The organism is Streptomyces sp. NPDC002793, from assembly GCF_040295485.1.
GTDB lineage: Bacteria > Actinomycetota > Actinomycetes > Streptomycetales > Streptomycetaceae > Streptomyces.
Window position 1 is genome coordinate 115343 of the sequence record NZ_JBEOVL010000006.1, and the last position, 110779, is coordinate 226121.

Here is a 110779-nt window from a genome sequence, read left to right on the forward strand (position 1 = left end):
CCGCGGCTATCGGAGCCGGTGGAGACGTCAGGAACCATGGGTCGTGCCGTTCGCGAGGAGCTGGTCGATGAGGTGGAAGCTGTTCTGTGCTGCTTGCTCGACGCGGTCGAGAACCGTCTCGGCGCGCTCGGGCACGGTTCCTCGGTTGATGGCTGCGGTGATCTGGTTGAGGTTGCCGCCGATGCGGTTCAGTGCGACGGTGTGCGCCTCGACGGCCTCGATCAGCGGGCGGAGAGGATCGTCCTCCGGGCTGCCGACCATCCCCGCCTTGCCCTGCGCAACAGCCAGGGCTGCGTCCCCGACGAATCCGGCGAACCTCTGACCGCGCTGGTGGGCGGCGGCGCTGATCACCTGGACTGCGGTGCGTGTAAAGCGGATGGTCTTCTCCTGGTCGCGCTTCTCCACGGTGCGCTTGCGGTTCATCTGCGCGGGCAGGGCAGGGGCGTCGAGATCCCGCCAGGAGAGCTGCTCGACGAGTGGTGGGGCATCGGCCGGACTACTGGGAGGAGCGGAGTCGGCTGCGGGCCGGCCGGAGTCCTCGGCCACCCCCTCCTTCGGCTCGGGCGCCCCCTGGCGCTCGGCCTTGTCCTCCGCCATCCCTGAGGCGGGGGCAAGCGCGGACGAAGCCTCGTTAGAGGCTCGTTCGCTCCAGCTTGCTGCTGGTCGTCGGGTGAGCCTGAACAACTTCCTGCGGCGGCGGGAAGTGGGGTCGTCGGCGTTCGATTCGGGCATGGTGGTGCTCCGTCAGTCGTGGGGTGGGCCTTCGTCGCATCCGTCGCATCCGTCGCGTGGCTGGTCAGCACAGGTACGGAGACGGAGGCAGGTACGGAGTGATCCGTAACGCCGAGGAGATCCGTCCCCGCGCTGACCTGCGCGGGGACGGATGCGACGGATTGATGCGGACCTGGTGTCAGCGAGTGGGCCTGGGGCCTGCGGGCCCTCCCGGCGGGCCGGTGGGCAGCGTCCCGGACGGAGGGGCGGGCGGCCTGCCCCGGGTCGGATGTGCCGGGACCTCGGCGGTGGGTGCCGACAGGGCGGGGTCGGGGCAGTAGCGGGCCCATGCGTCCACGAACTGGTTGCGGGCGTACGCCTTGGCCTGCCTGCCGTTCTCGAATCGGTAGTTGGCCGGGCTGATACCGAAGTCGCGCAGCAGATTCGCCAGGTGGTAGGCGTTCAGCCCCTTCGTGCCGTACTCCGCCCACGGAGCCTCGGCGTCCTGGATGAGGACCGCGAGCAGGTCCTGGCTGCGCAGAGCCTCCTTGCCGCTCTCCTGGTCGAAGACGCGGCGGATGTCACGCAGCAGCCGTGTCTTCAGCGTCGTCTGCTCGTCTTGGACCACCTCGTTGCGCGTCATCGCCAGACAGGCGGCACGTGCCAGCGCGGGCCAGTGCCCGCCGGCGAGATCGGCGACGATGACGAGCGGCTCCCATGTGTCCGCAGCGCGGTCCTCGACAGGCATCTTCGGCACCGCGCCCGCGACGGTGCCGCGCTGCGGTATCAACCAGTCGGCGAGCCGGTCGCGCAGCGCGTGCAGTTCCGGTACGGAGTACCGCGATCGGAACGGGGTGATCTGCTCGCCTGGCTTGCGCTTCTGCATGCGGATGACGATCGCGCGGTCCATGATCGTGTCCGGCAGGTCACCGATGCCGGCCAGAGCCGCCATGGCGAAGGTGGGGAACGCGGTCGGCTTGTGCTCCGGCCCGGAGATCCGCCAGGCGGGCCGGTTGCGCTGGTGCCCGGCGTTCAGCAGGCCGCGCAGGTCCTCTTTGTCGCCCGCTTTGGGGCCGAAGATGGTGTCGGCCTCGTCCACCAGGAGTGTCGGCGGGTTCTTGCCGATGACGCGGAAGACGACGGCGGGGGAGGTGTTCACCGTCATCATCGGCTGGTGGACGGTCTCGTAGAGAACGTCTAGGAGGCGGGACTTGCCGCACCCCTTGGTCGGTCCGACCACCGCCAGCCGTGGCGCGTGCTGGAGGCCAGGCTGGATGTGGGAGGCCGCGACCCAAAGAGTGACGGCGGTCAGGGCCTCGTCGCTCGGCAGCACGACGTACCGCCCGATCGCCGTGCGGAGGTCGTCCAGCAGCGCGGTGCCTGAGCCCGCCGTGCTGCCACCGTCAGTGGCTTCTGGTGCGTCGGGAGCAGCGTCGTCTGTGCTGTCGGACACGATGGCCGGGGTGCTGTCCTCTGCAGACTGCGTATCCAGCGTGTTCCGATTCGGAACGCCGGTTGAGGCGTCGGCAGTGGCTCCTGCGGAGTCGTGGTGCTGTTCCGTTCGTCCCTCCCGGTCCCGAGGCAAGCCCTGGCCCGGGACCGCAGTGGGCGGCCAAACGACAGCGGATGTGTGCGAGGTGGCGGGGGACGTAGGGTCCTTCATAGACGTTCCTCTCGGGTGAGGGGCGAGACGGGCAAGGTCTCGCCCCTCACTGGTTCGTTCGTTCAGGGATGGGCGACGTGCAGGGGAATCTCCGGCCCTCGGCGTAGGCGCGCCGAGGGCCGTTGCTGTGTCCGGATGGGGCAGCGACTCATGAGGCCAGGCCCCAGTCCTCTCCGCCGTCGATCAGCGCGCGCTCGTAGCGCAGCAGTTCGGCCTCGGGGTAGAGAACCCGCTTGCCGACCTTGATGCCGCGCGGTCCCTTCTGGAGATGGCGCCAGTAACGGACGGTGCTCTCGGCAGTGCGGTAGCGCTCGGCGACCTCGGCGGTGGTCAGGTATCGCATGCGTTCCCATTCGGCTAGGTAGCGATTCGATCTGCATAATCAGTACCTCATGATCGGCGGTTAGCCAAACCGGGAAACCCATGTTTCAATTTGGATAGCGACGGTCGCGATGGAGGTTCGATGGCAAACGAGAAGGCCGAGGGTGGAGAAGTGCCGCTGCTCTACAGCGAAGGCAACGTGGCGGGCCGCGTGGCCCTGGAGCGCGAGGTCAGAGGGTGGAGCACGACCGAGCTGGCCGAGCGGGTGACCAGAGCGGGCGTGAAGATGAACCAGACGGCCGTGTGGCGCATCGAGAACGGCTCACCCCGCCGTCGGATCAACCTCGATGAGGCGCTCGCCTTCTCCCGCGTCTTCGAACTGCCCCTCGAAGAGCTCATGTCACCGCCCTTGGAAGGGCTCGACATCGACAGCCGACGACTCGTGCAGGAAGCCGTCGAAGCGTTCTACGAAACTCGCGACGCCCGCGACCGCCTGCACCGCGCCGTCGTCGCCGTCGCCGACCACATCAAGGCACACCCCGACAGCTCACGCGCGATCAACGAGCAGTGCCTCCGCCTCATGGGCGACGAGCGGGACGCTCGCACCCTCACCAGCGACATCGAGGACGGCGGCCACTACTGATTACCAGCACAAAGGAGAAGCCACTTGGCGAACATCCAGAAGCGCCCCAACGGCAAATGGCGCGCCCGCTACCGCGACCTCGACGGCAAGGAGCACGCCCGCCACTTCGACCGCAAGATCGACGCCCAGCGCTGGCTCGACGAAGTCACGACCAGCGTGGTCACCGGGCAGTACGTCGACCCGCGCTCGGCGAAGAAGCCCTTCAAGGAGTACGCGGAGGAGTGGCGGGCCAGTCAGCCGCACCGGCCGTCGACGGCCAAGGCCGTAGCCCAGCACCTGCGTTGCTACGCCTACCCCGTCTGGGAGAAGCGGGCACTCGGCGCGATTAAGCCCGGTGACGTGCAGAGCTGGATCACCAGCCTGACGACCACCCACAAGCTCGCCGCGAGCACCTCCCGCACCGTCTTCAACACGGTCAACGCGGTCTTCCGGGCAGCGGTCCGCGACCGCATGATTCCGCACAACCCCTGCACCGACGCGAAGCTGCCCTCAGTCCCGAGGAAAAAGGTCGTACCCCTGGCCGTCGAGCAGGTGCGGACGCTGGCCGAGGAGATACCCGGCCGCTACAGGGGCCTGGTCCTGCTGGGCGCTTGCACGGGGCTCCGCCCAGGCGAGCTCTTCGGCCTCCAGCTTCGGCACGTGGACCTGCTGCACGCGACCGTCTCGGTCGAGCAGCAGATCCAGCAGACCGCCAAGCACGGCATGTACGTCTGCCCACCCAAGACCGCTCGCTCGCACCGCACGGTCCCGCTCCCCCGCATGGCGGTGGATGCGATGAAGGCCCACCTGCGGGGCTTCCCCGCCGATGGGCCCGAGAGCTGGATCTTCACGGCGCCGCAAGGCGGGCCCGTGGTCTACACGCACTTCATGGACGGGTCCTGGCGGCCCGCCTGCGCGAAGGCCGGCATAGCGAAGGGCACCGGACCCCACGCCCTCCGGCACCACTACGCCAGCCTGCTGATCAAGCACGGCGAATCCGTGAAGACGGTCTCCGAGCGCCTCGGCCACACCAACGCGGCCATGACGCTGAACATCTACACCCACCTGTGGCCCGACTCCGAGGAGCGGACCCGGGCCGCCGTCGACAAGGCGTACGCGGACCGGTCCGCAGAGACCCAACCACAGGTCGACGAAGCGGCGTAACCGCTCCCCCGCGTGCCGGACCCATCCGGCACGCTGCGGACTCCGTGCGGACCGCAAAGGCCGCCCAACCCACTCCGCCGCAGGTCAGACGGCCTTTCGCCGAAAGTATTAGACGTTGAAGCGGAACTCCACCACATCGCCGTCCTGCATCACGTAGTCCTTGCCCTCCATGCGCGCCTTGCCCTTCGCGCGGGCCTCGGCGACCGAGCCGGTCTCGACCAGGTCGTCGAAGGAGATGATCTCCGCCTTGATGAAGCCCTTCTGGAAGTCGGTGTGGATCACACCGGCCGCCTCCGGGGCCGTGGCGCCCTTCTTGATCGTCCAGGCGCGGGCTTCCTTCGGGCCTGCCGTGAGGTAGGTCTGGAGGCCGAGCGTGTCGAAGCCGACGCGGCCCAGGGTGGCCAGGCCGGGCTCTTCCTGGCCCATGGACTGGAGGAGCTCGAGGGCCTCCTCGTCGTCGAGCTCGATCAGCTCGGACTCGATCTTGGCGTTGAGGAAGATGGCCTCCGCCGGGGCGACCAGGGCACGCTGCTCGTTCTTGAAGTCCTCGTCGACCAGCTCGTCCTCGTCGACGTTGAAGACGTAGAGGAAGGGCTTCGTCGTGAGCAGGTGCAGCTCGTGGAGGAGTCGGCCCTTCTCGGTGCCGGCCGTGATGCCCTGGGAGAAGAGCGTGTCGCCCGCCTCGAGGATCTTCTGGGCCTCCTCGACGGCGGCGAGTACCGCGACCTTCTCCTTCTGGAGGCGGGCCTCCTTCGTCAGGCGCGGGACGGCCTTCTCGACGGACTGGAGGTCGGCCAGGATCAGCTCGGTGTTGATCGTCTCGATGTCGTCCTTGGGCGAGACCTTGCCGTCGACGTGGACGACGTTCTCGTCCTTGAAGGCGCGGATGACCTGGCAGATCGCATCGGATTCGCGAATGTTCGCGAGGAACTTGTTGCCCAGCCCCTCGCCCTCGCTCGCACCCCGCACGATGCCCGCGATGTCGACGAAGTCGACGGTGGCGGGGAGCAGCTTCTGCGAGTTGAAGATCTCGGCGAGCTTGTTCAGGCGGGGGTCGGGGACGCCCACGACTCCGACGTTCGGCTCGATGGTGGCGAACGGGTAGTTGGCCGCCAGCACGTCGTTCTTGGTCAGGGCGTTGAACAGGGTCGACTTGCCGACATTCGGCAGGCCGACGATTCCGATCGTGAGCGACACTTTGGCGACTTCCTGAAGTGGAGGAGAGGGGCTGTGCGGGCGGGCCGGGAGTGGACCGATTCTCCAGTTTACGGGCGGGGCCGGGCGGCCCGTCACGGGTGCGGGGGCGGAGGCCGGTGGGGGCCGAACGGTGGTGTTTCGGCCGTGTGGGATCGAACGCAACGCCAAGGTCGTCCAAAGGGCGTGTCCAACGCCCGAAAGAGTGGACACGGCGACCTAGGTTGTCGGGGTGGAGCAGCACAGGACACGTACCCCGCAGCGCAGGCAGCCCTCGCAGGTTCCGCCCGCCCCGCCCGGTGGCCTTGGCGAGGTCACGGCCGCGGGCACCTATCCCGTGACGGTGGCGGTCGCCCCGGCACCGGGCCCCGGGCCGGGTCCGGGGCCCGGTGCGAGGCCGGGTTCCCGGCCCGGCGGCGTCCCGCCGGTGGTCATGGCGCTGCGCAGATTCCCCAACCCGCGGCTGACGGGCATCGGGGCCGGGCTCTTCGCGGCCCTGACCATGTTCCTGCTGGCCTGCGTGGACAGGCTGCTCCTCGGCGGTTCGGAGATCGTCTACGGACTGTTGTTCCTCCCGGTCAGCGCCCTGACCGCGCTCTGGGTGCGGCCCGCCGACCTGGTGACCGCGCCGATCATCGTGCCCATCGCCTTCGCGGTCGGCGTGATCCCCGTCTCCGGTGGCACGGGCGGATTCGGTGGGCAGGCGATGGCCGTCGTGACCGCGCTGGCCGTCCAGGCCGGCTGGCTGTACGGGGGCACCCTCGTCGCGGGGCTCATCGCCACCGTGCGGAAGGTCCGGCAGATGCGGGAGCGGCAGCGGCACGTGCTCAGGGCCGGAAGAGCAGCCGACCGGAACGACCGGAACGACAGGTCCGTCCGCCGCCCCCGCGTGTAGGGACTCGTACGGGAACTACTTGGCCGCTGCCGCCATGGCCGCGCCGACGATGCCCGCGTTGTTCTGCAGCTCCGCGGGGACCATCTCGGCCCGTACGTGTTCGATGAGCGGCAGGAACTTCTCCGCCTTACGGCTGACGCCCCCGCCGATGATGAACAGCTCGGGCGAGAACAGCATCTCCACGTGGACCAGGTACTTCTGCACCCGGTGCGCCCAGTGCTGCCAGCTCAGGTCCTCGTCCTCCTTGGCCTTCGTGGAGGCGCGCTTCTCCGCGTCGTGACCGTGCAGCTCCAGGTGGCCGAGCTCGGTGTTCGGGACCAGTTGCCCGCCGGTGAAGACCGCGCTGCCGATGCCCGTACCGAGGGTCAGCATGATCACCGTGCCCTTGCGGCCGCGTCCCGCGCCGAAGGTCATCTCGGCGACCCCGGCCGCGTCGGCGTCGTTGAGGATCGTGACGGGCTGCCCTATGCGGTCGCTGAGCAGCGCCCGGGCGTCCGTGTCGATCCAGGCCTTGTCCACGTTGGCCGCGGTCCTGGTGATGCCGTCCGTGACGACTCCGGGGAACGTGATGCCGACCGGCCCCTGCCAGTCGAAGTGGCCGACGACCTCGGCCACACCGCCGGCCACGCTCTCGGGCGTGGCCGGGTGAGGTGTCAGTACCTTGTGGCGCTCCTGCGCCAGCTCTCCGCGGTCCAGGTCCACGGGCGCACCCTTGATCCCTGAACCGCCGATGTCCACACCGAAGATCTCCATGTGATCCACGGTACGGGCAGGTGGCGCGGATCACTCCCCGGAGGGGGCGGTTGACCCGCGCACCGGCGTTATTCGGCCGAGAGCGCGGCGGCTTCGGCGCGCAGGTCGCGGCGGAGCTCCTTGGGCAGCGAGAAGGTGATCGACTCGTCCGCCGTCTTCACCGTCTCCACGTCCGCGTAACCCCGCTCTCCCAGCCACTCCAGCACGCCGTCGACCAGGACGTCGGGCACCGAGGCGCCCGAGGTGAGGCCGACCGTGGTGACGCCTTCCAGCCACGCCTCGTCGATCTCGTCTGCGAAGTCCACGAGGTGGGCGGCGGGGGCTCCGGCGTCCAGGGCGACCTCGACCATGCGGATCGAGTTGGAGGAGTTCTTCGACCCGACGACGATGACCAGCTCGGCGTCCTCGGCCAGCTTCTTCACCGCGACCTGGCGGTTCTGCGTGGCGTAGCAGATGTCGTCGCTGGGCGGCGAGAGGAGGTTGGGGAACTTCTGCTTGAGTGCGCCGACGGTCTCCATCGTCTCGTCGACGGAGAGGGTGGTCTGGGACAGCCACACCACCTTCGACTCGTCGCGGACCTCGACGTTCGCGACGTCCTCGGGGCCGTCGACGAGGGTGATGTGGTCGGGCGCCTCACCGCTCGTACCGATGACCTCCTCGTGGCCCTCGTGGCCGATCAGGAGGATGTCGTAGTCCTCCTTGGCGTAGCGGACGGCTTCCTTGTGGACCTTGGTGACCAGGGGGCAGGTCGCGTCGATGGTGGCGAGCTTGCGCTCGGCGGCCTCGGCGTGGACGGTCGGGGCGACTCCGTGCGCGGAGAACATCACGATGGAGCCCTCGGGCACCTCCGCGGTCACGTCGACGAAGATCGCGCCCTTCTTCTCCAGCGTCTGCACGACGTATTTGTTGTGCACGATCTCGTGGCGGACGTAGACCGGGGCCCCGTACTGCTCCAGGGCCTTCTCCACGGCGATCACGGCGCGGTCCACACCCGCGCAGTAGCCCCGGGGCGCGGCGAGCAGGACACGGCGGGCAGGGGTTGCAGTCATGCGTCCCATCGTAAGGCCGTACCGAACAGGCGCCGGGTCGCCGGGGTCGCGAGACTGGGGCGTACGCGACATCCAAGCGGCATCCAAGTGACAACCAGCGACATCCAGCGGCGGAGGTCTCATGGCGGGCAGCAGTGTGCAAGAGGGGAAGCTGCGGCGCACACTCGGCTTCCGTGACCTGGTGGTCTACGGTCTGCTGTTCATCGCGCCCATGGCCCCGGTCGGCGTGTTCGGCACCCTGGACGCCAAGTCCGGCGGGGCCGTCGCGCTGGTCTATCTGGTGGCGACCGTGGTGATGGCCTTCACCGCGTTCAGTTACGCGCAGATGGTGCATGTCGCCCCGCTCGCCGGATCGGTCTTCGCCTACGCCCGCAAGGGGCTCGGGGAGGGCCCCGGGTTCATCGCCGGCTGGATGGCGATGCTCGACTACCTGCTGATCCCGGCGGTGGCCTACCTCTTCTCCGGGATCGCGATGAACGCGCTGGTCCCCGAGGTGTCCCGGTGGGTGTGGACGGCGATCGCCGTGGTCGTGACGACCGCGCTCAACCTGTGGGGTGTGCGGGCTGCGGCCCGGGTGGGTTTCGCCGTGCTCGCCATGGAGATCGTGGTGCTGCTGGTGTTCGTGGTGTCGGCGGTGGTGGTGCTGGTGCGGGACGGGGCGCAGCGCGGCTGGCTGACGCCGCTGACCGGCGACTCCGGGTTCTCGATGACCGCGGTCGTGGGAGCGGTGTCCATCGCGGTGCTGTCCTATCTCGGCTTCGACGCGATCGCGTCCTTCGCCGAGGAGGTGACGGGCGGCTCGGCGAAGGTGGCGCGGGCGGTGCTTTTCTGCCTGCTGCTGGCCGGGGCGCTGTTCGTGGTCCAGTCGTATCTGGCGGCGCTGCTGGAACCGGTGAGTTCGGCGGAGCTGGCCGCAGATCCGGTGAAGCAGGGATCCGCGTTCTACGACGCGGTGGACGCCTCGGTCGGGTCCTGGCTGCACGACCTGGTGGCGGTCAGCAAGGCGATCGGTGCGGCCTTCGCGGCACTGGCCGGCCAGGCGGCGGCCGGGCGGCTGGTGTTCGCGATGGGTCGGGAGGGGCGACTGCCGTCGTTCCTGTCCCGGGTCGACCCCAAGTCCGGAGTGCCACGTGTCGCGATCGCGTGCGCGGCGGTCGTGACGCTGGTGGCGGCGGTCTGGGCGGCCAGGCGTGACGACGGCCTCGATCATCTGGTGTCCGTCGTGAACGTCGGCGCGCTCACCGCGTTCGTGCTGCTGCACGCGTCGGTGGTGGGCTGGTTCGCCGTGCGCCGGAAGGAAGGGCCGCCGAGCTGGTGGCGCCATGTGCTGATGCCGGTGGTGGGCGCGGCCGTCCTGGTTCTGGTGATCCTGGAGGCGACGACGAGCGCGCAGCTGGTGGGGCTGTGCTGGCTCGGAGTCGGGCTGGTGGTGCTCGCGGTCCAGTGGGGCCGGCGGGCCGCCTGAGGAAGAGCCTGAGGGCGGGCCTGTGCGGTCGTGACGCCCGCGCGCCGAAGCGCTCCGGCCGACCGTGCACGGCCGGTGTGCGGATCCGGGCCCCCGGCCACGGCGCGGATCCGCCCTTCACGTGGGCCGGGGTGCCACCGGTGGACCGGGCAGGAGGCGGGTGACGGGGCGGGATCGCGCCAATGCGCCGCCGGGTGCCGAAAAGGCCGTCTGGTGGCCGTCCTGGCCCGCTCCTAGGGTGGCCGGGGCCTCTGTCCACCCGCCCACATCCGGAGACGAACGATGACGGTCGACGACAGCACCGCGCCGATGGACTACCCGTTCACCAAGGCTTCCGCCCTCGAACCGCCGGCTCAGTACGCCGAGCTGCGGGAGTCCTGTCCGTACGCGAAGATCTCGATGGGCGGCGGCGAGATGGTCCTGCTGACCCGCTACGACGACGTCCGCACCGTGATGGCGGATCCTCGGTTCTCGCGCGCCCTCACCGCCGAGGGCGCTGCCCGGATCACCGAGGACGGCAACGACATCTTCAGCCGCGCCGACTCCAACAGCTCGGCCGTCGGCGCGGCCCACGAACAGTGGCGGCGCATGGTCGGCCGTTGGTTCACCGCCAAGCGCATGAGCGCGCTGCGGCCCGGGATCGAGGCGATGGCGGAGCAGCTGATCGACGGCATGCTGGAGCACGGCGCTCCGGCCGACCTGAAGAACCACCTGGCGTTCCCGCTCCCGGTGTGGGTGATCTGCGACATGCTCGGCGTGCCGCACCAGGACCGGGAGCAGTTCTCCCACTGGTCCACCGTGACCTTCACCTTCACCCGGTTCTCGAAGGAGGAGGTCGCCGCCGCCACCGCGGAGTTCGACGCCTACATGCTCTCCCACATCGAGGAGAAGCGGCAGGACCCGAAGGACGACCTGCTCAGCAATCTGATCGTGCAGACCAACTCCACCGGTTACCGCATGCAGGGCGCCGAACTGCTGCAGACCGCCAAAGGACTCCTCGCCGCCGGTCACGAGACCACGGCCGGGCAGATCTCCAAGATGACGGCCATGCTGCTGGCCGACCGGAGCCGCTGGGAGGCACTCCTGCGCGACCGGGCGCTGGTCCGCACGACCGTCGAGGAGGGGCTGCGCTCGGACGCCAACATGGGTTTCGGACTGCCCCGCTACCTCAGCGAGGAGGTCACGCTCGGGGACACGGTGCTCCCGGCCGGTACCACCGCGATGCTCAATCTGACGTCCGCCAACCGTGACGCGACGGTGTTCGAACGCCCTGACGAGATGGTGCTGGACCGGAGCCCCAACCCCCACATCTCCTTCGGGGTGGGTCCGCACTCCTGTCTGGGCCAGGCACTCGCCCGCACGGAACTGCAGGTGGTCCTCGATGTGATGCTGCGGCGTCTGCCCGGCCTCGAACTCGCTTGTCCGGTCGAGGACCTGCGCATCGCCGAGGGCCTGATCGTTACCGGTCTCACCGAGCTTCCGGTCCGCTGGTGACGGGGAAGGACGAGGTCATGCGCGTAACCGTGGAGCAGAGTCTCTGCTGCGGGGCCGGACAGTGCGTCCTGCTCGCTCCTGAGGTGTTCGACCAGCGGGAGGAGGACGGCGTCGTGGTCGTCCTCACCCCGGAGCCCGGTGCCGGGCACGCGGCGGCGACCCGGGAGGCGGCGGCGACCTGCCCTTCGGGGGCCATCCGGCTGCTCGACCACGACTGAGCCCGCCGGACGGGGAACCCGGACCGCGTCGCGGTCCGGGCGTACGGCCGGCCCGGGATGCCGGTCCCGGATGTCCGTCCCGGCCGATACGCTCGCGCGTATGGCTCTCACTACGTCCCCGGAAGCCCCGCTGCCCGTCGGCGACGTGTCCCGGCTGATCGGCGGCTGGATCGACCGGCTCGGCGCGGTCTGGGTCGAGGGGCAGATCACCCAGCTGTCGCGCCGGCCCGGTGCCGGGGTGGTGTTCCTGACGCTGCGCGACCCGTCCCACGACATCTCGGTGAGCGTGACCTGCTTCCGGCAGGTCTTCGACCGGATCGCCGACGTGGTGACGGAGGGCGCGCGGGTCGTCGTCCTCGCCAAGCCCGAGTGGTACGCCCCGCGCGGGCAGCTGTCCCTCCGGGCCACGGAGATACGGCCGGTGGGCATCGGCGAACTGCTGGTGCGGCTGGAACAGCTGAAGAAGTCGCTGGCCGCCGAGGGGCTGTTCGCACCGGCCCGGAAGAAGCCGCTGCCCTTCCTGCCCCAGCTGATCGGTCTGGTCTCCGGCCGGGCGTCGGCGGCGGAGCGCGATGTCCTGGAGAACGCCAGGCGGCGTTGGCCCGCGGTGCGTTTCGAGGTGCGTAACACCGCCGTGCAGGGCGTGCACGCGGTGGCTCAGGTGGTCCAGGCGGTCCAGGAGCTGGACGGGCTGCCGGAGGTCGACGTGATCGTCGTGGCCCGTGGCGGCGGCAGTGTCGAGGACCTGCTGCCGTTCTCCGACGAGGCGCTGATCCGCGCGGTGGCCGCGTGCCGCACACCGGTGGTCTCCGCCATCGGGCACGAGCCGGACTCGCCCCTGCTCGACCTGGTGGCCGATCTGCGGGCGTCGACACCGACGGACGCGGCGAAGAAGGTCGTGCCGGACGTGGGTGAGGAGCTCGACCGTGTCCAGCAGCTCAGGGACCGTGCGCTGCGCACCGTGCGCGGGCTGATCGACCGGGAGGAGCGGGGCCTGGCGCACGCGCTGGGCAGGTCCTCCATGGAGCGTCCGCAGCGGATGGTGGACGAGCGGGAAGCGGAGATCGACGCGCTCACCGGGCGGAGCCGCAGAGTGCTCGGGCATCTGCTGGACCGCGCCGACTCGGAGCTCGCCCACACCCGGGCCCGGGTCGTGGCACTGTCGCCCGCGGCGACGCTGGAGCGGGGTTACGCGGTGCTTCAGCGGCCGGACGGCCATGTGGTCCGCTCCCCCGCGGAGGCCGGGGCGTCGGGCGCGGAGCTGCGGGCGCGGGTGTCGGAGGGCGAGTTCATGGTGCGGGTGTCGGAGTGAGGGCCCTGGTCTGTCCGACCCCGCGCATAGGGTGGTCGGCATGACGGACGACGGGACGACGACCGCTGCCGCGACGGGCACGCCCGGGTACGAGCAGGCGCGGGACGAGCTGATCGAGGTCGTACGCCGCCTGGAGGCGGGCGGCACGACGCTGGAGGAGTCGCTGGCCCTCTGGGAGCGCGGCGAGGAGCTGGCGAAGGTGTGCCGGCACTGGCTGGAGGGCGCGCGGGCCCGGCTGGACGCGGCGCTGGCGCGCCCCGAGGAACCTTCGGAGACCGACGGCACGGACTGAGGAGTACGCCCCGGCCCTTCGGGGACGTGTGTGCGGTTGGTCACCCAGGACCCGGTTTAGTTGAATCTTAATCTATCCCTCGCTTACGGTGACGTCATCGCTCGACCAGCACCCTCCGGAAGGTAACGCTTCAGATGTCTCTCGTTCTTGACCCCGCCGCCCAGGACCTCCTCTTCCGCGAGGCCCGCACTGCCAACACGTTCACCGACGAGCCGGTGACCGACGAGCAGGTCCAGGCGATCTACGACCTGGTCAAGTACGGCCCCACGGCCTTCAACCAGTCGCCGCTGCGCGTCGTCCTGGTCCGCACGCCGGAGGGCCGCGAGCGTCTCGTGAAGCACATGGCCGAGGGCAACCAGCCCAAGACCGCCACGGCCCCGCTGGTCGCGCTCCTGGTCGCGGACCACGAGTTCCACGACGAACTCCCGGCGCTGCTGCCGCACTTCCCGCAGGCCAAGGACGCGTTCTTCTCCGAGCGCCCGGTCCGTGAGCAGTCCGCCGCGCTGAACGCCACCCTGCAGGCCGCCTACTTCATCATCGGCGTCCGCGCCGCCGGCCTGGCCGCGGGCCCGATGACCGGCTACGACGCCGCGGGCATCGAGAAGGAGTTCCTGGACGGCGACCACAAGGTGCTCATGGTGGTCAACATCGGCAAGCCCGGCGAGGACGCCTGGTTCCCGCGCCTCCCGCGCCTCTCCTACGACGAGGTCGTCACCACCGTCTGAGTCCCTCACGGGAACGCACGGAAGAGCCCCGCGACGCCTGGCGTCGCGGGGCTCTCGCGGTCCTGCCGGCCGCCTGGTTCAGGAGGCGGGAGAAGAAGCGTCGGGAGAGGGAGCCGCCGGGGAGGAAGGGGAAGCCGTGGCGGCGGGAGCCGTCTCCAGTGCGGCGGCCATCTCCGCCAGCCGCTCCGTCGGGGCCGATCCGGTGACCACCGTGGTCACTCCCTCGTCGTGCAGCACGAGGGCGTCGTACTTCGGCCCCTCCCAGCGCTGCCACGCCTGACCCGCCACCTCGTAGGTGCGCCCGGTGTCCTCGGCCTGCTGGCTCACCTGGGGGACGTACTTCCTCGCGGGGTTCGTGGACTGCTCCACCGCGACGTACTTGCCGTCCGGGTCGAGGAAGCCCAGGTGCCAGCCGGCACCGTCCTGCCCCGCGTACGAGACGGAGGTCGGCTTCCACTCCTTCGACAGCCCGGCCGGGGCCGCCACCGGATACGGCGCCGCGCGGCGGGCCGTCGCGAGCTCGACCCGGTAGTCGACGGCCTTGATCGGGTCGGCCGTGTCGTCGTGCGGGATGAAGACGTAGATGCTGCCCGCCACTGCGGTGATCACGAGCATCGACAGGATCATGTCCCGGACGGTCTGCTTGCCTCGCTTACTTGCCACGGACTCAATGGTGGCACGGGCCTCCGTCCGCCCGGCCATCGGGCGACCGGACACCGGGCACATCCGCTCATACGTGCCCCGCTCTGCTCATTTTATCGTCCTACAGATAGAGTCACAGCACCCTCTTTTCCGGTCGTCGTCGTACAGAAAGGTGCGCTCCGATGTCCGAGCATCATCTGCCGTCCCAGCTCGAGGTCTCCCCGGAGGCCCCCGACCGCAACCTGGCCCTGGAGCTGGTGCGGGTCACCGAGGCCGCAGCCATGGCCGCCGGGCGCTGGGTCGGCCGCGGCGACAAGATCGGCGCCGACGGCGCCGCCGTGAAAGCCATGCGCACGCTCGTCTCCACCGTGTCGATGAACGGCGTCGTCGTCATCGGTGAGGGTGAGAAGGACGAAGCCCCCATGCTGTTCAACGGCGAGCGTGTCGGCGACGGCACCGGTGCCGAGGTCGACATCGCCGTCGACCCGATCGACGGCACCACGCTCAACGCCAAGGGCATGCCCAACGCGATCGCCGTACTGGCCGCGGCGGACCGCGGCGCGATGTTCGACCCGTCCGCGGTCTTCTACATGGACAAGCTGGTCACCGGCCCCGAGGCCGCCGACTTCGTCGACATCAACGCGCCCGTGTCCGTGAACATCCGGCGCGTCGCGAAGGCCAAGGGCCAGGCTCCCGAGGACGTCACCGTCGTCATCCTGGACCGGCCGCGGCACGAGAACGTCGTCCGGGAGATCCGGGAGACCGGCGCCCGGATCAAATTCATCTCCGACGGCGATGTCGCGGGCTCGATCATGGCGGCCCGCGAGGGCACCGGCGTCGACCTGCTCATGGGCATCGGCGGCACCCCCGAGGGCATCATCTCCGCCTGCGCCATAAAGTGCCTCGGCGGTGTCATCCAGGGCAAGCTGTGGCCCAAGGACGAGGCGGAGCGGCAGCGCGCGCTGGATGCCGGTCACGACCTGGACCGGGTCCTGTCGACGGATGACCTCGTCAGCGGGGACAACGTGTTCTTCGTCGCCACCGGGATCACCGACGGCGAACTGCTCCGCGGTGTGCGGTACCGCGGAGAGACGGCGTCCACGGAGTCCCTGGTGATGCGGTCCAAGTCGGGCACGATCCGAAGGATCGACTCGACGCACCGGCTCTCGAAGCTGCGCGCCTACAGCGCGATCGACTTCGACCGCGCGAAGTAGGCCCGCGTCACGGTGGGGCCCGCCCGGACCGGGGCGGGCCCCACCGTGACGTCCGTGTACGGGAGGCTCAGCCCGCCGCCGCTATGGACCCGGCCGAGGAGGCCGCTTTCAGCTCCATGTCGCGCCTCCGGCGCCGGGCGAGCACCACGCGGCGCTCCGCGGCGGTGAGGCCGCCCCACACCCCGTAGGGCTCGGGCTGTACGAGCGCGTGCTCCTGGCACTCCACCATCACCGGGCACCTCGCGCAGACCTGCTTCGCGGCCTCTTCACGGGACAGCCGGGCAGCAGTCGGCTCCTTCGACGGGGCGAAGAACAGCCCGGCTTCATCCCGGCGGCACACCGCCTCCGAGTGCCAGGGCCCCGCCTGATCCTCCCGCGCGGGAGTGCGCTGGGACGGCACGGCGGCGACCTGCAGGGGCTGATGCGGCATGTGCAGCACGGTCCACTCCTGACGACGGCTTGGGGCTTCGTGAGCGAGAGGCGATGTCAGCTGTCCCTACCCGCTGTGCGCACTCCTATGCACTGAGTGGTGTCACCTTCCGGCCCCCGGCCACCGCAACGCGCTCCCGAATGGCCGGAATACGCGGTGGCTCAGCCCGCCGGCCTCAGTGGCCGAGGTGCTTGCGCACCTGCCGGTGCAGGTTGGCGATGAGCTTGCCGCGCTTGGGCTTCGCCTCGACGCTCCCGAACACGGAGTAGCCGTTCACGACGACCACCGGTGCTTCCGGATCTGCCGATTCCAGAGTGTCGACCTCGAAATTGCCGAAAACACCCGTCCCGCTGCCGCGCAGCGAAATGTTCTCGGGGACCTTGACCTCGACACTGCCGAAGATCGACGTCGCGTTGATGACCGTCAGACGCTGACCGAACAGCGCCTCGGTCAGGTCGATCTCGACGCTCCCGAAGAGCGCGAAGGCGTTCGTGCGCCCGCCGACGCGCCAACGCCCCTTGCGCGTCGAGCCGCTGAAGACCGCCACCAGGTTCTCGGCGGGCCCGACCGGCCCCTCGGGGCCGTACCCGTAGGACGGGACGGGCTGCGGGGCGGCACCGCCCGCGGGCGGCAGGTCCCGGACCAGCGGTTCGAGCTCGCCGACGGTCTTGGCCCGGTAGACCAGGTCGACCCGCTCGGCGTGCTCCTCGGCGGTCAGCCGGCCTTCGGCCACGGCTTCCCGCAGGATGTCCGCGATCCGGTCACGGTCCGCGTCGGAGGCGCGGATTCCGGCGGGCGCGGGACCGGCCGGAGCGACGGGCTGCTGAGGCTGCTTCTCTAGGTCCACCGAGCCAGCGTACCGAAACGCGATAGATCGCGACAGCACTCCGTGCGCGGAATCCCGCCCCGTCACACACCGTACGGGTGAGCCTTACCTCACAGGTCCGGCCCGCCCGCAGGGTTCTACCCTGGTGGATGCGCTGTCCAAGGTCGGCCAGCCGCTGTCACCGAGTGAGGAATGGCCGTAATGCCAGAGTTTGCGTACTCCGATCTGCTCCCGCTGGGAGAGGACACCACGCCGTACCGGCTGGTGACCGCCGAGGGCGTCTCGACCTTCGAGGCCGACGGCCGTACGTTCCTCAAGGTGGCTCCGGAAGCCCTGCGCACGCTCGCGGCCGAGGCCATGCACGACATCTCGCACTACCTGCGGCCCGCCCATCTCGCGCAGCTGCGCCGCATCGTGGACGACCCCGAGGCCTCCTCCAACGACAAGTTCGTCGCGCTGGACCTCCTGAAGAACGCGAACATCGCCGCCGCGGGTGTCCTGCCGATGTGCCAGGACACCGGCACGGCCATCGTGATGGGCAAGCGCGGCCAGAACGTGCTCACCGAGGGCGGCGACGAGGAAGCCCTGTCGCACGGCATCTACGACGCGTACACGAAGCTCAACCTGCGTTACTCGCAGATGGCCCCGCTGACCATGTGGGACGAGAAGAACACCGGCTCCAACCTGCCGGCCCAGATCGAGCTGTACGCGACCGACGGCGGCGCCTACAAGTTCCTCTTCATGGCGAAGGGCGGCGGCTCGGCCAACAAGTCCTTCCTCTACCAGGAGACCAAGGCGGTCCTCAACGAGGGCTCCATGATGAAGTTCCTGGAGGAGAAGATCCGTTCGCTGGGGACGGCGGCCTGCCCGCCCTACCACCTGGCGATCGTGGTCGGCGGCACGTCGGCCGAGTTCGCGCTGAAGACCGCGAAGTACGCCTCCGCGCACTACCTGGACGAGCTGCCCGCCGAAGGGTCCCCGACCGGCCACGGCTTCCGGGACAAGGACCTGGAGCAGAAGGTCTTCGAGCTCACGCAGAAGATCGGCATCGGTGCCCAGTTCGGCGGCAAGTACTTCTGCCACGACGTCCGGGTCGTCCGCCTCCCCCGGCACGGCGCCTCGCTGCCCGTCGCGATCGCCGTGTCCTGCTCGGCCGACCGCCAGGCGACCGCGAAGATCACCGCCGAGGGCGTGTTCCTGGAGCAGCTGGAGAAGGACCCGGCACACTTCCTCCCGGACACCACGGACGAGCACCTGGACGAGTCCGACGTCGTGAAGATCGACCTGCGCCGGCCGATGGACGACATCCTCGCCGAGCTGACCAAGTACCCGGTCAAGACCCGGCTCTCGCTGACCGGCCCGCTGGTCGTGGCGCGCGACATCGCGCACGCCAAGATCAAGGAGCGGCTCGACGCGGGCGAGGAGATGCCGCAGTACCTCAAGGACCACCCGGTGTACTACGCGGGCCCGGCCAAGACCCCCGAGGGCTACGCCTCCGGCTCCTTCGGCCCGACGACGGCCGGCCGGATGGACAGTTACGTCGCACAGTTCCAGGCGGCGGGCGGCTCCAAGGTGATGCTCGCCAAGGGCAACCGCTCCAAGCAGGTCACGGACGCGTGCGACGCGCACGGCGGCTTCTACCTCGGCTCGATCGGCGGCCCCGCCGCGCGCCTCGCGCAGGACTGCATCAAGAAGGTCGAGGTCGTCGAGTACGAGGAACTCGGCATGGAGGCGGTCTGGCGCATCGAGGTCGAGGACTTCCCCGCGTTCGTCGTGGTCGACGACAAGGGCAACGACTTCTTCACCGAGCCCGCCCCGGCACCGACCTTCACCAGCATCCCGGTCCGCGGCCCCGGCCTGGGCTGACCGTCGGACACCCGGAGGGGCGCACCGTTCGCCGGTGCGCCCCTCCGGCATGTCCGGCGGGCAGGATGAGGGAGGAATACGGCGGGCGCGGTCCGTGCTCGCTCCAGCAGGAGGTAACAACACCATGGGCGAACCGGCCGAGGACACGCAGTACCGCGTCGAGCACGACTCGATGGGCGAGGTGAAGGTACCCGCGCACGCCAAGTGGCGTGCCCAGACGCAGCGGGCGGTGGAGAACTTCCCCATCTCGGGGCAACGGCTGGAGCGGGCCCACATCGAGGCCCTGGCCCGGATCAAGGCCGCGGCGGCGAAGGTCAACGCCGGGCTGGGGGTACTGGATCCGGACATCGCGGACGCGATTCAGGAGGCCGCCGCGGAGGTGGTGGCGGGCCGCTGGGACGAGCACTTCCCCGTAGACGTGTTCCAGACGGGTTCCGGTACGTCGTCCAACATGAACACCAACGAGGTCGTGGCCACGCTCGCCACCGAGCGGCTCGGGCGCGAGGTCCACCCCAACGACCACGTCAACGCCTCGCAGTCGTCGAACGACGTCTTCCCGTCGTCCATCCACATCGCGGCGACCGCTGCCGTCACCGCCGACCTGATCCCGGCGCTCGAACACCTGGCCGCATCCCTGGAGCGGAAATCGGCCGAATTCGCGGAGGTCGTGAAATCGGGCCGCACGCACCTCATGGACGCCACGCCCGTCACGCTGGGGCAGGAGTTCGGCGGCTACGCGGCGCAGATCCGCCACGGCGTCGAGCGGCTGCGCGCCTCGCTCCCCCGGCTCGCCGAACTCCCCCTCGGAGGCACGGCGGTGGGCACCGGGATCAACACGCCGCCCGGCTTCTCCGCCGCCGTCATCGCGGAGGTCGCCCGCACGACCGGCCTGCCGCTCACCGAGGCCCGGAACCACTTCGAGGCGCAGGGCGCCCGGGACGGGCTCGTCGAGACCTCGGGCCAGCTCCGTACGGTCGCCGTGTCGCTCACCAAGATCTCCAACGACCTGCGCTGGATGGCCTCCGGCCCCCGCACCGGCCTCGCCGAGATCAGCCTTCCGGACCTGCAGCCCGGTTCGTCGATCATGCCGGGCAAGGTCAATCCGGTCATCCCGGAGGCCGTGCTGATGGTCGCGGCCCAGGTGACGGGCAACGACGCCACGGTCGCCGCCGCCGGAGCGGCCGGCAACTTCGAGCTCAACGTGATGCTCCCGGTGATCGCGAAGAACCTGCTGGAGTCGGTGCGGCTGCTCGCCAACGCCTCCAGGCTGCTCGCCGACCGCACGGTGGACGGCGTCACGGCGCACGTGGAGCGGGCACGGCAGTACGCCGAGTCCTCGCCGTCGGTGGTGACCCCGCTGAACAAGTACATCGGCTACGAGGAGGCGGCGAAGGTCGCGAAGAAGTCGCTGGCCGACGGCGCGACGATCCGGGAGACCGTGCTGGCCGGAGGGTACGTCGAACGCGGCGACCTGACCCTGGAACAACTCGACGAGGCCCTGGACGTGTTGCGCATGACCCGGCCGTAACGCCCCGAACCGGCGTGCGCGTCCCTAAGATCACTTCATGACAGCGACGGACGAGGGTACAGGGGCAGGCACCGGGGCGGGTGCGGGGGACGGCGTGCACTGGGCGCCGGGGGACCGGATCCTCTGGCGCTACCGGGCCAACGAGAGGTCCGGTGACGCCGGTGGCGTTCCCGCCGTTCACATCTGCCGTCCGGTCACGGTCGTCCAGGACACCGACGACCTGCTGGCGGTGTGGATGGCGTCCGGGACCGAGTGTGTGAGACCGGTCCTCGCCGACGGCACCCAGGTGCACGCCGAGCCGCTCGCCACTCGCTACACGCGCCCGCGCACGACGGTGCGCTCCCGGTGGTTCGGCTCGGGTGTGCTGAAGCTCGCCCGGCCGGGCGACCCCTGGTCCGTCTGGCTCTTCTGGGACCGCGGCTGGCTCTTCCGCAACTGGTACGTCAACCTCGAGGAGCCCCGCTCACGCTGGGCGGGCGGGGTCGATTCGCAGGACCACTTCCTCGACATCTCGGTGCGTCCCGACCACAGCTGGGAATGGCTCGACGAGGACGAGTTCGCCCAGGCGCAACGGGTCGGGCTGATGGACGGGGCCACCGCCCGGCGGGTGCGCGAGGCGGGGCGTGCGGCCGTCGACGCGATCGAGCGCTGGGACGCGCCGTTCAGCGACGGCTGGGAGCACTGGCGGCCCGATCCGCGGTGGCAGGTCCCCCCGCTGCCTGATGACTGGGACCACACCCCCACCCCCACCACGTCGTGAGACCCTTGACGCACCCCAGGAGGGCGAACGCAGGATCGTCCTCCGCGAACCGCTCCGCCGGAAGGCGCACCGCAACCGGCGCGAACGGCCCAGGGGCTGACCACCAGTCACCGAACGCAGCGCATGAGTCACCCGGCCCACCCGGCCGGGTGCCCCTGCGGTCGCATGAACCACTATGAGGGGGTGGAGACATGCTCGTAGTCCCCTGCCCGGCCACCGGAAGGGCACATACCGGCCTCACTGACGGCCGTACGGTTTCGGCCCCCTTTCCGAGGGCATCCGGTGACAGCCGTTGTTCTCGGAGCTCTCAGCGGGGCACAGTGGCGCGACCCCTCGAGGCGGCAGTGGTCGCCTCATACAACCGGCCCGGACGGACGGAATCCCACGCGTGACGGAGCATCCCACCTCCCACGAAGGCCGGCAGCCACTCGCCGCCCGGCCGCAGGAACGCGCGCGGCCACGGCAGCAGGAGGCCCCGCCGGGCGTTGCCGCCGCCTCGATCCCCGGCCCCTCCCCGGCCTCCGGTACGGGTATGGACGGCGCGACACCCGTCGTCGACCCCCAGACGGTCATGCGCCGCGAGGGGGACCGGCTGCGGTTCGTAGGCGCCGCGACCCGTCGGATCGCTCGCGGCATAGACCTGGACGAGATCGTGCTGGGCCTGTGCCGGGCGAGCGTGCCCACGTTCTCCGACGCCATACTCGTCTACCTCCGCGACCCGCTCCCGGTGGGTGACGAACGGCCCGTCAACCCGTTCGTCCTCCGGCTGCGGCGCACCGACCGGCTGCGGCTGACCGACGAGGAGAGTGACAGCGGGCCGGAGGGCGAGCGGCTGCGGCTGGCCGTCACCGACCCGCAGTCCGGGATGCTGCCGGCCGCCGACCTGTGCGAGATCAGGACGGGCGGCGCACTCGCCGAGGTGCTGCGCGGGGTGCGCCCCGTCTTCGGGGACTCCGCCGCGGCGCGCGTCGCCCTGCCCGAGCTGCTGGGGGCCGGCCGCACCGTGCCGACCGGGCACCGCGCGATCCTCGCTCCGCTGCGGGGCCGTCGCCGGGTGATCGGCGCCGCCGTCTTCCTGCGCGGCACGGACCGTGCGCCGTTCGAGGCCAACGACCTCCTGGTCGCCGCCCAGCTGGCCACGCACACCGCGCTCGGCATCGACAAGGCGGTGCTGTACGGCCGCGAGGCGTACATCGCCGACGAGCTCCAGCGCACGATGCTGCCCGACTCGCTGCCCCAGCCCACGGGCGTGCGCCTGGCCTCGCGCTACCTCCCGGCCGCCGAGACGGCCCGGGTCGGCGGGGACTGGTACGACGCGATCCCGCTGCCCGGCAGCAGGGTCGCCCTGGTCGTCGGTGACGTGATGGGGCACTCCATGACGTCCGCCGCGATCATGGGCCAGCTGCGCACCACCGCGCAGACCCTCGCTGGTCTCGACCTGCCTCCGCAGGAGGTCCTGCACCATCTGGACGAGCAGGCCCAGCGGCTCGGCAGCGACCGCATGGCGACCTGCCTGTACGCGGTGTACGACCCGGTCGCCCACCGCATCACCATCGCCAACGCCGGGCACCCGCCGCCCGTCCTGCTCCACCTGGGCGGCCGGGCCGAGGTGCTGCGGGTGCCGCCGGGCGCGCCGATCGGGGTCGGCGGGGTCGACTTCGAGGCCGTGGAGCTGGACGCGCCGGCCGGGGCCACGCTGCTGCTCTACACGGACGGCCTGGTGGAGTCCCGGATAAGGGACGTGTGGACGGGCATCGAGATCCTGCGGGAGCGGCTGGCCGCCACCGCGCAGCTGACCGGGCCGGATCATTCGCCGCCGCTGGAAGCGCTCTGCGACGACGTGCTGGACATGCTCGGCCCCGGTGACCGGGACGACGACATCGCCCTGCTGGCCGCCCGGTTCGACGGGATCGCGCCGAGCGACGTCGCGTACTGGTTCCTGGAACCGGAGGACGCGGCGCCCGGCCGGGCCCGCAGGCTGGCCCGCAGGGCGCTGAGCCGGTGGGGTCTGGACGACCTGTCGGACGAGGTGGAGCTGCTGGTCAGCGAGGTGGTGACCAATGCCGTGCGCTACGCGGAGCGGCCGGTGACGCTGCGGCTGCTGCGTACGGACATCCTGCGCTGCGAGGTCGGGGACGACTCCCCGCAGCTGCCGCGTCAGCGCCGGGCCAGGGAGACCGACGAGGGCGGCCGTGGGCTGTTCCTGGTCAACCGGCTGGCCAGGCGGTGGGGGGCTACCCGGCTCTCGACCGGCAAGGTGGTGTGGTTCGAGATGGCCACCCCGTAGGTGGTGGCCCGACGTGTGTGAGGGGCGGGTGCCGGTCGGCGGTCTCCCGGGGTCGGCACCGCCCCTCATGCGTCGTCACCGCCCCAGGAGGTCCTCGCCGCCCGGCCGTTCGCCGGGCGGCCGGTCCCCGTCCTCGGGGTCCTTCGTCTCGCTGGGCGTCTCGCTCGGCGTCTCACTGGGCGTCTCGCTCGGCGTCTCGGCCGGCGGGGACTCCTCGCTCGGCGTCTCGCTGGGAGACTCGGAGGGTGTCTCCGAGGGCTCCTCGGACGGGGTCTCGGAGGGTTCCTCGGTCTCGGGCGGGGTGGTGGCCGACGGGCTTTCCTTCACCGGCGTCTCACCGCGTTCGATCCCCTGCAGGTCGAAGGTGGCGTCCGAGCCGCCGCCGAGCGCGCCGAGGGTGTAGTCCGCCCAGATCCTGGCGGGGAAGCCACCGCCGTTGGCCCGGCCGGAGTTGGCCGTGCCGGTGAGACTGACCTGGCCGCCGCCGTCCTCGGTGGACTCACCGAAGAGGGCCACCGCTGTGGTGATCTCCGGCGTGTAGGCGGTGAACCACGCCGCCTTGTTGTCCTCGGAGGTACCCGTCTTGCCCGCGGCGTCGTAGGCGGAGGTGTTGGCCTCCCGGCCGGAGCCGATGTCGACGACCTCGGTCAGTGCCTTCGTCACCGTGTCGGCGGACGCCCGGCTGATCGCCTGGCCGCCCACCCCGTCGACGGGCTCCATGGTGCGGTCGCGGTGCGCGGCGGACTTCACGATGGTCGGGGTGACCTTCTTGCCGTGGTTGGCGAGCGTGGCGTACACCCCGGCCATGTCCCACGTCGAGGCGTTCATGGTGCCGAGCGTGATGGCGGGGCGCTCGGGGAAGTTCTTGTCCGGTACGCCCATGTCGAGCGCGGTCTTCTTCACGGCGCTCGGGGTGACGTCGACGACCATCTGCGCGAAGACCGAGTTGATCGACTTGTCCATCGCCGTCTGCACGGTGGGACTGTCGTAGCTGATGTCGTCCTCGTTCTGCGGGGCGAACGGGGTGTCGCTGCCGACCACGGGACGCTTGCTGGTGCCGTCGTAGACCGTGTTCAGGCCGATCAGGTCGCCGTCCTGGGTGGTCGACTCGTTCTCCAGCGCGGAGGCGAGCACCAGCGGCTTGAAGGTGGAGGCCGGCTGGTAGTCCTGCCGGGTGGCGTTGGATATGTAGTGCTCGGTGGCTCCGACGCCGCCGTACAGCGCGAGCACCTTGCCGGTCTTCGGGTCCACCGAGGTGGCGCCGGCCTGGACGGTCGCGTCGACCTTGTTGCCCTTCCGGTCGAGCTGGTTCTCCAGCTGGCGGTCGACCGACTTCTCCAGCTGCTTCTGCTTCTTCTCGTCGACGTTGAGGGTGATCGTCCAGCCGCCCGCGTCCAGCATCTCGTCCGTGACGCCCTGCCGCTTCATCTCGTCGTTCGCGGCTTCGACGAGGTAACCGGTCTGGCCCTCCATGCCGGGGGCGGCCTTGGGCGAGTCGGGGACGGGGAAGGTCATCGCGTCCCGCTCGGCCCGGTCGAGCCAGCCCTCGTCGACCATGTTGTTCAGCGTGTACGCCCAGCGCTCCTTGACGAGCTTCTTCCCGGTGGGAGTGGCGTTCGCCCAGTCGTACTGGCTGGGGGCCTGGAGCAGGGCCGCGAGGTAGGCGCCCTGCGAGGTGTCGAGATCCTTGGCGTCGACGCCGTAGTAGGCCTGTGCCGCCGCCTGGATGCCGCTCGCCCCGCGCCCGTAGTACACGGTGTTGAGGTACCCGGCGAGGATGTCGTCCTTCTCCATCCGCTGGTCGACCTTGAGCGATATCACCAGCTCCTTGAGCTTGCGGGTGACCGTCTGGTCCTGCGTGAGGTAGTAGTTCTTGACGTACTGCTGGGTGATCGTGGAGCCACCCTGCTTGCCCTTGCCGGTCACCGTGTTGAGCAGACCGCGGGTGGTGCCCTTGAGGTCGACGCCCTGGTCCCGGTAGAAGGACTTGTTCTCGGCGGCGACGAAGGCGTGCTGGACCGGCTTCGGCACGACCTTCAGGTCGACTATCTCCCTGTTGACCTCGGAGTTGCTCCGGGCCAGGAGCGTGCCGTCGCTGTACTTGTAGACGTTGCTCTGCTTCTGGGCCCGGGCGTTGGCCTCCGGCACGTCGACGTACACGTAGAGCGCCACGAAGGCGCCCATCACGAGCAGGCAGAGCCCGAAGAGGGTGCCCAGGATCTTCCGCCAGGTGAAGAGCCGGCGTATGCCGCCGCTCCCGGCGGCCCGGCGAGCTCTCCGCCCCTGGGCTCGCCGCGCTTCCGCTCGACCCATCGCTGTGGTGCTCCTGTTCTTCTGCTCGTACCGCTCCGGTCAGACCTGCCAGCTAACACCGAAAGCTCGGACAAATGGCGAGCGATCCGGCCTTTTCCGGACGTGAGAATCAGCACCCGCCCCCCATGGAACCGACTCACGAGGGGTGCACAAGGTTGCGAGAAGGGTTAATGTGTAATCACATTGCTAGCGCGGCGCGATGCCGCACGAAACGGGGGACCCATGTCCGCAGCACACGACCGTCCCGGCACCACCGGCCCCGGCGCCGACCTGACGCCGGACGCGCCCGAGATGCCTACGCCCCAGGTCAGGGAGACGACCGCCCACTCCATCCCCGGCGGCCTGGGGCTGCTGCTGACGATCGTCGGGGTGCTCCTGGGCGTGGGCCTGGCCATAGTCGGCGGCGTCCTCGCCTCGGACGGGAACAAGGGCGCCGGCATCCCGCTCCTCGTCGTGGGACCGCTCCTGACCATCGCCTCGTTCTTCTGCATGAGCGGTGTGAAAATGGTCGCTCCGGGTGAGGCCCAGGTCATCCAGCTCTTCGGCCGCTACGTCGGCACGATCCGTGCGGACGGCCTGCGCTTGATCAACCCGCTGACGTCCAGCCGCAAGATCTCCACCCGGGTCCGCAACCACGAGACGGCCGTCCTGAAGGTCAACGACGCCTACGGCAACCCGATCGAGCTGGCGTCGATCGTCGTCTGGAAGGTCGAGGACACCGCGCAGGCACTCTTCGAGGTCGACGACTTCCTGGAGTTCGTCGCCACGCAGACCGAGTCCGCCCTCCGGCACATCGCAATCGAGTACCCGTACGACTCCCACGAGGAGGGCGGCCTCTCGCTGCGCGGCAACGCCGAGGAGATCACCGAGAAGCTCGCGGTCGAGCTGACCGCACGGGTGCAGGCGGCGGGCGTACAGATCATCGAGTCCCGCTTCAGCCACCTCGCGTACGCCCCCGAGATCGCCTCGGCGATGCTGCAGCGCCAGCAGGCCGGTGCGGTCGTGGCGGCCCGCCAGCTGATCGTCGAGGGGGCGGTGGGCATGGTCGAGATGGCACTGACCCGGATCGCGGAGCAGGACATCGTCGAGCTCGACTCCGAACGCAAGGCGGCGATGGTGAGCAACCTGATGGTGGTGCTCTGCGGTGACCGGGCGGCACAGCCGGTCCTGAACACGGGCACGCTCTACCAGTGACGGACGACACCACACCTCCCGGGGACCGGCCGCCGGCCCGGCGTGGGTCCACCCGCAAGCAGATGCTGCTGCGGCTGGACCCCGCGGTGCATGACGCGCTGGCCCGGTGGGCCTCCGACGAGCTGCGCAGCGCGAACGCGCAGATCGAGTTCCTGCTGCGGCGGGCCCTGGCGGAGGCGGGCCGCCTCCCGGGCGGCGCGTCCCCGATCCCCCGCCGGGGCCGCCCCCCGAAGACGCCGCCACCGCCCGAAGCGGAGGGGTGAGCCCCGCCGCCGAGACCCCTCCGCCGCCGGGGCATCCCGGGGACGGGCCCGTATACATGCGAGGTATACACACCATGTACAGTGCGGCGCATGTCCATCGGTCACACCCTCCTCGGGCTCCTCGAATCCGGCCCCCGCCACGGCTACGACCTCAAGCGCGCCTTCGACGAGAAGTTCGGGCACGATCGCCCCCTGCACTACGGCCAGGTCTACGCGACCATGTCCCGCCTGCTCAAGAACGGGCTCGTCGAGGTCGACGGCGTGGAGACGGACGGCGGTCCCGAACGCAAGCGGTACGCCATCACCGACGCCGGCATCACCGACGTCACCACCTGGCTCGCGCAGCCCGAGAAGCCCGAGCCGTACCTCCAGTCGACCCTGTACACGAAGGTCGTGCTGGCCCTGCTCACCGGCCGCGACGCCGCCGACCTCCTGGACGCCCAGCGCTCCGAGCACCTGCGCCTGATGCGCATCCTCACCGACCGCAAGCGCAAGGGCGACCTCGCCGACCAACTGATCTGCGACCACGCCCTGTTCCACCTCGAAGCGGACCTCCGCTGGCTGGAACTGACCACGGCCCGGCTCGGCAAGCTCGCCGAGGTGATCGTCCCGTGACACCCGCCGGCTCCCTGCTCGCCGCCCACGACCTGCACAAGACCTACGGGCCGACCCCCGCCCTGGACGGCGCCTCGTTCTCCGTCCACCCCGGCGAGGTCGTCGCCGTGATGGGCCCGTCCGGCTCCGGCAAGTCGACACTGCTGCACTGCCTCGCCGGGATCGTCGTCCCCGACGAGGGCACCATCACCTACGCCGGCCGCGAGCTGTCCGCGATGTCCGACGCCGAGCGCAGCGCCCTGCGCCGCAGCGACTTCGGCTTCGTCTTCCAGTTCGGCCAGCTCGTCCCCGAACTGACCTGCCTGGAGAACGTCGCCCTTCCGCTGCGTCTCAACGGAGTCAAGCGCAAGGAGGCCGAACGCACCGCCCGGGAATGGCTGGAGCGCCTGGAGGTCGAGGACCTCACCACCCAGCGCCCCGGTGAGGTGTCCGGCGGTCAGGGCCAGCGCGTCGCCGTGGCCCGCGCCCTGGTCGCCTCCCCCAAGGTGGTCTTCGCCGACGAACCGACGGGCGCACTGGACTCCCTCAACGGCGAGCGGGTCATGGACCTGCTGACCGAGTCCGCCCGGACGGCGAACACGGCCGTCGTGCTCGTGACCCACGAGGCGCGGGTGGCCGCCTACTCGGACCGCGACATCGTCGTGCGCGACGGCCGGTGCCGCGACCTGGAGTACGCCCTGTGAACTGGCTTCGTGACCTCGGCCTCGGCATACGCTTCGCCGCCGCGGGCGGCCGGGAGGGCTGGGCACGGACCGCGCTCACCGCCGTCGGGGTGGGTCTCGGAGTGGCACTGCTGCTGGTCGCCTCGTCCGTCCCCCACCTGTTGGACGAGCGTTCCGCACGCGAGGGGGCCCGTACGGAGAGCCAGGCCTCCTGGAACGACAAGGCCCGGAAGTCCGACACCACGGTGCTCCGGCTCGGCGTCGAGACCGAGTTCAGGGGTCAGGTCGTCCAGGGCTTCCTGATGCGCCCGGAAGGCGCGCGTCCGGTCACCCCTCCCGGCGTCGGATCCCTCCCCGCCCCCGGTGAGATGGTCGCCTCCCCCGCCCTGGAGGAGCTGCTGAGCTCACCGGACGGCAGCCTCCTCAAGGAGCGCCTCCCCTACCGGATCAGCGCGACGATCGGCGACGCCGGCCTGCTCTCCCCTGGCGAGCTGTACTACTACGCGGGCAGCGGCACCCTGACCCCGGCCGACGGCGGTCACCGCGTGGACGGCTACGGCGACAGGAGCGGGGGCGAGGAGCTGCCACCCGCCCTGGTCGTCCTGGTCATCCTCATCTGCGTCGTCCTGCTGGTCCCCGTGGCGATCTTCATCGCCACGGCCGTGCGCTTCGGCGGCGAGCGCCGGGACCGCCGGCTCGCCGCACTGCGCCTGGTCGGTGCGGACATCCGGACGACCCGCAGGATCGCGGCGGGTGAAGCCCTGTTCGGCTCGCTGCTCGGCCTGCTGGTGGGCCTCGCCTTCTTCCTGGTGGGCCGCGCCTTCGTGGGCGAGGTGGAGCTGTGGGGCCACAGCGCCTTCCCGTCCGACCTGGTCCCCGCCGCGTGGCTGGCCGCGCTGATCGCGATCGCGGTGCCCCTCGCCGCGGTGTTCGTCACCCTGGCGGCTCTGCGGTCGGTGGTCATCGAACCCCTCGGCGTCGTACGCGACTCCGGGAGCCGGCGGCGGCGCCTCTGGTGGCGGCTGCTGGTGCCGGTCGCGGGCGTCGCCGTGCTGGGGCTGACCGGACGGGTCGACGAGTTCACCACCGTCGACCCCTACCCGATCGCCGTCGGCGCCGTACTCGTCCTCGTCGGACTCGCCCTGCTGCTGCCCTGGCTGGTCGAGGCGGTCGTGAAACGGCTGCGCGGCGGCCCGCTGCCCTGGCAGCTCGCCGTCCGCCGCCTCCAGCTGAACAGCGGCGCGGCGTCGCGCGCGGTCAGCGGCATCACGGTCGCGGTGGCGGGCGCCGTGGCCCTGCAGATGATGTTCGCGGCCATGGGTGACGAGTTCACCGAGATGACGGGGCAGGATCCGACACGGGCGCAGTTCCACACCTACTCCGAGGACGTCAGCGGCGAGGCCGCGGCCAGGACCATCGAGGAGTTCCGGGCCACCGAGGGGGTCGAGGCCGTCATCGGGACGGTCGTGACGTACGTGACCAGGCCGGGGACGTACGGCGCGGACGAGATCCAGCCCACCACCACGCTGACCATCGGCGACTGCGCCACCCTGAAGGAGCTGGCCGCCGTCGGCTCCTGCGCGGAGGGGGACGTCTTCGTCGCCCACCCGGAACACGACAAGGAACACGCCGACTGGATCGACGAGACGGCCCGCAAGGGCGAGGAGATCGAACTCGACCCCACCCGCGGCGAGGAGTCGGACGCGCCGTCGATGCCCTGGACCCTGCCGGCGGACGCCCGGACCGTGCGGGCCGGCCTCGACCCGCTCGGCGAGGAGCACTGGGGCATCCTCGCGACACCCGGTGCGATCGACCCGGACACCCTGCCGCACGGCCAGGTCACGGCTCAGATCCGGGTCGACGAGGGCGTGGCGGACGTCGCCGAACACGTACGGAACACGGGTGCCAGGATCGACCCCGGTATGCGGGTCGCCGCCCTGACCGACGTGGCTCGCGACCGTCAGTACGCCAGTGTGCAGACGGCGCTGCGGCTCGGCGCGGTGGCCACCCTGCTGCTGATCGCCGCCTCCATGCTGGTCTCGCAGCTCGAACAGCTCCGGGAGCGCAAGCGGCTGCTGTCGGTGCTGGTCGCCTTCGGCACCCGGCGGGTCACCCTCGGCTGGTCGGTGCTCTGGCAGACCGCCGTGCCGGTGGCGGTCGGTCTGCTGGTCGCGACGGCGGGCGGGCTGGGGCTGGGCGCGGTCATGACCTGGATGCTGGCGAAGACGGTCACCCAGTGGTGGGTGTTCCTGCCCCTGGCGGGCGCGGGCGGGGCCCTCGTCGTGGTCGTGACCGTGTTCTCCCTGCCGCTGCTCTGGCGCATGATGCGCCCGGACGGCCTGCGCACGGAGTGAGCGCCCCGGAGGGGTGGGCACCACTCACGCTCACCCCTCCGCGTGCACCCGCACCGGCAGCGTCACCATCGCGCCCCGCAGCGCGGCCGCGAACTCCTCGAACTCCTCGTGCCGCGCCGACCCGGTCCGCACGGCCAGCGCCACCCGCCGCGAGGGTGCCGGGTCCGTGAAGTACCCGGTGGACAGCGCCTCGTTCCGCCCGGTCTCCACCGTCACCGCCGTACGCGGCAACAGCGTCACCCCGAGCCCGCCCGCGACGAGCTGCACCAGGGTCGAGAGCCCGGCCGCGGTCGTCGTCACCGGCGCCCCCTGGGTGCGCCCCGCCTCCCGGCAGATGTCCAGCGCCTGGTCCCGCAGGCAGTGCCCCTCGTCGAGCAGCAGCAACGGCAGGTCGCGCAGCTTCTCGCGCGGCAGGCCGGTGCGCCCGGCGAGGTCGTGCCCCTCCTCCATGACGAGCACGAAGTCCTCGTCGAACAACGGCAGTTCCGTCACGCCGGGCACCCCCAGCGGCACCGCGAGCAGCAGCAGGTCCAGCCGGCCGGCCGACAGCCCGTCCAGCAGCGAGGAGGTCTGCTCCTCATGGACCTGGAGCTCCAGGTCGGGATAGCGCTCGTGGACCAGCCTGAGCACGGCCGGCAGCAGATACGGGGCGACGGTCGGGATCACGCCGAGCCGGAGTATCCCGGTGAACGGCGCGCGCACCGCCTCGGCCTCCTCCATCAGCTCGCCCAGCGCCTCCAGCACCGCCCGGCTCCGCACCGCGAGGCGCTCCCCCGCGGGCGAGAGCAGCACCCGGCGGGTCGTACGCTCGATGAGCTGGACACCCAGTGCCACCTCCAGTGCGGACACCGCCCCGGAGAGCGCCGGCTGACTCATGCCGATTGCGGCAGCCGCGTCCCGGAAGTGCAGATGCTCCGCCACGGCCGTGAAGGCGCGCAGCTGCGAGAGGCTGGGCTGCTTGACCCTATTAGCCTGATTTACATACGCCACTGATAGGCACCTCCGATCATCCCGACCGAGTGTAGCTATTTCCGTGATCAATGCACTCTGTGCCAAGGTGGGGGCAGTCCAACCCCCAGGAACGCCCCCAAAAGGGGAATTCCTACGCAGCAAGGAGTGCGCGTGCTCACTGTCGGTGACAAGTTCCCCGAGTTCGACCTGACCGCTTGCGTGTCGCTGGAGAGCGGCAAGGAGTTCGAGCAGATCAACCACAAGACCTACGAGGGTCAGTGGAAGATCGTGTTCGCGTGGCCGAAGGACTTCACCTTCGTGTGCCCGACCGAGATCGCCGCCTTCGGCAAGCTGAACGACGAGTTCGCCGACCGTGACGCGCAGATCCTCGGCTTCTCCGGTGACTCCGAGTTCGTGCACCACGCCTGGCGCAAGGACCACCCGGACCTGACCGACCTGCCCTTCCCGATGCTGGCCGACTCGAAGCACGAGCTCATGCGTGACCTCGGCATCGAGGGCGAGGACGGCTTCGCCCAGCGCGCCGTCTTCATCGTCGACCAGAACAACGAGATCCAGTTCACGATGGTGACCGCCGGCTCCGTGGGCCGTAACCCCAAGGAGGTCCTGCGGGTCCTCGACGCCCTGCAGACCGACGAGCTGTGCCCCTGCAACTGGACCAAGGGCGAGAACACCCTCGACCCGGTCGCGCTCCTCTCGGGCGAGTGAGCTGATACCTCATGGCACTCGATGAACTGAAGTCGGCCGTACCGGACTTCGCCAAGGACCTGAAGCTGAACCTCGGCTCGGTCATCGGCAACAGCGAGCTCCCCCAGCAGCAGCTGTGGGGCACCGTCCTGGCCTGCGCGATCGCCTCGCGCTCGCCGAGGGTGCTGCGCGAGCTGGAGCCGGAGGCGAAGGCCAACCTCTCCGCCGAGGCGTACACCGCGGCGAAGTCGGCCGCCGCCATCATGGCGATGAACAATGTCTTCTACCGCACCCGGCACCTGCTGTCGGACCCCGAGTACGGGAACCTCCGTGCGGGCCTGCGGATGAATGTCATCGGCAAGCCGGGCGTGGAGAAGGTCGACTTCGAGCTGTGGTCGCTCGCCGTCTCCGCGATCAACGGCTGCGGCCAGTGCCTGGACTCCCACGAGCAGGTGCTGCGCAAGGCCGGCGTCGACCGTGAGACCATTCAGGAAGCCGTCAAGATCGCTTCGGTGATCCAGGCGGTCGGCGTGACCCTCGAAGCCGAGGCCGTTCTCGCCGAGTAGTACCCCGCAGTACCTTGTACGAGAAGGGCCCCGAGGACGACCGACCGTCCCTGGGGCCCTTCTTCTCTCATGCCCGGCCCCACCCGTCGTGGTCACGCTCCCCGCGCGCGTCCTGGCCGCGGGCGAGGGCCAGGTGCCGCATCCGCTAGTACTTCCGGTCGTCCGGCGGGCCGGACCCGGCGCCCTCGCCGCGGTCGTCCTCGGCGGCCGGGCCGGAGCCTTCCGCGGGAAGGGGCCTGGCCGAGGGCGGTTCCGTCGGTGGCAGGGCCGAGAGCGCCGTGGCGCCGTGCGGCCCGGGCCCCTGGGGCACGTCCGGGTCGTGCCCGTACGAGCGGAGATAGCCGACCACCGTATTGATCACGGCGACCAGCGGTACGGCCACGACCGCGCCGCCGATGCCCGCGACCATGCCTCCCGCCACGACCGAGAGCACCACGGCCAGCGGATGGACGCGTACGGCGCGGCCCAGGATGAAGGGCTGCAGGATGTGGCCCTCGATCTGCTGCACGGCGAGCACCACGATCAGCACCATCAGAGCGGTGAACACGCCCTGGGTGACGAGTGCGACGACCACGGCCAGGGCGCCGGAGACCACCGCGCCGACCAGCGGGACGAAGGCGAAGAGGAAGACGAAGACGGCGAGCGGCACCGCCATCGGCACGTCGAGGAAGTAGATCCCGAGCCCGATGAAGATCGCGTCGATCAGGGCCACGATCACCGTGCCCCGCACATAGGCGGTCAGCGTCCGCCAGGCGCGCGGGCCGGCGCCGGCGACACCCGGGCGGGCCTGGGCGGGCACCAGCTTGAGCACCCACTGCCAGATCCGCTTCCCGTCGTAGAGCAGGAAGAGCGTCGAGAACATCGCCAGCAGCAGCCCGGTGAGGATCTCCACCATCACCGTGACGCCCTGGAGTCCGGCGGAGGTGATCTCCTCGGTGTTGGTGCCGATGGTGTCGCTGAGGTTCTTCGCGATGTCGTTGATCTGCGACTCGGTGACGTGGAACGGGCTGTCGAGGAGCCAGCGCTTCAGCTCGTCGATGCCGTCACGGACCCGGTCCGAGAGGGTGTCCAGATTGTCCATCACCTGCCAGACGACGAACCAGCCGACCAGGCCCATGACAACGAACCCGAGCACCGCCGTGACGGCGGTGGCCAGCCCCCGGGGCAGCCCGATACGCCTGAGGCGTACGACGGTCGGCTGGAGCATCGCGGTCACCAGCAGGGCGGCGACGAAGGCCAGCACGACGAGCTGGACGGCGCTGATGATCCGCATGAGCACCCAGAGCGTGCCCGCCAGGACCAGCAGACGCCAGCCGGCCTCGGCCGCGACGCGCATCCCCCAGGGGATGGCGGCCACCGGGTCGGGCTTGGCGGCGACGGAGGGGGCGTAGGTGGGCGGGCGGGGCACCTGTTCGGCGGCGACGGTGGAGAGCGTCGACGAGGAGACACTCACCGCGGCCTCGTCGGCGCGGCGCTCGTCCTCGGCGCGCCGCTCTTCCAGGCGCGCCCCGATCTCGGTGAGTTCGGCGCCCAGCCGGCCGAGCCACCCCGGTAGTTTCGACATGGATTTTCCCTTTCCCCCATACGCTCCACGCACGCCCCCGGAGCTGTCCGGGTCGACCGTACACGCGCGGAGCCCCGCACCGTAGGACGGTGCGGGGCTTCGCGGAGTTGAGCGGGGAACCCGGTGAGTTACTAGTACCAGTTGTTGGCCTGCCAGAAGGACCAGGCGCCACAGGGGCTGCCGTAACGGCCGTCCATGTAGCTGAGGCCCCACTTGATCTGGGTGGCCGGGTTGGTCTGCCAGTCGGCACCGGCGGACGCCATCTTGGTGCCGGGCAGCGCCTGCATCAGGCCGTACGCGCCCGAGGACGGGTTGGTGGCCTTGTAGTTCCAGGTCGACTCGTGGTTCACGATGTTGCTGAAGCACTGGAACTGGTCGGCGGGGACCATCTGGCGGGCCATCGCCTGCACTTCGGCCACGCTGTAGGAGCCCTGCGCCGAGAAGGAGGAGGCGTCACGGACGGAGTCGCGGCTGGCGCGCTCGGCGTCCCTCTTCTCCTTCTCCTTGGCTTCGCGCTCCGCTTCCAGCTTGTCCTCGGCCGCCTGCTTCTTCGAAGTGGCGTCCTTGGCGGCCTGGATGCGGGCCGTCTCCTCGGCGGACTTCTTGGCCGCAGCATCGGCTGCCGACGCCTGCGCGTCGGCCTGCTGCGTCAGCGAAGCGGTCTGGACCTGGGCCTGCTGGCCCGCGGGGATGTCTGCGAGCAGCGTGGTGTCGGCTGCGGCCGCCTCGAAGTTGTTGTCGTCGACAGCGGGAGTGCTGCCCGACGCAACGCCTACGACGGCGCCAACGGTGGTGACCGCGGTGGCAGATGCCACGGCGAACCCCCGGACCGAGATCCGGCTCACACGGTGTCCTTCCAGCATCGCCCGCTTAGGTGACCTCGCGGGCGCAATCGTGCCCCTGACACTGGCCTCCCTACTGCTTGGGTCACGGGAGGCACGGGCCCGGTGGGCGACTTCCTCGCGGAAGCGCCGCGTGGTGCTCGCGGGCGGCATACGGACGGCTTGTGTGGAGTTGTGTGGTGCGTGGCGCCTTCGGAGGTGCCTGTGTGCCGTATGCGGGGCCTGACGGAAGCAAGACTCTGCCGGAAGGACACGGCACGTTGCAATTCTGTGTTGCGTGTGAAAGCTCACACCTCGTTTGGCGCACCACTTTTTCGGAAATGACGGCGCAACACGATGCCGCCCGGCTAAGCTCCTTGGCTCGCCGGGCGGCACCTATGGGGTGTAGCGGGTCAGATGTGGCCGTCCTCCAGCATTTCGGTCACGAGTGCGGCGATCTGTGAACGCTCGGATCGGGTGAGCGTGACGTGCGCGAAGAGCGGATGCCCCTTCAGCTTCTCGACCACGGCGACGACTCCGTCGTACCGGCCGACCCTGAGGTTGTCCCGCTGCGCCACGTCGTGCGTGAGCACGACGCGCGAATTGGCCCCGATCCGGGACAACACGGTCAGCAGGACGTTCCGTTCGAGGGACTGCGCCTCGTCCACGATCACGAACGCGTCGTGGAGCGAGCGGCCCCGGATGTGGGTGAGCGGCAGGATCTCCAGCATCCCGCGCCCCAGCACCTCTTCGATGACCTCGCGCCCGGCGACCGCCGACAGCGTGTCGAAGACGGCCTGCGCCCAGGGGCTCATCTTCTCGGCCTCACTGCCGGGGAGATAGCCGAGCTCCTGCCCGCCGACGGCGTAGAGCGGCCGGAAGACCATCACCTTCTGGTGCTGCCGGCGCTCCAGCACGGCCTCCAGGCCCGCACAGAGGGCCAGGGCCGACTTCCCGGTGCCCGCCCGGCCGCCCATGGAGACGATGCCGACGTCCTGGTCGAGGAGCAGTTCGAGCGCGATGCGCTGTTCGGCGCTGCGGCCGTGGATCCCGAAGGCCTCCCGGTCGCCGCGTACGAGACGTACGTTGCCCTCGGCCGTGACCCTGCCGAGCGCCTTGCCGCGGTCGGACTGGAGGACCAGCCCGGTGTGCACGGGGTAATCGGCGGCTTCGGGGATGTAGAGGGTCTCCTCGCTGAACAGCAGGTCGACCTGTTCGGCGGCGAGTGCCAGCTCCGCCATCCCGGTCCAGCCCGAGTCGGTGATGGCGAGTTCGGCGCGGTACTCCTCGGCGAGGAGACCGACCGAGGAGGCCTTGATCCGGAGTGGCAGGTCCTTGGAGACGACGGTTACGTCGTACCCCTCGGCCTGCAGATTGCGTGCTACCGCGAGAATCCGTGAGTCGTTGTCCCCCAACCGGTAGCCGGCGGGCAGGACGCCGGGGTCGGAATGGTTGAGTTCGACACGGAGCGTCCCACCCAGATCCCCGAGCGGGATCGGGGCGTCCAGGCGGCCGTACCGGACCCGGAAGTCGTCCAGCAGGCGCAGGGCCTGCCGGGCGAAGTACCCGAGCTCGGGGTGGTGCCTTTTGGCCTCCAGCTCCGTGACCACGACGATCGGGAGCACGACTTCGTGCTCGTCGAACCGGGCCATGGCGTTGGGGTCGGCCAGCAGGACGCTGGTGTCGAGAACATAGGTGCGCCTGTCGGGCATGCGGCGCTTGGTGCTGGTCACCACGGAAGGACGTACCCCCTCGGACGAGGTCGGGGAGTGCGACGGACGTCGCGGAACTTCCCAAAGGGAGAGAACGGGCCGGGTCCGGACCCCGAGCGCGGGCCGGACTCCGGCCCTCCGCGTCGGCCGCACGGTGTGCGGTCCTTCGTGTGCAAAGGGCCTCCCGGGCGAGCGGGCTGGGTGCCGCTCACTTGGCTGCGACGTCCGCCTGGTTGCTGACCGGACGTCGACCTGAGAGCTGTATTCCCTCGAACGCGCGAAGCCATGCCCCGGCCTGCGACCAGGACCTTCCGTTCTCTTCCGGGTCTCGCGGTGTTCAGGCCCCGTAACGCCGGTGACGCGCCGCGTAGTCGCGCAGGGCGCGCAGGAAGTCGACCTTGCGGAAGGCCGGCCAGAAGACCTCGCAGAAGTAGTACTCCGAGTGGGCGCTCTGCCAGAGCATGAAGCCCGACAGCCGCTGCTCCCCGCTCGTACGGATCACGAGGTCCGGGTCGGGCTGTCCGCGGGTGTAGAGGTGCTCGGAGATCAGGTCCGTGGAGACGACCTCGGCGAGCTCCTCGAAGGTGGTGCCCTTGGCGGAGTGCTCCAGGAGGAGGGAGCGGACCGCGTCCGCGATCTCCTGGCGCCCGCCGTAGCCGACGGCGACGTTGACGATTATCCCGTCGACGTCCGCCGTGGCCTCCTGGGCCTCCTTGAGGACGGTCTGGGTCCGTGCGGGCAGCAGGTCGAGCGTGCCGACGTGGTGGACGCGCCACCTGCCGTCGGACGCGAGCTGGCGCACGGTGTTCTCGATGATGCCGAGCAGCGGGATGAGCTCCGCCTCGGGCCGGTCGAAGTTGTCCGTGGAGAGCAGCCAGAGGGTGACGACCTCGACGTCGGTCTCGCTGCACCAGCCGAGCAGCTCGGAGATCTTGTCCGCCCCGGCCTGGTGTCCCTGCACCGCCGAGCCGCCGGACGCCTTCGCCCAGCGCCGGTTGCCGTCGAGGATGACTCCGATGTGCTTGGGCACCTGGTCGTGATCCAGGCGGCCTCCCACCCGGCGTGCGTAGAGCCCGTACACCAGGTCGCGCAAGTTCACTGAGTTCACCCTCTCGGTTCTGTACGGGCCCGAGGCCCGCCCTCCCCCTCGACGGGGGTCCGGGGCCGCCCCCCGGGGGATCGCCGCGCGTCCGCGCACCGCGCTCTCGTGCCGCGGATCGGCATGTCCCGAAGCCGCCACATTACTGCGGACGGGTCACGGCGGCCCAACCCGGTGTGTCACAAGTCCGTGATAAGGAGTGAAACGTGACTGATTCCCTCTCCTACCTCGCCGACACCTCTCGCTACGACTCCATGGAATATCGCCGCACCGGCCGCAGCGGGCTCAAGCTGCCGGCGATCTCGCTCGGCCTCTGGCACAACTTCGGCGACGACCGGGACCTGGGGGCCCAGCGGGCGATCCTGCGCCGCGCCTTCGACCTGGGTGTGACCCACTTCGACCTGGCCAACAACTACGGCCCGCCGCCCGGCTCCGCCGAGCTGAACTTCGGCAAGCTCTTCCGCCAGGACTTCGCCCCGTACCGGGACGAGCTCGTCGTCTCCACCAAGGCCGGTTACCGGATGCACCCCGGTCCGTACGGCGAGTGGGGCTCCCGCAAGTACCTGCTGTCCTCGCTCGACGCCTCCCTGCAGCGGATGGGCCTCGACCACGTCGACATCTTCTACTCGCACCGCTTCGACCCCGCCACCCCGCTCGAGGAGACGATGGGCGCGCTCGCCTCCGCCGTGACCCGGGGCAAGGCGCTGTACGCGGGCGTGTCCTCCTACAACGCGGCGCAGACCGCCGAGGCGGCGCGGCTCCTCAAGGAGATGGGCGTGCCCGCCCTGATCCACCAGCCGTCCTACTCCATGCTCAACCGCTGGACCGAGGCGGACGGGCTGCTCGACACGCTGGAGACGGCCGGCATGGGCTGCATCTCCTTCGCGCCGCTCGCCCAGGGTCTGCTCACCGCCAAGTACCTGACGGGCATCCCCGAGGGTTCGCGCGCCAGCCAGGGCAAGTCCCTGGACCCGGATCTGCTGTCCGACGAGATGCTGCGCCGGCTGCGCGGGCTGAACGACATCGCCAGGGGCCGCGGGCAGTCCCTCGCGCAGCTGGCCCTCAACTGGGTCCTGCGGGACGACCGGATGACCTCGGCGCTGATCGGCGCGTCGAGCGTGAAGCAGCTGGAGGAGAACGTGGCCGCGCTGGCCGCCCCGGCGCTGACCGCGGCCGAGCTGACGGAGATCGACACCTTCGCCGTGGACACCGCGAGCACCAACATCTGGGCCAACCGGCGCTAGCGCACTCCGGGCACAAAAAAACGGGCCGGTCCGTGGGGGGGGTTACGGACCGGCCCGAGGGGGGGTTTCCACCATAACCCTTCGTAAGTGCTGTTGCGTGCCACGCCACGAAATAATCACTCTCCGAATTCGGTGGACTGCTCTGCGGGCACACCTCCGGCGCCCGGGTCGGGGCCGCAACAGGACAGGAACGGTCCTGTTGCCGTCCTAGATTCGGGCCATGACGACACGAGCGCGCAGCACGACCGTGAGCTGGTCCCGGGGGAACGCACGGCGCCTGGACCGGCAGTTCCTGTCCGGGAACGCCTCGTCCTCAAGTGACACGGCCCCCGACGCCACCGCCGCCGTCGCCTCGATGCTCGGGGCGCACGCGCAGGTGCTGTCCGCCGCCGAGCTCTCGGCGGGGCTCCGCGCGCCCGGGGTGACACGTACGGATGTGCGTACAGCTCTGTGGACGGACCGGACCCTCGTCAAGACGTTCGGCCCGCGCGGCACGGTGCATCTGCTGCCCGCCGAGGAGCTGCCGATGTGGACCGGGGCCCTGTCCGCCGTGCCGAGGGGCAGCAGCCCCTTCACCAAGGCCGCCGGGATGACGTCCGAGCAGGTCGAGGCGGTCGTGGCCGCGGTGGCCGCGGCCCTGACGGGGGCCGAGCTCACGATCGACGAACTCTCCGACGAGGTGGTCGCCCGCACCGGCCCCTGGGCCGGTGACCTGGTGATGCCCGCGTTCCAGGGATTCTGGCCCCGTTGGCGCCAGGTGCTGCATCTGGCGGGCCACCGGGGCGCCCTCCGCTACGCGCCGAACCGGGGCCGGAAGGCCACGTACACCAACCCCGGGACCGACCCGATGCCCGGCCCGGAGGCGACGGCCGCGCTCGTGCGGCGCTATCTGCGGGCGTACGGTCCCGCCACGCCGGCCCACTTCGCCCGGTGGCTCGCGGCGCCACGCGGCTGGGCCGGGCAGCTCTTCGAGGAGCTGGCGGGGGCCGGCGCGATCGAGGAGGTGGCCTTCGAGGACTGCGGCCCGGCATGGGTGGCGGCGGGCGACACCCTGTTCCCGTCGGAGGCGCCGCGCGGGGTGCGGCTGCTCCCCTACTTCGACGCGTTCACCATCGCCTCCCGGCCCCGCGAGCGGCTCTTCCCCGGCGCGGCGTACGGGCGAGCGCTGGCGGGCGGCCAGGCGGGCAACTTCCCCGTGCTGCTGGTGGACGGCACCGTCGCCGGGGTGTGGCACCAGCGCCGCTCGGGGAAGCGGATCGCGGTGACGGTGGAACCGCTGAGCCCGCTGGACGCCGCGCGGACGCGGGCGCTGGAGGAGCAGGTGGACCACGTGGGCCGGGTGATGGAGGGCATCGCTGAGCTGACGGTCGGTGAGGTGACCGTGGGGGCTCACGCGTAGACAGGCGTCAGGGCTCAGTGGGGCGCGAAGCGGATGGTCACCGTGTCGCCGCCGATGACCACGAAGTCGCCGTTCTCGCACCGGATCACCGCCTCCCGGACCTCTCCGTTCTCGTCGCGCCGCTCCCGGGTGCCGGTGACCGTCCAGGCTCCGCCGTACGGGGGGAGGGGCAGCCGGCCCAGTTGCTCGAACTGCCACTGGCCCGCGGGTACGCACCAGTCGGGGAGGCCGGGCCAGGTTCCGGAGGTGATGCTCAGTGTGCGGTCGGAGGCGCAGGTCAGGAGGACCGACTGTCCGTCCTCCAGGACGAATTCGACGGCTTCCGGCTCTCCCGCACGGCCCTCGGGCCGGTAGAACAGGCCCAGGACCGCGGTGATCCGCGCGCCCGTCAGCCAGTCGGCCTTTCCGTGGCGCGGACGCCCGGTCGGCGCACCGATCTCTCCGCCCGGCATTTCCCTTCCCACCGACATGACCTGCTCCTTCGTTGTGCGCTCAACCACCAGGGTCGCACTATTCCGGGGTAGGACGGCGGGACGGGCGATGTCGTTGCATCCATGACCGGCGAAAGCGCTTTCAGGGCAAGGGGGTTGACGCCTCCTCCGGCTTCCGCGCCTCGATCAGGAAGCGGGCGCTGTGCGCGACGAACGGTCCCTCCTCCTCGATCCGCCGGTGCAGGGAGCGCAGTTGCGGCAGGTAGGCGGCGACGGTGAACCCCGGCACCATCCAGATGACCTTGCGCAGGAAGTGGACGACGGCGCCGATGTCGAGGAACTCGACACGCAGCCGCTCGGAGCGCAGGTCCGTCACCTCCAGCCCGGCGGCCTCCGCGTCACGCCGCGCGCACTCCGGGTCCCGGGCGGCGCGCTGTCCGGGGGACGACGGGCCGAGGAAGTGCTCGACGAGTTCGAACACGCTCTCCGGTCCGACCTGCTGGGAGAAGTACGTTCCTCCGGGGGCCAGCACCCGGGCGATCTCGTCCCACCAGGTCGTCACCGGATGCCGGCTGACGACCAGGTCGAAGGCCCGGTCGCCGAAGGGCAGCGGCGGCTCGTCGGAGTCCGCGACGACGACGGCCCCGCGCGGATGGAGCAGGGCGGTCGCGCGGGCGATGTTCGGCGGCCAGGACTCGGTGGCCACGGTGAGCGGCGGCAGCACGGACGCGGAGGCGAGGACCTCCCCTCCCCCGGTCTGGATGTCGAGCCCCGCGCGGGCCCGCGCCAACCGCTCCGCCATGGCGTGCGCGTACCCCCACGAGGGCCGCTGCTCGGTGGCCCGCCCGTCGAACCACGAGAAGTCCCAGCCGTCGACGGAGGCGGCGTCGGCCTCCGCGACGAGGGCGTCGAAGCGCGCGTCGGAGGAGGAAGGGACGGAGGGTACGGACGATCCGGTCATCAGGCGAGAGTGCCAGCCGCCACGGCCCGGTGCGAACGGATATCGCGTACACAGGTGCGCAGGGTGGGATTCAGGCGGCGAGGCCACCGAACAGGAGTCCGACGAGCGCTCCCGCGATCATGAACGGGCCGAACGAGATGCCCGTCCCGCGCCCGGCGCGCCGCATCAGCATCAGTCCCGTCCCGTACAGCGCGCCGAACAGGAAGCCCGCGAAGCCGCCCGCGAAGAGCACCCCCCAGCCGTACCAGCCGAGTGCCACGCCCAGTGCGAGGGCGAGCTTGACGTCACCGAAGCCCATGCCGTCCGGGTTGATCCGGTGGAGCAGGTAGTAGAAGCCGCCCAGCGCCGCACCCCCCGACAGGGCCGAGGTCCAGGCCCCTCCGTGTTCGGGGAGCAGGGCCGCGCCGCCCAGGAGCAGGGCTGCCGCTCCGGCGAGGGGCAGCGTCAGCACGTCCGGTAGCCGGTGGACACGGCGGTCGACGGCGGCGAGGAGCACGGCGACGGGCGTGAGCAGCAGCCACACCGCGGCCTCGGGCCGGACCCCGGTGGCGGCGGCGAGGGCCACGCAGGCGAGCACCGTGGCGACCGGGGCGGCGACGGCGGGGGCGTAGCCGCCCGGCCGGCCCGGTGCCGGGGGTCGGGATGCCGCGCCTCCCGGGAGCGAGGGGACGGCGGCCACCGCGCACGCCGCGCACCGGGCCTGACCGAGCCAGCCCCTGGCAGGCCCGGTCAGCGCGTGCCCGGCCGGGCAGGCGTCCCGCCAGGGCTCCTCGGGCTCGACGGCGAAGCGGTACGCGGCGCGCGGAAGCAGCAGTCCGGTGGCCGCGCCCCAGAGCCCGGCGACCGCAATCAGTAGGGCGTCCACGGTCCCGACCCTAACGACCCGCCCCGCGACGGCGCACGGGCTCCGGGCGCCCTCGTACCGTTCCGGCCACGGGAGTTACGGTCACTTCCCATGAGGACATGGCGTGACGGCGGCGGCACTCTGACGTTCGAGGCCTTCGAGGCGTTCGAGGCGGGCTCCGGGGTGCGGGACGTACCGCTGCGGGTCGCGGCCTCGTACCGGGCGCGGACGCGTGGGCTGCTCGGCGTGGACGGCGTCGAGGGGGCACTGCTGATCACCCCGTGCGGGGGTGTGCACACCTTCCGGATGCGGTTCACCATCGATGTGGCGTACCTCGACCGGGCGTTCAACGTCCTGGCGGTCCGCACGATGAAGCCCGGCCGGCTCGGTCTGCCGAGGCCGCGCGCCCGCCATGTGCTGGAGGCGGAGGCCGGGGCGATGGGGCGGTGGGGCCTGCGGCCCGGGACACGGGTGCGGGTCACCCGGTCCGACGGCACCGAGGCCTCGCCGCCCGCACGTTGACGGGCCCGCCGGTTCCTTCGCTCACGGCGGTCCCGGGCCCAGCAGCGTCCACGCCCCGTACGCGGCGGAGCCGAGGGCGAGCGCGGCGACGACCGCCGCCGTGCGCGCCGTCGAGCGCAGCCCTGCCAGCGCGACGGCCGGGGGCAGCAGCAGGGGGAAGGCGGGCATCATCAGGCGCGGCCGGGAGCCGAAGTAGCCGGATCCGATGAGCGAGATGACGACGACCGCGATGCCGTACACCAGCACCGGCAGCGGCTGCCGCTGCCGTACGCACAGGAGCACCAGCCATCCCAGCAGCCCCAGTGCGGCGCACAGCCCGAGCGCGGCGGGCAGCGGCAGTCCGGCGATGAACGCGGCCAGCGCCCGGCCGCCGTCGATGCTGTTGCCCCACTGCGCCTGCACGTCGAAGTACGCGAACGGGCCGCCCTCCCGCACGGCGACGAACACCACGTAGGCCAGCCACCCCAGCGGTGCCAGGCAGACCCCCAGCAGCATCCGCGCGTTCCGGCGCAGCAGACCGCGCCTCCCGCCCGCCCGCCACTCCCGTACGAGGACGACGACGGCGGTGAGCGCCAGCGCGGCGATGAGCGCGGCGGCCGAGGGCCGGGTCAGCCCTGCGAGCACGCACAGGGCGCCGGCGGCGATCCAGCGGCCTCGGAGCACGGCGTACAGGGACCAGACGGTGAGCGCGGTGAACAGGGTCTCGGTGTACGCCATCGACTGCACGAAGGCCGTCGGGTACGCGCCCCACAGCGCGGCCAGCACCACCCCGGTCCGCCGCCCGTACAGCCGGTCGCCCACGGCGAAGATCCCCCAGGCCGCGAGGAGCCCCGCCAGCCACGCCACGGCGATCCCGGCGCCCTGCACGGTGAGCGGGGTGACCTCGGCGAGGCCGCGTTCCAGGGCCGGCAGCAGCGGGAAGAAGGCCAGGTCGGGGTGGACTCCGCCGTCGGGGAGCGTGACGGTGTAGCCGTAGCCGTCCTGGGCGATCCGCTGGTACCAGACGGAGTCCCAGCGCCCGCCGAGCAGATGCAGGGCGTCCTTCCCGGCGGCCGACGCCGACACCCAGAAGACGAGGAGCCCGACGGCCCTGACCGCCGCGTAGGCACCCAGCGCGGGGGCGGCGGCGGTGAGCAGGGGCCGGGCGCTGCGGGTTCCGGGCGCCGCCGGGGCGGGGCGCGTCTGCTGATCGGGCATACGGCCGATTATGGGCCCGCTGCCGTGCAGGTCAGCGGGCCGGGCCCGGCGGCGGCCCTCCTCGCGGCCCGCTAACGCCTGCCCCTGACACCGTCGGCGACCACGGCCAGGTCGAGGACGCCTGCCTCCGGGCAGTCGAGGTGTTCGCCGAAGCAGCCGGTATCGGCCGCCTGGCCGTACGCGGGCGCCGGGCAGCCAGACGGTGATCACCCATGCCGGCTGCACACCTGGCGACGCCAGGCTCGCCGAGGTCGACAACCAGTACAGGGCCGGGGAGATCACCCTGGCTCTGCGCAGCCGCGACGAGAGCGCCCGGTTCTTCGGTGACTTCGATGTCCTGGAGCCCGGCCTGGCCCCCCCGACCAGTGGCGGCCTGAACTCGGCGAGTTGCCGGAGACGCAGCTGGACCCCACGGTGCCCTCCTATGCGGGCGTTGGCCGGAGGTAGGCCTCGCAGAGGGGCTCACGGCCGGACGCGAGCATCGCCACGCCCGTCCCCAACCTCCCCAAACTCCCCTCCACGACGGGGTTCGGCGCCATAATGCTCGTGTGCCGAAGGACCAGGACACCGGACTCGGACCGACACGGACACGGACACTGACACGGCGCCAGGAGCCTGGCGGAGGTGGCCGTGCCCACACCACAGGTACTCGATGAGTTGCTACGGCAGCTGAGGCTTCGCGGCAGCCAGGACGCCACATTCGACGTACAGGGGCTCATCGACTGGCTCGGGCGCCAGCTCGACGCGGAGATCGCCCTGGTCGACCGCGCGGGCAAGGTGGAGGCGGCCACCGCCCGGCTCGCGCCGGACGTCCTTGCGGGCGTCCAACCGGCGCTGGCGCAGTTGTCGGGCGGGCAACTGGCTGCTACGGCCTCACAGGTGGGCGTGCTCCATGTGCGGTGCGAAGCGCTGGGCCGGTATGTGCCGCGTCCGGTGCTGGTGGTGAGCAGCCCGTTGCCGTTGTCGCGGGAGTCGCTGTCGCTGGCCTCCCATGCCGGCGCCATGATCGAGGTGTCGCGACGAGCCCGGCAGGCCGACGACCTCGCACTCCGCTATCAGCAGGCTGCGGCACGACTGCGTCTGGCGGTCTTCATGGCCCTGATGGCTGGAGAACTGACGCTGGCCCGCCGGATGACGGCCGGTGCCGTTCCACCGTTGCTGGACGCCGAACGTCTGCGTATCCACCTGCTGCGCTGCCCGCCCTCGGACCGGGAGAGGCTCGTCAACGCCTACCGGGACGCGTCCGGGTACCACGGTCGTGGCTTGATGGTGCGCTGCCCTGTCTACGACGACCATCTCATCTGTCTGCTGCCCGAGGGCCACGACAGCGACGGCGCAGACGGCGGCCTGGCCACTCCCTTGCGTGAGCTGGTGCGCGACAACCCGGACTACGCGCTGGGCATCAGCGCACCCATGCCCTTACCGGGTACTGCGCGGGCCTACGACCAAGCCCGCCATGCCCTGGCCGTCGCCCGCCACACGCCCGCACGGATTGCTGATTTCCATGGCCGGCCACCGCTGGCCGGGCTGCTTCCTGGTCAACAAGCCCTCCTCTGGGCCGGGGCCTTCCTGGAGCCGATCAGGACGGCTCCCCGGCTCACCCTCGACATCACGAGCCTCTGCCTGAACTTCCCCCGCTCCGGTGTGGCGCGGCTGCTCGACGTCAGCCGCAACACCGTCACCGCGCATCTGACGCGCGCCCAGGACGCCCTCGGCCTCGATCTGCAGGACCCTCGCTGCCGCGCCGAGCTCGCCCTGGCCCTGGCGATCACCGACCTCCAGCTGTCCGACGGCGATGCCGTCGCCGAGCCCCTGCCAACGCCTTCGGTGGACAGCCTGCTGTCCACCGACGCGGCCATCACCTGGGCTCGCGCTTTCCTCCGGCCCCTTCAGCTCAGCACGGGCGGAACCGTGCACCAGACCCTGCGCGCCTGGATCGAGGCCGGCACCGATGCCCAGCGAACGGCCCGGAACCTCGGCATCAGCCGCGCTACCGTCCGCGCTCACCTGCGCACCGCCGAACAGCTCCTGCAACGCGGCCTCCTGCCGCCGGGCCCCGGCACCCACGACCTGGTCCACGCGTTCCGCATCATCGACCGTGCACCGTGAACAGTCGCAACCCCCCGGCTGCGCATCGTGCGCATTGCCCGCCGTCCACGGCGCGCCCTAACGTCTGCAACGTCTGCTACACCCGGCCTGCGATTTCGGTCCGCCTGACCAGCGTGCCGCTCCGGCCGTGACGGACACGGACGCACACGGGGCGGGCCGTTGACGGGAACGCGCAGACCATCCGGCCGCCACGGGGGCGGCCGGAACATCAACGGGGGAACCACATGGCCATCCGTACTGCCGGACCACGCCTGACCGCCGCCGCCGTCCTGGGCGCGGCCCTCGGAGCCACACTGGCCGTGGGCACGCTGCCTGCTTCCGCGGCTGCCTCCAACGGCTATGTCAGCGGAAGCGGCAGCTTCCGCAACGACTGGTCCGACGAGACCGTGCACGCCGGCTACTACCCGCGGTCCAACGCCGCCTGCCTGTGGCAGAAGGTTTTGTGGGCAGAGGGCCTCCTCACGAACTCCGAGGTCGACGGCGCCTTCGGCAGCAAGACCACCGCCCGCACCAGATCCCTCCAGTCCCGCTGGGGGATTCCCGTGAGCGGTAAGGCCGACAAGTCCACCTTCAGCAAGGCCGCCGGCCGGCTGACTCGCACCTCCGGCACCACCGCGGACGGCAAGCGGCTGGAGCTCAAGTACCAGGGCGCCGCGCATCACTTCACCGTGCGGCGCAATGAGCTCGGACGGCACGGGTTCTACCTGGACGGCGCGTGGAAGACCGCCACCTACAAACAGCGCACCTGCATCTGACCACGACACACCGCACACCACCGGGAGGAACCCTCATGCGCAAGCGCATCGCGACAGTGCTCGGCGCCGCCGCCGCGGCCTTGATGCTCACCACGACGACGGCAGCCGCGGACACGGTCATCACCGACGACGGCAACTTCATCTACTGGGAGAGGACCTGCAACACGTCGTACGCCGGCACGGTCAGCAAGACCAAGGCGACCACCGGGAAGGGCAACGACGGGTCGTGCGCGGGCGACGCCTGGCTCCGTGTCCTCGGCGACAGCTGGGGCAGCTGGAAGCACGGCTCGACCAGCAAGACCCTCACCAGCCCGAACGGCAAGTTCCGTAAGGCGCAGCACAAGGGCTGCTCCAGCTGCACGGTCTACACCACAGAGGTGAAGTAGCCCGCTCCCCTGACCACTCCACTCAGGCCGGGCGCCTGCGTCGGCTCACGAGCTGCCAGGCGCCCAGGCCCAGGACCAGCACGGAGCCGGCGCCGATCCCGGCGAATCCGATCGCCCGCATCGTGACGTCCTCACGCCCGCCCGCGCCCGTGCCGCCCAGGCCGAAGCCCGCCGCCTCCGCGTCGCCGGCGTACGGCGGGCCCGGCTGCGCCGTTCCCCGGATGCCGACGTTCAGCGTCACGGGGACACTGCTGGGACTTGACGCCCCTGGTGGTGCGGCGGGGCCTCGCTGATGCCCCAGCCGCCGCCCCAGTCGTCGACGACGGCCGCCGGCAGCCAGAGGGCCTGGCGACGGCGGATCTCGCAGAGGGCGAGGCTGTCCAGGTCGACGTGGCGGGGATGCTGATCCCAGAGGACGAGACGGAGCGCGCCGTCACGGTGACGGAGGGAGAGACAGGGCTTTGGCCGCCGGGGCGCCCGTCCACCCGGCGGTTGCGGGAGAACCGCACGGCCGCGTGGCGCGTCAGTACCCTGTGATCTCCGCGGGTGGCCTCGGGGGAAACGACGGAGCGCAGCCGCGCCCGACGTCTGCCGAGCCCCCCACCCGGGAAGTGGATTCCTGACCGAGTGGCACGTCTCAGGGGGAAGACCCATGCCCGACTCGCCGCAGCCCTGGTACACACCGGGCTCGCCGCAGCAGCCCGTACCCGGCAACCCGTACGCCTCGGAAGGGCTTGGACCGCCGCCGCACCGGCGGCGCTTCGGCGGAGCACCGGTCATCGCCGCCGCCGTCGCACTGCTGCTCCTGGCCGTGGGGGGAGGGGTGTACGCCTTCGCCGACCGGGGAGAGGACGGGCCCGCCACCCCCGTGGCGAAGGAATCGTCCAGCCCCTCCGAGCCGAAGGCCCCGCCCCGCTCCCCCACGGGCGGCGCCCCTCAGGCGAAGCACATCCCGACCGCGCGGGAGATCGAGGCCGCACGGAAACCGGGAGACGCGGCGGCGTGGATCGTCGACGACCGGACCGACCTGCCCAACGGGAACCAGAGGCTCTACGACCTGTGGATCGTCGGCGACACCGTCGTCCAAGCGCTGCACAGAAAGGTCGCGGCCTACCGTCTCTCGGACGGCGCCGAGGTCTGGAGCATGCCGCTGCCCACTCCCGTCTGCGAGACACCGGCCAACCCGACGCCCGACGGCAAGGTCGTGCTCGTCCGCAAGGAGAGGCCCGACGGCGGGAGGAACAACCGGTGCAACCACATGCAGATGATCGATCTGAAGACCGGGAAGCCCGGATGGCAGAAAGAACTGCACGAGACCGGTGACGGGGACGACACGTTCATCGTGCACAGCGCCATCAGCGCCGGTACCTTCGCGATCGTCCGGAGCATGAAGGCGACCGCCTACCGTGTCGACGACGGGACCGAGCTGTTCGACATCCCCTGGGAGAACCCGGGGAAGTGCTTCCCCGACGACGTGGCGGGCGGCTCCCGGCTCCTGGTGAAGTCCGACTGCGCGATCGACATCGACCGGAGCAAGAACCACAGCCAGCTCCGCGAGATCGATCCGCTCACCGGCAAGGTCCTGTGGCGTCACCGGACCAGCACCGGATGGAAACTCGGAAGCATGATCTCCGTCGATCCGGTCGTCTTCACCACGGAGAACGCCATGGACCACATCGACGACTGGCGGATCGTGACCCTGGGCCCGGGAGGAAAGCCCGGCATCACCTTCGACGCACGGGGCAAGGGTCTCGACCGGTGCGCCGGGGACGGCAGCGGCGGCGACATCCAGCCCTGTCGCGGCACCGCGGTCGGCAACGGCCACGTCGTCCTGGGCGGCACCGACAAGATCGGCTCGTACGACCTGACCACCGGGAAGTTCCTCTGGGGGGTCAAGTCCGACGAGCTGCGCGAACTGCATGCCCTGCGCGCGGAGAAGGGCAAGGCGGCGCTCGTCTACGAGTCGGCCACCGCGAGTCGCCCCGGCCGGACCTTCCTGATGGGCCCGGGCGCCGCGGGCACGGAGAAGGTACTGCTGCGGCACCCCGCGTCGACGGCGGCGCAGGAGCTCGAGATGTTCGGCGGGCGGCTGGCCTACGCCGACGGACGGGTCGTCCTCACGTCGGCGGGCGTGAACGGCGACGACGACCAGCACGAAGCCCGCATGCTGTCCTTCGCCCCCGGCCCGCCCTGACCGGGGGCCGCCGGAACATCAGAGGTACTGCTGGAACCAGAGCCCCGCGAGGCTCGCGGTGAGAACCCCCGCGCCGTAGCACAGCCCACGGACGAAGTGCCCCGCCGCCGCCCGGCGCTGGGCGTGCGCCCAGCGCCGCAGGCGGCCGGTCCGGGCAGGGGTCGTCGGGTGCGCGGGCGTGATCGGGGTCGGGGGCGGGGTCGAGGTCATGATCGGGGTCGTGTTCACACGGGGCATGTCGGTCCTCCGGGCAGGAAGAAGGGAGCCCTCCGGGGCACATCGGCGCCCGGCGGGCTCCCTTCGGTTCTGGTTACGGGGCTTCAGCGGCTCGTGAAGTCGCGCAGGTGATCGGCCAGCCGACGATCCGGGCGGCTCAGTATCGGGCTGCTCCCCTCTCCCGCGAGCCGGTCCACCTCCATCTCCAGCAGCCCGGTGGGGGGCGTACTGGCGTCCGAGCCGTTCTTCCGCACGTAGGTGGCGACCGTCTCCAGGCATCCGAGGAGGACGTCGTCGATGCTCTCGGCGCCGGGGCGGGAGTCGGTGACCTCGTGCCGCCAGTGCGCGGCCTCACGGTTCTCCCCCAGGGAGAGGTGATGCAGATGCAGGCAGTACGCGGAGACGCGGTGCCCGGCTCCGGCCGCGAGCTGCCACCAGAACTGCGCGCTCTGCGGGTGTCCCGTCAGATGCAGGAGGCACGCGAAGACCGCGGCACCCTCGACGTCGAAGGCCGTCTCCGGCGGCGGCACCGCGAGCTTGTCGATGTGCCCCGCCGCGCCGGGCGCGTTGATCATCCACCGGCAGACGGTGTTCAGCCGGTGCCCCGCCTGGGCGGCCCTGGCGGTGTCGGTCGCCGGCGCGGACCGGCCGACGTCGGCCGCCAGCCGGCGCAGTGCCGCCCCTACGTCGAATCCCGTGGGGTCGGTGACGGTGACGCGTGCCCGTTCCAGGGCACCGTCGATCGTGGCGCTGGTCGCTGCTGTCACTGTCCTCCCTCGTCTCCCTGCTTGGCCCGTGTGCGTACGGGCAGTCCCAGCTTTCTCCCCAGGCGCTCCTTCGCCCTGCGGCAGTGGTAGTTCACGGTGCGGTCGTCCAGACTCATGAACCGTGCGATCCGGTTGGTCGGGTAGCCCAGGAGATAACGCAGGACGACCACCGTGTACTGCCGGACCGGCAGTTCCGATATCGCCTCGTACAGACCGATACGGCTCTCGGCGAGCTCGAGTTCGCCCCGCAGCACCCGGAGGTCCCGTTCGATCTGCCCGTTGATGATGTAGGCCGGATCCCGGCCCTCCCGCGCAAGTCGCCGGGTGACGTGACGGTGCAGCACCGCGAGCGTGCGTCGCTCCAGTTCGTCCTCCTGGAGCAGCCCGTCCCAGACGGCGTGGATCTCCAGGAAGACCTCGTGGACGATGCTCTCCGCCGAGGGCCTCGTGCCGCAGTGGATCTCCGCGTACGCGTGGAAGAACTCCTGGTGACTGAGGACGAACGCCTCGAAGTCCAGCGGCAGCGCGAGCGGTTCGTCCACATCACGACTCCTGCCGTCCGCGGTTCGCCCGCTTTCGCGGACGTCGTCATCGCGCATGGAGACCTCCGGCACACAGCGCTCTGGTGGGCACAGCACTCTTCACGGGATTCCTCTTCGTTGAGGGGCACCGACTACCGGTGCCTGCGGCCCGGTTGGCTTCTGGTCCCCACTCAAGCGAATTCGAGCCCACAGGACTCATACGTAGTCAGAAAAATTAACCGGACGTGCTCATTCAGCTATCGCGCGCAAGATCCACAGTCGACACAGGTCACTTCGTGGCATCCGTGAGCAGGCGCAATCCCCCAGCCGTACGGACCGCACATGAGTACGCGCCCCCTGCGACTGTGGCGCAGGACACAGCCCGCACCACAGGGGTCCGGAGGAAGCCCGGCCCGGGGAAACCGGGCCGGCCCGAGGGACTGCCCTCCCCCTCCCCCTCCCCCTCCCCCTCCCCCTTACCGGTCGAGGTTTTCCACAGGCCGACGCAGCGTCCACACCCTCGCGGCATCCTCTCCCCCATGACGGGGAACCTTCAGCACTTCGCCCGATGGGGCATTCTGCTTACCCGGGAAGCCATCGCAGCCGGATCGAGCGAACGACAGTTGATCCGGTCGCTGCACGCAGAGCGCTGGCAGCGCGTCGTACCCGGCGCCTGGGCTGCGCCCGGCACCGAGCTGACGCCGTGGGTGAGGGCCCGCGCCGTGCAGATACTCCACCCGGGCCACACCCTCAGCCACCGCGCGGCGGCCTCGCTCCACCTGATCGAACTACTCCGCGAGGCCGTGGAGTTCACCGACCCGGACAGCACCACCGGCAGGCGCCACGGTTTCCCGGTGCACCGTACGCCGCTCACCCCCGCCGAGATCCGCACACACCGCGGACTGCGGTCCACCATCCCCCTGCGCACCCTGCGCGACCTGCTCCTGTCGGGCCCGAGGGACGAGGCGCTGGTCGCCGTGGACTCCGCGCTGAGCACCCGCACGGTGAGCGGGGTCCGCCGGACGCGCCTGGTCACCCCCGACCTGCTGGCGACCGTCTGCGCCACACACCCCACCCGGCACCACGGCGTACCGCGTGCGCGGGCCTGGCTCACACTGGCTGATCCCCGGAGCGGCTCACCCGCCGAGACGGTCGCCCGGCTGCGGATGCACGACGCCGGCCTGCACCCGGTCAGCCAGGCTGAGCTGCTGACCCCGGCGGGCCGCCGGATCCGGCCCGACTTCCTCTTCCTGCGGGAGGGCGTGGTGGTGGAGATCGAGGGCTACGCCTACCACGGGAGCCGCGACGCCCACCGCCGCGACCTGGACCGCTTCAACGCCCTGAGCGCCTGCCCCGGCGTGCGGCTGATCCTCCGGTTTCCCGCCGCGACGGTGTTCCGGACGCCTGACCGCATGATCGACGAGATCCGCACGGCCCTGATGAGTTGACCTCACTCATCCCGTCAGAGGGAAGCTACAGACACCCATATGGGACATTCAGGGCTGTTTTCCGTCCGTGTTCTCCCAACGACCAGGGCCTCTCTCACGGCGGGACGGCTATGCCGGCTGCGCGCAGGTGCGCCTCGATCAGGGTGTTCAGCCGGGCGATGGACGGCGCCTGGTCCTCCCCGTGGTGGTTGACGAGGCCGTAGCGGGAGGCGGCGTCGGCCTGGTCACCGAATTCGGTGGGCATCGTCAGCAGCGCGTGGTGGGTCAGCAGCTTGTCGGCCGTCCTGGACGCCAGCTCCTCGATCCGCGGATCGTCCGGGTCCCAGGACCTGGCCTCCCACCCGTGCTTGGTCAACTCGACGGCCTCGGGGTCGGCCAGCGAATCCTCGAGCCGGGCGAGGAAGGTGCCGAAGATCTCCGGGACCAGTGCCCGGGTCAGTACGAGAGCCTCCCGTTGGCAGGACACGTAGTCATCGCCGAAGCCGAGCTCGGCGAGCCGGGCCAGGACGGCGCAGGCCCGGTCGGGCAGCAGGGCACGGTCGCCGTGGTCGAGACGGTGCAGCCTGTCGCGCCGCGCCGTCAGCTCCTCGATCCGCTCGGTGAGCTGCTGATGGACTGCGTCCAGGGTGGCGGCGAATTCCTCGGGACCGGCGTCGAGCAGGTCACCGACCTCGGCCAGCGGCACACCGGCAGCGGCCAGGGTCCGGACCTGGACCAGGCGGAACAGCTCGCCCGATCCGTAACGGCGGTAGCCGGAACTGTCGCGCTCCGGCTCGGCGACCAGGCCGAGCCGGTGGTAGTGCCGCACGGTCTTGATCGTGACGCCGACGTATGCCGCCGCTTGACCGATCGTCAGCCCTTCCGTCATCGGCTCAGCACACCTCCGGAACGTGAGCGGCTGCGGGTCCGCGAACCGCGTCGGCCGGAACGTCATCCGGCCGTCGACAAGGCGGGGTGAGGATACGGCCTCGGGGAACATCGGTACAGCGGTCGGCGCATGTCAGCTCGCGCTGGAGGTCGCGTTGGAGTTCGCGCTGGAGTTCGCGTTGGAGTTCGCCGGCGGCGGTGAGGGGCTGCACCATGAACTTCAGGGTGGACAGCAGCTCGCCGGAGCGCGCGGGGCGGTCGGTGAGGTCCATCGCGGACGGCGATCCGGATGCGGCCGGCCCCGCGTGGCGCGGGGCCGGCCGTGTGCCGTGGGTCAGGAGAGGGGGTGCAGCCAGTGGGCCTCCAGTTCCCCCTCGACCAGGTCCGCGATGGCGGCGAAGTACGTCTGCATGAACGGTTGCGAAACGTGCGCCAGCAGGTGGGCGCCGGAGGACCAGCGCTCGTAGAAGGCGAAGGCGCCCGGCTGGTCCGGCGTGGTGTGCACCACGTACTGCTCGCATCCGTCCTCCTTGCGGGTGAGGCCGATGATCGCCTGGATCTCGCCCAGCATCCGGCCCTCCCTGCCCGCCTTGGCCCGGGCGTATCCATATACCGCGACCGGCGTGTCCGAGGCGAGGATGGCGGCGGGGATGAGGCCGTCGGGTGTCGTGTCGTCAGTGCTCATGAGGTCCTACTCCGTCATGGTCGGTTCCGCCGGTGTTGATGGCCGGCCATCGGAGTGTAAAAGTTGACGTTAACGTCAAAGGCAAGTCCGGGGGCGAACCCCGGGACGGCCCGACAGGAACCGGGACCCAGCGGCATGCGGAGCAGAGGGAGCGACGGGATGCGAATCGGCGAGGTGGCATCGGCCGCGGGAGTGAGCACGCGGGCGCTGCGCTACTACGAGCAGCAGCAGCTCATCGCGTCGAGCCGCAGCCCAGGCGGGCAGCGGCTCTACACCCCGGACACGGTCGATGGAGTGCGGTGGATCCAGCTCCTCTACGCTGCCGGGCTGAGCAGCCGGATGATCGTGGAGTTCCTGCCGTGCGTGCACACCGGTATCGCCGGCCCGAAGATGATCGCCCGGCTTCGCGCGGAGCGGGACCGCCTCGACGATCACATGCGGGACCTTGCCGCCACGCGAGCCCGACTGGACTCTGTCCTCACCGCCGCCGAGTTCGGCGCGACACGGCCGGCCGGCGAGGCCGCGGAGGTCTGAGGCTCGACCAGCACGCGCACGCCTTGGCCCGGTGCCCAGGCCGAGCGCCCCGAGCTGGTCCTCCATGCTGTCGCGGTACGCCTGGTGAATGGTGCCGCGCTTGCCGTGGCAGACGTCGAGGGCGAGCTTGTGGCGGGACTCCTCCCCGGTGAGCTGCCGGTTCATCTGGCGGCGGCAGGTGTCGTCGACCGGGTCGATCACCGCGCCAACCGCTGTACCGATGTTCCCCGGCCGGGATAGCGCGCACCAGTTCCCTGTCACCGGCTGCCGAGGGGCGTAGGACGCCTGCGGCCCGTGCCGGTCACCCTCGCTCGCACCAGGGGTTGACCTTGACCTTGGGTCAAGGCCGCAGGCTCTTCGTACGGCCGCTCGTAGGGCCGGGCAAGGCCGGACAGCACCAGGGCCGCCGTACGGAGACATGTCTGTGAAAGGGAGATCATCATGGGGACCAGCACCATCGGTTTTTCCGAAGCCGGGCTGCGCCGACTGCACGAGGTGCTGGCACAGCATGTCGAGTCCAAGAGGATCCCCGGCCTCGTCGCGCTGGTCAGCCGAGGTGACCACACGCATGTCGAAGCGATCGGGACGATGCGTCATGACGGTGGCCCGCCGATGCGCCGGGACACGATCTTCCGGATGGCGTCCACGTCCAAGCCCGTCACGATGGCAGCCGCGATGGTCCTGCTCGACGAGTGCCGGCTTCGGCTGGACGACCCGGTGGACCGGTGGCTGCCCGAACTCGCCGACCGGCGGGTGCTGAAGCGGCCCGACGGGCCGCTGGACGACACCGTGCCGGCCCGGCGGCCGATCACCGTACGGGACCTGCTGACCTCCACGTTCGGGCTCGGAGTGGACTTCGAGTCGATGGCTTCTCCGATCAGGGCCGCGACCTTCGAGCGACTCGACTACAGCGTGGCATCCGGGCCCGCGCCCGAGCCGGACGAGTGGATGCGCCGCCTCGGCGAGTTGCCGCTCCAGTACCAGCCCGGCACACGGTGGCAGTACGACCTCAGCAACGAGGTGGTCGGCGTGCTCGTCTCCAGGGTCGCGGGGAAGCCGTTGGAGACCTTCCTGCGCGAACGCGTCCTCGACCCGCTGGGGATGGAAGACACCGGTTTCCACGTACCCGCCGACAAGATCGACCGGCTGCCGCCCCTGTACGGGCCGGACCCGCAGACCGGCGAGTTCGCCGTATGGGACGAGGCGGCAGGGGGAAGGTCCAGCGCGCCTCCCGCGTTCCAGGGTGCCGGCGGGGGGCTCGTCTCCACCGCCGACGACTACCACGCCTACTTCCGGATGCTGCTGAACCACGGGATGCACGGGAGCCGGCGGATCCTGTCCCGGGCCGCCGTGGAGCTGATGACCACCAACCGACTCTCTGACGGGCAACTGGCGGCGCGGGAAGCGATGTTCAGCAACGTCGCCCACCTGTCCTCCGGCCAGGGAGCGAGCGGCGGTTGGGGCTTCGGGATGGCGGTGCGCACCTCGCGCGACGACTACGCGCCCATCGGCCAGTTCGGCTGGTTCGGCGGTTCCGGCACCACCGCCTATGCCGACAGGGCCAACCAGCTCACCGGAGTCCTGCTCACCCAGGTCGGACTGTCCACCCCGGATTCACCGCGCGCCATGAACGACTTCTGGACGACGGTCTACCAGGCCATCGACTGACGACGGGCCCGGCCGCCACTTCGCGGCCGGGGTCAGCGGGGGGCTCGTGGAGAACGAAGCCGCCGCGTCACTGCGGGAGGAGGACCCACGACTTCACCCCCTGCTGGGGTGGCCGGGCCTCGGCGATGCCCCAGTCGCCGCCCCAGTCGTCGACGACGGCCGCCAGCAGCCAGAGCGCCTGGCGGCGTCGGCCCTCGCAGAGGGCGAGGGTGTCCGGATCGGCGTGACGGGGGTGCTGGTCCCACAGGACCAGGCGGAGGGCGCCGTCCCGTTCACGGAGCGAGAGGTAGAGCTCACGGCCGGGCGTGAGTGCCGCGTTGACGGCGATGAGCTCGGTGACAGCTTGCAAGGCGGGCCACGCATGGGAGCGCAGCCCGTACGCCGACAGGGCCGCCGCGACCGCCCGGCGCCCGACCGCCGCGCTCCGGGGGTCACCGGGCAGGGTCAGGCTCAGGACGAGCCCTGGATGCGGGCGAGCTTTGGACCGGAGGTACGGAGCGGCCCCGGAAGCGGGGAGGAGAGCCCGCGCAGGGCAGAGGGCGGCGCGCTGGAGTGGGGGTGGGTACGGGTGCATGGCTGACTCCCTGGAACGGATGGCCGAGTTGGCAGTTGTCGCCGCTGCGGTCGAGCTGTGGCCTGTCTCCCTGACGCGGCCCTGCCCCTCCCAGGGCAGGAGGTACGGGCAGGGCCGCGCGATGCACTTCGGCTTGGCGCAGCGTGTGCGGTGCGTCGCTCACGGTAGCCCTCATCTGGCACAGATGTCTTCACTCCAGAGGCAATTGCCTCCCATCGGGTGGACTGGGTCTCCCTTTCAGCGGCAGACTGTGCCTACCGTTGGCGGAAGAAGAGGCCCATGCCGAGCAGTTCCACCCCTACCGAACGGCAACGGCGCCTCGGCGCCGAACTCCGGAAAATGCGCACCGCAGCCGAAGCAACAACCGCTTACGCAGCAGGCCTGTTGGGCGTCGACAGGACGAAGATCTCCAACATGGAAGTCGGCGTCCGACCCGTGGCGCCCGAGCGTGTACGCACACTCGCCTGCAACTACGCGTGCTCCGACGACCGTTACGTCGAAGCCCTCGTGGGCATGGCCGAGCAGCGCGAACGTGGCTGGTGGGAGCAGTACCGGGGAACGCTCCCGTCGGGCATGCTGGACATCGCCGAGCTCGAATGGAACGCCGTACGCATCCGGACCGCCCAGACTGTCCACCTTCCGGGCCTGCTCCACACCGACGCGTACGCACGAGCGGTGTTCGGCGCCGTACTGCCCCCGCTCTCACGGCTGGAGATCGAGCTGCGCGTGACCCACCGCATGGAAAGACAGCGAGTACTGGACCGCGAGCATCCGGTCGACTACGTCGGTTACGTGCACGAAGCGGCTCTACGCATGCAGTTCGGTGGCCGGGAAGTCACCCGGGAACAGCTCACATACCTCTGCGAGGCTACGGAGCGCAGGAACATCGACTTGCGGGTGATTCCGGTGGAACGGGGAGCATTCCCGGGCGCGGGTCACGCGCTCCTGTACGCGCATGGCGTCGTACCCCAACTGGACACAGTGCAGCTGGATTCCGCACACGGACCGGAGTTCATGCACGCCGAAGCACAGCTCGCCAAGTACCGAGCCCACCTCGACTGGATGGAGGAAGCCGCACTGGGTGCCCCCGAGTCACGCGACTTCATCCACGCCGTCGCACGTCAACTTTGAGGAGTCTCACCATGGTCGAAATCAACTGGGAAGACCCGTACTGCGGTGAGGGAAACAATTGTTTCCGCCTCGGGACGGATACCGAAGGCAATGCGTTCATTGCCGTTCTCGGCCAGGAGGATCGTTACCTCACGGACAGCCGCGAGGCCCTCCAGCAGATGATCCGGGACATCAAGGCCGGCAAGGCCGATCACCTGCTGTAGACCGCAGCCGTACCCCCACCGGCCGGGCGCCTGCGACGGCCCAGAAGCTGCCAGGCGCCCGGGCCGAGATCGGTCTCAGATCGATGCCATCCACTCGGCGGCACGATGAATCCGCGGCTGGGCCGCCGAGCACGAGGCCTACATCTGAGTCCAGATCGCGCACCGATGAGTTTCCCGCGCCGCGCCGGTCTGTACACGTGAGACCGACTCACGGAAGGCCGGCACCATGCGGAAACTGATCTACGGCATGAACGTGACCCTGGACGGCTACATCGCCGCGCCCGGCGACGACATCGGCTGGAGCCTGCCCAGCGACGAGCTGTTCCAGTTCTGGTCCGACCAGTTGGAGGCGACCGACCTGTCGCTTTACGGGCGCAAGCTGTGGCAGACGATGAGCTCCTACTGGCCGACCGGCGACCAGCAACCCGACGCCAACCCGGCGGAGATCCAGTTCGCACGCCGCTGGCGGAACATGTCGAAGGTGGTGTTCTCCTCGACGATCGACAAGGTCGACTGGAACACCCGCCTGGTCGCCGGCAACGCGGTCGCCGAGATCACCCGGCTCAAGGCCGAGGACGGCGGCCCGATGGACATCGGCGGCGCGACGCTCGCGGGGGCGGCCGTGCGGGCCGGGCTGATCGACGAGTACGTGCTGGCCACCGCGCCGGTCTTGGTGGGCGGCGGCACGCCATTCTTCACCGCGCTGGACAACTGGGTGAACCTCAACCTGGTGGAGACACGGACGCTTCCCTGCGGCGTGATCCTGACCAGGTACGAGACGAGGCGGTGAGCGACCTTCCTGAATGATCAGCGCCTCAGGAAGGACGCCCCCGGCCCTCAGCCAGCAGTCCGCTGCGATGGTCGAGTGCAGCGAGAATCGAAACGCTGCAGGACCTCACCATTGCTCCGCTCCCTCTACGAACTGCCGGTGCGCTGGAAGGTGATCTCCACACGGCGGTTCTTCTTACGACCGTCTTCGGTGTCATTGCTCGCGATCGGGTACTGCTCGCCGTAGCCACGGATCTCGAAGGTGACGTTCGGGAGGCCCGGGGAGAGGACGCCCTGCACCGCGTTGGCCCGCTCCTTGGAGAGGACGTCGCCATGGGCGGAGGTACCGAGGTTGTCGGTGAAGCCGAAGACCCGGACCTTGGAGGCGTTCTGGTTCTTGATCTCCGCCGCGATCGCAATGATTCGGGCGTTGGCCTCACCGCTGAGCTTCGCGCTGTCCTTACCGAAGAGGACCTCGGCCTGGAGGGCGAAGGTGATGTCCACGTTGGTGTCCTCGCGGCGCTCCTCGCCGCCCATGTCCTCGACGACCGACTTGATGTCGAGTACGCGGATATCGCCGAGGGTCGCTCCGTCACCGAGCATCAGCCCGGGCGAGTTCGCGTCGACCTCTACGGGCGGCGCGGCGGAGGGGACGGCGTTGGGGTCATCGTCCGCTGTAGCGGGGGCCGCTCCCCAGAGAGTCGACGTACCGAGGACGACCGCCACAGCGGCGGACAGGCCGACACGGCACCGGAGTGCGCTTCGGGGCGTGGCTGGCGTGGGGGTCGGTGGCTGCATGAGGGCCATCACCCTGTGATCTTGATCGTCGCGGTGGGCATGGTCGGGATCTGGAAGTCGACGTCGGTGGTCCCTGCGGGCGGCGCCGGGAATTGGACGAAGAACGGTGCGGTTCCTCCGGGCGTGACACCTGTGGTGAATTTTGTGCAGAGGCACCTGCCGTCCGTGTCCCGAAGTACCAGGTAGCGCTTCTTTCCCGCCTGATCAACCAGAGAAGCACCGGCAACAGACGCCCCGTTGGTGGCCATCTCCTCCTCAGTGCCCTGCCATCCCTCCGCAGCAAACTGTCGCTTTGAGCCGTTTGTCACGGAGCCTTTCACGGTGACGAAGCCACCGGAATCCCGCTCGGCAGAATTGATGACCAGGTCGATCTCCCCTGGCCCCTTCACGCTGGCGAGCACTTCCGACACGTCAGCGCTCTCCTGCCCGTCGGGGGTGGTCGGATTCTTCGCCGCCGAGGCGTTGGGCTGCTTCTGCTCGCCCTCCGGCTGATTGTCCTGGCCGTCGTCGCCTCCGCAAGCTGTCAGGACGACAGCCATGGCTACGGAAGCGGCGGCTACCGAAGTCCCCTTGCGGTGAATCCGGGTCATGGCTGCACGCATCTGCGTGGTCCTCTCGGTGTCAGTCATCTACTTGTCGGCCAGGTGGACGGAGAACAGGTCTGCCAGGTCGGGCAGCAGGTCAAGGTTTTCCGGGTCGATACGGAAGTCTTCTTCGTCATCGCAGACGACTTTGTGCGGTTGCTGCTTTTCGCCCTCGTCCGTGTCCCCTTCGCTATCCTCCTGCGAAGGACTCGGCGTGGGGCTCGGCGGAGGATCTGTGTCTTCTTCGAGACGGCAGCGCGGCTCGATCACCGCTCTGGCGGTTGCCTGGGCCTTCTTCGTCTCGGTGCCGGGGATAACCGAGCTACCGACGCTCTGGTTGGTCTCGACCGTGACCGTGTAGGACGCCTCGGGCCAGTCGTCCGAGCCGCAGGAAATCTGGTGGGCGCCATTCTCGGCCGCAAGTCGGCCGGCTGCGGAGCACGACCCCGCTCCGATGTCCCGCCCACTGATCAGGTCGTCCCATTCTTCAAAATCGAAGCCCCTCGGCCAACTCCACTCGCCACGCGCGTCCAGTGCCGCCGCAAGCGCGGCCGCATCGGCGGCTGTCTGGGCCTCGTTCTTTTTCATCGAGGCCTGACCGATAGCGAAGAAGGCGAACGCGAGGAAGAGCAGCCCTGCCACTACGGCGATATATACAGGGAAGGCCTGCCCTGCCTCACGAGCCCGGCTGTCTGCCATCAGCCACCCGTGATCTTGCCTACCTGAGTGGTGAGCGCACCGGCAATGGCGCTCCCGAGGTTCGTGGTCATGATCACCAAGATGATCGCCACGACCACCACAATGATGCCCAGGTACTCCACCGCCCCCTGCCCCCGGTCTCGGTCCGCCCGTACCTTCATGCGCTCGACGGCGGTGTTCGCCCAGACCTTGGCGTTGACGGAAGCCTTCAGCATCAGCTTGCTCATGGTGTTCCCCTCCGGGTTCGGCCGGCCGGTTGCCGGACGATGCGTAAGACTTGGTGGTGTCGCTCCCGTTCCCGGCTTCCTCCAGGCCGGTGCCGTTTGCGACGTATGAAACGTTAGGCCGGACACCCGGCCCACCGCAGGCCCTCGGGGCCCAAAACCGGGACCGAGGCCGAGATCCGACCCGTGGTCCCGCCTTCGGGCCCGCTCTCCCCCGTTCAGCCATGTCGGTCCGTCCCTCTCGCCCCAGGCTGCTCGGCCGTGTTCTCGTCGGCGCGGCAGGTGGCAGTGCTCCGGTGGTCGCCGGTCCCGGACACGACGAGTTCCATGGGCTCCGCCTCCCTCGAACTTCGGCTGCACCGACTTCTGTTGGGGATCCTCTCCCCCACATGGCTTCCTTCAGCCGAAGACTGTGCCACAACGGGTTGCAGTCGCGAAAGGGCTCCCCGAGGGGCGGGACGCGGGGCGGCGCACAGGGGTGAGGGGTTCCGTGTCGCCCGGTTCCGGAGCTGGGCCGGTGGGACGTCGTTCGGCACTCCGCGACCTCCTTTCGGGTCTGATGAGGACGGGTCTCGCGTCACCGGCACGGGCTGCACGGGCTCACTCCCCCGTCAGGGAGACGAAGTCGGTCCCGGAGCCGAGGAGCATGGCGGCGCCCATGAGGAGCACGGTCGCCGGGATCATGAAGGTGGTGACCATCAACGTCGCCTTGGGGACGGCCTTGGCTGCCCTGCGCCGGGCGTTCTGCGCGTCGGTGCGGCGCATGTCGTTCGCGATGGCGATGAGGGTGTCCACGATCGGGGCCCCGAGTTCCTCACCCTGCTGGAGTGCGGTGACGAACATGGCGACCTGTTCGGAGTCGTTGCGTCTGCGCAGTTCGTCGAAGGCCTGGCGGCGGCTGACGCCCATGTCCATCTGGCGCAGGGTGATGCGCAGTTCGTCGGCCCAGGGGCCGGTGTACTTCTCCGACACCCGGTCCAGTGCCTGCCGGAAGCCGAGTCCGGCGGAGACGACGACGGCGAGGACGTCCAGGAAGTCGGGGAGCGTGCGGTCGATGTCGTCCCTGCGCTTGCGGACCGCCGCCCAGATGCCGACCTCGCCCCAGAAGAGGCCGAAGGCGACCATGAGGAGGGCCATGAGGTACTGGGCGCTGGTGAGCATCGCGAAGGCCGCGAAGGCGCCGAGGGCGCTGTAGACGGCCCGGCGGGCGGCGTAGCGGTCGATGGTGAGGCCGCCGGGGTTGCCGGCCATGTCGATCTTGCGGCGCTTCTCGTTGACCTTCCTCGCGCCCATCAGGCGGAGCACGAGGGGCGCCCAGCGCATGCCGAGCCGGTCCAGGCCGGAGCCCACAGCGGTGGTGCGGGTCGCGCCGACTTCGAGGGCGAGGGCGAGGTCGTCGGGGAGGGCGGCCTCGGCCCGGTACATCCGCACCCCCTTGAAGATGCCGAACACGCTGAGGCCGACCACGAGGGCGAGCAGCAGTTCCATATCGGTCGGTCCCCTCCTCAGATATCGATCTTGGAAATGCGGCGGATGCCGATGAACCCGACGGCGTAGAGCCCGAGCGAGATGATGACGACGGTCTGGCCGATGAACGACCCGGTCATCCGGTCGAGCGCGCCGGGCATGATCGAGTTCACCAGGAGCATCGCGCCGACGCCGATGGCCGGGACGGCGTACGCGGTGGCGTTGATCTGGGAGAGCTGGGTGCGGACCTCGCGCCGGGTCTCCTTGCGTTCCTCCAGGGTGACGGTGAGGTTCCGCAGCGAGGACACCACCTGGCCGCCTGCCCGGTTGGAGAGGATCAGGGTGGCGACGAGTACGACCAGTTCGCGGGAGGGCAGGCGGGCGGCGAGTTCGTCGAGCGCGTCGTCGAGCGTGCGGCCCACTCCGAGCTGGTCGGCGACGATGCGGAGTTCCTCGCCCGCGGGTGCTTCGAGTTCGTCGGCCGCCATCGCGATGGACGTACGCAGGGAGAGCCCGGCCTGGGTGGCGTTGGCCAGCACCCGGGAGATCTCCGGCAGCTGGCTGATGAAGGCCTCGGTGCGCTTGGCGCGGTGCCAGTTCAGGAAGGTGTTGGCGCTCCAGACCCCGGCGAGTCCGGCGAGCGGGCCGAAGAACGAGGCCAGGACGGACGCTGCGATCAGCCACAGGGCCGCGACCCCGGCCAGCACGTAGACGAGGTATTCGCCCGGGGTGACGTCGAGCCCGGTGGCCGCGAGCTTCAGCTCGATCCTCTTGCCGGTCTTCGTGCGGCGCAGCCTGCGGTCGAGGCCCCGGAAGCGGCGTTGCGGGCCCTTGTCGATCTGCCCGGTCGAGGTGAGCCGGTCGACGAGTGCCTCGCGCTGTGCCTTGCCCGAGGTGTACGCGTGCAGGCCCAGGACGCCGAGTACACAGCACAGCAGCGTGACACCGAGGGTGAGCGGTGCGAGGTTGTCCATGTCGGGTACCTATCTGGCCTCTCGGGTGGCGAGGTGTTCGTCGGAGGACGCGACCCCGAAGGCCTGCGGGACCGGCTGTCCGGCCATGTACAGCCGGTCGGCGATGCGTCGTGGGAGCGGGAGGGCCTGGAACTCGCCTTGTATCACGCCGTCGGCGTCCATCGGCCGGGCGTTGAACCGGGCGACGGTGACGATTCTGTAGGGGTCACGTCCGTGTGAGTCGAGCACGGCGATCTCGGTGACCTTCCTGGCACCGTCGGCGTGCCGGGTCAGCTGGACGATCACGTCCACGGCGCTGTTGATCTGGTCGTGCAGCGCCTCGAAGGGGATCTTGATCTCGGACATCGACGCGAGGGTCTGGAGGCGCATCAGCGCGTCCTCCGCGCTGTTGGCGTGGACGGTGGCGAGCGAGCCGTCGTGGCCGGTCGACATCGCCTGGAGCATGTCGAGTGATTCGCCGCCCCGGACCTCACCGACGACGATGCGGTCGGGGCGCATGCGCAGGGAGTTGCGCACCAGGTCGCGGATGGTGACCTGGCCCTTCCCCTCCACGTTCGCGGGACGGGACTCCAGCCGGATCACGTGGTTCTGCTGGAGCTGGAGCTCGGCGGAGTCCTCGATGGTGACGATGCGTTCGTGTTCGGGGATGAGTCCGGAGAGCGCGTTGAGCAGGGTGGTCTTGCCCGTACCGGTGGCCCCGGAGACGATCACGTTGAACTTGGCCTGGACGAGGCCGGCGAGCAGCAGCAGCATCTGCTGGTCCAGCGAGCCGAAGCCGATCATCTCCTGGAGGGTGAAGGACCGGGGGAAGCGTCGGATGGTGAGCGTCGCGCCGGTGAGGGAGAGCGGTGGAATGATGACGTTGACGCGCTCACCGCTGGGCAGGCGGGCGTCGACCATCGGGTTGGCCTCGTCCACGCGGCGGTTGACCGTGGAGACGATGCGTTCGATGGTCTGCATGAGCTGCTCGTGGCTGGCGAAGCGCATCGGGAGCTGCTCGACCCGGCCCGCCCGTTCGACGAAGATCTGGTCGGGTCCGTTGACCATGATCTCGGTGATGGAGGCGTCCTCCAGCAGGGGTTCGAGGACGCCGAGTCCGAGTGCCTCGTCGACGACGCGGCGGATGAGCTGGGCGCGTTCGACGGTGGAGAGGACGGGGCCCTCGCGGCTGATGATGTGGCCCAGGACGCGTTCCAGGCGGGCCCGGCGGTCGGCGGCGGCCAGCGAGGACATCTCCGCGAGGTCGATCTCCTCGAGGAGTTTCGCGCGGTACGTGGCGACCAGGTGGCCGTCCTCCCGCCCCCCTCCGCGCTCCTCGGGGGCGGTGATGCGTGCCCGCAGGCTCATGGGTGGTACTCCTCGGTTCGGGTGGGTGCGCTCAGTCGCGGGGCATGGCGGCGGACTTCTCGACGGTCCGGCCGCCGAGCAGACCGAGCAGGACGTCCGGGACGGTGACCGTCACCCGCACCGTGACCGTGTCGCCCCCGGACGGCGCCGAGATGCGGGCGCGTTCGGCGACCCAGCCGGTCATGGACGCCCTCCCGACCCGTGCGTAGGACCCGGCCACCTCCTCCTGGGCGGCGGTGCGCGCGGCGGCTCTGGCCGCGGTGCCCGCCTGCTGCGCGGTGTAGGCGATCAGGCCGAGCTGGATGCCGGCGAGTCCGATCAGGAGGAGGACGGGGAGGAAGCCCAGGTACTCGATGGCGGTCGAGCCGCGGTCCCTGTCCCGGCCGTCCCGGCCCCTGCCCCGCTGCGGCGGTCCGGCCGCGCGTGGGACGCGTAAGGGTGCCATGGCGCGTCACTTCCCTTCCGCGGCGGCGCCGGCCGTCGCCGTGACGGGGATGGGGAGGCCGACGAAGCCCGGGAAGAGCACGGGGGCCTCCAGCCTCACGGTGGCCGTGACCATGTCGTCCCCGGCACCGCAGTCGATGGCCGCGGACCCCTCCCAGGCGCTGGGGAGCCGTTCGTGCACGGCGGCCGCACAGCTGCCCTGGAGGTCCCCGGCGCCCGCCGCGACCGCGTCCCGTACGCCCTCGTCCGCCGCGCCGCTCGCCAGGGTGAACGTGTAGCCCACGAGCACTGCCTGCCAGAGCAGCACCAGGGTCACCAGGATGATCGGCACCATCCCCGTGAACTCCACGCTGATCTGGCCGCGGTCGCCTCCGCGCCGTGCCCGTATCCGGCCCGGTCCTCCCGCGTCCCCCGTCATGGCCGGCCTCCCCCGCCGGTCGTGCCGCCCCTGCGCCTACGGCCCCCGGCCGGGCCCTTGTCGCCTCGTGGACGCGTTCCCGGGGCTCCCGGGGCGGCCTTCACCAGTCCGAGCTCTCCCGCCAGGGTCCAGAGGGCCCGCTTCACGGTGGAGCGCGGGTCCAGTTCGTGCATCCGGCCGGAGTCCACCGCCCCCTGGAGCTCCTTGAAGTTGGCCGGGACCGCCGTGCCCGCCATCCGGGTCCCGGTGATCCGCTGGACCAGGGCCGGCTGGATCTCCGTGTTGCGGTTGAAGCGGTTGACGAGGGTGACCGTCTCCTCCGCCTTGCGGATCTGGAGCCGGTCCCACATCCGGACCATGCGCTTGGCGCCGCGTACGGCGATGACGTCCGGCGTGGTCACCAGCACGGCGGTGTCCGCCATCTCGATCGCCGCGGCGTTGGCCCCGCTCATCTGGCTCCCGCAGTCGATGACGACGATCTCGTAGCGTGAGCGCAGGGCGCTGACGATCTGGCGGGCCGCGCGGTCGCTGACCTCTTCCCCGCGTTCTCCCTCCCCGGGCGCCAGCAGCAGCGCCAGGCCCGTGTCGTGCGAGAAGACGGCGTCGGAGAGGACCCGCGGGGATATGTCGGCGATGGCCGCCAGGTCGACGACGGAGCGCCGGAACTGCACGTCGAGATAGGCGGCGACGTCGCCGGACTGGAGGTCCAGGTCGACCAGCGCCGCCGTGTGCCCGGATGCCTGCGCGGCCAGGGCCAGCTGGACGGCCGTGAGGGTCGCCCCGACCCCGCCCTTGGCGCCGGTGACGGTGACGACCGTGCCGCCGGGGCCGGAGAACACATCGCCGCCGGAGCCCAGATGGCGTCGTACACCCGTGGACCACTGGGCGGCGGCCTGGACACGGTTGGCGAGTTCCTCGTAGCCCAGCGGGAGGGTGGCCAGGCCCCGTGCCCCCGCGTCCATGGACGCGGCGAAGAGCCCGGGGCTCGCGTCCGTGGTGATCAGCACGACCCCCACGGCGGGGAAGCGCAGGGAGACCTCCCGGATCAGCTCCAGGGCGGGCACCGGGCCGATCCGCTCGTGGACGAGGACGACTTCGGGAAGCTCGTCGACGGACTCTCCGGCGAGGCGGGCGAGTGTGTCGACGAGCTGCGTCGAGTCGCCGACCGGAGCCGCCGGTTCGGCGTCGGGGAGCTGGCTCAGCAGGGTGGTCACGGACCGGGCCGCGTCGGCGTCGCCGACGGCGGGGAGGATTCTGGTGGTCATCCCATCCTCACTTGTCCTTGTCGAGCGTGTAGGTACGGTCGCCCGGGCGGATGGTGGCGTCGGTGCCGGGAGCGATCAGGGCGAGGCGCACGTGCTGGGCGAAGGACTCGGCGTAGGCCACGCGCTGGGTGTCGAGGGTGTTGAGCGCGAAGGTGATCGGCACGGCTTCGGTGGACTGGTTCGGGTCGTCCTTGCCCGGTTCCAGGGGGGTCAGTTCGCCGACGTCGAGGACCTTGGCGTTGGAGACGATGACCTTGGACTGCGACACCTCGCCCTCCTCCTCGCCCGCGAAGGTGGCGTAGATGTTCACCTTGTCGTTCGGCCGGATCTTGCCCGCCACGCCCGTCGCGGCGTCGATCATGATGGCGATCTCCTGCTCACCCGGCTTGAGCTCGGGGCTCTCCACCATCATGTCGGACTGCATCAGGGAGCCCTTCCGCAGCTCGGTGACGGCGATCTTGCCGTCGACCTCCCCGATCTCCGTGACGGCGTTGTCCGACAGCCAGCGCTCGGGCATGGCGACCTTCTCGAACTGCTCGGCGGACAGGGCCTTGTACGGGGCCACATCCGTCTTGAGCCGGTAGGCGTCGACCTCGGGGCCGACCTTCGCGTTGACGTCGCTGATCACCGAGAGCACCCCGGCGAAGGCGCCCAGGGCGCACAGGACCGACAGGAGCAGGAGTATCACGCCGCGGCGCTGGCGGGAGTTCATGGGCCGGACAACCTCGTTCGGATCGGATGCGTGGGGCGGCGGACGGGGAGGGACACGCGTGTCTGCGGAGCCGTGGGCGCACTAGGAGCCCGGTGGTGCGGGTGCTCCCTGCGTCAGGGCACCCACGAGGCGCATTCGCTTCTCCGGCGGCACCAGGGGGGAGGAGCAGAAACCGCAGCGGTCGCCGATGAGTTCCATTCCGCACCAGTGGCATTTTTCCCGCCGTACGGAGGAGACGAGCTGATAGATCACGGAGATGTCCGGAAGGAAGGAGACGAATTCGACGAGCTTCCCCGTCCCCCACCACTGCGGCGAACCGGAAGGCAGCGCGCTTTCCTGCACGGCCTGAACTCCCCATGCCGGGGCGAGTGTCTCCCGGACCCAGTCGGATGTCAGCTGCCCCTTGGCGATCAGCAGGTGCGAGGCGTACGAGGGCCCGGCGGGAGGTTCGACGCCCGGCCCGATCCTGACGAGCTGCGGACCGGGGCCGGCGAGCACGGCGAACGTCGCGCCCGGCACCCAGGACCGCGCGTGCGTCTTGAGGCTGACGGGCACCCGGTCGAGCCGGGCCACCGAGTTCAGCAGCGCTCCGGCGTGGATGTAGTGGGTGAGCAGCCGCGCCGCCGAGGCCACCACTCCCGGGCTGAAATCGCAGATGGACAGCTGTCTCAGCTGACGTACGAGGACGGCCACGCCCAGCGGCGGGAGGTCCACCTTGAGCAGGGCGATGCGGTCGCTCTCCAGGACCGAGCGGATGGCGTGCAGTCTGCGTTCGTGGGCGGGGCTGGTGCCCGTGGGACAGACCGCGATCACATGACCGTGCTGCTCCAGGAGTAGGCTCATGTCACCGATCGCACGGTCCAGCGGCTGGGCTTCGGGTGCCTGCAGCAGGGCCGCTGTGGGCGTCTGCTGATCGGTCGGGGGTAGCACCAGATCAGCACTGGTCACTGCTATTGCGGTCGGCACGCTCTTCCCCGTTCGGCTCCGGCCGTCGTCTGGGGTGACGCCGGTCGCAATCGCTCCTGCTGGGTACTTCCTCCCCAGCACTTTAGCCACGTCATACCAGGCAGAGAACAGATATCGGAACCCAGTACGAAGACGTGGGGCACACAGGGGCACAACGCCTCTGTACGAAATCGGGCGAAAGGAGTGGTCGTCAACATCTGTACCACCGGCCGGAGTTACTCCGGCCGACCCGGTTCGAAATCCAGGTGAATTCAACTGCCCACGTCAGGACGGAGCGTGGGCGGCTCCGGCGGGCCTCACGCCGATATCCGCTCGGTCACGCTCCGGACGTCGCGATCACGTCACTCGTCCGTGTGTGCACGCTCGACCCCCGGGAGCGATCACCCGAAGGTGGACGGGCGGGCGGCGCGCGGCTCGGGCTCCCCGCGCGGAACACATCCGCTCCACCGGAGGCCTTGACAACTCGATTGGTCTGGACCAGTTTATCGGCCAACGGTGGCCACCGTTCCCGCCGGCACCCCCCAACTCCCCCACCGGAGGCAGCACGTGGAACGCTCCGCAGACAGCAGCAGGCACAGAAGAAGCCGGATACGGCCACTCCTCGGCGCGGCCGTCGCCGTCGTCGCGGCCGGGGCGCTGGGCGTCACCGGGCTCGTCTCCACCGCACAGGCGGCCGACGTCAACGTGGCCAGGAACGCCGGATTCGAGTCCGGACTCGCCGACTGGACCTGTTCCGGCGGCAGCGGCACCACCGTCTCCTCCCCCGTGCACGGCGGCACCTCCGCGCTCAAGGCCACCCCGGCCGGGCAGGACAACGCCAGGTGCACGCAGACCGTGGCCGTGAAACCCGGCTCCACCTACGCACTCAGCTCCTGGGTGCAGGGCGGTTACGCCTACCTCGGGGTCTCCGGCACCGGGACGACGGACGTCTCCACCTGGTCCCCCGGATCGAGCGGCTGGACCCAGCTGAGGACCGGCTTCACCACCGGCCCCTCCACCACCTCGGTGACCGTCTACACCCACGGCTGGTACGGCCAGGCCGCCTACGTCGCCGACGACATCCAGGTCACCGGACCCGACGGCGGCGGTGGCACGGACCCGGAGCCCTCGGTCCCCGGGGCCCCCACAGGGCTGGCCGTCGGTACGACGAGTGCCTCCTCCATCACCCTGAACTGGAACGCGGTGCCCGGCGCGACCGGCTACACCGTCCACCGGAACGGGGTGAAGGCGACCACCTCCACCGGCACCTCCGCGACGGTGACCGGGCTGGCCGCCGACACCGCGTACCAATTCTCCGTCAGCGCCACCAACGCCGCCGGGGAGTCCGCCCGGTCGGCGACCGTCAGCGGCCGCACGGCCAAGGCCACCGGCCCGGGGCCGGAGACGTCGGTGCCCGAGCACGCGGTGACCGGTTACTGGCAGAACTTCGACAACGGCGCGACCGTCCAGGAGCTCAGCGACGTCCCCGCGCACTACGACATCATCGCGGTTTCCTTCGCGGACGCCACGGCCACACCCGGAGCCGTCACCTTCAACCTGGACTCGGCGGGACTGGACGGCTACACCGTCGACCGGTTCAAGGCCGACATCAAGGCCAAGCGGGCCGCCGGCAAGAACGTCATCATCTCCGTGGGCGGCGAGAAGGGCTCCGTCGCCGTCAACAGCGACGCCTCCGCCACCGCCTTCGCCGACTCGGTGTACGCGCTCATCCAGGAGTACGGCTTCAACGGAGTCGACATCGACCTCGAGAACGGCCTGAACTCCACCTACATGACGAAGGCCCTGCGCTCCCTGTCGTCGAAGGCGGGCCCCGGGCTCGTCATCACGATGGCACCGCAGACCATCGACATGCAGTCGACCTCCGGTGAGTACTTCAAGACGGCGCTCAACATCAAGGACATCCTGACCGTCGTCAACATGCAGTACTACAACAGCGGTTCGATGCTGGGCTGCGACGGCAAGGTGTACTCGCAGGGCTCGGTGGACTTCCTCACCGCGCTCGCCTGCATCCAGCTGGAGGGCGGCCTCGCCCCGTCCCAGGTCGGCATCGGCGTCCCCGCCTCCACCCGCGGCGCGGGCAGCGGCTACGTCGCCCCGTCCGTGGTGAACGCGGCCCTGGACTGCCTGACCAAGGGCACCGGCTGCGGTTCGTTCAAGCCGTCCAGGACCTACCCGGACCTGCGCGGCGCCATGACCTGGTCGACGAACTGGGACGCCACGGCCGGCAACGCCTGGTCGAACGCGGTGGGCCCGCACGTCCACGGGCTCCCGTAGCCCGACCGGGCCGAAGGACCAGCAGCGCCGCCGCTCCCCCGGCGGCGCTGCTGCGTCGTGCGGGCGACAGGCCCCGTCACCAGGGCAGGTCGATCACCTGCTTGACGCACAGCACGACGAACAGCAGCCCCGCCGCGCCCAGCATCCCGTTGCTGAGCCAGCCGTTGCGCCATTCCCTCGGCGTACGGGAGGAGTTGAGCAGCCACAGCAGGGTCAGGGCCAGGAACGGCATGAAGAACGCGCCCAGGACCCCGTAGCCGATGACCAGCCCGAAGGGCTCGTCCAGCCACAGCAGGGTCATCGGCGGGAAGGTCAGCCAGAGCAGGTACGCGCGGAACGGCACGGACCGCTCCTGCCGCCGGACGGTGTCGACGCTCGCCTTCTCGGCGCCGTCGCCGCCCCGGGCGGCCCGGATGCGTTCCACGAAGTCGGCGAACATCAGGCTCACGCCGTGCCACACGCCGATGAGCGACGAGAACGACGCCGCGAAGAAGCCGACCAGGAACAGCTTCGCGGTACCTGCCCCGAAGCGGTCCTCCAGGATCTCGCCGAGGTCGATCAGCCCCTGGTCGCCCTTCGTCAGGGCGATCTGCGAGGAGTGCAGCAGCTCCGCGCCGACGATGAGCATCGCGACGACGAAGATGCCGGTCGTGATGTAGGCGACCCGGTTGTCGATCCGCATCACCCTCATCCAGGAGGTACCGGACCATCCCTTGGCGTTCACCCAGTACCCGTACGCCGCCATGGTGATCGTGCCGCCGACACCGCCGATCAGACCGAGCGTGTAGACCAGCGAGCCGTCCGGGAGCACCGGGAGCAGGCCCGCGAAGGAGGCACCGACGTCCGGGGCCACCCGGATCGCGACGTAGACCACCACGACGAACATGACGCCGATCAGGACCGTCATGGCCTTCTCGAAGACGGCGTACTGGTTGAACCAGACGAAGACCAGCCCGATCAGCCCGGTGATGATCGCCCAGGTCTTCAGACCCGGCCCGTCGGGGAACAGCGCCACGATGGGCAGGGCGCTGGAGGACATCGCCGTCGCCCCGTACACGAAGCCCCAGATGACGACGTACACCGCGAAGTAGACCGTGGTCCAGCCGCCGAGGGTGCGCCAGCCCTCGAAGAGGGTGCGGCCCGTGGCGAGGTGCCAGCGGCCCACGGCTTCCGCGAGGGAGATCTTGACGAGGCAGCCGATCACGGCCGCCCACATGAGGGTGTAGCCGAACTTGCTGCCCGCGATGAGCGTGGCGACCAGGTCGCCCGCTCCGACGCCGGTGGCCGCGACGACGATGCCGGGGCCGATGTAGCGCCAGCTCGATTTACGCGGCTGGGAGCCGGGCTCCCCCGTCCCTGTGATCTCGCTTGTCTCCGCCATGTCGATCAACGAAGCGCATCATGCCGGATCGCACAAGGGGGCGCGTCGTACCGATCGGAGGACGGCCCCGATCGGTACGACGCACTCCTAGGGCCTAGATGACCAGGCTCAGCGCCGCCGCGACCACGAAGCCCGCGACGGAGAGGACGGTCTCCAGGACCGTCCAGGTCTTCAGGGTGTCGCGCTCGGAGATGCCGAAGTACTTCGAGACCATCCAGAAGCCGCCGTCGTTGACGTGCGAGGCGAAGATCGAGCCCGCCGAGATCGCCATGATGATCAGCGCGAGGTGCGGCTGCGACATGCCCTGGCCCTCGACCAGCGGGACGACGATGCCGGCGGTGGTGACGATCGCGACCGTCGCCGAGCCCTGGGCGACCCGCAGGACGACGGAGATCAGCCAGGCGAGCAGGATGACCGGCAGACCGACGTCGTTGAAGGTGTCGGCGAGCGCGTCGGCGATGCCGCTGCCCTTCAGGACGGCTCCGAAGATCCCGCCCGCGCCGACGACCAGCAGGATGTTGCCGACGGGCTTCAGCGAGGCGGTGGAGACCGATTCGAGGGACTTGCGGGACCAGCCGCGCCGGATGCCCAGCAGGTAGTACGCGAGGAGCAGGGCGATCGTCAGCGCGACGAAGGGGTTGCCGAAGAACTCGACGACGGAGCGCAGGGTCGACGGGTCCAGCGCGATGGAGGAGAACGTCGCGGCCAGGATGAGGATCAGCGGGGTGCCGATGATCGCGAGGACGGTACCGAGCGCGACGGGCCGCTCGTGCGGGGTGACACCGGCGGCGCGCTGTTCGGCGACGACCGCGGCCTTGGACTCCTCGGCCGCCTCGACCATGTCCTGCGGTACGTCGACGAAGACGCGCTTGCCGATCCAGGCGGCGTAGCCCCAGGCGGCGAGGACGGACGGGATGCCGACGACGGCGCCCATCAGGATGACCCAGCCGAGGGAGACGTTGAACAGGCCGGCGGCCGCGACCGGTCCGGGGTGCGGCGGCAGGAAGGCGTGGGTCATGGAGAGGCCGGCCAGCAGGGGCATCGCGTAGAGGACGACCGACTTGCCGGAGCGCTTGGCGGCGGCGTAGACGATCGGCGCGAGGACGAAGATGCCGACGTCGAAGAAGACCGGGATGCCGAAGATGAGGCCGGTGAGGCCCATGGCGAGCGGGGCGCGCTTCTCGCCGAAGAGGTTCAGCAGGCGGGTGCTCAGCACTTCCGCGCCGCCGGACACCTCCAGGATCGCCCCGAGCATCGTGCCGAGGCCGATGATGATCGCGACGTGCCCGAGGATGCCGCCCATGCCGGACTCGATGACGGAGACGGCGGCCGACTTCTGGACCGTGCCGAAGAGTTCGGTGACGGAGAGACCGGCACCCAGGCCGACGGCTATGGACACGGCGAGCAGCGCGACGAACGGCTGCAGCCTGACCTTGATGATCAGGAAGAGCAGGAGCGCGATCCCGAGGACGGCGACGGTCAGCAGACCGGGGGTTCCGCCGATCAGGAGGAGCAGTCCGCCGGTGTGGGGTGGCGCCTCGGCGGCGGGGGTGGCGGCGAGCAGCATGAGCGGTCAACTCCGTTGGTGACGGGGCCCTTCGGGCTGGGGGAGACGCGGCACGGCGCCCCTCGGGGGAAGGGGTGGGGCGCCGTGCCGTGCTGTGGGGGGTGGTGCGGGGGTGGTGCGGGAGGCTGAGGGATCAGCCGAGGACGGCGAGGGCGTCGATCTCGATGAGCAGTCCCTTGGGCAGGCCGACGTACACCGTCGTACGGGCGGCCGCGGGGGCCTTGAGGCCCTGCTCCTCGAAGTACTCGTTGTAGATCGCGTTCATCTCGGCGAAGTGGTCGACGTCCGTGAGGTAGACGCGCATCATCATCACGTCGTCCCAGCTCGCGCCGCCCTCCTCCAGGATCGCCTTGACGTTGGCGAAGGTCTGGAGGGTCTGCTCGCGCAGGGTCGGGCCGGCCGGGGTGGGGGCCTGGCCCTCCACGGCGGGCAGGAAGCCGACCTGGCCGGCGACCTGGAGGATGTTCCCCTTCTTCACGCCGTGCGAGAACTTGGCGGGCGGCGTGGTGTGGGTGCTGGGGGTGAGGGCGGTCTTCTCGGTCATGACGGTTCAGGCTTTCTTGGTGGGGGCGGTGCCGGAGTACTCCCGGCTGATGGCGTCCGCGGTGCGGCGCACCAGCGGGAGCAGGGTGAGGAGTTCCTCGGCCGTGACGACCACGTTCGGTGCGGACACCGACATGGCGGCGACGACGCGCCCGTCCGCGCCCCGGATGGGGGCGCCGACGCAGTTGATGGACTCCTCGTGGCCGCCGAGGTCGGTGGCCCAGCCCTGTTCGCGTACGACGGCGAGTTCCTTGAGGAAGGCGCCGGCGTTCGGGACCGAACGGGACGTGTACATGGGGTAGTCGAGCCGTTCGGCGATCGCGCGCCGTTCGTGCTCGGTGAGGTCGGAGAGGAGCAGTTTGGCGACCGCGGCGACGGTGATCGCGACGGGCTTGCCGATCCGTGAGTACATCCGGACGGGGTAGCGGCTCTCGACCTTGTCGATGTAGAGGACCTCGTTCTCCTCGTACACCGCGAGGTGGACGGTGTGGCCGCACTGCTCGTTGAGCGCGACGAGGTGGCTGTGGGCGATCTCGCGGACGTCGAGGTTCTCGACGGCTTCCTGGGCGAGCGCGAAGAGCCGGGCGCCGAGGCGGTAGCGCTGGTCGTCCTGGCGGAAGACGAGGCCGTGCTCGTGGAGGGTGCGGAGCAGGCGCAGCGCCGTGGACTTGTGGACGCCGAGCCGTTCCGCGACCTGGCCGAGGTCGGCGGGGCCCTGGGCGAGCAGCGGCAGGATGCTCAGCGCGCGGTCGACGGTCTGGCTCATGTGACTCGTACCTCCTCGTTCGCCCCGTCGGCGGCTGTCCAGCCGGGGCCGAGACGAAGTGTGCCCCAGGCGTCGTCGTCCAGGGCGGCCAGCCGGTCGGCGTGGGTGCGGGACGGGGGGCCGGTGAGGTCGCCGGGGACGGTGAGGACGGCGGCGGCCATGAGGTGGCCGTGCCGGGCCCGGTCGCGTACGGGCAGGTCGCGCAGGGTGGCGGAGAGGAAGCCGGCGGCGAAGGCGTCGCCCGCGCCGACGGCGGCGACGACGTCGACGTGGAGGGAGGGGACGGTGGTGACGGTGTCCCCGGCCGTGCCGTCCCCCGTCCTGGAGAAGACGGTGACGCCGTCCGCGCCGCGCTTGACGACCAGGACGTCGGGCTCGGGGAGGGCCGCGCGGATCGCCTCGGCACCGTGGACGCCCCAGGCCTCCTCCGCCTCGTCGTCGCCGACGAAGACGAGGTCGCACCGGCGGGCGAGGGCGAGCAGGACCTCCGGGCCGGTCCCGCCGTCGCGCCACAGGCCGGGGCGGTGGTTGACGTCGAAGGAGACGAGGGGGCGGCCTTCGCGGGGGGCGGTGAGGTCGTGGAGGAGTGCCAGGCAGTCGGCGGAGAGCGCGGCGGTGATGCCGGACAGGTGGAGGACGCGGGTGGCGAGGAGGTCCTCGTACGGGACGTTCCGGGGGGACATCGCGGAGGCCGCGGAACCGGCCCGGTAGTACGCGACCTCGTGGGTGTCGGTGGCCCGGTCCGTGGCCGTGCGGAAGTAGATGCCGGTGGGGCGGCGGGGGTCGCGGCGCACGGCGGAGGTGTCGACCCCGTACGCGGCGATCGTGTCGACGAGGTGGTCGCCGAAGCCGTCGGCGCCGACCCGGCCGACCCATTTCGCCCGGTGGCCCGCTGCGGCGAGCGCGCAGGCGACGTTGGATTCGGCGCCTCCGATGCCACGGCCGAAGGAGGGTACGTCGGCGAGGCGGCCCGGCTGCGAGGGCAGGAACGTCACCATGGACTCACCGAGGCAGACGACGTCCGCGGTGGCTGTCCTGGCTGCGTGTCCGGACACTCTGGGCTCCTCATGGTCGGCCGTGGGTGCCGGCGCTCTCCATTGACCCGGCATCGGCTCGGATGTTAGACAGCGTTAAGCGATATGCGCAATGGCCGTTGCGGAGAATGCAACGTTCGTGTTCCCGAGGAGGATCCCTTGGCCGCCCAGCAGTCCCCCGAACAGTCCGTGACGGCACTCGCCGGCGAACGGGTCGACCACCGCTTCAAGGCGCTGCCGCCCGACGCGGAGGGGCTGACCGTCGGCGCGCTGGCGGCCGAGCGGCGCAACCTCTTCACGGGCGGCTTCACCACCCCCGTGCTGGCCCTGTCCGCCGAGTCGGTCGAGGCGAACCTCGCCCTGCTGGAGACGTACGCGGAGCGGCACGGACTGGCGTTCGCGCCGCACGGCAAGACGTCGATGTCCCCGCAGCTCTTCGCCCGCCAGCTGGAGTACGGCGCCTGGGGCATCACCGCGGCCGTCCCCCACCAGGCCCGGGTGTACCGCGCCCACGGCATCCGGCGGATCTTCCTGGCCAACGAGCTGGTCGACTCCGTGGCGCTGCGCTGGCTGTCCGGCGAGCTGGACGCCGACCCGGACTTCACGTTCGCCTGTTACGTCGATTCCGTGCGCGGCGTCGAGCTGATGGACGAGGCCCTGCGCGCGGCGGGTGCCGTGCGCCCCGTCGACGTCGTGGTGGAGCTGGGAGCCGGCCAGGGCGCCCGCACCGGCGCCCGCACGGAGGCCGACTGCGCCGCGGTCGCCGACGCGGTGGCCGCCGCGTCCACCCTGCGCCTGGTGGGCGTCGCCGGTTACGAGGGCGAGGTCCCCGACGCCTCGCCCGAGCTCGTACGGGAATGGCTGCGCCGGCTCGTCGCGCTCGCCGCCGCCTTCGACGCGGCCGGCCGTTTCGACGCGCTGGCCGACGGCGAGGAGATCCTCGTCAGCGCGGGCGGCAGCGCCTGGTTCGACGCGGTCGCCGACGTCTTCGCCGAGATCCCCGCGCTGAGCCGGCCGGTCCTGAAGCTGCTGCGCTCCGGTGCGTACGTCAGCCACGACGACGGCCACTACCGCCACCTCACCCCCTTCAACCGGATCCCCGAGGAGGGCGCGCTCCAGCCCGCCTTCCGCCTCTGGGCCCAGGTCGTCTCCCGCCCCACCCCGGAGCAGGCCTTCGTCAACGCCGGCAAGCGTGACGCCGCCTACGACCTGGACCTCCCCGAGGCGCAGGTCGTCCGCTCCGCGCGCGACGGCTCGGTGCGTCCCGCCACCGGCATCACCGTCAGCGGGCTGTCCGACCAGCACGGCTGGGTACGCACGGAGGCGGACGCCGAGCTGGAGGTCGGCGACTGGATCGGCATGGGGCTCTCGCACCCCTGCACGTCCTTCGACAAGTGGCAGCTGATCCCGCTGGTCGAGGCGGACGGCACGGTCACGGACTACATCCGCACCTTCTTCTGATCCCTACGGGCTCCGTTCCCCGCCCCTGAAAGGCGAGCCACACATGGACCTGGTCATTCGCAACGCGTCCGTCGTCGACGGCACCGGTGCCCCCTCCTACCGCGCCGACGTGGGCATCACGGACGGCCGGATCGCCGAGATCCGCAGGGAGGGCGACGGCCCCCGCCCCGGCGCCGCCCGCTCCCTGGACGCCGACGGCCTCGTGCTGTCGCCGGGCTTCATCGACATGCACGCGCACAGCGACCTCGCGCTGCTGCGGGACCCCGACCACAGCGCGAAGGCCGCCCAGGGCGTCACCCTGGAAGTCCTCGGCCAGGACGGCCTGTCGTACGCCCCCGCCGACGACCGCACCCTCTCCGAGGTACGCCGTTCCATCGCCGGCTGGAACGGCGACGGCAGCGACATCGACTTCGACTGGCGCACCGTCGGCGGCTACCTCGACCGACTCGACCGCAACTTCGGCGGCCAGGGCATCGCCGTCAACGCCGCCTACCTCGTCCCGCAGGGCACGGTCCGGATGCTCGCCGTCGGCTGGGACGACCGCCCCGCCACCGACGCCGAGCTGGAGCGCATGAAGGAGCTCGTCGCCCAGGGCATGGCGGAGGGCGCGGTCGGCATGTCCTCGGGCCTGACCTACACCCCCGGGATGTACGCGAAGGACGCCGAACTCACCGAGCTGTGCCGGGTGGTGGCGGAGCACGACGGTTACTACTGCCCGCACCACCGCTCGTACGGCGCGGGGGCCCTCCAGGCGTACGAGGAGATGGTCCAGCTCACCCGTGACGCCGGCTGCGCCCTCCATCTCGCGCACGCCACCATGAACTTCGGCGTGAACAAGGGCAAGGCCCCCGACCTCCTCGCCCTCCTGGACGACGCCCTCGCGACGGGCGCGGACATCTCCCTCGACACCTACCCGTACACCCCCGGCTGCACGACCCTCGTCGCGATGCTGCCCAGCTGGTCGAGCGAGGGCGGGCCCGAGTCGATCCTGACCCGGCTCGCGGACGGCGCGACCTCGGAACGCATCCGTCACCACCTGGAGGTCCTGGGCTCCGACGGCTGCCACGGCGTGCCGATCGAGTGGGACACCATCGAGATCTCCGGCGTCGGCTCCCCGGACCTGTCCGGCTACGTCGGCCGTACGGTGGCCGAGTCCGCCCGGCTGCGCGGCGAGGAGCCCTGGGTGACGGCCCGCCGGCTGCTCACCGAGGACCGGCTGGGCACGACGATCCTCCAGCACGTCGGCCACGAGGAGAACGTCCAGCAGATCATGCGCCACCGGGTGCACACCGGCGGCAGCGACGGCATCCTCCAGGGCGACAAGCCGCACCCGCGGGCCTACGGCACCTTCCCGCAGTACCTCGGCCGGTACGTACGGGAGTTGGGCGTCCTCTCCCTGGAGGAGTGCGTCGCCCACCTCACCTCACGGCCCGCCGCCCGCCTGCGCCTCCCGGACCGTGGACTGGTCCGCGAGGGCTACCGCGCCGACCTGGTCCTCTTCGACCCGGCCACGGTGGCGGCGGGCTCCACCTTCGAGAAGCCGCGCACCCTCCCGGTGGGCATTCCGCACGTCCTGATCGACGGGCGCTTCGTGATCGAGGACGGCAGCCGGACGTCCGTCCTGGCGGGCCGGGCGGTCCGGGGCGGCGGACGGGCCGCCAAGGGCTGACGAGCTGGGCCGGAGTGCCCCGGCCGGTGCGGGGCGGGGCACTCATGCGCGGGGGTGGTGCTGGTCGCGCCAGGCCCGGGGCGTGATCCCGTACGTCCGTCTGAACACCTTGCTGAAGTGGGTCGCGTCCACGAAGCCCCAGCTCCGGCCCGTCGCCGCGATGGTCCGCAGCCGCCCTCCCGGGCCGGCCAGCTCCCGCCTGCACGCGGCCAGGCGGCGTGTGCGGATCCAGTCCCCGAGGCTGATTCCCGAGCGGGACAGCACCGCGTAGAGGTGGCGTACGGAGATTCCGTGTGCGGCGGCGATCCGCGCCGCCGACAGATCGGGATCGGCCAGGTGCTCCTGGATGTACCGCGTGACCCGCAGGCTGAGGGTCGCCTCCAAGGAGGATCTGGCCTGGCCGGAGTCGCCCTGCCGTGAGGCCAGGACGGCACGGAGGAGCTCGATGCCGGGTTCCACGACGGCGTCGGAGTGCGTGCCCTGGTGCAGGTCCTCGCTGTCGGCCAGTTGGGAGAAGTAGGCGAAGGCGAGGCGCGCGACAGGGTTGTCGGCCCCCATGGCGATCGTGGTGCTGTCCCGTAGCAACCGCTCGGGGAGCGCGAGCGCGGCACGGGGAAGACGCAGGAAGTGGTGGTCGACCCCCTCGTCGAAGAGGAGTGTGTAGGGAGCGACCGATTCGTAGACGGCGAACTCCCCCGGCCGCAGCACGCACTCCCGGCCGTTCTGGGCCACCAGGCTGGTGCCCGTCACCTGGAGGCCGACGAACACGGCCGGTTCCTCGTCCTCCCGGGCCAGCCGCTCCGTCCGGCGGATCGTGACCGCGGTCGCCCGCGCCGAACAGATCCGCAGGGGCCCCACGGTGCCGAGTCCGATGCGGACGGAGATGTCATCGGCCGCGGGACCGTGGTCGATGTCGACCGCCACCACGGATTCCCACACCGCGTTGCGGACCACTTCCTCCCGGTCCCGCGACGGTATGTGCGTCGTGTCCAGGACCGGGCTCATGCGGCAGACCTCCCTCGGCTCCGCTCCCGGAACCGGCCTGACAGTACTTCGGCCCCTTGCCCCACACGTTCTCCCTCGGCACGTCGGTTCCTGACGTCAGTGTGTCGGGCTGCCCTCGCGTCGTGCAACGACTTCGAGCGCGCCGCGCGGGGTCTTTCCCCGCTGATGCGGCGCCTCGTCGAGGCGGTGCACGACTGACCAAGTTCCCTGCACGGCTGACACATTCCGGATCCCCCGATCTCCCTAGGGTCCATGGGGGCCGGAGGAGCCGAACGTGGCCCGGACGCCACGTCAGCCGTAGGGAGCGTGCATCACATGAGGCGGACATTCTCCGTATCCGTCGCCGCGGTGGTGGCCGCCTGCGTCACGGCGGGCTGTGGTGCCGCGACGGACGGGGCGGCACGGTCGCCGAAGCCGCCGAGACCGGACACGGTCACGATCGCGGACAGCGAACTCCGGGATCTGACCGTCCCCGAGGAGATGGAAATTGAGTACGCCGAGTACGCACTCGTCAAGAAGTGCATGGAGGACCAGGGATTCTCGTACTGGGTGGGACCGGTGGCGAGTGTCGACGCCCGTAAGGCGGGACGCTACGTGATCGACGACATCGGGTGGGCGAAGAAGTACGGCTACGGCCGGCCCTTCGACGAGGCGGCCGAGAAGGATCGCAAGGAGCACCCCAACGTCCGGTTCCCGAACGCGCTGCCGCGGAAGGACCGCATCCGTTACAACACGGCCCTCAACGGCGACTACGACGACGTGCTGAGCGTGGACCTGCCGGCCGGCGGCACCATCGAGACCCCCCGGGCGGGCTGCTGGGCCGGGGCACGGACCCACCTCTACGGCGACCTCGAAGCCTGGTTCAAGGCGAAGAAGACCGTCACGAGCCTGACCCCGCTCTACGTCCCGCGCATCCTCGCGGACGAGGGGATGAAGAAGACGGTCGGCGCCTGGTCGCGCTGCATGAAGGAAGCCGGCCGCCCCTTCTCCTCACCGGACGAGATCCGCGAGAGGCGCACCGCGGACACGGCGGACATGGCCTCGGGAGAGGCCCGCGCCTACGAGGTCGAGCTGGCGGTGACCGAGGCCACGTGCGCCGTGCGGACGGATCTCGGAAGGACCGCGCGCCGGCTCGAACGGGAGCACCGGTCCGTCCTGTTGAAGAAGTACGGCAAGGAGAACGCCGCCTACCAGCGCATGGGGCTGACCGCGCTCTCCCGGGCCCGGGACCTCACGGGCAAGTGACCCACGGATTTCCGCGGCCCCTTCGGGTCGCGGACGGACACACACCGACATCTCGAAGGAGCACCACCTCATGCGTAAGGCTTTCGCCGCCCTCACGACCGTCGCCCTGGCATCCCTCGGCGCCCTCGTCCCCGCCACCTCCGCCCAGGCTGCGGACTGCTCCGACGCCATGGCCGGGGCGCGCTCCGGCTACATGTACGCCTACGACAGCACCAACTGCAACGGTCACCTGGGCAACGCGTCGGGCGACGACTCCAACTGGGGCGACTCCGCTCTGAGCTTCAGGGCCGGCGACACCAACAAGGCGTCGTCGATCCTGAACAACGGCAACAGCTACGAGGTCAAGTTCTACAACAGCACCGGGCACAGTGGCGGTCACATCTGCCTCAGCCGGGCCGAGGGCTGGGCGTCCAACCTGTCCGACGACACGTTCACCACCGGTGCCTCGGCGAACAACAGCATCAGCAGCCACGCGTGGGCCAGCTCGTCCAACTGCTCCAAGTGGGCGGTGTGACCCCGGCCGCCCACGGGAACGAACCGCTCGTCTGAGCCACGAGCGGCCCCGGCCCGCCGGCCTCTCCCCGGCGGGCCGGGGCGCGTTCCCCATGTCTCCTGTGCCGTCATCGGACTTGAGAAACCTCTGAGGTGTCTGCGTAGTGTCGGTGTATGACACTCGATCTCGACGCCTACTTCGCCCGCATCGGATGGTCCGGGGAGCGCCGCCCCAGCGTGGAGGTGCTGCGGTCCGTGCACCGCGCCCACATGCTGGGTATCCCGTTCGAGAATCTGGAGCCCGTCCTCGGCAGCGCACCGTCCCTCGCACTGGCGGACCTGGAGAGAAAGCTCGTGCGGGGCGAGCGCGGCGGTTACTGCTACGAGCACAACACCCTCCTCACGGCAGCGCTGACCCAGCTCGGTTTCCGGGTGACGCTGCTGACCGCGCGGGTGGTCCTGGGTGCCGCCCCGGGTGACGTCCGGCCCCGTACGCACATGCTGATGCGGGTGGACGTGGAGGGCGAGTCCACCCCGTGGCTGGCCGATGTCGGCTTCGGCGCGCAGGGGGCGCTGCTGGAGCCGATCCCGCTCGTGGTGGACGCCGAGCTGCTCGACACCCCGCGCCGCCACCGGCTCGTGCACGCCCCGCACGACGGTCCGCTGGAGATGTGGGAGCTGCAGACGGAGAAGGGCGGCTACTGGGAGCCGCAGTACGAGTTCACCCTGGAGCCGTTCGAGGCCCCGGACTACGACGTCATCAACTGGCACATCGCGACGAATCCCCGGTCGCCGTTCCGGCAGGCGGTCTACGCCCAGCGCACCCTGCCGGGCCTGCACCTGGCCCTGTCCGGGCGGACGCTCGTGGAGACGGCGGACGACGGCACGGTCCGTGAGCGGGAGCTGAGCGACTCCGCCGAGGTGCTTCGGGTGCTGGCCGAGGACTTCGGCGTACGGCTGCCCGAGGGGACCGTTCTGCCCGGCTGAGACCGGAGGGCGGGGGTGCGCCCGGGGGCGTCAGCCTCGCGTGGCGCATCTCACCCGGTCCGGGGCCCCACGCCCGCATTCCAAGCCGCGGCACGGCCCCGACCGGCCGTTCCCACGGTGCGTGGCCGGGGCTGCATGCCGATGGAAGACCCGGCGCACCGTCACACGCCTCCGGAGGGAGCAACCGGGCCGGAACCCGGGAGCACCGCGCGAAACACGGTCGTAAGCTCGCAGACATGCAGGTCATCCAGTCCACGAAGCTCTCCGGCGTCTGTTACGAAATCCGTGGCCCCGTGCTCGAGGAGGCGATGCGGCTCGAAGCCGCAGGTCATCGCATCCTCAAGCTCAACACGGGCAACCCCGCGGCGTTCGGGTTCGAGTGCCCGCCCGAGATCCTCGAGGACATCCTGCGCAACCTCTCGGGCGCGCACGGCTACGGCGACGCGAAGGGCCTGCTGTCCGCGCGCCGCGCGGTGATGCAGCACTACCAGACCAAGGGGATCGACCTCGACGTCGAGGACGTCTACCTGGGCAACGGGGTCTCCGAGCTGATCCAGATGTCGATGCAGGCGCTGCTCGACGACGGTGACGAGGTGCTCGTCCCCGCTCCGGACTACCCGCTGTGGACGGCCTCGGTCTCGCTGGCCGGCGGTACGGCCGTGCACTACCGGTGCGACGAGCAGGCCGACTGGATGCCCGACCTCGCCGACATCGAGCGGAAGATCACCGATCGCACCAAGGCGCTCGTGATCATCAACCCGAACAATCCGACGGGCGCGGTCTACGACGACGAGATGCTGCGCGGGCTGACGGAGATCGCGCGGCGCCACAACCTGGTGGTCTGCTCCGACGAGATCTACGACCGGATCCTCTACGACGGCGCGACGCACACCCCGACCGCCGCCGTCGCCCCGGACCTCATGGTCCTCACCTTCAACGGGCTCTCGAAGAACTACCGGATCGCGGGGTACCGCTCCGGCTGGATGGCGGTCTGCGGGCCGAAGGCGCACGCGTCCTCGTACATCGAGGGCCTGACGATCCTGGCCAACATGCGCCTGTGCGCCAACATGCCCGCCCAGCACGCGGTGGCCACCGCGCTCGGCGGTCGGCAGTCGATCAACGAGCTGGTGCTGCCGGGCGGGCGGATCCTGGAGCAGCGGGACGCGGCGTACGACCTGCTGACGCAGATCCCGGGGGTGACCTGTGTGAAGCCGAAGGGGGCGCTGTATCTCTTCCCCCGGCTCGACCCCAAGGTGTTCAAGATCAAGGACGACCGGCAGATGGTGCTCGACCTGCTGCGGGCCGAGAAGATCATGGTGGTGCACGGCACGGGCTTCAACTGGCCGGAGCCCGATCACTTCCGGGTGGTCACGCTGCCGCCGGTCAAGGATCTGATCGACGCGGTGACGCGCATCGGCACCTTCCTGGACGGCTACAGCCAGCCCTGAGGCCGAAGACGGCAAGGCGCTGAACCCAAGAGCTTCGGACCCCGCACAACTTTAGACTGAATCCAAGATAGGATGGCCTTACTGCACGCCCAGGAGGCCACCCATGTACGAGCCGATCCGCACCAAGTCGGTCCACACATCGGCCGACAACGCCGATTTCCCGCACCGCACCCGCGAGGAGGAGCTGGACATCCAGCTCGCCGGACACCTCGCCGCCCTCCTCGCCGTCACCGACGAGCTGGGTCTGACCTCGGAAGGTGACCGCATCGCCGGGCAGATCGCCCGGCTCCGCACGGCACCGCCCGCCCGGCACGCCGGACGGACCGAGGCCGCCCCGACCGCGCTGCACCGCCGCGCCCACGCCCTCGCGGGCCGGGCCCTCGTGGTGGCCGCGTCCCGCGCCGACACCGCCGTGGCGATCCTCGCGGCGCAGACCATGGACGCGCACGCCGCGGCCCTGTCGGGCACCACCGCGCGGACCGCTCTGGTCGGCGCCCCCTGACGGCCCCGGTCCACGGGTCGTGAAGACGCGTGGACCGGGTGCCCACACGTGCCGGGTGCGGACCGCACCCGGCACGTGCATTTTCCGCTCCCGTTGCGTACTGGGATCGGTCCTTCACCTTCCGTCCACCTGACGAGGCCCGGAATGTGGGTTTCCGCGAGCACGCTGCCCTCGTGAGACGCATCGTAGGAATCGTCCTGGCGGTCCTGCTGATCGGCGGAGTGGCAGCAGCCGTCGTAGCAGGCCGCGACAGCGAGGACACAGGCACGGCGACGAAGACCGTGCGCGGAGTGATCGGATCGGAGAAGGCCGAGTTCTTCGCCGACCCCGAAGTGGTGAACGCCCTCGCCGCCAAGGGCCTCACCGTGAAGACGGAAACGTCCGGCTCCTGGGCCATGGACCAACTCCCCCTGAAGGGATACGACTTCGCCTTCCCCAGCTCCACGGCTCCGGCCGACGAACTGAAGACCACCACGAAGTCGAACGGCGCCCCGCTGCGGCCCTTCTACTCACCGCTGGTGGTCGTGGCCCACCGGGCCGCCGCCCAGGTCCTGGCGGACAACGGGCTCGCCGAGCTGGCACCCCCGTCCGCCGGGGACCCCGGCCGGCGCGGGCGGCTGCTCATGAAGCCGTATCTGGAAGCCGCGGCGGCCAACCGGACCTGGCAGCAGCTCGACGGCACCGAACAGCACGCGGAGCTCGGCGGAACGGTGTTCATCACCAGCACCGACCCCGTCACCTCCAACTCGGGCGCGCTCTTCCTCGCCGCGGCGAGTTACGCCGCCGACGGGGGCCGCGTCGTGGCCGACGCGGACGGGATCACCCGCACCGCACCGCTGCTGCGCAAGCTCGTCCAGGTCCAGGGCGCGCAGAAGACGAGCAGTGACGCCCCGTTCCGCGACTTCATCAGCGGGGTCGGCAATCCACTCGTCCTCGTGTACGAGTCCCAGGTGGCCTCGCTGCTCCTGCGGAACCAGGAGACCGGCGACCTGGTGGTGCTGTACCCGGACACCACCGTCTCCAGCGACCACACCGTCGTCCCGCTCACCGGACCGGGCCGGGAGCTCGGCGAACTGCTCTCCACCGATCCGCGTCTGCGCGAGCTGGCTGTGCTCCACGGCTTCCGCCCCCAGGGAGCGGCCGCCGAGTTCACCGCGGCCACCGCGGACCACACCGCCTTCATCGACCAGCGGCTCTCCGGAGTCCGCCAGGCGCCCGTACCCACCGCCGAGGTGCTTCGCACCATGGCCCGCCGCGCCCGTGGCTGACCCGCCCACGCCTTCAGGAGACCCCATGAGAACCGCACCCCGGGCCGCCCGGCTGAGAAGGACGCGCCGCAGAGTGACACGGACCCTGGCGTCACTGCTGGCCGCCGCCGTCCTCGTGCCCGCCGCCGCCTGCTCGGCGGCACCCGACGAGGACGGGGACGGCGGCGGGGAGAGCACCGCCGCTCCCCGGCCCGGCACCGTACGGGTACTGGCCTCCAGCGAACTCTCCGATCTCCGGCCCTTGCTGGAGGAGGCGAGGAAGGCGACCGGTATCACGGTGCGGCCCACCTGGACCGGCACGCTCGACGCCGTGGAGCGGATCGCCTCCGGCGAGGCCGAGGACCGCTTCGACGCGGTGTGGCTGTCGTCCAACGACTATCTGCGGCTCGACCCGGACGCCGCGCGCCGCGTCACGTCGGAGACCCCGCTGATGGTCTCCCCGGTGGCGATCGGCGTGCGTCCGCGGACGGTGGAACGCCTGGGGTGGAAGCCGGACTCGGTGACCTGGGCCCAGATCCACCGTGCCGTCACCGACGGCGAGCTGACCTACGGCATGACCGACCCGGTGCGCTCCAACTCCGGCTTCTCCGCCCTGATATCGGTGGCCTCCGCGCTGTCCGGGGCACAGGCCGCGCTGACCGACGCCGACGTGAGCGAGGCGGGGCCGAAGCTGAAGGAGTTCTTCGCCGGCCAGCGCCTGACGTCGGGATCCTCGGGCTGGCTGGCCGAGGCGTACACCCGGCGGGGCGACGTCGACGCGCTGATCAACTACGAGTCGGTCCTGCACTCCCTGAACCGCGACAGCGGTACCGGCCTCACGGTGATCCGCCCGCGCGACGGTGTGGTCACCGCCGACTACCCGCTGAGCCTGCTGTCCACCGCCTCTCCGGACGCCCGCGACTCGGTACGTGCCCTGACGGGCTATCTGCGTACCCCGGCCGTCCAGGAACGCCTGACCCGGGACACCTACCGGCGCCCCGTCGTCACCTCGGTGCCGCCCGCGTCACCGCTGGCCGCCGAGCCGCGCCGTGAACTCCCCTTCCCGGGCTCCCGGTCGGTCGCCGACGGGCTGCTCGCCGGGTACGAGGACAAGCTCCGCCGCCCCTCGCGCACCGTGTACGTCCTGGACACCTCGGGCTCCATGGAGGGTGACCGGCTGCGGCGGCTGAAGGCGGCGCTGACCGGGCTGACCGAGGACTTCAGGGAGCGGGAGGAGGTCACCCTGCTGCCCTTCGGCTCGTCCGTGAAGCGGGCCACCACCCACACGGTCGACCCGGCCCGCCCGGAGGCCGGCCTGAAGGCGATCAGGGCGGACACCGCCTCGCTGACCGCGAGTGGTGACACCGCGGTCTTCTCGAGCCTGAAGGACGCCTACGGCCGTATCGGCGCGGACACCGGCTCCGCGTTCACCTCGATCGTCCTGATGACGGACGGCCAGAACACGACGGGTGACACGCCCGCGGAGTTCGCCGCGTTCTACCGGGGGCTGCCGGCCGCCCGGCAGACCACCCCGGTCTTCCCGATCGTGTTCGGCGACTCCGACCGCTCGGAGCTCGACCGGATCGCGGAACTGACGGGCGGCCGGCTCTTCGACGCCACGAAGGAGCGGGGGCCCGGCTCCCTGGACGCCGCGTTCGAAGAGATCCGTGGCTACCAGTAGCGCTCCCGGCCGCGTGCTCGCCTACCTGGAGTCGGCCAAGAACCTCACGGGCAGCGCCTGCGGCCTGGCGGGTCTCGCGCTCACCTTCACGGGGCTCGCCGGGGCGTACTGGCCCGTCGTGATCGCCGGGCTGTACGGGGCGGGCGCACTGCTCGCCCCGCCGGCCCGCCCCCGGCCGCCCGACTTCCCGGACGCGTCCTCCCCACTGCGGACGCTCCGGGACGACTTCGCGCGGCTACGCGTCTACCTGGACCAGGCGGACCTGCCTCCGGCGGCGGCCGACCGGCTCGCAGAGCTGACGGAGCTGCTGGACGGGCTGCTGGCGCCCGGCCGGGTCTCCGATGTCCTGTCCGCCGATCCCGAGGGCGTCCACACCCTGTCGCGCGCCGTCCACCAGGACATCCCGGAGTCGGTCGACACGTTCCTGCGGGCCCGCTGGTGGTCCGGGGTCTCCCCGGGCCGCGAGCCCCCGGAGCGGCATCTGGAGCGCCGGCTGGAGCTGCTGCGCCGGGAGACGGAGGAGCTGGCCGCGGGCCTGCGGGAGGCGGGGTCCCGCCGCCGGCAGCCGCACACCCGCCGTCCGGAGGACCGGGGCGGCCCCTGACACGCGCGACGGCCCGCGCCGCCCCGGAGGGACGGCGCGGAACCGCCGGCTACACGGCGGCGCGGACGCGCACCGTGGCCGACGCGGTCGAGGCGCTGTGCAGGTCGTCCCCCGCGTAGCCGACCGTGTAGACGACCTCGCCCCGGACGGACGCCAGGTCGTTGATCCTGAAGGTGCCGTCCGCAGCGACGGCCGCCGAGGTGAGCGCGTAGGTGCCCTTCTTGTCGGCCCGCTCCACGGAGAGGGTGATGCCCGGGGGCAGCGCCCTGCCCTGGCCGGTCAGGGTGCCGGTGATCTCCAGGCTCTGGTTCTTCGTGGTCTCCGCCGGTGCCGTGAGCGTGAGGGCCGTCGGTGCCTTGGCCACCGTGACCCGGAGGGTGACGTCCTCGGCGGGGCGGTGGGTCACGTCGCCCAGGAAGGACAGGGTGTACGTGGCCTCGCCGACCGAGGAGGGGACGTCGAGGACCGTGAACGTGCCGTCCGCGTCGACCTCCACGGCCGCCAGCTTGCGGTCGCCGTCGGCGGTGTGGCGCACGGCCGACACCCTGACCGGCTCGGCGGGTGCGGGGCCGTCGAGTTCGAGCCGGCCCCTGATGCCGAGCGGTTCACCGACCACCGGTGTGCCCGGGGTGGTGGTCAGGGTCCCCGTGAAGCGGGAGTCGTACTGGGCGGCCGGGGGCTGGATCACGTGCATCCAGTAGCCGCTGCCGGAGGCGTTGGTGGTGATCGCGAAGAGCCGGGAGCCGTCCTCCGACCACTTGAGACCACGCGGGGCGACCCGGGCGCCGTCGAGCTCGCCCTCGAAGGCGAACTCCAGCGCGGTGGTGCCCTGTTCGGGGTCCGCCCGCTGGATCAGGAGGTCGGCCGTGGGCCCGGTGGCGGTGGCGCCCCGCGCGACGTGCTTCCCGTCCCCGCTGAACGCGACGGCCGATGCCTTCGCACCCTCGGGCAGCGGCTGGTACTGCGTCGGGGTGTCGGACAGGTCCGCGGTGTTCAGCAGCCGGGTGCCGTGTGCGGCGTCGGCGACGGCCAGCCGGCCGCCGTCGGAGGACAGGGCCAGGTCCTTGAGGTCGAGCGCACCCGCGCCCGCGCTGTCGGCGAAGCGGCGCTGCGGCCCCCGCACGAGCGTGTCGCCGCTGCTGTCGAAGACGGTCAGATAGGGGTCGGGGGCGCCCGGGGTCAGCGTCTGCCCCATCGCGAGCAGTTCCGGGGCCTGGGCCTCGGTCGCGAAGTGGAGCCTGCCCGCGCCTTCCCAGCCGGTGTGGGAGGGGACGGCGTTCGCGCTCCCGTACAGATGGCTCTGGCGCTCGTCGCACAGGGTGGTGTACATGACGTCGGTGTGCCACACCTTGCCGCCCGCGTAGGCGACCTGCCGCCCGCACTGCCCGGAGTAACTGGTCGAGGTGTGGGTGGTCTTCGCGTACGTCTCCGTGTCGTACGCGGAGATCCGGTACATCTCCGAGACGTAGAGCTTCGAGCCGTCGTGCGCGAGGGCCATGCCGCCCACGGAACCTGCCGTGCTGGCCAGTTCGCCGACCTTCTGGCCCTGGAAGTTGTAGACGTGCACCGCCGACTTCGACGACGTGGTCCGGGTGTCGTCACTGATGTAGACCCGCTCGTGCGCCGAGTCCACGACCATCGACGAGAACGACGAGATCGGCAGCTTCGCCACGTCGTCGTCCGCCGCGTGGGCCGCCGGGGCCGCGAGCACGGTGAGTCCCGCGCCACCGAGCGTGAGTGCGAGGAGTGTCGCGAGGCCGCGCTTCCTCTGTCCTGATCCGTTCAGCCGGTTCGATCTGCTCAACCTGTTCAACTGCTGTCCCCCACAGTGTTGTTGGCGCCCTCGTACGCTCGGGCACCCCGTGGACATCATGCAACAGTTGTGAAGGTTGTGTGCGCAAGTTGTTGGCTATGCATGGAGATTCCGCCTGAAACAGCACGGCGCCCGGAGCCACGAGGGGGCTCCGGGCGCCGCGGCGAAGGGTCGGGAGCGGGTCAGCCCAGGCGCTGGACCAGCGCGCGGTACTCGTCCCACATCTCCTTCGGCGTGTGGTCACCGAAGGTGTTGAGGTGCTCGGGGATCAGTGAGGCCTCCTCGCGCCAGACCTCCTTGTCGACGTTCAGCAGGAAGTCGAGGTCCGACTCGGAGAGGTCCAGGCCGTCCGCGTCCAGGGAGCCCTTGGCCGGCAGGATGCCGATCGGGGTCTCGACGCCCTCGGCCTTGCCCTCCAGCCGCTCGACGATCCACTTGAGGACGCGGCTGTTCTCACCGAACCCGGGCCACACGAACTTCCCCGCGTCGTTCTTGCGGAACCAGTTCACGTAGTAGATCTTCGGCAGTTTGGACGCGTCGGGCTTGTCGTTGCCCACCGTGACCCAGTGCTTCATGTAGTCGCCCATGTTGTAGCCGCAGAACGGCAGCATGGCGAACGGGTCGCGGCGCAGCTCGCCGACCTTGCCCTCGGCGGCGGCGGTCTTCTCGGAGGCGACGTTCGCCCCGAGGAAGACGCCGTGCTGCCAGGTGAAGGACTCGGTGACCAGCGGGACGGCGGAGGCACGGCGGCCGCCGAACAGGATGGCCGAGATCGGCACCCCCTTGGGGTCCTCCCACTCGGGCGCGATGATCGGGCACTGGCCTGCCGGGACGGTGAAGCGGGCGTTGGGGTGGGCGGCGGGCGTGCCGGACGCGGGGGTCCAGTCGTTGCCCTTCCAGTCGGTGAGGTGCGCGGGGAGCTCCTCGGTCATGCCCTCCCACCACACGTCGCCGTCGTCGGTGAGCGCGACGTTGGTGAAGACGGAGTTGCCCCACATCGTCTTCATGGCGTTGGCGTTGGTGTGCTCACCGGTGCCGGGCGCGACGCCGAAGAAGCCGGCCTCGGGGTTGATCGCGTACAGCTGACCGTCCTCCCCGAACCGCATCCAGGCGATGTCGTCGCCGATGGTCTCGACGGTCCAGCCGGGGATCGTGGGCTCCAGCATGGCGAGGTTGGTCTTGCCGCAGGCGCTGGGGAACGCGGCGGCGACGTACTTCGGCTGCCCCTGCGGCGGCGTGAGCTTCAGGATCAGCATGTGCTCGGCGAGCCAGCCCTCGTCACGGGCCATGACGGAGGCGATGCGCAGCGCGTAGCACTTCTTGCCGAGCAGGGCGTTGCCGCCGTAGCCGGAGCCGTAGGACCAGATCTCGCGGTCCTCGGGGAAGTGCGAGATGTACTTGGTGGAGTTGCAGGGCCACGGGACGTCTTCCTGGCCCTCGTCCAGCGGTGCGCCCAGGGTGTGCACGGCCTTGACGAAGAAGCCGTCGGTGCCGAGCTCGTCCAGGACCTCCTGGCCCATGCGCGTCATCGTGCGCATCGAGACGGCGACGTACGCGGAGTCCGTGATCTCGACGCCGATCGCGGAGAGCGGTGAGCCGACGGGGCCCATGCAGAAGGGGACGACGTACATCGTGCGCCCGCGCATGGAGCCGCGGAAGACGCCCTTCTCCCCCGCGAAGATCTCCCGCATCTCGGCGGGGGCCTTCCAGTGGTTGGTCGGGCCCGCGTCCTCCTCCTTCTCGGAGCAGATGAAGGTGCGGTCCTCGACGCGGGCGACATCGCTCGGGTCGGACGCGGCGTAGTACGAGTTCGGGCGCTTGACCGGGTCGAGTCTGGTGAAGGTGCCCTTGGCTACGAGCTCCTCGCACAGGCGCTCGTACTCGGCCTCGGAGCCGTCGCACCAGACCACGCGGTCCGGCTGGGTGAGGGCGGCGATCTCGTCCACCCAGGAGACGAGCTCCTGGTGCCGAGTGGGAACAGTGAGGGGAGCCGCGATGTCTCGCGCCACGATCGCTCCTTGGAGAGAGGGTGTGTTGTCCGGCCCCGTGGGGGCTGCGACCCGGATGCTGACCCCTTCGAATTCCCCTGGCGCTCATCCGGTGCCGACCGCACTCATTTGATCATCCGGCCAACTCGCCCATATGTCCAGGGGGCCGCCCACGTGAGCATCACCACTCGGGTCGGTTACCTACGGAAGCGTAGGTAGCATGCGGATATGACTTCTGCCGCCTCCGAGTCCGGGCCCGTCGAGCTCACCGACCCCGTCCCGGTCAAGCCACGGATGCGTGGCTGGCTGCACGCCGGGATGTTCCCCGCCGTGGTCATCGCCGGTATCACCCTGATCGCCCTGGCCGACAGCACCCGCGCGCGGGTCGCCTGTGCCGTGTACGTACTCAGCGCCTGCCTGCTGTTCGGTGTGAGCGGGATCTACCACCGGGGCACCTGGGGCCCGCGCGGCGAGGCGGTGCTGCGCAGGCTGGACCACGCGAACATCTTCCTGATCATCGCGGGGACCTACACGCCCCTGGCTCTCCTGCTGCTGCCCGAGTCCACCAGCCGTCCGCTCATGTGGGCGATCTGGGGTGCCGCGGCGGCCGGCATCGCCTTCCGCGTCTTCTGGGTCGGCGCCCCGCGCTGGCTCTACACCCCGTGCTACATCGCCATGGGCTGGGCGGCGGTGTTCTTCCTGCCGGACTTCATGCGCGCCGGCGGCATCGCGGTGCTGGTCCTCGTCGTCGTCGGCGGGCTGCTCTACAGCGTGGGAGGCGTCATCTACGGCCTGAAGCGGCCGAACCCGTCACCCCGCTGGTTCGGCTTCCACGAGGTCTTCCACTCGCTGACACTGGCGGCGTTCATCGCGCACTACGTCGGCATCTCCCTGGTCGCCTACGAGCAGTGAGACGCACCGCCTGACGGAGAGGACGGGCCCGGCCACCGAGGCCGGGCCCGTCCCCGTGTCAGCCGCCGAGCTTCGCCGCCAGCTCCCCCGCGTCCGTGGTCGGCGCGTCGCACACGAAGTGCCGGCAGACGTACGCGGTCGGCGCACCGCCCCTCTGCGGCCGGTCCACCAGCAGCGGGAACTCGGTACCGGCGTCCGGCCCCTCGCCCGCCGCGACGACCGCCCCGGGCGCCCGGCCCAGCAGCGCCGTCCGGTGCAGCTCGCCGCCGACCGGTCCGGTCACGGCGACCTCGCGGGGGCCGTCCAGCAGCGCTTCTGCGACCGCCAGCCCCCAGCCGATGAACCGGGGCGCCTTCGGGCCGAGCGCACCGACGATCCCCAGAGCGCCCTCGGCCGCCGTGCGGTGCGCCTCGGAGCCGGTGTGGGCGGCGTAGGAGAGCAGCGCGCCCGCGGCTGCCGTCCAGCCCGCCGGGGTGGCGCTGTCGGTGGGGTCCTGGGGGCGGCGGATCAGCCGCTCCGCGTCGTCGGCCGTGTCGTACAGCTGCCCGCCCTCGCCGGTGAAGCGCTCCAGCACGATGTCCAGCAGGAAGCCCGCGAACTCCAGCCAGGCACCCTCACCGGTGACCGAGGCGAGCGACAGGAACCCCTCGGCGACATCGCCGTAGTCCTCCAGGACCCCCGCGTTGTCGCCGGCCCTGCCGTCCCTCGACGTGCGGCAGAGCCGGGCTACGTCCCCCAGGTGCACCCGTACCAGCAGGTCGGCGGCCTCGGTCGCCCGCTCGACGAGGTCCGGGCGGTCGAAGTACGCCCCCGTCTCGGCGAGCGCGGCGATCGCCAGGCCGTTCCAGGCGGCCACGATCTTGTCGTCCCGCTCGGGGCGCGCCCGCAGCTCACGGGCCGCGAGCAGCCGGGCGCGTACGTCCTCGACCCTCGCCCCGTCGTCGGTGTCCGCCTCGCCCGTCCGCACGAGCCGCAGCACGGAGGCCCCCTCCTCGAAGGTGCCCTCCTCGGTCACCCCGAAGTACTCGGCGGCGAAGGTGGCGTCCTCCTCGCCCAGCACCTCGCGCAGCTGCGCGGGCGTCCAGACGTAGAACGCGCCCTCGACGTGCCGTCCCTGCGCGTCCTCGCTGTCGGCGTCCAGGGCGGAGGCGAAGCCGCCCTCGGCGGTCCGCAGCTCGCGCACCATGAAGTCGGCCGTCTCCAGGGCCACCCGGCGGGCCAGGTCCGAGCCCGTGGCGCGCCACAGATGGGCGTACACGCGGCAGAGCAGCGCGTTGTCGTAGAGCATCTTCTCGAAGTGCGGGACGATCCACTCGCGGTCCACCGAATAGCGGGCGAAGCCGCCGCCGAGCTGGTCGTAGATCCCGCCGCGGGCCATGGCGGCGCAGCTGTCGGCGGCCATCTGCAGGGCGCCCTCGGCGCCCGTACGGGCGTGGTGGCGCAGCAGGAACTCGATGACCATGGACGGCGGGAACTTGGGCGCGCCGCCGAAACCGCCGTGCTTCTCGTCGTAGTCACGGGTCAGCCGCAGCAGGGCCTGCGCCAGCTCCGCCTCGCCCGGCACGCCTCCCTCGCCGACGGCCAGGGAGCGGCTCGTGAGGTCGCGGACGATGCGCCCGGCGACCTCTCCGACCTCGTCGCGCCGGTCGGTCCAGGCGGCCACGACCCCTTCGAGGACCTGCTGGAAGGAGGGCATGCCGTGGCGGGACTCGGGCGGGAAGTACGTGCCGAAGTAGAAGGGCTCGGCGTCGGCGGTGAGGAAGACGGTCATCGGCCAGCCGCCCTGGCCGGTGGCTGCCTGCACGGCCTCCATGTAGACGGCGTCGACGTCGGGGCGTTCCTCGCGGTCGACCTTGACCGGCACGAAGTGCGCGTTGAGGTAGGCGGCCACGGCCTCGTCCTCGAAGGACTCGTGGGCCATCACGTGGCACCAGTGGCAGGCGGCGTACCCGACGGACAGCAGGACGGGGACGTCGCGGCGTTTCGCTTCCTCGAAGGCTTCCGGCGACCAGGGCCACCAGTCCACCGGATTGTCCGCGTGCTGAAGCAGATAGGGCGAGGTCACGCCAGCCAGCCGGTTCATACGGCCCAGCCTCTCACAGCACCTGGCCCGACCGGCGTAACCGTCATGGACCCGCCTCGCCCGGTCGGATGGCACTCGTGAGCCATCACGTGGTGGGTGGTTCCTTCCCTTCCGAGTCGGGCGGCCCGGCACCCCGGAACAGTAGGCTGAGCGCAGCGGTGCCGGACCTGCCGAGGCTCCTCGAAGGAGGTACACCATGACCGCCGAGATGGTGGCGCCCGCCTGGATGCACACGCAGATCAGCGCGGAACAGTACGACTCCTGGTCCGAGGAGCAGTGCGTCGGCATCGAGATCGTGGACGGGATGGTCGTCGTGAGCCCGAGCGTCTCCAAGCGCCACAACCGGCTGGCCCGCATCCTGGCCAACGCCCTGGACGCCGCTGCGGGCCCGGACTGGAACGCCGACACAGACTTCGACGTCCGACTGCAGGACGTTCCCCTCACCAACCGCCGCCCGGACGTCATCGTCTACCGGGCGGAGACCATCGACCTCACGCCCACCCGCCCCGAGCACGTACTCCTCGTCGTCGAGGTGGTGTCGCCCGGCTCGGAGACCACAGACCGGATCGTGAAGGTCGACCAGTACGCCAAGGCCGGCATCCCCTTCTACTGGCGGGTCGAGCAGGCCGCTACCGGGGTTCCGATCGTCTACACCTACGTTCTCGACCCCGCCACCAGGGCTTACAGGGACGGCGAGATGTTCACCGGCACGGTGAAGGCCACCGCACCTTTCTCCATCATGGTCGACCTCGGGCCCCTGAAGTAAGCAAGCCGCCCCCTCCGGAGATGAATCCGTCGGGGGCGGCTCCCTGTTGCCGGAGCTCCGGACCGAGGACACTGGACGGTCCACACAGCGGATCCGGCCGCGTCCTGGCCGGGGCCGGGAGCGAGGGGGATCCATGGGGATGCGGGACAGCCATCGGACGGAAGCCGAACGGCTGTTGGTACGTGCCGTCGAGGAAGAGGCACGGCGAACGGGAGGCCGGACGGACTCGGGAGCCCTGCTGGCGCGTGCCCGGGGCGCGCTCGACACCATGGCTGCGGGCGCTGCCGACGAGTACGCGGCCTACACGGCGGCGTTGGACGCCGCCGGAGCGGGTCAGCAGCCGCTGTCGGCGCGGTTCAGCAGGGCGTCGCTCGGAACCCCGCTGCTGGTGACGGGCGTCGCCGCCGCGGCGGCCTTCGGCGCGGACCTGGCGCTCGGCACCGCGACCGGTCTCGCCCTGGGCGCGGGCGCGGTCGTCGCCGTCGCGGGGACGACCGTGACGGTGGCCCGGGTGACCGCGTCGCACTGGCCCGCCGCCCATCGCAGGGCCGGTGAACTCAACCAGCCGGGCGGGCCCGAACAGCTGAGGCTGCAGTGGCTGACCGCTCTGGAGGTACGGGGCATCCGCCCGTTCCTCGACCAGCAGCGGATGCTCAACGCCTCCGCCCGGCCGCCGAAGAAGGCGAGCGGTTCCGTGGTGCCGCAGCTGCGCGGCGGTGACCGCAGCGCGGCCGCGCGCACCCGGTCGGTGCTCGCCCAGTCCTTCGGCCATCTGCCCGCCGTGGAAGGTCCGTTCGCGGGCCGCCGCACCGAACTGGCCCAGATCGCCCGGTGGGTGCACGCCGCCCGCGCCGCGACGGAGACCAGGCCGACCGTCGTCGTCCTGCACGGCGCCCCGGGCTCCGGGCGCACCACGCTCGCCGTGCGGGCCGCGCACGCGCTCAAGGACCAGTTCCGCGGTGCGTGCGTGGTCGATCTGCGGGGCGATGTCTCCGGCGAGACCCCGCTGCCGACCCGGGACGCCCTGCTGCACCTGCTGAACCGGCTGGGCGCACCGCGCGAACAGCTGCTCTTCCGGGAGAGGTCCTCCGCCGAACAGCAGGTGCGCCGCCTCAGCGAGCTCTACCACCAGCACCTGACGGGAACGCCCGTCACGATCGTCCTGGACGACGCGACCGACGCCGCGCAGGTCCGCACCCTCCTGCCCGAGCGCTCCGACAGCCTGGTCCTCGTCACCTCCCGTGAGCCCCTGGAGCTGCCCGCCGACATCCCCGCGACGGTGCACCACCTGCCCGTCGGCGGTCTGGACGCGGCGGGCGCCGAGGAGTTGCTGCGCGAGTCGGCACAGGACGAGGAGGCCGGCCCGTACGACTACCCGTCGACCGACTCCGTCGTCGAACTGTGCGGCGCGCTGCCGCTCGCCCTGCGCGTCGTGGGCTCCGCCCTCGGCGCCCGCAGCCGGGCCGATCTCGCGGAGGCCCTCGCGGCGTACGGCCCGGTCGCGCCCGTCGAGCGGGCCCTGTGGCTGCGCTACACCGATCAGTCCGAACCGGCGAGGCGGCTGCTGCGGCGGCTCGCCCTGGCCGGTCGCGCCAGCCTCGGGGCCGCCGCCGCGGCGTCGCTGCTGTCCTCCGACGAGCAGGAGGCCGGCCGCCTCCTGGAGTCCCTGACCCGGGCCGGGCTCCTGGTCCACGTGCGGGGCGCGCGCTACCGGCTGCACGACCTCGTACGTGACTTCGCCCTGGCCCGGCTGCTCGACGAGGAGTCGGCGGCCGACCGTACGGCCGCACAGGAACGCCTCATCCGGAACTACGCGGAGCTCGCCGACGCGGTGATCCGCATGGTCGACGGCAAGATGTCCACCCGGGCCGGGCAGTTCGGTCCGCACGGCTTCAGCTCGCTGGACGCCGCCCTGCGCTGGCTGGACGACGAGTCGAGCTTCATCACCTCGGCACTGCGGCACACGGAGGGCGTCGACCAGGGCGCGGTGCTCCACCTGCTGGGCGCCCTGTGCGACTACTGCCTGCTGCGCGGCGACCTCTACCGGCTCGGTGAGATCAGCGAGCTGACGCGCGCCGTCGACCACGGGCTCCTGGAACGCTCGGTCCAGTGGCGTACGGGCATCGCGGCCCGGCAGCTCGGGGAGCTCGACAAGGCCCGCACCACGCTGTCCTCGGTCGTCGGTCTGTACCGCGAGGCGGAGAACGACGCGGGCGCCGCCCTCGCGCTCTGCTCGCTCGGCATCACCCTGCACCACCAGGGCAATCTGACCGAGGCCTCGGCGCGGCTGCGCGAGGCACTCGACCTGCAGGCCTCTCCGGAGCAGGCGGAGGACCGGGCCTGGTCCCTGCACGCGCTGGCCGCCGTCGAACGCGACCGGGCCAATCTCGCCGAGGCCCTGACCCTGCTGGACACCGCGCTGGCCCTGCACCGCGAGGGCGAGTCGCTGCACGGCGAGGCCTGGACGCACTTCCAGCTCGGCCAGGTCTGTCTGCGCCTCGGCGAGGTCGCCCGGGCCGAGGAGGAGCTGTCCGCCGCGCTGGAGCTGTACGGCCGGACCCGGGACGAGCGCGGGGAGGCCTGGGCCCTGACGCAGCTGGCCCGCGCCCGGCTGCTCGACGGCGATCCCGCTCCGGCGGTGGAGCAGCTGCGTGAGGCCCTCGACCGGCACCGGGCCAACGAGGACGCCCGGGGCGAGGCGTGGACGCGGTACTACATGGGGCAGGCGCTGGAGGAGGACGGCGACACCGACCAGGCGGTACGGGAGCTGGAGCGGGCCCGCACGATGTTCTCCCGGATGCGTGACGTGTACGGGCTGGCGTGTGCCCGCCATCACTCGGGGCGCGTCACCCGCGACCAGCGGGCCGCGCAGACGGGCAACCTGCGCAACTCCGGTTTCGCCCGGCAGCTCCTGGTCGACGCCCGCGCCGACTTCCGGCGGATCGGGGTGGCCCACGGCGAGGCCTGGACCTGCCTGGAGCTGGCCCTGGTCGACGGCGGGAACAACCGTGCGGCGCAGGCCCTGGAGCTCTGCGGCGAGGCGATCACCCTGTTCGCCTCGTACGGAGACGTCCGTGGCGGCGACTGGGCGGCGTTCCTGCGGTGCACGCTGCTGCCGTACGCCTCGCCGGGCGGCAGCGAGGTGGGCACGGCGGTGGCCCAGCAGGAGCTCACGGACCTGCTGGGGGCCGCGCATCCACTGCGGGACGCGAAGCTGGAGGAGTGCGCGGCGGCGTTCCTCGTGGCCCTGAACCGTGGGGTGGACCTGGACGACGGCTGGCAGGCCTGGCGCCTGGGCCTGACACCGTCCCGGCACGCCCGCGAGGTGATGGGGGTGCCGGTGGGCGTACGGCCCTGACGGCTGTCCTGTAATCCCTGCGCCCGCCAGGGATTACGGGACAGCTCTGTCACGCGGAAGTCCGAGCCGGCCGCGGGTGGCGACGAGCAGGACGGCCGCCACGACGGTGGAGCTGACCAGGAAGGCGTGGGCCGCGTACGAATCGCCCAGGGTCGGGAAGACGTCCGAGTACGCGATGGAGAAGAAGTTGTTCACGCCGGTGTGCAGCAGCATGGCCAGCAGCAGGCTCTGCCTGGTGTGGTTGAAGAGCCACGTCATGACGAAGCTGAAGGCGATCGTGGTGGCCACGAATTCGAACGGGGTGTACCAGAGGACGGTGCCGCCCCAGTCGGTGAGGAACAGCGGGAGGTGCCAGACGCCCCACAGCGGGCCGAGGATCAGCGTGCCGACGACCGGTCCGTACGCGCTCTGGAGCCGGGGCATCGCGAAGTCGCGCCAGCCAGGCTCCTCGGCGATGCCGGTGGTGAGCATCTGCAGGAGCAGCCCGGGCAGGAACGCGGCGAGCACCATGGCGCTCGGCATGACGGGGCTCCGGCCGCCCAGCGCGTACAAGGTGAGCACGAGCACGAGGGGGACGGCGACGATGACACCGGCCCACCAGCGCCAGCTGACCCGCCAGGCGGTCATCCGGCCCACCCAGGCGCGGAGCCCCGGGCGTCCCTCGGTGATGATCGTGACGAGGAACGCCGACAGGATCGGGCCGAGGTAGGCGCCCGGAAGGACCCCCAGCAGCTGGCTTCCGCCGGTGTCGCCCCCGGGGAAGGTGAAGTCGAGGACGCCCTGGCCGTTCCCGGACAGGATGTACGGCACCCAGGCCACCCAGCTCATCAGGAAGGCGAGCGAGAAGAACCAGATCAGGGGCGCGCGGCGGATGCTCCCCCGCACGCCGCCGCCCGGCCGGGGCCCGGCGGCGGCGGGCGGCGGAGGGCCGACGCCGAGCTGTTGCTGGACGGTCACAGGGCTGCCCTCGCGGTCTTCTCGGCGGACGCGGTCCGACGATGGTGCAGGACGAGTCCGACGCCGCAGGCGAGCGTGGCGAGCCCGAAGGCGACGGAGACGACGACCGTGACCCCGTCCATCGTCGAGGTGACCGCGTTGCAGACGGCGCAGAGCAGGAGCAGCGCCCACAGCACGGGCCGCAGCAGGCCACGGGAGGGGCTTGCCGCCGTGCGTCCGGGGAGGGGATCGTTCATCGTCTTCTCCTTGTCCGAGGGGGAGTTGGGGTACGGACAGGACGCTACGGACGCGCCGTGCGGCGGACGATCCGGCCAGGTGGAGAACGGAAGTACAGCAGGCTGTACCAACGTTCCCCCGGCCCTCCCCCGCCCGGTGCCGGGTGTCATAGTGGCGTCGCACTGGAGGTGGGATGCCCACGCACGACACGTCACCGGTGGCCGGTCACCGACCGGCCCGCCCCCTGGGCGTCCTCGCACGCGCCCGTGCCGCACTGGACTCCTTCGAGCACCTCGTCGGTGGCATCGGTACGGCGATCCTCGCCCTGGTCATGCTGCTGTGGCTGGTGTTCACCGCGGTGACCTGCCTGTTCGGCATCGGTCTGCTGCTGGTGCCCGGCACCCTGCGGGCGCTGCGCGCCGTGGCAGGCCGCGAGCGCGCACGGCTGTCCCGGTGGGGCCCGGAGATCATCGGCCGCGGGCCCGGGCCCACCCGGCTGCGCGAGGCGGTCACCGACCCGGCCACCCGCCGCGAGGTGGGCTGGGTCGCCTCCCACGCGGTCCTGGGGACGGCCCTGGGCCTGGTCGGGATGACGCTCCCCTTCACCTCGGTGACCGACGCGTCGTTCCCGCTGTGGTGGGGTCTCGTCCCGCCTGCGGAGGCCACTCCCTCGATCGGTCTGTGGACGGTGCGCGACTGGCCGGGTGCCTTCGCCGTGAGTCTGCTCGGCGTCGGCTGGCTGGCCGTCACCCTGGCCGTCGTACCGGGGATGGCGTGGCTCCAGGCTTGGCCCGGGCGGCGGTTGCTGGCCCCTCCGCCCGGCACCGACCTCGTGATGCGTGTCGCCCAGCTCACCTCGACGCGTGCGGCCGCCCTGGACGCGCACGCCGCCGAGCTCCGCCGGATCGAACGGGCGCTGCACGACGGCGCCCAGAACCGTCTGGTCGCCGTCACCGTGCTGCTCGGGGCGTCCCGCCGGGCGGTGGCCCGTGACCCGGCCGGCGCCGACGCCCTCCTGGAACGCGCGCAGGGCGCCGCCGAGCAGGCACTCGCGGAGCTGCGCGCCGTGGTGCGCGCCATCCTGCCGCCGGTGCTGGCCGACCGGAGCCTCGGCGACGCGCTCTCGGGTCTGGCGGCCAACTGCCCGGTGCCCTGCCGGGTGGAGGCCGACGTGGACGGACGCTTCGCCGCGTCCGTCGAAGCGACCGCCTACTTCGTGGTGGCGGAGACGCTGACCAACGTCGCCAGGCACAGCGGGGCGGCGCACGCCGCCGTCACGGTCCACCACGACGACGGGCGGCTGCGGGTCCGGGTCACCGACGACGGGCGCGGCGGGGCGGACGAACACGGCGGGTCCGGCCTGGCCGGCATCCGCAAGCGCGTCGAGGCACTCGACGGCGTATTCACTCTGGCCAGCCCACCGGGTGGGCCCACGACACTGGAGGCCGAACTGCCGTGCGGATCGTGATCGCGGAGGATGATCCGCTGCTGAGGGAAGGCCTCGCGCTGCTGCTGCGCGCGGAGGGGCTCGACGTCGTGGCGACCACGGGTGGCCCCGACACCTTCCTGGACGCGGTGGACGAGCACCGGCCCGACGTGGCGATCGTCGACGTGCGGATGCCGCCGACGCACACCGACGAGGGGATCAGGGCGGCCGTGGAGGCACGGCGCCGCCAACCAGGTCTGCCGGTCCTCGTGCTCTCCGCCTACGTCGAGCAGGCCTTCGCCACGGATCTGCTCTCCGAGGGCAGCGCGGGGCTCGGCTACCTGCTCAAGGAGCGGGTCGGCCGGGTCGAGGAGTTCCTGACCGCGCTGGAGCGCGTCGCCGCCGGCGGGACGGCCATCGACCCGGAGGTCGTCGCGCAGCTCTTCGCACGCACCCGCCCCGACGCCCACCTGGACCGGCTGAGCCCGCGCGAGCGCGATGTGCTGGCACTGATGGCGGAGGGCCTGGGCAACACGGCGATAGCCGCACGTCTCTTCGTCACGGACGGCGCCGTCCACAAGCACATCCGGAGCATCTTCGCCAAGCTGGACCTGGCACCGGCGGACCGTACGGACCGCCGGGTCGCGGCCGTGCTGCGCCATCTCGACGACGCGCGCCGCCGGGGCTGAGCCCGCCGGCACGGCCACCTCCGTCCAGCCCTGCGGGGGAAGTGGCCGAGCGGCGTCAGCCCTTGCCCTGAGCGGCCGCCTTCGACTTCTCGGCGGAGGCGCCCGCCTTCTCCGCGGCCTCGGTGTCCGCCGGCTTCGCGGCCGGGTCGGGGGCCTCCTCGAAGTCGACCCTGCCCATGTGGCGGTTCATCGACTTCATCAGGAGCCACACCCCGACGGCGAGCGCCGCGAAGACGAGGAAGCCGAGAACGCCGGGGGTGACCTTGTTCTCGTCGAGCTCCTTGGCGGCGAGCGGAACGAACTGCGTCAGTGCCTGGGTCGCGTACATATCAGGCATTGTCGCGGATGCCCGCGAAGAGGTCGCTCTCGGGGAGGGAAGTAGCGACCAGAGACTTGGCGAGCTCGTACTCCTCGGTCGGCCAGACCTCCCGCTGGACGTCCATCGGGACGCGGAACCAGCCGCCGTCCGGGTCGATCTGCGTGGCGTGCGCGATCAGCGCCTTGTCGCGGATCTCGAAGAAGTCGTCGCACGGGATGTGCGTGGTCAGCGTGCGCTCGGCGCGCTCGAACTCCTTCCAGCGCTCCAACCAGTCGCCGTACGGGGACTCCAGCCCACGGGCGAGGAGCGCCTCGTGCAGGGCGACCGTGCGCGGCTTGTTGAAACCCTGGTTGTAGTACAGCTTCTGCGGCTGGAAGGCCGGGCCGAACTCCGCCTCGGGGAACCGCTCGGTGTCCGCGGCGCCCTCGAACGCGATCATCGAGATCGTGTGCGTCTTGATGTGGTCGGGGTGCGGGTACCCGCCGTTCTCGTCGTACGTGGTGATCACCTGCGGCCGGAACGCGCGGATCTTCGCGACGAGGCGCCCCGCCGCCGTCTCGTCGTCCTCCAGCGCGAAGCAGCCCTCGGGCAGCGGAGGCAGCGGGTCGCCCTCGGGCAGACCCGAGTCGACGAAGCCGAGCCACTCCTGCTTGACGCCCAGGATCTCCCTGGCCTCGTCCATCTCCTTCTTGCGCACCTCGTGGATGTTCGCCTCGATGTACGCGTCCCCCTGGAGCTTCGGATTGAGGATGGATCCCCGCTCGCCCCCCGTGCAGGTGACGACCAGGACGTCCACCCCCTCGGACACGTACTTGGCCATGGTGGCCGCGCCCTTGCTCGACTCGTCGTCGGGGTGGGCGTGAACGGCCATCAGTCGCAGCTGCTCGGTCAAGACTCGGTCCTCAGTGATTCGTCGCAGTGGTCGGCTTCTATAGTGACTGAACCGGGGGGTGGAAAATTCCTCGATCCCCTGTACGGGAGGAACGATCATGGCAGCGGTTCGCGAGGCCTTGCCCGAGGGGCGCTACGGCCGGTCGCAGGATCAGCGGGCGGACCGCAAGCTGCGGATCACCGGTTCGGTGCTGGGTGTGGCCTTCCTCGCGATGATCGGCTGGTTCGGTTACGACTACGTGGCCGGCCAGGACGTCAGCGCCGAACTCATCAAGTCCAAGATCGTCTCCGACGCCCGCGCCGAGGTCCACCTGGAGGTCCGCAAGGACCGGGACGCCGACGGGCACTGCACGCTCCGCGCCCTGAGCGAGGACGGCGCGGAGGTCGGCCGGGCGGACTTCCGCTTCGCCGAGCGCACCGACCGGATCGACGAGGTGGTCTCCCTGCGCACCACCTCCAGGGCGACGGCCGTCGAGCTCAAGGGGTGCACCACGGGGAGCTGACCGCACCGGGGCGCGCGCCGCCCCCGATGCACCCTCTCTCGTGCTGACCTGCGCGGACAAGTGTGTGACGTTTTACCTTCTCCCCCTTTTCGCGCGAAATTGTTAGGCTCGTTGTTTCGCCCACCCGTGGCAGCGCATGCTTGGGGTAGGGCGTTGCTTTGTATTCCCAGCACCGACGAGGAGCACCCTGTGACCCAGACCAGCGATAACGTCACCTGGCTCACGCCGGAGGCGTACAACCAGCTGAAGGCAGAGCTGGAGTACCTGTCTGGTCCCGCGCGCACGGAGATCTCCGTCAAGATCGCGGCGGCCCGCGAGGAGGGTGACCTCCGCGAGAACGGCGGCTACCACGCGGCCAAGGAGGAGCAGGGCAAGATGGAGCTCCGGGTCCGTCAGCTGACCCAGCTCCTGGAGCACGCGAAGGTCGGCGAAGCCCCGGCCGACGACGGCGTGGTCGAGCCCGGCATGGTCGTGACGATCGCCTTCGACGGCGACCCGGACGACACCGTCACCTTCCTGCTCGCCTCCCGCGAGTACGCGAGCTCCGACATCGAGACCTACTCCCCCCAGTCCCCGCTCGGCATGGGCGTGAACGGCAAGCGGATGGGCGAGGACGCGGAGTACGAGCTGCCGAACGGCAAGAAGGCCACGGTGAAGATCGTCTCGGCGAAGCCCTACCAGGGCTGACCCCACACACACATCACGGAGCCCCGACCGCGCATGCGGCCGGGGCTCCGTCGTGCCCGGGGGCGGGCGGTGGTCTCAGCGGGCCAGCAGGTCCACGATCGCCGACGTGATCTCGTCGGGTGCCTCCTCGGCCATGAAGTGCCCCGCCCGGGTCAGCCGGTGGTCCAGGTCCGGTGCCCACGCCTTCCACACCCCGGCGGCGTCGTAGCCGAGCCGCGCGCCCCAGTCCTGCTGGACGACCGTCACGGGCATGGCCAGCTGCGACCCGGCGTCCAGGTCCGCCTGGTCGTGCGTGACGTCGATGCCCGCCGAGGCCCGGTAGTCCGCGACGATCGACGTCACCGCCATGGCGCTCGCCCGCAGGTACTCACCACGCACCTCCTGCGGCATTGCGGCCGGGTCGGCGGCCCAGGCTTCGAGGAACGAGCCGAAGAACGCGTCCGCGCTGTTGGCGATCATCTCCTCCGGCAGGCCCGGCGGCTGCGCCATGAGGAACAGGTGGTAACCGACCGCCGCCGAGGCGCCGTGCAGGACGTTCCACATGTCGAGCGTCGGCACGACGTCGAGGATGCCCAGGTGCGTGATGGTCTCGGGGTGGTCCAGCCCCGCGCGGAAGGCGACCAGGGCGCCCCGGTCGTGGCCGACGAGGGCGAAGCGCTCGTGGCCGAGCGCCGCCGCCAGGGCGACGACGTCGGCGGCCATGGTGCGCTTGGCGTAGACCTCGGGCCCGGTGGCGGCCGGCCTGTCGCTGGCGCCGTAGCCCCGCAGGTCAGGGCAGATCACCGTGTGATCGTCGGCGAGCCGCTCGGCGACGTGCCGCCACATCAGGTGGGTCTGGGGGAAGCCGTGCAGCAGCACCACCGGGCTGCCGCTGCCGCCGACGGCGGCAGCCAGCTCCACACCGTCCTCGCCGGGCAGGCGGACGTGATCGAAGCCGGGAAGGGTGAGCGCCATGAGGGACCGTCCTTGCGGGTCGGGGGGCTGTGTCGGGGGCTGACCGGATCAGCCTGGGCGACGGCGATCAGCAGCCGATCAGTACGGTGCGGCGCGGCCGGTTCCCGGCACGGAGGATGGGGGCATGCGAATCGACGTACTCGGCGCCGTGCGGGCCTTCCACGACGACGGCAGTCCGGTCGGCCTGGGCGGGCCCCGCCATCGCGAGGTACTCGCCCGGCTCGTGGCCGCCGAAGGACGGATGGTCACCACCGACACCCTCGTCGACGACCTGTGGACCGACCCGCCGGCCCGCGCGGTGGGCGCTCTTCGCACGTTCGTCGCCGCCCTGCGCCGCGCCCTCGAACCCGACCGGCCGCCCCGCGATCCACCGCGCGTGCTCGTCACCGAAGGCCCCGGCTACGCGCTGCGCCTGCCGCGCGAGGACGTGGACGTCCACCGCTTCCAGGACGCCCTGGCCCGCGCCCGGCACCACCCCGACGCGGTGACCGGCCTCGGCACGGAACTCGCGGCCTGGCGCGGACCCGCCTACGCCGATGTGACCGGCTCCGAGTGGGCGCGGCGCGAGCGGACCCGGCTGGAGGAGCTGCGGCTGGAAGGGGTGGAACTGCGCGCCCGCATCCTCCTCGACTCCGGGGAAGGCGCCGGCCTCGTCGCCGAACTGGGCGCCCACGTCGCCGAGCACCCGTGGCGTGAGCCGGCCTGGGGACTGCTCGCCCGCGCACTCCACCGCGCGGGCCGCCAGGCCGACGCGCTCGCCACCCTCCGCCGCGCCCGCGCGATGCTCGTCGACCGGCTCGGCCTCGACCCGGGTGCCGACCTCCAACGCCTGGAGACGGACATCCTCAACGGATACGTGCCCGCCGAACGGACGCGTACCGCATGGACCGGCCCCGGTGCCCGGCTCGGCCCGCGCACCACCGTGGATCTGGCCCGCACCCTCGCGCTGGCGGGTGGCGACGCCCTCGTCCACTCGCGGCGCGACCGCCTCGCCGCCGTACGGGCCGCGGAACGCACGGGAGACCCCGCCCTGACCGCCCGGATCATCGGCGCCTACGACGTACCCGCCCTCTGGAGCCGGGCCGACGACCCCGAGCAGTGCCGGACCGTCGTCGCGACCGCCGAGCGCACCCTCACCGCGCTCGGCCCCGACGGTCCGGCCGACCTGGTGGCCCGGCTCCTGGCCACGGTCGCCGTCGAGACCCGCAGCGCCGACGCGTCCGCGACCGAGCTGACCCGCGCCCGGCAGGCGGCACGGCAGGCCGAGGCGCTGGCACGGGACCTGGGCGATCCCGCCCTGCTGGCGTTCGCCCTCGACGGGGTGTTCCTGCACTCCTTCGCCCGCCCCGGGCTCGCGACGGTACGGGACGGGATCGGCGCCGAGATCCTCGACCTGGCCACCCGGTACGGGCTGCCGAACTTCGCCGTACTGGGCCGCCTCGTCCGCCTGCAGTCCGCCTCCGCCCTCGGCGACCTCGACGCCGCGACCACCCACGCGGAGGCGGCCGAACAGCTCGCCGCCACCACCGAGGCGCCCCTCGTCCCCGTCCTCACCGGGTGGTTCCGGGCCCGGGTCACGGCCGCCCGCTCCACCGGACCCGGCGGACCGACCGCCGCCACGGCTGCCGCGCACTACCGCACGGCAGAGGACTCCCTACGGACCGCCGGAATGCCGGGGCTGCACCGAGGCCTCTTCCCCCTCGCCCTGCTGGGGCTGCGCCTGCTGCACGACCGGCCCGCGCCCACCGACCCGCACCTCGACTGGGGCCCGTACCGCCCGTGGACCCTCCCTCTCGTCCTGCTGGCCGAGAACCGGGCCGAGGAGGCCCGCGCCGCCCTCGCCACAGCGCCCGAGCCACCCCCCGACCACATGCAGGAGGCCCTGTGGTGCCTGACCGCCCACGCCGCCGCACACCTCGGCGAACGCGCGACAGCCGCACGGGCGGTGGCCGCCCTGCGCGATGCCCGCGGTGAACACGCGGGCGCCGCGAGCGGGTTGCTGACCCTGGGCCCGGTGGCGCGCTTCCTGGCGGAGGCGGAGGCCTGCGCGGGGACGGGGGAGCCCGGCTAGGCACTCATCCACGTCCTCCACGGGCGCGTGACCACCTCGCGGTACGTGTGATGAGAAGGGTTCCGCCCCGAGTGCGCGAGGGCCCACTCCTGCGGCTCCACCCAGTCCTCGGAGCGCTCGGACTTCTCGGAGCAGACGACGCAGAGGAGCGTGTAGGTCACCGGCTCGGCGTCCGGCTCCCGGTCCGGGGCGAGGGTCCACGTCACGTGCCGGACGACGGCACGGGCGGGCGTCATACCCGGTTCCTGGACCAGTAGTTGGCGACCGCGACCCGGGCGCTGAGCGCCTCGACCGAGGTCAGCTCCACCAGGGAGCCGGGATCCACCTCCCAGCGCGTGCCGCCGCACAGGGCATGCAGACGGAAGGCCCCCTCGGGAGCACGCCGCACGATGCCGATCCGACCCGACGCCGTGTCCCGTATGACCGAGCCGATCTCGATGCGGGGCTCGGCTTGCTCGTTACTCGCCATGACGCTCAAGCTACGGAGGGTGATGACGACCGACCAGGCTGACCCCGTAGTAGTTCGCTGGCCGGGCGCCAGGAAGTACTACGGCGCGTGGTAGTCAGCCGGAGACCTCGAGATGGGTTGCCATGTCACGCATGTCCTGCGTCAGCGTCCGCTTCCGGCGCTGCAAGATGTCCTGCACGATCCGCCGGGCCATGGTCTGATGCCGCAACCACTCCGGAGCCGACGCCTTGATCCCTGCCAGCTCGTCCATCGCATCCTGATGCGCCCCGAGGAGTACGTGTGCCCGGGCGACGTCCAAACGGTGCCGGTCCCAGTTGTTCGGACTCGGCCGGCCGAGCTTCTTGAGCGCCTTGCCGCTGACAGGACCATCATCAGCTCGGCTGAGCACCCCCCGCGCGTCACCGATGAGGGACAGGTCCTCGATCGCCTTGGTCTCGGCCGTCACCGGCCCGAACGTGCCCCAGTGCCGCGCGAAGTCCATGTGCTCCCGGCCGAGCGCGCTCGCAGCCGTCGTCGCCATGCGTCGGGCCTCCCCGGCCACGTCCGGGCGGTTGTTCCGGATCGCGGCGGACGCCACACGCTGAAGCAGCTCACCCCAGACGGCCAGTTGCTCAGGCAGCGCACTGGACATGCGTGGTTCGACCTCGTCGGCCGTCACGGTGGCCAGGTGCTCGGCCTCGTCGAACCGGTCCTGCCGCAGGAGCAACCACCCCATGCCGACGACACCGTTCGTGGCGAGCTGGACCTCGCCTACCGATCGAGCGTCCTGGATGCCTCGCGAGAGGGCGTGGTACGCCAAGTCGTAGCGTCGGACCTGAGTCAGGTACTTGCCAGTCAGCAGGAAGGCCCTGGCGCGAGTGATCACGGCCTGTCGACGGTCTCCGCCGTCGTCGCTGAGCACGACAGCCGCTTCGGCAGCCCTCAGGATCCCCGGCAGCTTCTTCGCCACGCTGTCGTAGCGGTCCGAGCGATACAGGGCGTGCTGATCCTCGATGTCCCGCTGGAGGGCGGGCAGCGAGATCTCCTGCTCCGGTTCGGCGGCCAGCGTTTCGACCAGGCCGACCGGTGGCATGAGCGCCCGGCGTAGCTCGGTCAGTTTCGGCCCGTCGCCTGCGTTCACGCGGACCGGATCAGGCGCCTCAGTGGCGAAGAGGCTGGATGTCGTGGTGCCAAGGGCACGCGCAAGCATGCGGATCGTC

Annotated in this window: 111 protein-coding genes and 1 pseudogene (2 of these 112 cut by a window edge); 54 read left to right on the forward strand and 58 right to left on the reverse strand. The window is 70.8% G+C overall.

Going from position 1 to position 110779, the window contains the following annotated elements; all coding sequences use genetic code 11:
• The 4 genes from ABT001_RS07920 to ABT001_RS07935 form a co-directional block, all read right to left on the reverse strand.
• A protein-coding gene (locus tag ABT001_RS07920; RefSeq protein ID WP_351273934.1) for a relaxase/mobilization nuclease domain-containing protein crosses the window boundary here: on the reverse strand, positions 1-38 show its 5' end (the start). The gene continues 1660 nt to the left of window position 1, outside the view; 38 of the gene's 1698 nt are visible here — the first part of the coding sequence; its start codon is at positions 36-38; the stop codon falls past the left edge of the window.
• Positions 28-597, reverse strand: coding sequence for a hypothetical protein (locus ABT001_RS07925; protein WP_032763177.1), 570 nt, complete (start codon positions 595-597; stop codon positions 28-30). The genes ABT001_RS07920 and ABT001_RS07925 overlap by 11 nt, the downstream gene beginning before the upstream one ends.
• Before the next feature lie 313 nt (positions 598-910).
• Positions 911-2374, reverse strand: a complete 1464-nt coding sequence (locus ABT001_RS07930) for a DUF3631 domain-containing protein (protein WP_502967440.1) — start codon at positions 2372-2374, stop codon at positions 911-913.
• 148 nt (positions 2375-2522) lie between these two features.
• Positions 2523-2717 (reverse strand): helix-turn-helix transcriptional regulator, encoded by a 195-nt coding sequence (locus tag ABT001_RS07935; RefSeq protein WP_265693247.1) that lies wholly within the window; start codon positions 2715-2717, stop codon positions 2523-2525.
• Between the two features lie 120 nt (positions 2718-2837).
• Between ABT001_RS07935 and ABT001_RS07940 the strand changes: the two genes are divergently transcribed.
• Positions 2838-3338 (forward strand): helix-turn-helix transcriptional regulator, encoded by a 501-nt coding sequence (locus ABT001_RS07940; RefSeq protein ID WP_351273940.1) that lies wholly within the window; start codon positions 2838-2840, stop codon positions 3336-3338.
• 24 nt (positions 3339-3362) lie between these two features.
• A complete protein-coding gene (locus ABT001_RS07945; protein WP_351273943.1) occupies positions 3363-4481 on the forward strand; it encodes a tyrosine-type recombinase/integrase in 1119 nt (372 codons plus the stop codon).
• Positions 4482-4589: 108 nt separating this feature from the next.
• Here the strand turns inward: ABT001_RS07945 and ychF are convergent, their stop codons facing one another.
• A complete protein-coding gene (gene ychF, locus ABT001_RS07950) occupies positions 4590-5678 on the reverse strand; it encodes a redox-regulated ATPase YchF (RefSeq protein WP_351273946.1) in 1089 nt (362 codons plus the stop codon).
• 229 nt (positions 5679-5907) lie between these two features.
• On the opposite strand from ychF, the gene ABT001_RS07955 reads away from it, so the two are divergent.
• Entirely contained in the window at positions 5908-6570 is a 663-nt protein-coding gene (locus tag ABT001_RS07955; RefSeq protein ID WP_351273949.1) for a DUF6542 domain-containing protein, read from the forward strand.
• 15 nt (positions 6571-6585) lie between these two features.
• Here ABT001_RS07955 and ppgK read toward each other — a convergent pair whose 3' ends face one another.
• The gene (gene ppgK, locus ABT001_RS07960; RefSeq protein ID WP_351273952.1) at positions 6586-7323 is read right to left on the reverse strand and encodes a polyphosphate--glucose phosphotransferase; all 738 of its coding nucleotides are present in this window, start codon (positions 7321-7323) and stop codon (positions 6586-6588) included.
• A gap of 68 nt (positions 7324-7391) precedes the next feature.
• Positions 7392-8381: a 4-hydroxy-3-methylbut-2-enyl diphosphate reductase gene (locus tag ABT001_RS07965; RefSeq protein ID WP_351273955.1), complete on the reverse strand. Its 990-nt coding sequence runs from the start codon at positions 8379-8381 to the stop codon at positions 7392-7394.
• Positions 8382-8493: 112 nt separating this feature from the next.
• On the opposite strand from ABT001_RS07965, the gene ABT001_RS07970 reads away from it, so the two are divergent.
• The 6 genes from ABT001_RS07970 (at position 8494) to ABT001_RS07995 (ending at position 13878) form a co-directional block, all read left to right on the forward strand.
• Positions 8494-9837, forward strand: a complete 1344-nt coding sequence (locus ABT001_RS07970) for an APC family permease (protein ID WP_351273958.1) — start codon at positions 8494-8496, stop codon at positions 9835-9837.
• Positions 9838-10119: 282 nt separating this feature from the next.
• Positions 10120-11331 (forward strand): cytochrome P450, encoded by a 1212-nt coding sequence (locus ABT001_RS07975; RefSeq protein ID WP_351273961.1) that lies wholly within the window; start codon positions 10120-10122, stop codon positions 11329-11331.
• A gap of 17 nt (positions 11332-11348) precedes the next feature.
• A complete protein-coding gene (locus ABT001_RS07980; protein WP_351273964.1) occupies positions 11349-11549 on the forward strand; it encodes a ferredoxin in 201 nt (66 codons plus the stop codon).
• A 100-nt stretch (positions 11550-11649) separates the two neighbouring features.
• Positions 11650-12861: an exodeoxyribonuclease VII large subunit gene (gene xseA, locus ABT001_RS07985; protein ID WP_351273967.1), complete on the forward strand. Its 1212-nt coding sequence runs from the start codon at positions 11650-11652 to the stop codon at positions 12859-12861.
• A 40-nt stretch (positions 12862-12901) separates the two neighbouring features.
• Complete coding sequence (locus tag ABT001_RS07990; RefSeq protein ID WP_351273970.1) at positions 12902-13153, forward strand: exodeoxyribonuclease VII small subunit; 252 nt, start codon at positions 12902-12904, stop codon at positions 13151-13153.
• Positions 13154-13287: 134 nt separating this feature from the next.
• Complete coding sequence (locus ABT001_RS07995) at positions 13288-13878, forward strand: malonic semialdehyde reductase (RefSeq protein WP_351273973.1); 591 nt, start codon at positions 13288-13290, stop codon at positions 13876-13878.
• Between the two features lie 78 nt (positions 13879-13956).
• On the opposite strand, the gene ABT001_RS08000 is transcribed toward ABT001_RS07995, so the two are convergent.
• Entirely contained in the window at positions 13957-14541 is a 585-nt protein-coding gene (locus ABT001_RS08000) for a DUF4245 domain-containing protein (RefSeq protein WP_351273976.1), read from the reverse strand.
• Positions 14542-14702: 161 nt separating this feature from the next.
• On the opposite strand from ABT001_RS08000, the gene glpX reads away from it, so the two are divergent.
• On the forward strand, positions 14703-15734 hold the full coding sequence (gene glpX / locus ABT001_RS08005; RefSeq protein WP_351273979.1) for a class II fructose-bisphosphatase: 1032 nt from the start codon (positions 14703-14705) through the stop codon (positions 15732-15734).
• 67 nt (positions 15735-15801) lie between these two features.
• On the opposite strand, the gene ABT001_RS08010 is transcribed toward glpX, so the two are convergent.
• A complete protein-coding gene (locus ABT001_RS08010; RefSeq protein ID WP_351273982.1) occupies positions 15802-16173 on the reverse strand; it encodes a WhiB family transcriptional regulator in 372 nt (123 codons plus the stop codon).
• Between the two features lie 166 nt (positions 16174-16339).
• A complete protein-coding gene (locus ABT001_RS08015) occupies positions 16340-17011 on the reverse strand; it encodes a DUF1707 SHOCT-like domain-containing protein (protein WP_351273985.1) in 672 nt (223 codons plus the stop codon).
• Positions 17012-17191: 180 nt separating this feature from the next.
• Here ABT001_RS08015 and ABT001_RS08020 point away from each other — a divergent pair, with 180 nt between their 5' ends.
• The 4 genes from ABT001_RS08020 to ABT001_RS08035 all read left to right on the forward strand — a co-directional run bounded on the left by ABT001_RS08020 (position 17192) and on the right by ABT001_RS08035 (position 23431).
• A complete protein-coding gene (locus tag ABT001_RS08020; RefSeq protein WP_351273988.1) occupies positions 17192-18856 on the forward strand; it encodes a fumarate hydratase in 1665 nt (554 codons plus the stop codon).
• A 124-nt stretch (positions 18857-18980) separates the two neighbouring features.
• On the forward strand, positions 18981-20384 hold the full coding sequence (locus ABT001_RS08025; RefSeq protein ID WP_351273991.1) for a class II fumarate hydratase: 1404 nt from the start codon (positions 18981-18983) through the stop codon (positions 20382-20384).
• Positions 20385-20421: 37 nt separating this feature from the next.
• Positions 20422-21144, forward strand: a complete 723-nt coding sequence (gene fomD, locus ABT001_RS08030; RefSeq protein WP_351273993.1) for a cytidylyl-2-hydroxypropylphosphonate hydrolase — start codon at positions 20422-20424, stop codon at positions 21142-21144.
• Between the two features lie 388 nt (positions 21145-21532).
• Complete coding sequence (locus ABT001_RS08035; protein ID WP_351273996.1) at positions 21533-23431, forward strand: SpoIIE family protein phosphatase; 1899 nt, start codon at positions 21533-21535, stop codon at positions 23429-23431.
• 75 nt (positions 23432-23506) lie between these two features.
• On the opposite strand, the gene ABT001_RS08040 is transcribed toward ABT001_RS08035, so the two are convergent.
• Positions 23507-25744, reverse strand: a complete 2238-nt coding sequence (locus ABT001_RS08040) for a transglycosylase domain-containing protein (RefSeq protein ID WP_351273999.1) — start codon at positions 25742-25744, stop codon at positions 23507-23509.
• Between the two features lie 222 nt (positions 25745-25966).
• Between ABT001_RS08040 and ABT001_RS08045 the strand changes: the two genes are divergently transcribed.
• The 5 genes from ABT001_RS08045 (at position 25967) to ABT001_RS08065 (ending at position 30832) form a co-directional block, all read left to right on the forward strand.
• Entirely contained in the window at positions 25967-26938 is a 972-nt protein-coding gene (locus ABT001_RS08045) for an SPFH domain-containing protein (protein ID WP_351274001.1), read from the forward strand.
• Positions 26935-27201, forward strand: a complete 267-nt coding sequence (locus tag ABT001_RS08050) for a type II toxin-antitoxin system antitoxin (RefSeq protein ID WP_351274004.1) — start codon at positions 26935-26937, stop codon at positions 27199-27201. Before ABT001_RS08045 ends, ABT001_RS08050 begins: the two co-directional genes overlap by 4 nt.
• Before the next feature lie 90 nt (positions 27202-27291).
• Positions 27292-27816 carry a PadR family transcriptional regulator gene (locus tag ABT001_RS08055; RefSeq protein ID WP_351274006.1) on the forward strand — a complete coding sequence of 175 codons (525 nt, stop codon included), beginning with the start codon at positions 27292-27294 and terminating at the stop codon, positions 27814-27816.
• Complete coding sequence (locus ABT001_RS08060; protein ID WP_351274009.1) at positions 27813-28499, forward strand: ABC transporter ATP-binding protein; 687 nt, start codon at positions 27813-27815, stop codon at positions 28497-28499. The genes ABT001_RS08055 and ABT001_RS08060 overlap by 4 nt, the downstream gene beginning before the upstream one ends.
• A complete protein-coding gene (locus tag ABT001_RS08065) occupies positions 28496-30832 on the forward strand; it encodes an ABC transporter permease (protein WP_351274012.1) in 2337 nt (778 codons plus the stop codon). Before ABT001_RS08060 ends, ABT001_RS08065 begins: the two co-directional genes overlap by 4 nt.
• Before the next feature lie 30 nt (positions 30833-30862).
• On the opposite strand, the gene ABT001_RS08070 is transcribed toward ABT001_RS08065, so the two are convergent.
• A complete protein-coding gene (locus tag ABT001_RS08070) occupies positions 30863-31822 on the reverse strand; it encodes a hydrogen peroxide-inducible genes activator (protein ID WP_351274015.1) in 960 nt (319 codons plus the stop codon).
• A 132-nt stretch (positions 31823-31954) separates the two neighbouring features.
• Here ABT001_RS08070 and ABT001_RS08075 point away from each other — a divergent pair, with 132 nt between their 5' ends.
• Positions 31955-32509 carry a peroxiredoxin gene (locus ABT001_RS08075; RefSeq protein WP_018100933.1) on the forward strand — a complete coding sequence of 185 codons (555 nt, stop codon included), beginning with the start codon at positions 31955-31957 and terminating at the stop codon, positions 32507-32509.
• Positions 32510-32520: 11 nt separating this feature from the next.
• Positions 32521-33054: an alkyl hydroperoxide reductase gene (locus tag ABT001_RS08080; RefSeq protein ID WP_351274019.1), complete on the forward strand. Its 534-nt coding sequence runs from the start codon at positions 32521-32523 to the stop codon at positions 33052-33054.
• Between the two features lie 145 nt (positions 33055-33199).
• Here ABT001_RS08080 and ABT001_RS08085 read toward each other — a convergent pair whose 3' ends face one another.
• The 4 genes from ABT001_RS08085 to ABT001_RS08100 all read right to left on the reverse strand — a co-directional run bounded on the left by ABT001_RS08085 (position 33200) and on the right by ABT001_RS08100 (position 38250).
• Positions 33200-34618: an AI-2E family transporter gene (locus tag ABT001_RS08085; protein ID WP_351274022.1), complete on the reverse strand. Its 1419-nt coding sequence runs from the start codon at positions 34616-34618 to the stop codon at positions 33200-33202.
• A gap of 131 nt (positions 34619-34749) precedes the next feature.
• On the reverse strand, positions 34750-35463 hold the full coding sequence (locus tag ABT001_RS08090) for an aggregation-promoting factor C-terminal-like domain-containing protein (protein ID WP_351274024.1): 714 nt from the start codon (positions 35461-35463) through the stop codon (positions 34750-34752).
• 389 nt (positions 35464-35852) lie between these two features.
• Positions 35853-37175, reverse strand: coding sequence for an RNA 5'-3' helicase PhoH2 (gene phoH2, locus ABT001_RS08095; RefSeq protein ID WP_351274027.1), 1323 nt, complete (start codon positions 37173-37175; stop codon positions 35853-35855).
• A gap of 313 nt (positions 37176-37488) precedes the next feature.
• Positions 37489-38250, reverse strand: a complete 762-nt coding sequence (locus tag ABT001_RS08100; protein ID WP_351274030.1) for an isoprenyl transferase — start codon at positions 38248-38250, stop codon at positions 37489-37491.
• A 206-nt stretch (positions 38251-38456) separates the two neighbouring features.
• On the opposite strand from ABT001_RS08100, the gene mgrA reads away from it, so the two are divergent.
• Positions 38457-39494, forward strand: coding sequence for an L-glyceraldehyde 3-phosphate reductase (mgrA, locus tag ABT001_RS08105; RefSeq protein WP_351274033.1), 1038 nt, complete (start codon positions 38457-38459; stop codon positions 39492-39494).
• Positions 39495-39714: 220 nt separating this feature from the next.
• A complete protein-coding gene (locus tag ABT001_RS08110) occupies positions 39715-40893 on the forward strand; it encodes a winged helix DNA-binding domain-containing protein (protein WP_351274035.1) in 1179 nt (392 codons plus the stop codon).
• A gap of 14 nt (positions 40894-40907) precedes the next feature.
• On the opposite strand, the gene ABT001_RS08115 is transcribed toward ABT001_RS08110, so the two are convergent.
• The 3 genes from ABT001_RS08115 to ABT001_RS08125 form a co-directional block, all read right to left on the reverse strand.
• Positions 40908-41363, reverse strand: a complete 456-nt coding sequence (locus tag ABT001_RS08115; protein WP_351274037.1) for a hypothetical protein — start codon at positions 41361-41363, stop codon at positions 40908-40910.
• 103 nt (positions 41364-41466) lie between these two features.
• A complete protein-coding gene (locus ABT001_RS08120) occupies positions 41467-42285 on the reverse strand; it encodes a class I SAM-dependent methyltransferase (RefSeq protein WP_351274040.1) in 819 nt (272 codons plus the stop codon).
• A 70-nt stretch (positions 42286-42355) separates the two neighbouring features.
• On the reverse strand, positions 42356-43150 hold the full coding sequence (locus ABT001_RS08125; RefSeq protein ID WP_351274043.1) for a prepilin peptidase: 795 nt from the start codon (positions 43148-43150) through the stop codon (positions 42356-42358).
• 90 nt (positions 43151-43240) lie between these two features.
• Here ABT001_RS08125 and ABT001_RS08130 point away from each other — a divergent pair, with 90 nt between their 5' ends.
• Positions 43241-43651 carry a DUF192 domain-containing protein gene (locus ABT001_RS08130; protein WP_351274046.1) on the forward strand — a complete coding sequence of 137 codons (411 nt, stop codon included), beginning with the start codon at positions 43241-43243 and terminating at the stop codon, positions 43649-43651.
• A gap of 21 nt (positions 43652-43672) precedes the next feature.
• On the opposite strand, the gene ABT001_RS08135 is transcribed toward ABT001_RS08130, so the two are convergent.
• Entirely contained in the window at positions 43673-44848 is a 1176-nt protein-coding gene (locus ABT001_RS08135) for a glycosyltransferase family 39 protein (RefSeq protein ID WP_351274049.1), read from the reverse strand.
• A 202-nt stretch (positions 44849-45050) separates the two neighbouring features.
• Between ABT001_RS08135 and ABT001_RS08140 the strand changes: the two genes are divergently transcribed.
• The 4 genes from ABT001_RS08140 (at position 45051) to ABT001_RS08155 (ending at position 48098) form a co-directional block, all read left to right on the forward strand.
• The gene (locus tag ABT001_RS08140; protein WP_351274051.1) at positions 45051-45389 is read left to right on the forward strand and encodes a hypothetical protein; all 339 of its coding nucleotides are present in this window, start codon (positions 45051-45053) and stop codon (positions 45387-45389) included.
• Positions 45390-45478: 89 nt separating this feature from the next.
• Entirely contained in the window at positions 45479-46957 is a 1479-nt protein-coding gene (locus ABT001_RS08145; RefSeq protein ID WP_351274053.1) for a helix-turn-helix domain-containing protein, read from the forward strand.
• Positions 46958-47181: 224 nt separating this feature from the next.
• Positions 47182-47712, forward strand: a complete 531-nt coding sequence (locus ABT001_RS08150; RefSeq protein WP_351274056.1) for a peptidoglycan-binding domain-containing protein — start codon at positions 47182-47184, stop codon at positions 47710-47712.
• A gap of 35 nt (positions 47713-47747) precedes the next feature.
• Complete coding sequence (locus ABT001_RS08155) at positions 47748-48098, forward strand: hypothetical protein (protein WP_351274059.1); 351 nt, start codon at positions 47748-47750, stop codon at positions 48096-48098.
• A gap of 22 nt (positions 48099-48120) precedes the next feature.
• On the opposite strand, the gene ABT001_RS08160 is transcribed toward ABT001_RS08155, so the two are convergent.
• Positions 48121-48339, reverse strand: coding sequence for a hypothetical protein (locus tag ABT001_RS08160; protein ID WP_351274062.1), 219 nt, complete (start codon positions 48337-48339; stop codon positions 48121-48123).
• A gap of 411 nt (positions 48340-48750) precedes the next feature.
• Here ABT001_RS08160 and ABT001_RS08165 point away from each other — a divergent pair, with 411 nt between their 5' ends.
• Positions 48751-50292: an outer membrane protein assembly factor BamB family protein gene (locus ABT001_RS08165; RefSeq protein ID WP_351274064.1), complete on the forward strand. Its 1542-nt coding sequence runs from the start codon at positions 48751-48753 to the stop codon at positions 50290-50292.
• 18 nt (positions 50293-50310) lie between these two features.
• Here ABT001_RS08165 and ABT001_RS08170 read toward each other — a convergent pair whose 3' ends face one another.
• The 3 genes from ABT001_RS08170 to ABT001_RS08180 form a co-directional block, all read right to left on the reverse strand.
• The gene (locus ABT001_RS08170; RefSeq protein WP_351274067.1) at positions 50311-50529 is read right to left on the reverse strand and encodes a hypothetical protein; all 219 of its coding nucleotides are present in this window, start codon (positions 50527-50529) and stop codon (positions 50311-50313) included.
• A gap of 83 nt (positions 50530-50612) precedes the next feature.
• Positions 50613-51275, reverse strand: a complete 663-nt coding sequence (locus tag ABT001_RS08175) for a hypothetical protein (protein WP_351274069.1) — start codon at positions 51273-51275, stop codon at positions 50613-50615.
• Positions 51272-51817, reverse strand: a complete 546-nt coding sequence (locus ABT001_RS08180; protein ID WP_351274072.1) for an RNA polymerase sigma factor — start codon at positions 51815-51817, stop codon at positions 51272-51274. The genes ABT001_RS08175 and ABT001_RS08180 overlap by 4 nt, the downstream gene beginning before the upstream one ends.
• A gap of 518 nt (positions 51818-52335) precedes the next feature.
• Between ABT001_RS08180 and ABT001_RS08185 the strand changes: the two genes are divergently transcribed.
• Positions 52336-53244 (forward strand): endonuclease domain-containing protein, encoded by a 909-nt coding sequence (locus tag ABT001_RS08185; protein WP_351274075.1) that lies wholly within the window; start codon positions 52336-52338, stop codon positions 53242-53244.
• A 94-nt stretch (positions 53245-53338) separates the two neighbouring features.
• Here the strand turns inward: ABT001_RS08185 and ABT001_RS08190 are convergent, their stop codons facing one another.
• The 3 genes from ABT001_RS08190 to ABT001_RS08200 form a co-directional block, all read right to left on the reverse strand.
• On the reverse strand, positions 53339-54112 hold the full coding sequence (locus tag ABT001_RS08190) for a MerR family transcriptional regulator (protein ID WP_351274078.1): 774 nt from the start codon (positions 54110-54112) through the stop codon (positions 53339-53341).
• 4 nt (positions 54113-54116) lie between these two features.
• Positions 54117-54383 (reverse strand): hypothetical protein, encoded by a 267-nt coding sequence (locus ABT001_RS08195; RefSeq protein ID WP_351274081.1) that lies wholly within the window; start codon positions 54381-54383, stop codon positions 54117-54119.
• Between the two features lie 62 nt (positions 54384-54445).
• Positions 54446-54796, reverse strand: coding sequence for a putative quinol monooxygenase (locus ABT001_RS08200; protein WP_351274083.1), 351 nt, complete (start codon positions 54794-54796; stop codon positions 54446-54448).
• 159 nt (positions 54797-54955) lie between these two features.
• On the opposite strand from ABT001_RS08200, the gene ABT001_RS08205 reads away from it, so the two are divergent.
• Positions 54956-55330: a MerR family transcriptional regulator gene (locus ABT001_RS08205; RefSeq protein ID WP_351274085.1), complete on the forward strand. Its 375-nt coding sequence runs from the start codon at positions 54956-54958 to the stop codon at positions 55328-55330.
• Between the two features lie 36 nt (positions 55331-55366).
• Here ABT001_RS08205 and ABT001_RS08210 read toward each other — a convergent pair.
• Positions 55367-55534: pseudogene (locus tag ABT001_RS08210) on the reverse strand (Tn3 family transposase); the annotation flags it as partial.
• Positions 55535-55771: 237 nt separating this feature from the next.
• Between ABT001_RS08210 and ABT001_RS08215 the strand changes: the two are divergent.
• Positions 55772-56998 (forward strand): serine hydrolase domain-containing protein, encoded by a 1227-nt coding sequence (locus ABT001_RS08215; protein ID WP_351274088.1) that lies wholly within the window; start codon positions 55772-55774, stop codon positions 56996-56998.
• A gap of 67 nt (positions 56999-57065) precedes the next feature.
• Here the strand turns inward: ABT001_RS08215 and ABT001_RS08220 are convergent, their stop codons facing one another.
• Positions 57066-57572, reverse strand: a complete 507-nt coding sequence (locus tag ABT001_RS08220; RefSeq protein ID WP_351274091.1) for an ATP-binding protein — start codon at positions 57570-57572, stop codon at positions 57066-57068.
• A 279-nt stretch (positions 57573-57851) separates the two neighbouring features.
• Between ABT001_RS08220 and ABT001_RS08225 the strand changes: the two genes are divergently transcribed.
• The 3 genes from ABT001_RS08225 to ABT001_RS08235 all read left to right on the forward strand — a co-directional run bounded on the left by ABT001_RS08225 (position 57852) and on the right by ABT001_RS08235 (position 59696).
• Positions 57852-58703 (forward strand): DUF5753 domain-containing protein, encoded by an 852-nt coding sequence (locus ABT001_RS08225; RefSeq protein WP_351274094.1) that lies wholly within the window; start codon positions 57852-57854, stop codon positions 58701-58703.
• Between the two features lie 11 nt (positions 58704-58714).
• Positions 58715-58906 (forward strand): hypothetical protein, encoded by a 192-nt coding sequence (locus ABT001_RS08230; protein ID WP_351274096.1) that lies wholly within the window; start codon positions 58715-58717, stop codon positions 58904-58906.
• A 226-nt stretch (positions 58907-59132) separates the two neighbouring features.
• Positions 59133-59696: a dihydrofolate reductase family protein gene (locus ABT001_RS08235; RefSeq protein ID WP_351274099.1), complete on the forward strand. Its 564-nt coding sequence runs from the start codon at positions 59133-59135 to the stop codon at positions 59694-59696.
• Between the two features lie 125 nt (positions 59697-59821).
• Here the strand turns inward: ABT001_RS08235 and ABT001_RS08240 are convergent, their stop codons facing one another.
• From ABT001_RS08240 to ABT001_RS08295, 12 genes are all read right to left on the reverse strand, one after another.
• Positions 59822-60472 carry an OmpA family protein gene (locus ABT001_RS08240; protein WP_351274102.1) on the reverse strand — a complete coding sequence of 217 codons (651 nt, stop codon included), beginning with the start codon at positions 60470-60472 and terminating at the stop codon, positions 59822-59824.
• 8 nt (positions 60473-60480) lie between these two features.
• A complete protein-coding gene (locus tag ABT001_RS08245) occupies positions 60481-61074 on the reverse strand; it encodes a hypothetical protein (RefSeq protein ID WP_351274105.1) in 594 nt (197 codons plus the stop codon).
• A 27-nt stretch (positions 61075-61101) separates the two neighbouring features.
• Positions 61102-61755: a pilus assembly protein TadG-related protein gene (locus ABT001_RS08250; RefSeq protein ID WP_351274108.1), complete on the reverse strand. Its 654-nt coding sequence runs from the start codon at positions 61753-61755 to the stop codon at positions 61102-61104.
• A complete protein-coding gene (locus ABT001_RS08255) occupies positions 61755-61982 on the reverse strand; it encodes a hypothetical protein (protein WP_351274111.1) in 228 nt (75 codons plus the stop codon). Before ABT001_RS08255 ends, ABT001_RS08250 begins: the two co-directional genes overlap by 1 nt.
• Before the next feature lie 597 nt (positions 61983-62579).
• The gene (locus tag ABT001_RS08260) at positions 62580-63467 is read right to left on the reverse strand and encodes a DUF5936 domain-containing protein (protein ID WP_351274113.1); all 888 of its coding nucleotides are present in this window, start codon (positions 63465-63467) and stop codon (positions 62580-62582) included.
• Between the two features lie 17 nt (positions 63468-63484).
• Positions 63485-64420, reverse strand: a complete 936-nt coding sequence (locus tag ABT001_RS08265; RefSeq protein ID WP_351274116.1) for a type II secretion system F family protein — start codon at positions 64418-64420, stop codon at positions 63485-63487.
• A 9-nt stretch (positions 64421-64429) separates the two neighbouring features.
• On the reverse strand, positions 64430-65767 hold the full coding sequence (locus ABT001_RS08270) for a TadA family conjugal transfer-associated ATPase (RefSeq protein WP_351274118.1): 1338 nt from the start codon (positions 65765-65767) through the stop codon (positions 64430-64432).
• Positions 65768-65798: 31 nt separating this feature from the next.
• Positions 65799-66212, reverse strand: a complete 414-nt coding sequence (locus ABT001_RS08275) for a TadE/TadG family type IV pilus assembly protein (protein ID WP_351274121.1) — start codon at positions 66210-66212, stop codon at positions 65799-65801.
• A gap of 6 nt (positions 66213-66218) precedes the next feature.
• On the reverse strand, positions 66219-66629 hold the full coding sequence (locus tag ABT001_RS08280; protein ID WP_351274124.1) for a TadE/TadG family type IV pilus assembly protein: 411 nt from the start codon (positions 66627-66629) through the stop codon (positions 66219-66221).
• Positions 66626-67894: a CpaE/TadZ family protein gene (locus ABT001_RS08285; RefSeq protein ID WP_351274126.1), complete on the reverse strand. Its 1269-nt coding sequence runs from the start codon at positions 67892-67894 to the stop codon at positions 66626-66628. The genes ABT001_RS08280 and ABT001_RS08285 overlap by 4 nt, the downstream gene beginning before the upstream one ends.
• 7 nt (positions 67895-67901) lie before the next feature.
• Positions 67902-68606, reverse strand: a complete 705-nt coding sequence (gene cpaB / locus ABT001_RS08290) for a Flp pilus assembly protein CpaB (RefSeq protein WP_351274128.1) — start codon at positions 68604-68606, stop codon at positions 67902-67904.
• Positions 68607-68687: 81 nt separating this feature from the next.
• The gene (locus ABT001_RS08295) at positions 68688-69554 is read right to left on the reverse strand and encodes a hypothetical protein (RefSeq protein ID WP_351274131.1); all 867 of its coding nucleotides are present in this window, start codon (positions 69552-69554) and stop codon (positions 68688-68690) included.
• Between the two features lie 564 nt (positions 69555-70118).
• Here ABT001_RS08295 and ABT001_RS08300 point away from each other — a divergent pair.
• On the forward strand, positions 70119-71846 hold the full coding sequence (locus ABT001_RS08300) for a chitinase (RefSeq protein ID WP_351274134.1): 1728 nt from the start codon (positions 70119-70121) through the stop codon (positions 71844-71846).
• Between the two features lie 76 nt (positions 71847-71922).
• Here ABT001_RS08300 and ABT001_RS08305 read toward each other — a convergent pair whose 3' ends face one another.
• The 5 genes from ABT001_RS08305 to ABT001_RS08325 all read right to left on the reverse strand — a co-directional run bounded on the left by ABT001_RS08305 (position 71923) and on the right by ABT001_RS08325 (position 77158).
• A complete protein-coding gene (locus ABT001_RS08305; RefSeq protein WP_351274137.1) occupies positions 71923-73227 on the reverse strand; it encodes an Nramp family divalent metal transporter in 1305 nt (434 codons plus the stop codon).
• Positions 73228-73321: 94 nt separating this feature from the next.
• Positions 73322-74794 (reverse strand): GntP family permease, encoded by a 1473-nt coding sequence (locus ABT001_RS08310; protein ID WP_351274140.1) that lies wholly within the window; start codon positions 74792-74794, stop codon positions 73322-73324.
• 133 nt (positions 74795-74927) lie between these two features.
• Positions 74928-75338: a RidA family protein gene (locus ABT001_RS08315; RefSeq protein WP_351274142.1), complete on the reverse strand. Its 411-nt coding sequence runs from the start codon at positions 75336-75338 to the stop codon at positions 74928-74930.
• 6 nt (positions 75339-75344) lie between these two features.
• Positions 75345-76103, reverse strand: coding sequence for an IclR family transcriptional regulator (locus ABT001_RS08320; RefSeq protein ID WP_351274145.1), 759 nt, complete (start codon positions 76101-76103; stop codon positions 75345-75347).
• Positions 76100-77158, reverse strand: coding sequence for a sugar kinase (locus ABT001_RS08325; RefSeq protein WP_351274147.1), 1059 nt, complete (start codon positions 77156-77158; stop codon positions 76100-76102). Before ABT001_RS08325 ends, ABT001_RS08320 begins: the two co-directional genes overlap by 4 nt.
• Before the next feature lie 138 nt (positions 77159-77296).
• Between ABT001_RS08325 and ABT001_RS08330 the strand changes: the two genes are divergently transcribed.
• The gene (locus ABT001_RS08330; RefSeq protein WP_351274150.1) at positions 77297-78598 is read left to right on the forward strand and encodes an alanine racemase; all 1302 of its coding nucleotides are present in this window, start codon (positions 77297-77299) and stop codon (positions 78596-78598) included.
• Between the two features lie 43 nt (positions 78599-78641).
• Positions 78642-80267 carry an N-acyl-D-amino-acid deacylase family protein gene (locus ABT001_RS08335; protein ID WP_351274153.1) on the forward strand — a complete coding sequence of 542 codons (1626 nt, stop codon included), beginning with the start codon at positions 78642-78644 and terminating at the stop codon, positions 80265-80267.
• Positions 80268-80309: 42 nt separating this feature from the next.
• Here the strand turns inward: ABT001_RS08335 and ABT001_RS08340 are convergent, their stop codons facing one another.
• Positions 80310-81272 carry an AraC-like ligand-binding domain-containing protein gene (locus tag ABT001_RS08340; protein ID WP_351274156.1) on the reverse strand — a complete coding sequence of 321 codons (963 nt, stop codon included), beginning with the start codon at positions 81270-81272 and terminating at the stop codon, positions 80310-80312.
• A 315-nt stretch (positions 81273-81587) separates the two neighbouring features.
• Here ABT001_RS08340 and ABT001_RS08345 point away from each other — a divergent pair, with 315 nt between their 5' ends.
• From ABT001_RS08345 to ABT001_RS08380, 8 genes are all read left to right on the forward strand, one after another.
• Positions 81588-82517: a hypothetical protein gene (locus ABT001_RS08345; protein ID WP_351274159.1), complete on the forward strand. Its 930-nt coding sequence runs from the start codon at positions 81588-81590 to the stop codon at positions 82515-82517.
• A 70-nt stretch (positions 82518-82587) separates the two neighbouring features.
• Positions 82588-83031 (forward strand): hypothetical protein, encoded by a 444-nt coding sequence (locus ABT001_RS08350; protein WP_351274161.1) that lies wholly within the window; start codon positions 82588-82590, stop codon positions 83029-83031.
• A 152-nt stretch (positions 83032-83183) separates the two neighbouring features.
• Positions 83184-83996 carry an arylamine N-acetyltransferase family protein gene (locus tag ABT001_RS08355; protein WP_351274164.1) on the forward strand — a complete coding sequence of 271 codons (813 nt, stop codon included), beginning with the start codon at positions 83184-83186 and terminating at the stop codon, positions 83994-83996.
• Positions 83997-84232: 236 nt separating this feature from the next.
• Positions 84233-85444 carry a pyridoxal phosphate-dependent aminotransferase gene (locus ABT001_RS08360; RefSeq protein ID WP_351274166.1) on the forward strand — a complete coding sequence of 404 codons (1212 nt, stop codon included), beginning with the start codon at positions 84233-84235 and terminating at the stop codon, positions 85442-85444.
• Positions 85445-85547: 103 nt separating this feature from the next.
• Positions 85548-85946: an SCO4983 family protein gene (locus ABT001_RS08365; protein ID WP_351274168.1), complete on the forward strand. Its 399-nt coding sequence runs from the start codon at positions 85548-85550 to the stop codon at positions 85944-85946.
• 146 nt (positions 85947-86092) lie between these two features.
• On the forward strand, positions 86093-87214 hold the full coding sequence (locus tag ABT001_RS08370; RefSeq protein WP_351274171.1) for a hypothetical protein: 1122 nt from the start codon (positions 86093-86095) through the stop codon (positions 87212-87214).
• A gap of 25 nt (positions 87215-87239) precedes the next feature.
• The gene (locus ABT001_RS08375) at positions 87240-88874 is read left to right on the forward strand and encodes a substrate-binding and vWA domain-containing protein (RefSeq protein ID WP_351274174.1); all 1635 of its coding nucleotides are present in this window, start codon (positions 87240-87242) and stop codon (positions 88872-88874) included.
• On the forward strand, positions 88861-89478 hold the full coding sequence (locus ABT001_RS08380) for a hypothetical protein (RefSeq protein ID WP_351274177.1): 618 nt from the start codon (positions 88861-88863) through the stop codon (positions 89476-89478). Before ABT001_RS08375 ends, ABT001_RS08380 begins: the two co-directional genes overlap by 14 nt.
• Positions 89479-89527: 49 nt before the next feature.
• On the opposite strand, the gene ABT001_RS08385 is transcribed toward ABT001_RS08380, so the two are convergent.
• Together ABT001_RS08385 and ABT001_RS08390 are read right to left on the reverse strand one after the other, a co-directional pair.
• Positions 89528-91282: a YncE family protein gene (locus tag ABT001_RS08385; RefSeq protein ID WP_351274180.1), complete on the reverse strand. Its 1755-nt coding sequence runs from the start codon at positions 91280-91282 to the stop codon at positions 89528-89530.
• A gap of 191 nt (positions 91283-91473) precedes the next feature.
• Positions 91474-93300, reverse strand: coding sequence for a phosphoenolpyruvate carboxykinase (GTP) (locus tag ABT001_RS08390; protein ID WP_351274183.1), 1827 nt, complete (start codon positions 93298-93300; stop codon positions 91474-91476).
• Positions 93301-93507: 207 nt separating this feature from the next.
• Between ABT001_RS08390 and trhA the strand changes: the two genes are divergently transcribed.
• A complete protein-coding gene (gene trhA / locus ABT001_RS08395; RefSeq protein ID WP_351274185.1) occupies positions 93508-94191 on the forward strand; it encodes a PAQR family membrane homeostasis protein TrhA in 684 nt (227 codons plus the stop codon).
• A gap of 58 nt (positions 94192-94249) precedes the next feature.
• Here the strand turns inward: trhA and ABT001_RS08400 are convergent, their stop codons facing one another.
• Positions 94250-96274 (reverse strand): thioredoxin domain-containing protein, encoded by a 2025-nt coding sequence (locus ABT001_RS08400; protein ID WP_351274187.1) that lies wholly within the window; start codon positions 96272-96274, stop codon positions 94250-94252.
• 196 nt (positions 96275-96470) lie between these two features.
• Between ABT001_RS08400 and ABT001_RS08405 the strand changes: the two genes are divergently transcribed.
• Positions 96471-97040: a Uma2 family endonuclease gene (locus ABT001_RS08405; protein ID WP_351274189.1), complete on the forward strand. Its 570-nt coding sequence runs from the start codon at positions 96471-96473 to the stop codon at positions 97038-97040.
• A 139-nt stretch (positions 97041-97179) separates the two neighbouring features.
• The gene (locus ABT001_RS08410) at positions 97180-100398 is read left to right on the forward strand and encodes a tetratricopeptide repeat protein (RefSeq protein WP_351274302.1); all 3219 of its coding nucleotides are present in this window, start codon (positions 97180-97182) and stop codon (positions 100396-100398) included.
• Between the two features lie 33 nt (positions 100399-100431).
• Here ABT001_RS08410 and ABT001_RS08415 read toward each other — a convergent pair whose 3' ends face one another.
• Both ABT001_RS08415 and ABT001_RS08420 read right to left on the reverse strand, forming a co-directional pair.
• Positions 100432-101355: a CPBP family intramembrane glutamic endopeptidase gene (locus ABT001_RS08415; protein WP_351274192.1), complete on the reverse strand. Its 924-nt coding sequence runs from the start codon at positions 101353-101355 to the stop codon at positions 100432-100434.
• A complete protein-coding gene (locus ABT001_RS08420) occupies positions 101352-101591 on the reverse strand; it encodes a hypothetical protein (RefSeq protein WP_351274195.1) in 240 nt (79 codons plus the stop codon). Before ABT001_RS08420 ends, ABT001_RS08415 begins: the two co-directional genes overlap by 4 nt.
• Before the next feature lie 173 nt (positions 101592-101764).
• Here ABT001_RS08420 and ABT001_RS08425 point away from each other — a divergent pair, with 173 nt between their 5' ends.
• Both ABT001_RS08425 and ABT001_RS08430 read left to right on the forward strand, forming a co-directional pair.
• Positions 101765-103039, forward strand: a complete 1275-nt coding sequence (locus tag ABT001_RS08425) for a sensor histidine kinase (RefSeq protein WP_351274198.1) — start codon at positions 101765-101767, stop codon at positions 103037-103039.
• Positions 103027-103686, forward strand: coding sequence for a response regulator transcription factor (locus ABT001_RS08430; protein WP_351274201.1), 660 nt, complete (start codon positions 103027-103029; stop codon positions 103684-103686). Before ABT001_RS08425 ends, ABT001_RS08430 begins: the two co-directional genes overlap by 13 nt.
• A gap of 55 nt (positions 103687-103741) precedes the next feature.
• On the opposite strand, the gene ABT001_RS08435 is transcribed toward ABT001_RS08430, so the two are convergent.
• The gene (locus ABT001_RS08435) at positions 103742-104014 is read right to left on the reverse strand and encodes a hypothetical protein (RefSeq protein WP_351274204.1); all 273 of its coding nucleotides are present in this window, start codon (positions 104012-104014) and stop codon (positions 103742-103744) included.
• Position 104015: 1 nt separating this feature from the next.
• Positions 104016-104897, reverse strand: coding sequence for a mycothiol conjugate amidase Mca (gene mca, locus ABT001_RS08440; protein WP_351274206.1), 882 nt, complete (start codon positions 104895-104897; stop codon positions 104016-104018).
• Between the two features lie 97 nt (positions 104898-104994).
• Between mca and ABT001_RS08445 the strand changes: the two genes are divergently transcribed.
• Positions 104995-105399, forward strand: a complete 405-nt coding sequence (locus ABT001_RS08445; RefSeq protein WP_351274209.1) for a DUF4307 domain-containing protein — start codon at positions 104995-104997, stop codon at positions 105397-105399.
• A 189-nt stretch (positions 105400-105588) separates the two neighbouring features.
• Entirely contained in the window at positions 105589-106086 is a 498-nt protein-coding gene (greA, locus tag ABT001_RS08450; RefSeq protein ID WP_351274212.1) for a transcription elongation factor GreA, read from the forward strand.
• Between the two features lie 75 nt (positions 106087-106161).
• Here the strand turns inward: greA and ABT001_RS08455 are convergent, their stop codons facing one another.
• The gene (locus ABT001_RS08455; protein WP_351274215.1) at positions 106162-107040 is read right to left on the reverse strand and encodes an alpha/beta fold hydrolase; all 879 of its coding nucleotides are present in this window, start codon (positions 107038-107040) and stop codon (positions 106162-106164) included.
• 124 nt (positions 107041-107164) lie between these two features.
• Between ABT001_RS08455 and ABT001_RS08460 the strand changes: the two genes are divergently transcribed.
• Complete coding sequence (locus ABT001_RS08460; RefSeq protein ID WP_351274218.1) at positions 107165-109111, forward strand: AfsR/SARP family transcriptional regulator; 1947 nt, start codon at positions 107165-107167, stop codon at positions 109109-109111.
• Here the strand turns inward: ABT001_RS08460 and ABT001_RS08465 are convergent.
• The 3 genes from ABT001_RS08465 to ABT001_RS08475 all read right to left on the reverse strand — a co-directional run.
• On the reverse strand, positions 109108-109347 hold the full coding sequence (locus ABT001_RS08465) for a DUF7848 domain-containing protein (protein WP_351274220.1): 240 nt from the start codon (positions 109345-109347) through the stop codon (positions 109108-109110). The two genes, ABT001_RS08460 and ABT001_RS08465, sit on opposite strands and share 4 nt — an antisense overlap.
• Positions 109344-109580: a hypothetical protein gene (locus ABT001_RS08470; RefSeq protein WP_351274223.1), complete on the reverse strand. Its 237-nt coding sequence runs from the start codon at positions 109578-109580 to the stop codon at positions 109344-109346. The genes ABT001_RS08465 and ABT001_RS08470 overlap by 4 nt, the downstream gene beginning before the upstream one ends.
• Positions 109581-109674: 94 nt before the next feature.
• Positions 109675-110779, reverse strand: the 3' portion of a protein-coding gene (locus ABT001_RS08475; protein WP_351274226.1) for a helix-turn-helix domain-containing protein. Its footprint extends 131 nt past the window's final position; 1105 of the gene's 1236 nt are visible here — the last part of the coding sequence; its start codon lies beyond the right edge, outside the window; it ends in the stop codon at positions 109675-109677.

What these genes read in the sequence shown, in the direction of transcription:
- ABT001_RS07925 (WP_032763177.1), bottom strand. Translation starts at nt 597, where the DNA reads ATGGCGGAGGACAAGGCCGAGCGCCAGGGGGCGCCCGAGCCGAAGGAG.
- ABT001_RS07930 (WP_502967440.1), bottom strand. Translation starts at nt 2,374, where the DNA reads ATGAAGGACCCTACGTCCCCCGCCACCTCGCACACATCCGCTGTCGTT.
- ABT001_RS07935 (WP_265693247.1), bottom strand. Translation starts at nt 2,717, where the DNA reads ATGCGATACCTGACCACCGCCGAGGTCGCCGAGCGCTACCGCACTGCC.
- ABT001_RS07940 (WP_351273940.1), top strand. Translation starts at nt 2,838, where the DNA reads ATGGCAAACGAGAAGGCCGAGGGTGGAGAAGTGCCGCTGCTCTACAGC.
- ppgK (WP_351273952.1), bottom strand. Translation starts at nt 7,323, where the DNA reads ATGGAGATCTTCGGTGTGGACATCGGCGGTTCAGGGATCAAGGGTGCG.
- ABT001_RS07965 (WP_351273955.1), bottom strand. Translation starts at nt 8,381, where the DNA reads ATGGGACGCATGACTGCAACCCCTGCCCGCCGTGTCCTGCTCGCCGCG.
- ABT001_RS07970 (WP_351273958.1), top strand. Translation starts at nt 8,494, where the DNA reads ATGGCGGGCAGCAGTGTGCAAGAGGGGAAGCTGCGGCGCACACTCGGC.
- ABT001_RS07975 (WP_351273961.1), top strand. Translation starts at nt 10,120, where the DNA reads ATGACGGTCGACGACAGCACCGCGCCGATGGACTACCCGTTCACCAAG.
- ABT001_RS07980 (WP_351273964.1), top strand. Translation starts at nt 11,349, where the DNA reads ATGCGCGTAACCGTGGAGCAGAGTCTCTGCTGCGGGGCCGGACAGTGC.
- xseA (WP_351273967.1), top strand. Translation starts at nt 11,650, where the DNA reads ATGGCTCTCACTACGTCCCCGGAAGCCCCGCTGCCCGTCGGCGACGTG.
- ABT001_RS07990 (WP_351273970.1), top strand. Translation starts at nt 12,902, where the DNA reads ATGACGGACGACGGGACGACGACCGCTGCCGCGACGGGCACGCCCGGG.
- ABT001_RS07995 (WP_351273973.1), top strand. Translation starts at nt 13,288, where the DNA reads ATGTCTCTCGTTCTTGACCCCGCCGCCCAGGACCTCCTCTTCCGCGAG.
- glpX (WP_351273979.1), top strand. Translation starts at nt 14,703, where the DNA reads ATGTCCGAGCATCATCTGCCGTCCCAGCTCGAGGTCTCCCCGGAGGCC.
- ABT001_RS08020 (WP_351273988.1), top strand. Translation starts at nt 17,192, where the DNA reads ATGCCAGAGTTTGCGTACTCCGATCTGCTCCCGCTGGGAGAGGACACC.
- ABT001_RS08025 (WP_351273991.1), top strand. Translation starts at nt 18,981, where the DNA reads ATGGGCGAACCGGCCGAGGACACGCAGTACCGCGTCGAGCACGACTCG.
- fomD (WP_351273993.1), top strand. Translation starts at nt 20,422, where the DNA reads ATGACAGCGACGGACGAGGGTACAGGGGCAGGCACCGGGGCGGGTGCG.
- ABT001_RS08040 (WP_351273999.1), bottom strand. Translation starts at nt 25,744, where the DNA reads ATGGGTCGAGCGGAAGCGCGGCGAGCCCAGGGGCGGAGAGCTCGCCGG.
- ABT001_RS08045 (WP_351274001.1), top strand. Translation starts at nt 25,967, where the DNA reads ATGTCCGCAGCACACGACCGTCCCGGCACCACCGGCCCCGGCGCCGAC.
- ABT001_RS08055 (WP_351274006.1), top strand. Translation starts at nt 27,292, where the DNA reads ATGTCCATCGGTCACACCCTCCTCGGGCTCCTCGAATCCGGCCCCCGC.
- ABT001_RS08080 (WP_351274019.1), top strand. Translation starts at nt 32,521, where the DNA reads ATGGCACTCGATGAACTGAAGTCGGCCGTACCGGACTTCGCCAAGGAC.
- ABT001_RS08085 (WP_351274022.1), bottom strand. Translation starts at nt 34,618, where the DNA reads ATGTCGAAACTACCGGGGTGGCTCGGCCGGCTGGGCGCCGAACTCACC.
- ABT001_RS08110 (WP_351274035.1), top strand. Translation starts at nt 39,715, where the DNA reads ATGACGACACGAGCGCGCAGCACGACCGTGAGCTGGTCCCGGGGGAAC.
- ABT001_RS08115 (WP_351274037.1), bottom strand. Translation starts at nt 41,363, where the DNA reads ATGTCGGTGGGAAGGGAAATGCCGGGCGGAGAGATCGGTGCGCCGACC.
- ABT001_RS08120 (WP_351274040.1), bottom strand. Translation starts at nt 42,285, where the DNA reads ATGACCGGATCGTCCGTACCCTCCGTCCCTTCCTCCTCCGACGCGCGC.
- ABT001_RS08130 (WP_351274046.1), top strand. Translation starts at nt 43,241, where the DNA reads ATGAGGACATGGCGTGACGGCGGCGGCACTCTGACGTTCGAGGCCTTC.
- ABT001_RS08135 (WP_351274049.1), bottom strand. Translation starts at nt 44,848, where the DNA reads ATGCCCGATCAGCAGACGCGCCCCGCCCCGGCGGCGCCCGGAACCCGC.
- ABT001_RS08150 (WP_351274056.1), top strand. Translation starts at nt 47,182, where the DNA reads ATGGCCATCCGTACTGCCGGACCACGCCTGACCGCCGCCGCCGTCCTG.
- ABT001_RS08155 (WP_351274059.1), top strand. Translation starts at nt 47,748, where the DNA reads ATGCGCAAGCGCATCGCGACAGTGCTCGGCGCCGCCGCCGCGGCCTTG.
- ABT001_RS08165 (WP_351274064.1), top strand. Translation starts at nt 48,751, where the DNA reads ATGCCCGACTCGCCGCAGCCCTGGTACACACCGGGCTCGCCGCAGCAG.
- ABT001_RS08170 (WP_351274067.1), bottom strand. Translation starts at nt 50,529, where the DNA reads ATGCCCCGTGTGAACACGACCCCGATCATGACCTCGACCCCGCCCCCG.
- ABT001_RS08185 (WP_351274075.1), top strand. Translation starts at nt 52,336, where the DNA reads ATGACGGGGAACCTTCAGCACTTCGCCCGATGGGGCATTCTGCTTACC.
- ABT001_RS08190 (WP_351274078.1), bottom strand. Translation starts at nt 54,112, where the DNA reads ATGACGGAAGGGCTGACGATCGGTCAAGCGGCGGCATACGTCGGCGTC.
- ABT001_RS08195 (WP_351274081.1), bottom strand. Translation starts at nt 54,383, where the DNA reads ATGGACCTCACCGACCGCCCCGCGCGCTCCGGCGAGCTGCTGTCCACC.
- ABT001_RS08200 (WP_351274083.1), bottom strand. Translation starts at nt 54,796, where the DNA reads ATGAGCACTGACGACACGACACCCGACGGCCTCATCCCCGCCGCCATC.
- ABT001_RS08205 (WP_351274085.1), top strand. Translation starts at nt 54,956, where the DNA reads ATGCGAATCGGCGAGGTGGCATCGGCCGCGGGAGTGAGCACGCGGGCG.
- ABT001_RS08215 (WP_351274088.1), top strand. Translation starts at nt 55,772, where the DNA reads ATGGGGACCAGCACCATCGGTTTTTCCGAAGCCGGGCTGCGCCGACTG.
- ABT001_RS08220 (WP_351274091.1), bottom strand. Translation starts at nt 57,572, where the DNA reads ATGCACCCGTACCCACCCCCACTCCAGCGCGCCGCCCTCTGCCCTGCG.
- ABT001_RS08225 (WP_351274094.1), top strand. Translation starts at nt 57,852, where the DNA reads ATGCCGAGCAGTTCCACCCCTACCGAACGGCAACGGCGCCTCGGCGCC.
- ABT001_RS08230 (WP_351274096.1), top strand. Translation starts at nt 58,715, where the DNA reads ATGGTCGAAATCAACTGGGAAGACCCGTACTGCGGTGAGGGAAACAAT.
- ABT001_RS08235 (WP_351274099.1), top strand. Translation starts at nt 59,133, where the DNA reads ATGCGGAAACTGATCTACGGCATGAACGTGACCCTGGACGGCTACATC.
- ABT001_RS08240 (WP_351274102.1), bottom strand. Translation starts at nt 60,472, where the DNA reads ATGCAGCCACCGACCCCCACGCCAGCCACGCCCCGAAGCGCACTCCGG.
- ABT001_RS08245 (WP_351274105.1), bottom strand. Translation starts at nt 61,074, where the DNA reads ATGCGTGCAGCCATGACCCGGATTCACCGCAAGGGGACTTCGGTAGCC.
- ABT001_RS08250 (WP_351274108.1), bottom strand. Translation starts at nt 61,755, where the DNA reads ATGGCAGACAGCCGGGCTCGTGAGGCAGGGCAGGCCTTCCCTGTATAT.
- ABT001_RS08255 (WP_351274111.1), bottom strand. Translation starts at nt 61,982, where the DNA reads ATGAGCAAGCTGATGCTGAAGGCTTCCGTCAACGCCAAGGTCTGGGCG.
- ABT001_RS08260 (WP_351274113.1), bottom strand. Translation starts at nt 63,467, where the DNA reads ATGGAACTGCTGCTCGCCCTCGTGGTCGGCCTCAGCGTGTTCGGCATC.
- ABT001_RS08265 (WP_351274116.1), bottom strand. Translation starts at nt 64,420, where the DNA reads ATGGACAACCTCGCACCGCTCACCCTCGGTGTCACGCTGCTGTGCTGT.
- ABT001_RS08270 (WP_351274118.1), bottom strand. Translation starts at nt 65,767, where the DNA reads ATGAGCCTGCGGGCACGCATCACCGCCCCCGAGGAGCGCGGAGGGGGG.
- ABT001_RS08275 (WP_351274121.1), bottom strand. Translation starts at nt 66,212, where the DNA reads ATGGCACCCTTACGCGTCCCACGCGCGGCCGGACCGCCGCAGCGGGGC.
- ABT001_RS08280 (WP_351274124.1), bottom strand. Translation starts at nt 66,629, where the DNA reads ATGACGGGGGACGCGGGAGGACCGGGCCGGATACGGGCACGGCGCGGA.
- ABT001_RS08285 (WP_351274126.1), bottom strand. Translation starts at nt 67,894, where the DNA reads ATGACCACCAGAATCCTCCCCGCCGTCGGCGACGCCGACGCGGCCCGG.
- cpaB (WP_351274128.1), bottom strand. Translation starts at nt 68,606, where the DNA reads ATGAACTCCCGCCAGCGCCGCGGCGTGATACTCCTGCTCCTGTCGGTC.
- ABT001_RS08305 (WP_351274137.1), bottom strand. Translation starts at nt 73,227, where the DNA reads ATGGCGGAGACAAGCGAGATCACAGGGACGGGGGAGCCCGGCTCCCAG.
- ABT001_RS08310 (WP_351274140.1), bottom strand. Translation starts at nt 74,794, where the DNA reads ATGCTGCTCGCCGCCACCCCCGCCGCCGAGGCGCCACCCCACACCGGC.
- ABT001_RS08315 (WP_351274142.1), bottom strand. Translation starts at nt 75,338, where the DNA reads ATGACCGAGAAGACCGCCCTCACCCCCAGCACCCACACCACGCCGCCC.
- ABT001_RS08320 (WP_351274145.1), bottom strand. Translation starts at nt 76,103, where the DNA reads ATGAGCCAGACCGTCGACCGCGCGCTGAGCATCCTGCCGCTGCTCGCC.
- ABT001_RS08335 (WP_351274153.1), top strand. Translation starts at nt 78,642, where the DNA reads ATGGACCTGGTCATTCGCAACGCGTCCGTCGTCGACGGCACCGGTGCC.
- ABT001_RS08340 (WP_351274156.1), bottom strand. Translation starts at nt 81,272, where the DNA reads ATGAGCCCGGTCCTGGACACGACGCACATACCGTCGCGGGACCGGGAG.
- ABT001_RS08345 (WP_351274159.1), top strand. Translation starts at nt 81,588, where the DNA reads ATGAGGCGGACATTCTCCGTATCCGTCGCCGCGGTGGTGGCCGCCTGC.
- ABT001_RS08350 (WP_351274161.1), top strand. Translation starts at nt 82,588, where the DNA reads ATGCGTAAGGCTTTCGCCGCCCTCACGACCGTCGCCCTGGCATCCCTC.
- ABT001_RS08355 (WP_351274164.1), top strand. Translation starts at nt 83,184, where the DNA reads ATGACACTCGATCTCGACGCCTACTTCGCCCGCATCGGATGGTCCGGG.
- ABT001_RS08360 (WP_351274166.1), top strand. Translation starts at nt 84,233, where the DNA reads ATGCAGGTCATCCAGTCCACGAAGCTCTCCGGCGTCTGTTACGAAATC.
- ABT001_RS08365 (WP_351274168.1), top strand. Translation starts at nt 85,548, where the DNA reads ATGTACGAGCCGATCCGCACCAAGTCGGTCCACACATCGGCCGACAAC.
- ABT001_RS08375 (WP_351274174.1), top strand. Translation starts at nt 87,240, where the DNA reads ATGAGAACCGCACCCCGGGCCGCCCGGCTGAGAAGGACGCGCCGCAGA.
- trhA (WP_351274185.1), top strand. Translation starts at nt 93,508, where the DNA reads ATGACTTCTGCCGCCTCCGAGTCCGGGCCCGTCGAGCTCACCGACCCC.
- ABT001_RS08400 (WP_351274187.1), bottom strand. Translation starts at nt 96,274, where the DNA reads ATGAACCGGCTGGCTGGCGTGACCTCGCCCTATCTGCTTCAGCACGCG.
- ABT001_RS08405 (WP_351274189.1), top strand. Translation starts at nt 96,471, where the DNA reads ATGACCGCCGAGATGGTGGCGCCCGCCTGGATGCACACGCAGATCAGC.
- ABT001_RS08410 (WP_351274302.1), top strand. Translation starts at nt 97,180, where the DNA reads ATGCGGGACAGCCATCGGACGGAAGCCGAACGGCTGTTGGTACGTGCC.
- ABT001_RS08420 (WP_351274195.1), bottom strand. Translation starts at nt 101,591, where the DNA reads ATGAACGATCCCCTCCCCGGACGCACGGCGGCAAGCCCCTCCCGTGGC.
- ABT001_RS08425 (WP_351274198.1), top strand. Translation starts at nt 101,765, where the DNA reads ATGCCCACGCACGACACGTCACCGGTGGCCGGTCACCGACCGGCCCGC.
- ABT001_RS08435 (WP_351274204.1), bottom strand. Translation starts at nt 104,014, where the DNA reads ATGTACGCGACCCAGGCACTGACGCAGTTCGTTCCGCTCGCCGCCAAG.
- ABT001_RS08445 (WP_351274209.1), top strand. Translation starts at nt 104,995, where the DNA reads ATGGCAGCGGTTCGCGAGGCCTTGCCCGAGGGGCGCTACGGCCGGTCG.
- ABT001_RS08455 (WP_351274215.1), bottom strand. Translation starts at nt 107,040, where the DNA reads ATGGCGCTCACCCTTCCCGGCTTCGATCACGTCCGCCTGCCCGGCGAG.
- ABT001_RS08460 (WP_351274218.1), top strand. Translation starts at nt 107,165, where the DNA reads ATGCGAATCGACGTACTCGGCGCCGTGCGGGCCTTCCACGACGACGGC.
- ABT001_RS08465 (WP_351274220.1), bottom strand. Translation starts at nt 109,347, where the DNA reads ATGACGCCCGCCCGTGCCGTCGTCCGGCACGTGACGTGGACCCTCGCC.
- ABT001_RS08470 (WP_351274223.1), bottom strand. Translation starts at nt 109,580, where the DNA reads ATGGCGAGTAACGAGCAAGCCGAGCCCCGCATCGAGATCGGCTCGGTC.